Source organism: Dyadobacter sp., assembly GCF_017744695.1.
Lineage (GTDB): Bacteria > Bacteroidota > Bacteroidia > Cytophagales > Spirosomataceae > Dyadobacter.
The window spans coordinates 346,029-461,371 of record NZ_JAGIAS010000004.1 but is presented as its reverse complement, the minus strand read 5'-3'; the positions used below and the strand labels follow the sequence as shown (position 1 = coordinate 461,371).

The following is a 115,343-nucleotide window of genomic DNA, read 5'->3' as shown; positions in this document are numbered from 1 at the left end:
TATGCAGCGTCTGAAATGTTTTGGCTTTGAGATAGTTTGAAAGGTTAAGACAGATCGACTCATTCAGGTGTGCGAGTCCGTCCTGCGGCAGAAGCTTCCTTTTTCTTGAAAATTCGTTTCTCAGCGTAGCCTTATTCAGAACGGTAATTTGCCTCATAATTTCGCGCAGAAGAGAAGGGTCTCCGGTAATGCTCAGCCCAAGGTATGTTTCGGCTTCTATTAAAACGCTTTTCCCACCGATTACAACCCGGATAACCTCGACATCCTGTGAACCTGCCATTCCTCTTTGGGAACTTTCAATGACGGCAGACATACTTTTGAGCACATTTTCAAGTCTTTTTCGAAGACCCTCATCGTACTCATTTCCTATTCGTACGGTTTCTTGTTTTACCATAATTTTACAAAGGAGCTTTTATAAGCGAGGTGAGAAAATTCGTCATTTTTAACCTATTGTTCGTACTTTCACGGTCTGATTTCAAAATCTTTAACTATTGTATAGAATTTAAGACATGAGCAAAATTAAAGTTGACAATCCCGTCGTAGAACTGGATGGCGATGAAATGACCCGCATCATCTGGAAATTTATCAAGGAAAAACTGATCCTCCCTTACATAGACGTAGATATCAAATACTACGACTTGGGTATCGAGTACCGCGACGAGACCAATGACCAGGTGACTATCGATGCAGCCAACGCGATCAAAGAATACGGCGTGGGTATCAAATGTGCGACCATTACACCTGACGAAGCACGTGTTGAAGAATTCGGTCTGAAACAAATGTGGAAATCGCCGAACGGAACCATCCGTAACATCCTCGATGGTACTGTATTCCGTGAGCCGATCGTAATGAGCAACGTACCACGCCTGGTTACTAACTGGACTGCACCTATTATCGTAGGACGTCACGCATTCGGTGATCAATACCGTGCTACCGACTTCGTAGTTCCCGGGAAAGGTAAACTGACCATCAAATTCGAAGGCGAAGACGGCCAAGTGATCGAGCACGAAGTGTACCAGTTCAAAGGTGCCGGTGTGGCGATGGGTATGTACAACATCGACGAGTCGATTCGTGGCTTTGCGCGTTCTTGCTTCAATGTGGCTTTGGATAAAGGATGGCCTCTGTACCTGTCTACCAAAAACACCATCCTTAAAAAATACGACGGCCGCTTCAAGGATATTTTCCAGGAAGTGTACGAAAACGAATACAAAGGAAAAGTACATTACGAGCACCGTCTGATCGATGACATGGTGGCTTCCGCATTGAAATGGGAAGGTAACTTCGTATGGGCTTGTAAAAACTACGACGGTGACGTTCAGTCGGATACCGTTGCACAAGGTTTCGGTTCACTGGGTCTGATGACTTCTACATTGGTTACGCCGGATGGCAAAACAATGGAAGCTGAGGCTGCGCACGGAACAGTAACCCGTCACTACCGTGAGCACCAGAAAGGCAAGCCAACTTCCACTAACCCAATTGCTTCCATCTTCGCATGGACACGTGGTCTGGCGTTCCGTGGTAAACTGGACAACAACCAGCCGCTGATCGACTTCTCGGAAGCGCTTGAAAAAGTGTGTATCGAGACTGTGGAAAGCGGAAAAATGACCAAGGATTTGGCTGTGGGTATCTACGGAAACGATGTGAAACACGGTGAGCACTACCTGTACACGGAGGAGTTCCTGGAAGCGATCGACGCTAACCTGAAAGCTGCTTTGGCATAATATTCACATTTAGTGGTACAAAGCCACCGGTTTCGCGAGAAGCCGGTGGCTTTTTTTGTCGCGGGTACTATTTTAATATATATTACTGGGAATGTACTTAATAAACCCGACCCAGTGATCAAGGCTTTTTACATCGTAACTGCGCTCATTATGCTGACCGTGAATGGTTTGCGGGCCGGAAATGATGTAAATGCAAGGCAAGTCGCTGGCAGGGACACAGTCGCCACGGCCGATTCAGCACAAAAGGTGATGCAAAAGGACCTGATCGACGTGCTCAGAAAGTGGAAATCGAAGGACAAATCGGATTCGGTACGCGTTCCGAAGATCCGCTCCGGCAAGCCGATTTTCTCGCTCGTGCCTGCGGGTGGGTACACGCTGTCGTCCGGACTCACGGGCTCGCTCAATGCGAACATCGCATTCTACACGAGCAACCCCAAAACGACCAACATTTCGAGCATTACCACCAATTTCATTTATACGGAATACAAGCAAATGACCATCCCCGTCCAGGCGAACATCTGGACGAGGCATAATAACTATAATTTCGTAGTCGACTGGCGGTTTTTCAAATACCCGCAGGATACATATGGGTTGGGTATGGATTCTAAAATAAGCGATGCTACGGGTCTGAAATACAAACATTTGCGATTGCATCAGACGGTTTTGAAGAAAATCGGGAAATCGTTTTTTGTCGGACTGGGCTTCGCGTACGACAAAAGGTGGCAAATCATGCAGACGAATAAGGAGGAGAAACTGAACCAGGACATTAAAGATTATGGATTGGGGCACAAATCGTCGTCCGTGGGACCGCTGGTAACCGTTGCTTACGATAGCCGGACGAACTCCATTAACCCGCTCAAAGGTTTTTATAGCAACGTCCAGTTCCGCCCGAACATGACCACCCTCGGCAGCACCAACAACTGGCAATCCGTCGTGATCGACGTCCGGAGATATTTCAACTTCCCGCAAGGTAGTCAGAACACGCTCGCGTTCTGGAATTACAACTGGCTCACCATCGGCAAGCCCCCCTACCTTGATCTTCCTGCTACCGGCTGGGACCCGACCAATAACATCGGCCGCGGCTATATTCAGGGCCGGTTCAGGAGCACTAATCTACTCTACTTCGAATCCGAATATCGCTTTGCATTCACCAAAAACGGCCTTTTTGGAGGCGTAATATTTGCCAACGCGCAAAGTGTTTCCGACTGGCCTTCCAAAACATTCCGCAAAATCGCTCCCGCGGGAGGATTGGGCATTCGTATTAAGGTGAATAAAACCTCCGGCGCCAATATTGCGATTGATTACGGGTTTGGTATGGATGGGTCGAGAGGGCTGTTTGTGAATTTGGGGGAGGTGTTTTAAATTTATAGAAAACACACTATGCTTCCTGATGTACAGACTGATTTTTACGGATCGGGCTTTAAAGAGCCTGAAAGCTCTCCAGAAGAGAGAGGCTGGAAAGATTATTGCTCAGCTCGAAGAACTGGCGGACTCTCCCCAATCCAAAGCTAATGTGAAATGTCTCCAAAACCATCCAAGGGCCGTATTTCGTCTAAGAGTCGGTGATTACCGGGTTCTTTTCAATAAATATAATGAGTTTGAGGTTTTAGAAATTATTGATGTAGGACACAGAAAAGAGATATACTAATGAATCTGAACGCACAAATTATAGAAGAGGACGGCAAGCCAAAGTTCGCAGTTTTGCCGATTGGCGAGTATGAGGCATTACTTAGTGAGCTTTCAGATTTTGAAAGCATCGAAGATCTTTCGGACTATTTGACTGCTGTAAAAGTTAAAGCGGAAACCAAGACTTGGCATAGTCTGGAAGACGTGAAATCGCAACTAGGGATCGACTAGTCTTAGTCTTCCCGTCCCTCCTTCCGATTTGCATCCGCCATCCTGACAATCTTAGGCGAAAACCTCGCCAGCACGGTCACCAGCTCTGACTGCGCGGAAATCACATCTTCAATATTCTTATAAACCATCGGCGATTCATCGAGGTCACCACCAATGAGTTGAATACCATTGTCTTGCAATATTTTGTTCATTTGGCTGCGGGTGGTCGTCGTGAATGCTTTCGTGCGCGAGAGCAGGCGTCCGGCCCCGTGCGAGGCGGAGCTGATGGAGGCGGCGTTGGCTTTACCGCGTATGACGTAGCCAGGCTGCGCCATGGAGCCGGGGATAATGCCCAGTTCGTCGGTGCCGGCGGGTGTGGCGCCTTTGCGGTGAACGATCACTTCGCGGCCGTTGGCGAGCGTTTCCTTCCAGGCGAAATTATGATGGTTTTCGATGATTTTTAATGGCTTTTCGCCCAGCGACTTAGCCATTTTGTTATGGATTTCGTGGTGATTGGCCGAAGCATATTCGCCCGCAAGGTTCATCGCGATCCAGTATTCCTGGCCTTCTTCCGTGTTCAAATCCAGCCACGCCAAATGCGCGGCCTGCTTGGGCAGTACCGTTTTTTGCATGGCCAGTTTGGAATAATAATTGGCGACAGTTCCTCCGAAGCCGCGTGAGCCGGAATGCGAGAGCAGGGAGAGGTACTCGCCTTTCGGTAAATTCAAAAGCGGATCATTTTCAAATACTTCTACGATGCCCCATTCTACAAAATGATTGCCGGTGCCGGACGTACCTAGCTGCCGGTAAGCCTTGTCTTTCAAAGAACGGATCGTTTTGGTGGCTTCCCATTCAGGCTGGTCCATGATGCTTTCGTCGTATTTCCGCGCGGTTTCCCCGCCCATGCCGAATTTGGTATTTTCAGTCAGGATCTTTTTCAGGAAATGCGGCTCGCGTTTGAGGTAATCGGTCGGAATATCGAATACCGACATACACATGCGGCAGGCAATGTCGACACCCACGGCGTAGGGGATTACTTTATCGGCTTCCGTGGCTAATACGCCGCCGATCGGTAATCCGTAACCCTGGTGTGCGTCGGGCATTAATGCACCAGCGACCGATATGGGTAAGCTAACGGCCGTTTCCATTTGTAGTAATGCGCCTTTTTCGATATGCTCTTTACCGAAAACAGCGTAATCCAGCTTGTCTTCGCGGAGATGGAAAGTGTTTTTTGCCTGAGGCTCTTTTTCTACGAGGGTCAGTACTGATTCTTCATTGTAAATCAGTTCTTTGCCGGCGTCGGTGAGTGTGATTTCCGTTCCTGCTTTTTTGAGATCGAAAACCGTTTTGGCCAGATTCGTGAGCTTGTTTTTGGAATAAGCATACTTTTTTGGATCATTCAGCATTTTGACGAGCATCAGGAATACCTTCTCTCTCGGGTATTCCGCACGATCGTGCAGGCCGTTCGCGACGCGCAGGAATGCCGGGCGCAGGTCCTCCGGCACGGTGGCCAGGAAAATGATTTCTTCGATGGTAATTGGTGTGTCCATGGACAAATATCGTTGTTGGTGGCGCCATTTCAAGCAATTAGAGCCCTCTGCCTGCTAACTAATGCGTTGCCGATAAATCTTTCTTAACATAATACAATGCAACTGCCAAAAAAGCCGTACCTTTGCGGGCAATTTGTTGATACAGTTCGCAGTACCTTCTTTAACTTAATTAAAACATTGCAATGTCCGCAGTAGCAGAGCAAACCCGGTTGTTGGCCGACCGGATCAACGCGCTCGAAGAATCTTCGACGCTGGCGATGACCAAAATGGCCCGTGAACTGGCCGCACAAGGCCACAAAGTGATCAGTCTGAGCGTTGGTGAGCCAGACTTCAAGACGCCCGCACACATTTGCGAGGCCGCTAAAAAAGCCATCGACGATGGTTTTCATGGTTACTCACCCGTAGCAGGTTACCCTGATCTGCGAAAGGCTATTGCTGATAAGTTAAAGCGCGACAATAATATAGATTGGAAACCTGAAAATATCGTGGTTTCGACCGGTGCCAAGCATTCACTCGCGAACGTGGTCCAGGTTCTGGTAAATCCGGGCGACGAAGTGGTGATCTTCGCACCTTACTGGGTGAGCTATTCCGAAATGGTGAAACTGGCCGAAGGTAAATCCGTAATTATCGACGGTGCTTTCGAAAACGATTTCAAAGTAACAGCTGCTCAATTGGAGGCAGCCATCACGCCACGTACGAAAGTGGTGATGTACGCTTCGCCGAACAACCCGACGGGCGCTGTTTACTCAGAAAAAGAATTGAGAGAAATCGCGGCAGTACTCGAAAAACACGAAGGTGTTTACGTGCTGGCTGACGAAATCTATGAATACATCAACTTTACCGAAGAAGGGCATTTCAGTATCGGTTCCATCCCAGCATTGAAAGACCGCGTGATTACTGTAAACGGTGTTGCGAAAGGTTATGCGATGACAGGCTGGCGGATCGGCTTCATCGCGGCGGCCAAATGGATCGCGGACGGTGTTGAAAAACTGCAAGGCCAGGTAACTTCGGGAACGAACTCGATCGCGCAGAAAGCGGCGACTGCTGCATTCAACGGCCCGAAAGAGCCTTCTATCGAAATGGCGAAGGCATACCACCGTCGTCGTGACCTGGTGGTGGGCTTGCTGAAAGAGATTCCGGGTTTCAAAGTGAATGTACCGCAAGGCGCCTTCTATGCATTCCCGGATGTGAGCTATTACTTCGGGAAATCGGATGGTGAAACGCTGATCAAAGATTCCGATGATTTTGCCAACTGGCTTTTGAACAAATCTTATGTTTCGACCGTAGCAGGTTCGGGTTTCGGAGCGCCAAACTGCATTCGTATCTCGACCGCCGCTGCTGATGAAGCACTGGAAGAAGCGGTAAAACGCATTAAAGACGCGGTTGCGACTTTGAAATAACATCAAAATGAAATCATAAAAGCCTCATGGGTGTTACCTGTGAGGCTTTTGTGTTGTTTTACATTGCAATAGCACACCTTTTTTTGAATAAATAAGCCTAGGGCCTACCGCTTAAAGCTTACAGCCAAACAATGAGCAAATACTATTTTTTAAAAGTAAAAGAGATAGAGAAAGAAACGGAGGAAGCTGCGACTATCCATTTCTGGCACCCGATTAATGAAGTAGTTCAATATCGACCGGGGCAGTTCCTGACGTTGTTGCTGCCTTTTGAAGATAAAAAGATCCGAAGGTCGTACTCGATGTCGAGTTCGCCTTACACGGACGTTTCCCTGGCGATTACCATTAAGCGGGTACCGGGTGGTTATGCCTCTAACCTCCTGCTCGACACGATAAAAGAAGGGGATGTGCTGGAAGCACTGGAGCCGATGGGCCATTTCTTTCCCAAACAAGCCGATGACCAAACACGCCAGGTAGTATTTATTGGTGCGGGAAGCGGTATTACTCCGTTGTTTTCGATTTTGAAATCCGTTCTGATGGTGGAACCGGAAAGCGAAGTTTTTCTGATTTACGGTAGTCGGAGAGAGGACAGCATTATTTTCAAGGACAAAATTGCGGCTCTGGAGCGCAAATACGGGAATCGTTTTACCGTCGTACATACATTAAGCCAGCCTAGCGAAGGCTGGGAAGGCGAAACCGGACGGTTGAATAAAAGCCACGTGCTGAAAATTATCGAAAAGCTTCCAACATTGGACAAAAAAGAGGCGGAATACTTCCTGTGCGGCCCGGAAGATATGATGGAAGAAGCGCATCGCGCACTTTCGATCCTGGCGGTGTCCGAGGGCAAGATCCGGAAGGAGAGCTTTGCCACGGCTACGTCTGTGAAGCCGGGCGAGGTGACGGTAGAACCGGAAGCAGAGGACGACGATTCTCCCAAAACGCGTGAAATCACGTTGTTTTATGAAGGTACTGAATATAAATTGCCCGTAAAGCCGCATGAAACGGTGCTGGAAGCGGCGTTGAATATGGATATCGATCTGCCCTATTCGTGTCAGGCCGGTATGTGTACTGCGTGTATGGGCCGGTGCACATCCGGGAAAGTACAAATGGATGAAGAGGATGCGCTTTCGGAAGCGGAGCTTAATGAAGGATTTATTCTCACGTGCGTGACACACCCGATGAGCGACGATGTAGTGATCGAAGTAGAATAGGAATTTCTCTATACAATGAAAAGGGCAGCGATTCAGTCGCTGCCCTTTTTGCTCAGTCTTTCGGATCCTTTTTAGGAGGAAGCGGTGGTTTGGCTGCCGGTGCCGGTTTTGCGGGCAGAGCGGGAGTCACTTTCGCGGGCGCGGCTACCGGGGCAGGGGGTGGGGGAGGAGGAGTTCCCGCACGTCGCATACGCCCGCTACGCGCAACCCGCGGTGCACGCGGAGGCTCTTCGAGACCGCGCATTTTCATATACATCGCGTTTTCCCGCCCAATGTTCATACCCAGCTCGCTGATTTTATAATTCACCTCTTCAATTTCCCTTTGGATTTTCCGTTCAGGCTCTTCGGCCTTTAAAACTTCTTTTGTGGTATTGGAAATCTGATTGTTGAGATCTGAAATAACCTGTTCCTGGGCCTTGATCTGCTGCTCAAAATCGGCTAACTGCTTGTCCAATTCTGCGTCGCTGAGTTTCGATTCCTTGCCATCCTGATTGAAAATGACAGATCTCTTTTCCATCAAATCGGATCTCAGTTCCTCTGCACGGCGTTTTTTCCATTCAATTTTCTCGATCTCGCGTTGAAACCGCTCTACTTCGAACAGGTATTTTTCTCTTTCGCGATGCAACTCCTGCAATCTTGCATGATAAGGTTTCAAATCATCCTCCATTGCCCTGATCTTGTGGCTAAGATCCCACAGCTTTTTGTCCAGAGTGTCATTACCGGTTTGTCCGAAGTCGGGCTCAGGGGCTTCAATATCAATCTCTACGTGAGCCAAATCCGCTTCTATATTTTCGAGAATACCTTCATCAACAGTTACTTCCGCCATTTCCTCCATTTCATGCTCTGCGTGGATATCCGTTTTCGCAGGTTTCCGTTTTTTAATGGTCATGTGCTTGGCGGCTTTTCTTTCCTTATCCTTTTCAACCTTTTGTGCCACAGCGTATGCCGAAATACCAATTACCAGCCCAATTGCAAAAATCATCGCCGGAAGGCTCGAAAATGTGCGGACGGGTTTGGGATTTAAACCTAAAACACGTTGTACACGGTGTAGTAACAATGGTTTTTTGGAAGCAAAAGTCATAGCCAATCCCGGGGTTGCCTGCCACTCGGCCACTTTCACCAGGGCATGGGCGAGGGACATTTTGTCGCCGCAAACGGCCAGCGCGATGTCGTCGCAGCAATGCTCTCGTTCGGCGCGCACTTTTTCGGACAGCCACCAGATCGCAGGATGGAAGAAAAAGATAACCTCCACGAACGATTGCAGCATATTGATCAGGTAATCGTTCCTGCGGATATGCGCCAGCTCATGTGCGAGGATAGCTTCGACCTGTGCTGTGGAAAACCCGGACAGCAAGCCGATCGGGATCAGTACTACCGGGCTGAATGTGCCTATCACCATGGGTGTGAGTACTTTTGCGGTTTCACGGAACTCCACGGCTTTGGAAATATTCATTTTGGCAATGATCACGCCAAACCTTGCCCGCCACTCTTTGTCCATGACGATTTTGGCATTAATACGCAGCCTTTCCGTGAATATCCAGCCGCCGGCGAAACGCAGCAAAAGAATGCCGGAGCCGATGAGCCAGCAAATGACGAGCTCGTGTAAATGGGCGGTGAGCCACATTTGCACTTTAAATGTGAGGGGCAGGTCCCGGGAGACTTCCGCCCATGTGCGGGATGCGGATAATGCGGTGTAGCGCGCCAGGGCCTTTACATTGGAAACCGCGCTGGTGGTTTTAGGATAGTAATAAATGAATGTTCCAACAGAGGCGACAACTTGTGCGAAAAGGAAGCCGACACCCGCGAGGTAGCGCGTATTGGCAGATTTTTTTCTCAAAAAATAGAATGCGGCGACAGCGACCAGCATCAGCAGTGTTCCCTGCCAGATCGAGTGGATAAGCGTCCAGCCAAATGCGGAAACGGCCGGACCGGGTAACAGATTTGAGAAGAATTTCATGGCTAACGGTTGTTTTCCAGGTTATTTAATAACTCGCGAATTTCATCCAGTTCTTCTTTGGAGGTAGTGTGATTCCCCAGTGCCTGCATCACCATTTGAGCAGCAGAGCCCTGAAAGAGGGTTTCAACCATTTTACCTACCAGATTTTGCTGCGTCTCCTCTTTGCCGAGAAGCGCCACGTAAATATGCGATCGTCCTTGCTCCGTGCGATAGAGCAGCCCTTTGTCATGCATGATCTGCATGAGTTTCAAGGTGGTGGTATAGCCAACATCCTTGGTTTCTGAAAGGGCATCATGCACGGCACGGACGGTACTTGGACCTGCCTGCCAAAGGTAGTTCAGGATTTCCAGTTCGGAGTCGGTGGGCTTGATATACATGCTATTAGTTAATTACGATGATCTTCGTACCAAATGTCTACGAAAAAAATCGTACATGCAAGCCTTTACTACGATTTTTTTCGTAATTAACGTTGAACTGTATGTAAAATATTGTTTTTGAGGAAATTATAATACAAAAAAAGTCCGACTGAGAGGCCGGACTTTGAAATATAGGTATTGAAGATTCTAAACGTAAGTGTTCAGCATTACGGGCATCACGAGCATCAGGATATCTTCGTTTTCCTCCTGATCCACTGGGATAATGAGTCCGGCGCGGTTCGGAGCGGAAAGTTCGAAGGTGATGGTTTTGCTCGAAAGGTTACCCAGTACTTCGATCAGGAATTTCGCATTGAAACCGATCTCCATATCGTCGCCATTGTATTCGCACATCAGGCGCTCGTTGGCTTCGTTCGAATAGTCAAGGTCTTCCGCGGAAATTACCAGGTCGTTCAGCGCCATTTTCATGCGCACCTGATGGGTAGTCCGGTTGGAGTAGATCGAAATACGTCTCAGCGAGCTGAGGATTTCCAGACGGTTAATGGTCAGCGTATTCGGATTGTTGGTCGGGATCGCGTTTTCGTAATCCGGGAAACGCTCATCGATCAAACGGCAGATCATGCGGATGTTGCCGAAGCTGAAAAATGCATTCGAAGAAGTGAATTCCGCTTTTACAGGAACGTCGTCCGAAGGCAGACAGCTTTTCAGCAGGTTCAATGCTTTCCGCTGGATAATCATTGAAGTATCGATGTCCGATTTAATATCGGTACGGCGGTAACGCACGAGGCGGTGACCATCAGTAGCTACAAAAGTTGCGCTTTCAGCGCCCATTTGAACGAAAACCCCTGTCATAGCCGGGCGGAGATCGTCGGTGCTGGTTGCGAACAATGTGTTTGAAATAGCCGACCCCAAAGCGGTGGAAGAGAAATCCACGGACTGGCCACGGTTCACAACCGGTGTTTTCGGGAAATCGATCGGGTTTTCGCCCGATAGTTTGTAACGGCCGTTATCGGAAATAATTTCGGTACCAAATGTTTCAGCATTCACTTGCAAGGTGATCGGTTGCTCGGGCAGGCCGCGGAGGGTGTCGAGCAACAACTTTGCTGGAATGGCAATAGCTCCTTTTTCGGATGATTCCACTTCAATTTCCGTAATCATTACGGTTTGAAGATCGGATGCAGTCACGGTCAGTGAATTTCCTTCCAGTGTAAGGAGGAAATTTTCAAGGATTGGCACAATTGGGTTCGTTGAAACGACACCGTTTATAGCTGACAGCTGTTTGAGTAGAACTGATGACGAAACGACAAACTTCATAATTCGTGACGTAAGTGTTTAGTTGATAGATTTATATGCGGAAGATTCCGGAAAAACTTTGTTGTAGGGAACAAAAGTATAAAAAATTACGGAAGCTCCGTCCGTGAGTCACCCAAATTTTCGGATCCTCAGATAATACCTAACCGCGCCGAAAATGCCAATTAGTACTACGGGAAGTAGAAGGTTCAATGCCTGCCAGAACTTACGGTTTTCCTGAATCTGGATTTTATCCAAAGCCCGGATGGCGATCTGTTTGCCGCGCGCATTAATGAGACCGTTGGCGTCGGTCATATAATCCAGTGCATGGAGTACAAAATCCTTGTTCCCGAATGTCTGCTTGGTTACACGGTCGTAGCCAAGCGGCAAGGGTGCATTCCTTTTATAATCATAGTCGTTCACGATCAGGTCGCCGTCGGAGCAGATAATCACTTTTCCTCCGTTACCGGCCGCCTTAAACTTCGCCGCACGCGGATCACCGGGCAGAATGCGGTTTTGAAAGAGTGATGTAAATGATCCTTCGAGCAGCACGCCGGCGAGTTTGATCCCCGAACGGTACTCGGAAGGTTGCGGGTCTTTGCGCGCCTCATTGTAACCCACGAGCGCGGGCGCATTCACGAGCTGCGTGTAAGGCGAGGTCATCAGCAAAGGTGTTTTGGCAATGCCGCCCGCTCCGCCGACGGAGTCGATGGAACTCAGAAATCTTGTGTAAACCGCATTCAGATTACGGGTAACGGTATGCGCGCCGAAATTATTCAGGAGCGGGAAGAAGCGCCAGGGCATGGGCCGGATTTCCGGGTTATCACCTACATTACCCACATTCAGAAGGATTTGCGCGCAGTTGAGATCTTTGACGAGATTGGTATTTAATCTGATACCCCATTTAAAAAACAGGTCGCCGAGATTAAGGTCGAGTGGCTGTGCGTAATTACCGTCCAGGCTCACGCTGTCAACACGTGCGCCATCTACAAAAAACAGCGCCTTACCCCCTCCTACTACATATTGATCAAGCTTGTATTTTTCGTCCTCTGAGAACGCACTGTCGGGTTTCATGACAATCAATGCGTCGAGGCCTTGGTATGACTCCGGATTGTTCATGTCCAGAAAAACGTCGTAGCTCTGCTGGATCGTAGCTATAATATCGCTCAAACGGGCGGGGGAAATTTTCGTATGGCTTACTACAAAACCTACTTTTTTGCGCTCGGGATTCGCCAGCACGCGTATCGCGGACGCCAGTTCGAATTCCACACCTTCGTAGGATTGGTTCAATTGCTCCTCCGGCGTACTTGCTTTATTTCCTTTCAATAGTTGAACCGGCACGGAGAGCGTATCTGCCTGAACGATTACGCCCGGGAAAATGATCTTTTCGGTGCGCTTACCATCTTCGTTCGCGAAAACATTGGTGGGATTCAGCCCGCGGTCGATCAGGCTCATATATTGTTTTTGGCGCTGCTCTTCACTGAATGCGTCGGAAGGATCGGAGTAATTGACGATCAGATGGCCGTTGGCGTAAGTTTTAAACTCCTCCAAAGTTTCCCGGGTAGCGCTTTCGAGGCGCTCGAAACCTGCGGGAAAGTCGCCGGTGAGATACACATTCACGACTACATCCTTTTCCAGACTTCCCAGAAGCTGCTTGGTAGCATCGGAAATGCTGTACCGCTTATCTTCCGTAAGATCCCACCTGAAAAAGAAAGACGAAGCCAGCCAGTTGATCCCGGCCAGGACAACCACAAGCAGTACAAACCGGGTAATGTTGTTTTTCATTAGCACAAAGGCTGATTTTTAAACGAAGAATGGACGATTCAGACGAACCGTCCATTCCTGCAAAAATATAAAAAACCGAAAATCAATCAGGTTTTATTGCCTGAGTGACCTGGGTTATTTCTTTTTATAGGTACAAGTTGAATTGTCGGCGGCTACATAATAGGACTTATAATTCGTAGCCTTCGGGTCCATACAGCCCTTCAAATTGAGCAATTCGATATTTCGGAAATCAATCGGATGGCTTTCGGCTTGTAGTGCAATGTAGCCGCTGCCGAGTTTCGTCCCGTCCTTTTTGATCCATTCGGCTTCATTGCCCACCTTGCCGTCCCTGAACGTATGGTTTTTGCCGACATACCCACCGCCGATACGCGGGTTGGTGTAAACGAGCACCGTGTCGCCGCCGATCATATGGTAAACGATCGAATCTCCCAGTACGATTGCCTCAGCGTCCACCCATTGGTCGCCATTGTAGGTTTTGGAGTCGGAGTCTATGCAATGCGCTTCGGCCAGTTTGCCGTCGACATCGACGATCGTTCCTGGTGTGCAAAGGTTACCTGTGTGCCGCTCGCCTGCATTGAGACCGCCGAGATATTGCATTTCCAGGGAGATCGGGAAATCCTGATCGAGTCCGAGGCTTGCCGCGGATTGCGAATGCAGCATAATACCACTGTTCCGAACATTCCACGAAGCTCCGCCAGGAACCTGGCTGCTGGTAAAACGGTATTGAAGCCTGATTTTATAATGCGAATAGGGCTTGTTATAATACATATGGCCGTACTCGGTCGTGAACTTGTCGTATTCCTTGTAGTTCACGCGGATCATCTTATCCTCTACCAGGAAGGTGTTTTTGTAATTATCATTCACCTTGTGGCCAGCGATTTTCACATCCCAACCCGTGAGATCCTTGCCGTTGAAGAGGGATTGCCATTCTTCTTTATCGGATGTTTTTTGGGCGTTGGTCGCAAGCGATATCAGGGAAATGAAAAGGAGCAGGAAAATTTTGGGGGTCATAGAGCAGAATTTTGTGGATAACACCATTTGATAAGCCAAATAGGCATATGTACATCAAATGGAAGGTACGCCGGGCGACTTTCTACCTTCGGTGAAATGCTTTTGTTTGCTTTTATTGGTTAAATTTATGTCTGATGCTGAAAGAAAAGATCTGGAAGAAGAGCGACGAGATTTATTTGAGATACTCGACTTCTATGCCGTGTTTAACGACGACATTCGTAGTATGACGGAAGAGCAAAAGGAACAACATATTAACTACATACTTGATAGAATATGGCAAATCAATCAAATTCTGGGAGATTAGATCCGGAAAGTTTGGTCTCAGAGGTTTTACGTCCTTATTACAGACAGTGGGTATTGCTAAAAACCGACGAGGAGAGAGCGGAGTTTAAGCGAAATTTAGTCATAAAAGAAGACCAGGAAACATTAACGGCAGCCTGGCTGGAAGGAATGCAACGACTCGCCGAACGTGTCGATGACCTAAAACGGCGAGTCATTGCAGCAAAATGTGCGGAGCAGCACTAACTACCGTCTCCGGCGCTTAGGTTTCGGCGAATTACCACTACCCCCCGAACCCCGCTTCACACGCCCGGAGCCGCGAGCCTCCTTAGGCTTGCGCTCGCGCGGCCTGCGATCACCATCCCTGTCGAAACTCGGACGGCTGAATTCGCTTCTGCGGCCCGGTTTAGTGCCGGCCAGGTACAAGTCCATGCTCCTGCGTGCGAGATTGGTCTCCTTCACTTTCACTTTCACCGCGTCGCCGAATGCATATATTTTCTTGGTATGCTGGCCGATGACGCGGTAATTCTCTTTATCGAGTTCATAATAATCATCGCCCAGGTCGGTCATGCGGATAAGCCCTTCCGAAGCGGTTTCCGTGATTTCCACGAAAATACCGAACTCGGTCACGCCGGTAATGATACCGTCGAACTCCTTCTCGGGATCCATCATACTCATGAACTCGACCTGCTTGTATTTGATCGAAGCCCTTTCCGCTTCGGCAGCGAGCCGTTCGCGTTCGGAGGAATGTTTCGAAGCGATTTCGTAAGCTTCTTTATCGACATTGCTGCCGCCGTCGAGGTAATGCTGCAACAGCCTGTGCGCCATCACGTCCGGATAGCGGCGAATGGGCGAGGTGAAGTGCGAGTACCGCCTGAATGCGAGTCCGAAGTGACCGATGTCTTCGGTGCTGTAACGCGCTTTGGCCATCGTACGCACAGCCAGGGATTCGATCAGATTTTGCTCGGGTTTGCCTTCCACTTTCGCCAGCATCTCGTTCATCGATTTCGCGATTTTGCCTTCCTCTTCGACTTCCAGCTTCAATCCAAGCTTCGCCACAAAATTGGCGAAAGTCTGTAAGCGATCGGGATCCGGCGCTTCGTGAATGCGGTAAACCATGGTGTTCTTGTTTTCGCCTTTGGATAACGAGTACACATATTCTGCTACACGCTTGTTGGCCAGCAGCATAAATTCTTCGATCAGCTTGTTCGAGTCGTGGCGTTCTTTGGTGTAAATACCCAATGGACGGCCTTCCGGATCGAGGCGGAAACGGACTTCCGGGGTTTCGAAATTGATGGCACCCTTTTTAAAGCGTTCTTTTCGGAAGACTTTCGCCAGTTTGTTCAATGTATCCAGTTCTTTCGGGAAATCGCCCTCTCCGGAATCGAGCACGGCCTGTGCTTCTTCGTAGGTAAAACGGCGATCAGAATGGATTACCGTTCTCCCGAACCACTCTTTCAGCAATTTGCCTTTGGATGTAATCTCAAAAATCGCTGAAAATGCCAGCCTATCCTCGTGCGGGCGCAACGAGCAAAGGTTGTTTGAAAGCTTTTCGGGCAGCATCGGTACCGTACGGTCAACAAGGTAAACCGACGTCGCGCGGCGAAATGCCTCTTTTTCCAGCTCAGTACCGGGCAGAACATAATGGGAAACATCGGCAATATGCACGCCTACTTCTACCACGTCTTCGTCCAGGTATCTTACGGACAATGCGTCGTCGAAGTCCTTGGCATCGACGGGGTCGATGGTGAACGTCAGTACATCGCGGATGTCGCGACGTTTGGCAATATCCTTTTTGGCAATTTTATCGGGAATCTTCCCGGCCTCGGCTTCCACAATTTCGGGAAAGTGATAAGGCAGTCCGAACTCCGCAAGGATCGCGTGCATTTCCACGTCGTTGTTACCTGCTTTGCCCAGCACGGAAACGATCTCGCCCTCTGCCTGGCTTCTGCGCGTGGGCCATTCGGTTACTCTGACGATCACTTTGTCGCCGTGATGCGCTTCCCCCACTTCGTCTGGTTCGAGGAAAATCGGGTCAAAAAGTTTCTTGTTATCGGGCTGGACAACCGCGAAACGCGGGTTAATCTCTATAATACCGACAATTTCTGCATTGGAACGCTCCACGATTTCAGTAACACGCCCTTCCGTTCTGTTGCGGCCCGAATCGCCGCGTGATCTCGAATTACGCGTATTTCTCGAAAGCGGCTGTATTTGCACGATATCACCATCCCAGGCGCCATTCAGCAATTCCACATCCACATAAATATCGTCGTCTCGTCCGTCGATCACGACGAATGCGAAACCCTTATTGACGCGATCTACGCGGCCAGTCATTCCCTGAGGTTTGGCTTTAAGCGGAACCGCGGTGTAGGTGCCGTTTTTATGATATATTAATCGCCCGTCCTGTTCCAGTTCGTGCAGGATCTCGTTGAAGAGCAGGCGCACTTTTTTGTCGTGGACCCCGAAATGGTCGTGCACATCGAAAGGCCTGAACGCATGCTCGGCATTCAAATCGAAGAACGCGGCGATATCGGCCTTTAAATTATCTATGTAAGAAACGATATGATGAGGCGTAGCAGCCTCTCTTCTTTCAGGTTGGAGTTTCTTTTTACTCTTTTTATCTCTCATGTATTCAATGTATAAAATGTCCCGCGTTTCTCTCGGAACTAGGTTTTTGGGCCGCTGTTGTTTGCCGACTGCCGACTGCCGACCGCCGACCGCCGACCGCCGACCGCGGTTATTCTACCCGTACGATATTTGCTTCGGGTATTTGGTCAAGGCAATGCAGCCGCAAATACAATTGTGCCAGCACTACTACGTCCTCCCTGCAATATCGCGAAATTTTAGCCAGATCATTTTCCTCGTAGTAAACCTTTGTTACCTGGTCGCCGCTCATTTCGTTCTTGCTTCCGGGAATATCAAAAACGGCGGCCAGCAAATCGAGCGAGGTGTAACTTTTGTAATCACCGAATTTCCACAGATCCATCGTGTCCTGGTGGAGAAGTTCCCAGGGTTTTTTACCCGTAATCTGTAATGCTTTGGGGATTTCGATGCGGTGGATCAGCATCCGTCGGCAAATGAACGGGAAGTCGAATTCTTTGCCGTTGTGGGCGCAGAGGACCAGCTGTTCGGCGGGGTATTTTTCAATCAACGCCTTGAATTGCAGCAGCAACTGAACTTCGTCGTTTCCGGCGAAGCTACTCACTTTAAACGCAATCTCGTCTTTTTCGTTCCAATAGTAAGCGCCGAAGGCAATGCAAATGATTTTCCCAAACTCCGCGTAAATGGCACCGCGGTCGTAAAACCAATCGGCGTTGGTGGCGGTTTCGTCTCCTTTTTTGAGCGTTAGCGCCTTTTTGTCCCAAAGCTTTTGCATTCGTTCGGGAAGCTCGTCGTAGCTGGCATGCGAACACACGGTTTCAATGTCGAGGAGGAGAAAGTTTTTGGCGCGGCGTTTAAAATCTTCTGTCATAGCGTGGGTCGGTTAGGTGGAAAGTGTCAGTTTTGGTCAGGTTCGGTGAAGTGTGGTTCGGAATCGTTTGCTAAGCCCGATCTGAATTTTCAATATGACTGAAAATATCAAGAGTGACAATTCATGATTCCTGCTATTCCAATACTAATTACCAAACAACCCTACCTAATTATCGAACTGCCTAACCCAACACCTGACAATGCTTGACTACCGCTATCCATTCGCCTGATCGTTACTCGTGCAAAACGCCTTCCAGCCCCGGAGGATCGATCGTCATCATATTTTCCTCGATGATACTGTCGGGTACGAAAATGAATTTCTTGTCGTAAATTTGGCTGCCGATGAAATAGCTGATCCAAAATTCATTGTTCAGGTGAAAAACATCGGGCATGATCGGCTCTACGACCACATGTCCGCCCGCGGGTATTTCGGGAAAGAAATGTCTTAATGTCGACGTTCGCTGGTCGGTATTATCCCCGGATTCACTATTGCTGTAACCTTTCGAGGTCACAAAGACGCTCGTAACCGGATCGTCGTTGCGATTGATCACAATCACATTCCATTCTTCGGCGTTCAATTCATTCGTACTGCGTACGATCGCCACCTGTACCCCTTTTACGGGGTGAAAAATAATATCCTTCTTCATTACACTGCTTCCCATTCCATGCTGAACAAATGCGCCAGATGTTTTTTTAATTTTACTGAAACTTCTTCCAAATCTACTTCCCTGCCCAGCTCCGCCGCCAGCGACGTAACCGCCTTGTCGTCGATCCCGCACGGTACGATATTCCCGAAATACGACAAATCTGTATTGACATTCAGCGCAAACCCATGCATGGTCACCCAGCGACTCGCTTTCACACCCAATGCGCAGATCTTTCTCGGATTTTTTTGTTCCTCAAAGTCAATCCAAACGCCCGTTAATCCGGCAATGCGCCCCGCTTGCACATTGTATTCTGCTAGCGTGAGGATAATTGCCTCTTCGAGCGTACGCATGTATACGTGTATGTCCGTAAAGAAATTGTCGAGGTCCAGGATTGGGTAACCAACGATTTGGCCTGGTCCGTGGTAGGTAATGTCCCCACCGCGGTTGATTTTATAGTACTTCGCCTGTTTGGCCGCCAAATCTTCCTCTGCCAGTAACAAATGGTCCGGTTTGCCGCTCTTGCCTAACGTATATACATGGGGGTGCTGGCAGAAAAGCAGAAAATTAGGCGTCAGCTGCTGGTTTTCCGCTTCCAGCCCGCGGTTCTGCGTCTTGATCGCCAACGTTTCAGCAAAAATTCGCTCCTGATAATCCCAAGCCTCCTGATAATCAATCAGACCCAGGTTTTGGAAACTCACTTTTTTATTGATCAGGGTATTCATTTTATTGTATCAAAAAAATAATCGGGACGAATGTGTTACCAATTTGTGACCGTGACGTCTAAATATCAGGCCGGCAATATCCGGTTCATGAAAAATTGTACACATATGTCCCGGTTTCACAACGCTAATTTATTAGCTAAATGTTCGTTAAATTTGTTAGTGCAACTAAATTCTGTGGTTATGAAGGTATTACTGGATATTAAAGAGGAAAGAGCTCAATTCGTACTCGGCTTGCTCAGAAGGCTCCCGTATGTCAAAGTAAAGCCACTTTTGCCAATCCACTTCAAAATTTTGGACGACGCAATTGACATTGTTGACGACATAGAGTTACTAAAACAGGGAAAATTGGAGACCAGGGACGCAGAAGAGTTCCTGAATGAGTTACTTTGTCAAAACGACGAAAGAGTTTGAGTCGGAGCTTAAACAACTTTCAAAAAAGTACCCGTCTCTATCAGCCGATTGTTTCGAGTTGATACAGTTGTTAAAATCAGACCCGCAGCAAGGGGTTCCCTTGGGTATGGGTTGTTACAAAGTACGGCTTTCCATCAAATCCAAAAGAAGAGGGAAATCGGGCGGAGCGCGCGTCGTTACCTACGTTCATATCACGAAGAAATCGGTCACACTTTTGTCTATTTATGATAAAAGCGAAAGGGAATCCATTACCATGGGAGCTTTGAAACAACTCTTGTCGGGTGTTGATAAAGACTAGTATTGATTTACAAAACACACATTATGGCAGCGCACAATGACCTGGGCCGCTGGGGAGAAACCACCGCGGCGTCCTTCCTTCTCGAAAAAGGTTTTAAAATCATCGCCAGAAATTACCGGAGCAGGCAGTCCGAAATCGACCTGATCGTCGCCAAAGACGATATGCTGGTTTTCGTGGAAGTCAAAACCCGAACAGGCACTGCATTCGGCATGCCCGAAGAATTCGTGAATGCGACCAAAGCAAAGCTCGTCATGCGGGCGGCGGAGCAATATATTTTCGACACCGATTGGGAAAATGACGTCCGTTTCGACATTGTTTCGATTCTCAGGCTACCCGATGGTTCGACCGATATTCGCCATATCGAGGACGCATTCAGCCGGTAGGGCCGCACTCGGTCATAAGTAGAAACCCGGCCACAGCACATTTTGAAGATATTCTTTAAGTATTTCAAAATCTGACTGTAATGATGGACGGTTTGGTGCTTAGCCGGCGGGAAATGCTCAAGAGCAGTGCGCTACTGCTGGCATCGACGGCATTTGATGAGGATAATGTTCTTAAAACAGGCCGCTTCACGGCACCGAAATACCAGATCGGCGCATGCGACTGGTCGGTAGGACGCCAGCTAAGCCCGGAAGCATTCGATAGGGCGAAGCAAATCGGCTTGCAAGGCATTCAGGTGAGTTATAACACCGGGAAGGACGAAAAGGGCCTCTCGGTACCCGAAACCTTGCAGGCGATCCGCGAGGCGTCCGCGCGTACAAGTGTGCAGGTTTCGAGCCTGGCGATCGGCGAACTCAACCGTGTGCCTTATAAATCGCAGCCCAAAACGGAAGAATGGGTTTGGAACAGTGTTGACGCAGCCAAGGCATTGGGTGTGAAAGTGATTCTGCTCGCATTCTTTTCAGAAGGTGACCTGCGAAATGACGATGCCGGCAAAAAAGCGGTGATTGAACGCCTGAAAAAAGTCGCCCCACATGCCGAGAAGCAAGGCATTACACTGGGAATCGAATCGTGGTTGAGTGGGCAGGAGCATTTGAACATTATCAATGCAGTAGGCTCCAAGGCGGTGAAGGTGTATTACGATTTCCGCAATTCAACCGACGCCGGTCATGATATTTTCAAGGAAATTCCGATGCTCGGCAAGGACCTGATCTGCGAAATACATATGAAAGAAAACGGCCAGCGCCTCGGTGAAGGCCCGCTCGACTGGCCACGGGTAGCGAAAGCGGTGAAAGAGATCGGTTACGAAGGCTGGATGCAGATCGAAGGCGCCACGCCGCAGGGCGCGGAGATTATCCCGGCCTACCAGCATAACCTGAATTACCTTAAAGGCTTATTTTTAACGTGATATATGAGGAGTAAAGGGACGAAGGAGGAGGGATTCTTTTTCGAGTTAATTCTTTTTCCTTTCCTCCTTCCTCCCTTTTCTCCATTCTCCTTCAATAACACCATGAACATTACCAACGCATTACCGCTCTATAAAACCGGTATTTGGGCAGCCAGCATATTACTAGCTTCTGTCTTCAGTATTGTATCAATTAAAAATAATCCTCAACCGCAGCAACGATCGTCCTTACCAGTTGTGACGGCCGACGATTCCTCGCGCCTGTACGTGCCCGATGACCTCGAAGCCACATTATGGGCCGAAGCGCCGATGTTCTACAACCCGACCAACATGGATATCGATGCCAAAGGCCGGGTATGGATTACGGAGGCAGTCAATTACAGGGATTTTAATACCAAACCTGCCGAGCGCCTGAGCCACAAGCAAAAAGGTGACCGGGTGATGATCCTCGAAGATCGGGATGGAGATGGGAAAGCTGAATCTTCCAAAGTGTATGTCGAAGATTCACTGCTGACGGCACCACTCGGGATTGCGGTTATTGGAAACAAAACTATCGTTTCCTGTGCGCCTAACCTGCTGGTGTACACGGACACGAATGGCGATGATAAACCGGACAAACGGGAGGTTTTCCTGACGGGGTTCGGTGGTTTCGACCACGATCATTCATTGCATTCGCTGATTGTCGGGCCGGATGGCAAGTATTATTTCAATACCGGCAACGCAGGTCCGCATAAAGTCACTGACAAAAGTGGCTGGACATTGCGCAGCGGCAGCCTTTACGTTGGCGGGACGCCTTATAATAAAAAGAATGAAGGTAACCAGAAGTCGGACGACGGCCGGATTTGGGTCGGCGGGCTTGCATTGCGCATTAATCCGGATGGTACAGGCCTGAAAGTGCTGGGCCACAACTTCCGCAACAGCTACGAGGTGTGCCTCGATAGCTATGGCAATATGTGGCAGAACGATAACGACGACCAGGTGATCACCTGCCGCGTCTCATTTTTGCAGGAAAATGGCAATGCTGGCTACTTTTCGGCGGACGGTACGCGTTACTGGCAAGCCGACCGCCGCCCCGGACAGGATATTTTCGCTACGCACTGGCACCAGGAAGACCCGGGCGTCATGCCGGCCGGAGACAATTCCGGGGCCGGGTCGCCTACGGGAATTGTGTTTTATGAGGGAGATGGGTTAGGTAAAAACTACCGCGGGACATTGCTGAGCTGCGAAGCTGGCCGGAATGTGATATTCGCCTACCAACCCAAGCCGCAGGGTGCGGGCTTTGCATTGCACCGCCGCGACCTGATCAGCTCATTCCCCAAAGTTTCGGAGCGGTACGAATGGTACGAAACCGACCAGGATTACCGCAAATGGTTCCGCCCGTCGGATGTGGCCGTGGGACCCGACGGTGCCATTTACATCGCCGATTGGTACGATCCCGTCGTAGGTGGCCATGCCATGAAGGACAAAAAGGGCTATGGGCGCATTTACCGCATTACCCCAAAAGGGAGAAAGTTAACTACCCCAAAACTGGATTTTACTACCACAATGGGCCTCATCAATGCATTGCAAAACCCGGCGATCAATGTCCGTGCATTGGCTTTCGAGGGGTTAAAAGCAAAGGGAGAGGCGGTGGTACCGGATGTGAAGAAGCTATTGAATGCTGAAAATCCATACCATCAGGCGCGGGCAATCTGGCTGTTAGCGCAATTGGGAGAGCAAGGCAATGCGGAGGTGGTCAAGCTCCTTAATTCACCTAATGCGATGCAGCGGCTCACGGCTTTTCGTGCATTAAAATCGACCGGTAAAGCGAATCCTTATTTCGAACAAATGTCCAAAGACACCGATCCTGCTGTGCGTCGCGAAGTAGGAATAGCATTGCGTGATGTTCCTTATAGTGAATCATTTAATAGTATTTCAAATCTGATTAAAAACTACGACGGCAAGGATCCCTGGATGCTCGAAGCCATTGGCACTGCTGCCGATGGGAAAGAAGAGAAAGTCTACACATATGTGCGCGAGGCATTTAAAGCAGATCCGTCCAATTGGAGACCGCAGCGCTCGGGCCTCGCGTGGCGCTTACACCCGGTTTCTGCGGTGGAAGAGTTGAAAGTACGGGCCGGTTCAGATAAAGTTTCCGAGTCCGAGCGGCGTAAGGCTTTGACAGCTATTGGTTTCATCAAAGATAAAAAAGCAGCCGAGGCGATGATCGCATTGTCCAAATCCAAATTACCGGATGTTGCTTCGCAGGCTTCCTATTGGATCAACTTCCGCAAAAGCAATGACTGGGCCGATCTGATGAACTGGGAAGAAGCCACTGCCCAGGTCATGACGCCCGCCTACAAACGTATGCTCGACCTCAAAAAGACCGTCGCAGACCAAACCCAACCCATGCCCCAGCGCATCGAAACCGCCCGCCAAATGGCTTCGGACATGAATGGCGGCAATATTCTCGTGGATATGCGCGTGCAAGGACAGTTGCCCGACACGATCGCTAAATCCGTGAGCGAAATCATTTTCAAAAACCCCGACCAGAACGTACGCGTGGTCGCCAGCCAGTTTTTCCCGAGAAACGGCAAGGTTTTGAAAACCGACTTCATTTCCAGAATGAATGCGGACCCGGCACACGGCGAAAAGGTCTTCTCCACCACCTGCGCTGCCTGCCATAAACACGGCAAAACCGGCGCCGAAATCGGGCCGGATTTGACCACTATCCATAAAAAGTTCGACAAGGCGGGACTGCTGGATGCCATCGTGAATCCGTCTGCGAGCATGGTTTTTGGCTATGAAAGCTACACCATCGTGACCAAAAAGGGCGATACTTATTTCGGCTTCCTCATGAGCGACGGCGCGAACGTGGTACTGAAAGATGCCGCCGGTCAGCAGCATACGATCAAGGCCGATCAGATCAAAACGCGGGAAAAAATGCCATCGTCGCTAATGCCGGAGCCGACGGCACTGGGGCTAAACGAGCAGGATCTGGCTGATTTGACGGGGTATTTGCTGAATTTTAAATGATAGGCGACCGCGCATGCAAAACATTTATCACGGTGCGCTGCACCTCACATTTTGCGTGCGAATGCCCCGCGACTATTACTAAAAGTATTGCGGTGCTCTGCACCTTTCGTTTTCTTTGAATTGTTTCTTGTCTATAAGTTTTTCGGCTTGCTGCGCCTTCCATGCGCATGAAAATTGAAACCAATAGGGGCAGAGCCCCGAAATACTTACAGAAATAGTCGATATTAAACGATTTTAGGTGCAGCGCACCGCAAGAATTTTCGTTTTGGCTACCAGTTATTGACGGTCGTGCCTAATCTTTTCAATTTTCTCAAAGAAAAACAGCAAATCTCTAAACGAAAAAAACGTGTTACTGATCTCAGAACTAAACCCCAGTTCCTTTTGCGCAATCATAAATCCTCCGAACATAGACCAGAGTTCAACGGCCCAGTCTTCGGGGCTTTCACTGTTTAACAATTCGCTTACTTCTTTGCCGTACGCTAATAATTGCGCATCCGACCCGTAGAATAATTGTGATGTTTGCATGATGAACATGTTTTTAAGGATTGACAGATAACCCTGTCTTAGGTGTCCTTAATGCACACTATTCGAGGCATTCGGAGTGCTTTCGCGGGTTCCGCACCATAACAAGGTGTTTCTTTGATCGTATTTTCATCGGTGAATAGTTTTGTGAGGAGGCCGAAGCTGGCCAAAATCAATGGGTAATGCAACCAAAAACAGGGGGAAATGAGCAGCCGCATAACTGCGGATAATCAACCGGCTCTTCTTTTATTACAATTTTAAATACTGGATAATAAAAGCAAATAATATAACTTTGCCACAATCCTATTTCCCGACACCCAACGATAACCCAAGCTGTAATGGTGGATAACGACAAGGCCGGCCACCTGCTTCTCGCATTGCAAAATGGGGATGCGGAAGCTTTTACCGCGATTTACAAGGCCTATTGGTACGACATGTTCCTTGTCGCGAACCGCAAGCTGCGGAACAAGGAAGCGGCGGAGGAGATCGTGCAGGACATTTTCCTCCGGCTATGGCGTGAAAGGGATACACAGCGCATCGAAAACCTGAATTACTACCTGTTTGCAGCGGTTCGTTACGAGGTCATCGACCACATCCGTATCAAAGGCCGGGGCTTCGAATACCTCGATTATTACGACTCCGTGGATACTATCGGCGATCTGAATACGGAAAACCAGCTCGCGCTGGATGAGTTGTTGCGCGTGATCGATGAATGCCTGCACATTCTTCCAGAAAAAACACGCGAAATTTTTCGTCTGCATAAACTGGAATACTGGCCCATTTCCCGCATTGCCGCCCATTTCGGTCTCTCCGAAAAAGCGGTTGAATACCACCTCACCAAGTCGGTACGATTGGTGCGCACGCATTTAAAGGAGGTGATGGTGCTGCTCCTCGCCGCCTCAGGCATATTCTAGCCGCTCCTTCGTCCCCTTCCTCCCTTCTACCCTCTTTATCCTTTTCAAAGAACTTTCGCGCATAGGAGGCTTCTAAATTGCACAATTCAAATATTTTCTAAATCTATTTAGGGATTCGCGCCATTTCTTCGGCTTATCGTTCAAAGGCCTGATTTACCCGATACACATCAATGAACAACAACGAATGGCAGGCGCTGCTCCTGAAATACCGGGAAGGGCATTGCACGAAAGAAGAAATCCTGAAAATCCATTTGTGGTACGAGAGCCTCAATGCCGACGGAATGGCGGTGCTCAACGACCAGGAAAAACGTGAAATGGAAGAGAGAATGCTGGGCAGACTGGCGGTGGAAACCTCCCCGGTCGAATACTCCGAGCCGGCGGTGGTACGGACATGGTGGCGCAAGGCCTCGGTATACCTCTCGGCAGCTGCGGCGATATTGCTGGTCGTCAGTTTCTGGGTGTTTTTTGGTAACCGGGGTCGTAAGCCGGGTGTGATGCAAGAAAAAATGTTCGTTCAGGCACCGAACAGCCGCTTGATCACCGAAGAGAACACGACCGATCTTCCCAAACGGCTGACATTGAGCGACCGAAGTACGGTAACCCTGGAACCGGGCGCGAAAATCGTTTTCCCGGCCGCATTCACCGGCGATAAGCGCACGGTGCAGCTCACGGGCAATGCATTCTTTGAAATTACCCGCAATCCCGACCAACCTTTCCTTGTGTACAGCGGCAAAATCATCACCCGCGTGCTCGGGACGAGTTTCAGGATCAAAAACAATGCGAAGGACAGGGCGCTGGAAGTGGAAGTTGTGACCGGCAAAGTGTCGGTATTTGAAAACCGGGAGGCATTTAATGATAGCGACCCGGTTGATAATCAAGATAATGGTGTCGTGCTCACGCCAAATCAGCGGGTAACCTATTTCGCCGAAAGCCGGCATTTGATGACGGGCCTCGTGCCGGAGCCGGTGAAAGCATTACCCGCGGCCGAGGAGGCTAAAATGAATTTCGATGACGAAAAACTGGAAAAAATAGCGGCGACATTGCAGGAAACGTACGGGATCGAGATCGTCTTCGCGAACGACCGCATCGCGCATTGCAGCTTCACCGGCGATCTTACCGATATGCAGCTTTACGACAAGCTGGCGCTCATTTGCAAATCGAACGGCGCAGACTACGAAGTGAAAGGGACACGCATTCTAATCAACGGTCGCGGCTGTGACTAAGTTTTCAATCCCTAAACCCTTAACTATGAACCTATAAAACTACCCACCGACCTAACAACAAAGAAACCGATAGTGTACCACCACTACCGGCTTCGGGAATGCCTGCTTACGTGATCCTGGACAGACGGTAAGCGGGCGGATGTCCTGTTTTTCACAAATAGAACCTTCAAAAATATGCAAAAAACCCAACAGTTAAAATGGTGTGCATCACTATGCATGGTCATGAAAATAACATTTGCCCAAATCCTTTTTGCAGTGGTTTTCACGTCGCTCACCCACGCCGCGAGCGAGGGGCGCGCACAGGAGATCATGGAGAGAATGGTGACAATCCATGCACAGAATGCGGAGCTGAGAAATGTCCTGCGTGACATCGAAGAGCAGGCCGATGTGAAGTTTGCGTACAGCCAGAAAAACATTCGCGCAGAGCGGACCATTGATGTACATATCAACCGGCAGAAGCTGTCGACTGCACTGACTACGCTGCTCGACCCGCTGCATATTGCCTATGAACTTACCGCAGGCCGCATATTGCTCACCGCCGAAACCGGCGCCGTGACAGAGCCGCAGCAGATGGAACCTGCCGAAGCCCTTACAACACCCGCCTTGGCGATGGTGAAAGGTAGGGTAATAGACGAAAACAATGCCGGGCTGCCGGGCGTGAGTGTGATCATCAAAGGCACCCAAAAGGGAACTACTACCGACCAGGACGGCGCATTCGCACTCGACGTGACGGAGCAGAATGCGGTGCTGGTTTTCAGTTTTGTAGGTTACAAGCCGCAGGAGGTGACCGTAGGCGGCCAGACGAATATTTCGGTAACCATGCAGCCAGATAACCAGTCGCTTGAAGAAGTGGTGGTTGTGGGTTATGGATCGGTACGGAAAAGCGACCTGACGGGCTCGGTGGCCAGTATTAAAGGCGATGCGATCCGCGAAATGCCGGTTACCTCGGTGGATCAGGCGATCCAGTCGCGGGCACCGGGTGTGCAGGTGACGCAAACCTCAGGAGCGCCCGGAGGAGGGATTTCGATCCGCGTGCGCGGCGCCAACTCGATTAACAGCGGTAGTGAGCCGCTTTACGTCATCGACGGCTTCCCCATTTATCCCGACAACGGCGCATTGGGTACCAGCGGCAACCGTCAGCCAACCAATGCGATGGCGACCATTAACCCCAACGAAATCGAATCCATTGAAATACTGAAAGATGCCTCGGCGACCTCCATTTACGGATCCCGCGGCGCCAACGGCGTGATTTTGATTACTACCAAACGCGGCAAGGAAGGCCAGAGCCGTGTGGATTACGACGGTTCCTACTCATTTCAGACTATCGCGCGAGAAGTGGAGGTGCTCAACGGCGCCGATTACGCACGCTACATTAATATGCTGGAACGTAGCCAGGGCGGCAACCCGCGTTACACCGATGCACAAATTGCGCAGATAGGTGCGGGGACCAACTGGTGGGATGTGATTTCTCGCACCGGCGGGCTGTCTAATCACCAGCTTTCGTTTACCGGTGGCAATAAAGGCATGCGCTATGCATTTGTAGGTAATTATTTGAACAACAAAGGGATCATTAAGAATACGGATTTCAATCGCTATGGTTTCCGTATGAACCTGGATAACGATTTCCTCAAAGGCAAGGCTACGTTGAGCAACAGCTGGTCGTTCAACCGGTCGGGCAGCAGCAATGTGCCTACCGACCGCGGCGGACCCGGTGGTATCGTCATCACCGCACTGGGCCTGGACCCTACCGGCCCGGTTTATGACCAGAACGGAGGATACCAGTATGCGAGCTACGACCAGCGTTTCATGACCAACCCATTGGCTGAGGCCGTAGAGGGTTATGATAAGGATTTTACCAACCGCCTTTTCGGTACTTCGGCGCTGAACGTGAATATCCTGGAAGGCCTGAAATTCCGCACGAGCCTGGGCCTGGATATTGTGAATGCGCGACGTACGACTTTTTATAACAACTATACTTATATCGGTCGCCAGAATGGCCGAGAGTTGCAGAAAGCAAATCGTAATTCGAACAACATTCTGAATGAGAATATTTTAACTTATAATAAAGAAATTGCCAAAGGGCATTACCTCGACGTTACACTCGGCTATACCTACCAAAAAGAGATCAATTATTTCGAAGCCAATGCTACCCGCGGACTTCCTTCCGATGATATCGATGCGGTGAATATGCAAAACGGTAGCCGGCCGCTGGTACCGAGTTCGGGACGTGTGGAATGGGAACTGATGTCGATGCTGGGCCGGGTTAACTACAATTTGAAAGACCGTTACTTGCTTACCGTGACGCTTCGCCGCGATGGCTCGTCCAAATTCGGGCCTAATAACAAATGGGCTACCTTCCCTTCGGCGGCGATCGGCTGGCGTATGGTGAATGAGGATTTTTTCAAAAATTCGGGCTTAGGAAAGATTTTTGATGATTTCAAGATCCGCGCAAGTTATGGGCTTACCGGTAATTCGCAGATCCCGGTTTATCGATCGGTAGCCGGGCTGGTGCCTTACAATTACGTATTCGGCGGAGTGCCTGCGCTCGTTTCGGGCTACGGGCCGAACCGCATTCCGAACTCGGATTTGAAGTGGGAGAGTACTTCGATGCTCAACGTCGGATTGGATTTTGCATTGCTGAACAACCGCCTCAGTCTGACAATCGATGCATTTAAAAACAAAACCACCGACCTGTTACTCGACGTCTCTATCCCGCAAAGTACCGGTTTCAGCACTATCATGCTCAATTCCGGCTCGCTGAGTAACAAAGGCCTCGAATTTTCAGCGAATTATAAGCTGGTCAGTAACAATGCATTGACTTGGGATCTGGGTGGCAATGTTTCCATTTTAAGAAACAAAATCCTCGACCTGGGCATGAGTACACCGTTCTTTTCGAACAGTACCAGCGGACACCTTGGTGTGCTCGGCAGCTGGGTGCAGGGCGGCAACCCGATCGGTGTATGGAGCGGGTACAACTACATTGGCCTGTTCCAATCGGACGAGGAGGGTAAAAGCTATTCAGCCAAAGCAGGTTATCCCAAGTATGAAGATGTAAACGGCGACGGCAAATACACCACCGACGATTTCAAGATCATCGGTGACCCGAACCCGAAACTGACCTGGGGCTTCAATTCCAGCGTGAAATACAAAGGTTTCGATCTTTCGATATTCTTCCGAGGCGTGCACGGCAACAAGATCCGTAACCTGCAACAATCCGAAATGGGTGACGGCGTGCAGAAAATCAATCAGATCGCCAATATCCTGACCGACTCCTGGACGCCCGAGAACCCGAATGCGCCGCGCCCGGTAATTGATGGCCGCCGCGACTTCATTTCTTTCCGCCGGTCGTCATTCTTTATCCAGGACGGCTCGTTCGTTCGTTTGCAGAACCTCTCGCTCGGGTATACACTTCCGGTCAAGAGTGCCTACATCCGCAGTGCGCGCGTGTATGTGAGCGGGCAGAACCTCTTTCTGATCACCAATTATAAAGGTTTCGATCCCGAGGTGAACAACCAGGGCCAGAATAACCTGAACCGCGGCGATGATTACGACGCTTACCCGCGGTCGCGGATGTTCACAGTGGGCGTTAATCTTGGTATTTAATATTTCAAATTGAAAATCAGTTTGTTATGAAAAAGTCATTTTTATATAAAATCAGATTGACGGGACTTTCGGCATTGCTGTTCGCTGTGGCGGGCTGCTCGGATTTGAAGGAGAAGCCCGATTTTATCAATCCGGATACCTTCTACAAAACGGCTACGGAGCTGGTGCTGGGCGTGAATGCGGTTTACGACGACCTCAATTCGCAATACTCTGGTTATTTCTACGATCGTTATGTATTTGAATGTCTGATAGGTTACCAGGTAGGATGGGAGAAGGGGCCGTTGCAATACAACCTGGGTAATGTGAACCCTGCCGATGAATACATTGAGGCCTACTGGGGAATCTGCTATCGTTCGATTAACCGGGCGAATGCGATCATCGAAACCGCCGATGCTATGAAAGATCCGTCGAACGAGGCTTTAATCAAGCGGGTCAAAGGGGAAGCACTGTTTCTGCGTGCATTCTATTATTACAGTTTGATAAGCTACTTCGATAATGTGCCGTTGACGACCAAATCAACACAGAATATTTCGGAATTGCCGTCCAATAGCGGTGGTAAGGCGGCGGTGATCGAGCAGATTTATGCCGATACCAAGGCGGCAGCCGAAGTGTTGCCAGCCAGCTATACCGGTGCGGATATTGGTCGTGCGACGAAATGGGCCGCCAAGTCGATCCTCATGAAAACGCAGCTTTGGGATGAAAAATGGGCCGAAGCGAAGGCCACCGGCGAGGATATCATTAATAACAGTGGCCTGACGCTGTTCACCGATTTCTCTCACAATTTTGACCTTACTCATGAAAACCAGGGCGAGAGGATCTTCGAAGCGCAGGTTTCGGCCACGGCCAACCCGAACGAGTTCAACGTACATTCGATGCACTTCAACCCGGAGGATTTCCCCAGCGAACTGGGCGGGTCGGGATGGAGCTGGATCAGTGCCACCCAGGAGTTTCGTGCGAATTATGATCCGAAAGACAAGCGCATTGAGGGAACGTTTATCGAAAGTTACCCAACGGGCCGTTTCGGAAAGATCAACGGTGCTTACCCGATTGTTCATTGGAGCGAAAAAGCCGATTATAACCTGTCGCGCTTTGGTGGCGTGGTGAAATCGGATGCAAATCCGAATGACCCGGCGCAGATGATATTCGGGAAAGCATGGGCTGCAAAGATCGTCGAGCTGGACAAAAGCAATGCCGCTACCGAGAAAAACACGATTTACATTCGCTTGGCTGACATTCTGCTCGGACACTCGGAAGCTTGTAACGAAAGCGGGCAGGGCGACGCATTCGCCTCGATCAACAAGGTACGTGCCCGCGCCGGACTGGCTGCATTGAAAGGCCTCAGTCAGTCGGCCTTACGCGACGCGATCATCCACGAGCGGATGCAGGAGTTTGTCTTTGAACAGGTCATGTACCCCGAGCTGCGCCGGAAAAGCAAGTTGGGAGGGCCGGTAGATTATCTCGGGAAGGAAATCAAGCACTTTGCGGAGAAATACAACCTCGATCGGGTGCCTAAGGAACGCGATTATGTACTACCGCTGCCGCAAAAGGAATTGCTGGGTAACCCTAATGTGAAGCAGAACGCGATTTGGCAATAACGAATACCTCGTCGCCGACCTGATTTAGTGGGTAATTTTATTTAAATTCAGTCTTTTAGCCATGGAATCAGTAGGATAACCCAAATAGGCTGCTTGTTCATTAGGTTGGGTCGCGACGGGGTTTCCCGGTTATATTGAATGCTCTTTCAAAGGGATATCAATCGTTTTCCGAGGCTTTGTGTAAACATTTTAAGTGTTTGTACAGACAATTGTTTCCGTATTGATAAGCCTCTTGGTATTTTTGTAATTCTTGTTAAAATAATTATTTAAAGTTAAACCAATGCAGACCAGATTTTTGATCGGTTTAGTGGTAGTGGCGATGCCGGTAATGTACTTTTCATGGGCAGGGTTTCCCTGGGAAAAAAAGGTGGATTACAATGTCGATGTAAAACCGATTCTTAACAAACATTGCATGGGCTGCCACGGCGGCGTGAAAAAGGCCGGGGACGTGAGCTTCCTGTTCGAGCATGAGATGTTGGAACCGGGCAAATCGGGTAAGATACCGGTCGTGCGCGGCGATGCCGATGCCAGCGAGATGATCCGGCGCATTCTGACGGACGATCCTGACGAAAAAATGCCGAAAAACGGGACACCGCTCAACGATAAGGAAATCGGTATCCTGAAACAGTGGATCAACGAAGGTGCGAAATGGGAAACGCATTGGGCATATAAGAAAATTGAAAAGCCGGATGTGCCTTCCCTGAATAGTATATCCAATCTGTTTGGCTTGCTGAATACAGGTGATAAGGCATGGGCAAAAAACGAAATCGACCATTTTGTCGCTAAAAAGCTGAAAGAAGAAGGCCTTAAAACCTCACCGGAAGCCGACCGCGCCACCTTGCTTCGTCGTGTGAGCCTCGATATCACCGGCCTGCCGCCGACGGAAAAGGAAGTGCAGGATTTCGAAAACGACAAGTCCCCCGGCGCATACGAAAAGGTGGTGGATAAGTTGCTCCAATCGCCCGCATACGGAGAAAAATGGACATCGATGTGGATGGACCTCGCACGTTATGCCGACACGAAAGGCTACGAAAGCGATGGGGGCCGCACCATGTGGCGGTACCGCGATTATGTGGTTAAATCCTTCAATGAAGATAAGCCGTTCGACCGGTTTACAATCGAACAGTTGGCAGGGGATCTTTTGCCGGAAAAAAAAGATGGCTTTCCCGTCGAGCAAAATGTGATAGCCACTGGTTTTCACCGGAATACCATGACGAATAATGAAGGTGGAACCGACGACGAAGAGTTTCGTACAGCTGCATTGATCGACCGGGTGAATACTACCTGGGAGGTTTGGCAGGGGACAACATTCGCCTGCATTCAATGCCACAGCCACCCTTACGACCCTATTCCGCATGATGAATATTATAAGTACGCTGCATTCTTCAATAACTCGCGCGACGAGGATGTGTGGGACGAATGGCCGAAGCTGCGGTTTTACAAGGGAGAAGATTCGCTTCGTTTCGAGCGGGTGAAGGAATGGGTGCGGAAGTACGATCCGAAGGAGCTGGAAGCCAAAACGCAATTTATGAAGGTGGTGGAGCCGAAAATCAATGCGCATAACTTTGTAAAAGGCGACCAGTCGACCGTGCTGGTGATTTCGTACTATGGCGTGAAAGACAAAGGGAATGCGCGCATTCCGCAGGTGAACCTTACCGGTGCCGACAATGTGCTGATGAACATCGGTACAAAAGTCGAAAATGCTGTATTAACCCTGCGTTTGGATAAGCTCGACGGCCCGGTGCTTTCGACGATTAAAGTGCCGACCCGCGACACGGTAATTGTGGCGCCAATCATGAAAACCAGCGGAAAACATGACGTTTACCTTTCATTAAATAGCCCCAAAGCACCGGAGGAATGGGTACGCATATCGTGGGCAGCATTTCAAAAGGCATTACCGGGGGCCGGTCAACCGGGTTATGAGCAGATCGTTTCTGACTATGCTACGGCATTGACACGGCCCACTGAAAGTATGCCCGTACTCTGGGAAGGGAAGGGTGATTTTGCCCGAAAAACCAATGTATTTGTCCGCGGAAACTGGATGGTGAAAGGGCCCGAGGTGAAACCCGATGTGCCTAAACTCCTGTCGCCACTGCCGAAGGACGCTTCCCGCGATCGGCTTGGCCTTGCCAAATGGATTGTGAGCCTCGACAATGCGTTGACCGGGCGTGTCATCGTGAACCGTTTCTGGGAGCAACTTTTCGGAAGAGGGATTGTGGAAACCGTCGAGGATTTCGGCTCACAAGGTGCTGAGCCTTCGCACCCTGAGCTGCTCGACTGGCTGGCGGTCTCGTTCATGGATGATTATAAATGGAGTGTCAAGAAATTGTTGAAAACGATCGTCATGTCGGCCACCTACCGGCAGGACTCCCGCTCGGATGGACATCGGAAAGAAAAAGATCCGTACAATGTGTGGCTCTCACGCGGGCCTCGTGTACGCTTGAGCGCCGAGCAGGTGCGCGACCAGGCACTCGCATGCAGCGGGCTCATTTCGGGTAAAATGTATGGCCCCAGCGTAATGCCGCCACAACCTGACAAAATCTGGCAGTCGCCGTACAGTGGCGAGAGCTGGGTAGTCAGCGAGGGCGAGGACAAATACCGCCGGGGAGTTTATACCTATTGGAAAAGAACAGCTCCATACCCGTCGATGACCACCTTCGATGCGCCGAGCCGTGAATTTTGCCAGTCGAGGAGGATCATTACAAACACCCCCTTGCAGGCATTGGTAACCCTGAATGACCCGGTGTACCTCGAGGCAGCCGAAAAACTGGCTTCCAAAATGAAGACCCGGGGTAAGACGCCTGAGCAGCAGCTTAAAGAGGGGTACCGCCTCCTTACTTTCAAACCTATTGAACCCAAGAGTCTGAATGTGCTCATGAAAGTATATCAAGACGCACTCAGGGAATACCGGCAAAAGCCTTCGGAAGTGGACAGTATTTTGGTTTACGGAAAAGAAAAATCCCCGGAACTGGCCGCCCTGACGGTTTCAGCGAACGTCCTGCTCAATCTCGATAACGTTGTTACCAAGGAATAATAGCCCTTTTCCGTTGACTGAAGTCAACGGTAATAGAATGGGGGCGGGGGCCTCAGGCGGTTCGCTATTTCGTTCGCCTTCCCGCCGACTAAAGTCGACGATAGCGAAGCAATCTAGTACCGTCGACTTCAGTCGACGGAAAAGCGACCAAGGCAGGAATAAAGGAAGGGTAGAGAAAACTAAAAAGGGGAATCTAATACCGTCGACTTTAGCCGACGGAAAGCGCCGGGGCAGGAATAAAAATCGGTTAAGGCAACCAAATTTCAAATGGAAAAGCTACTTAAAGAACTACAATACGCCGACGTGCAGCGCCAAACACGCCGCCACTTTTTGCAATCGGCCGGCTTTGGGCTGGGCGCACTAGGCTTGGGCTCGCTGCTGGGTTCTTGCGGCTCGTCGAAAGCAGGTGAGGTTGCAGGGGCATCGGAATCGCTCGCCGGGAGCGGTATCCCGCAGTTTGCCCCGAAAGCCAAACGGGTGATTTACATCCACATGGCTGGCGCGCCCTCGCAACTCGAACTTTTTGACTACAAGCCGGAGCTCGTCAAATACCACGGTAAAGACTGTCCCGCCGAATTTTTGGAAGGCAAGAAGTTTGCATTCATCCAGGGCGTGCCCAAGATGCTCGGGCCGCAGGGAAAATTTGCGCAATATGGCCAATCCGGTGCCTGGCTGTCGGATTATCTGCCGTATTTGCAGACTGTCGCCGATGAAATTACCTTTCTGAAGGCCATGCACACCGACCAGTTCAACCACGCGCCAGCGCAGCTGCTCCTACACACGGGCAGTCCGCGACTGGGACGTCCAAGCCTGGGTGCATGGGCAGTGTATGGGCTGGGTTCCGAAAACCGCAACTTGCCAGGGTTTATCGTGCTGGCTTCCGGTGGTCGTCAGCCTGATGCGGGGAAAAGCGTGTATGGAAGCGGATTTCTTCCATCGGTATACCAGGGCGTGCAATGCCGCACCGGCGGCGACCCGGTGCTGTACGTGACCGACCCGAACGGAATGAACCGGAATATCCGCAAAAAGACGATTGACGCGATCAACGAAATTAACCGGCAGACTTACGAAGAGGTACAGGACCCCGAAATTTTGACGCGGATCAGCCAATATGAAATGGCTTTCCGGATGCAGATGTCCGTGCCCGAGGTAATGGATGTGGCCAAAGAGCCGCAATTTATTCTGGATATGTATGGAGTAAAAGCCGGAGAAGGCAGCTTTGGTATGAACTGTCTGCTTGCCCGGAAGCTCATCGAAAACGACGTCCGGTTTGTGCAGCTTTTCGACTGGGGCTGGGACGGTCACGGAACCAACGCCACGGACAACGTGGAAGGTGGGTTACGTTCCAAATGCCAGATTTCCGATAGGCCCATTGCCGCATTGATCAAGGATTTGAAAATGCGCGGACTGCTGGAAGAAACGCTCGTGGTATTTGGAGCAGAATTTGGCCGGACGCCCATGCAGGAGAACCGTAATGGCGTGGTAATGCCTTACATGGGCCGCGACCACCACCTGGAAGCCTACACGATGTGGATGGCAGGAGGCGGTGTCAAGCAAGGATACAGTCACGGCGAAACCGACGAATTGGGCTATTATGGTGTGAAAGATCGCGTTCATGTGCACGATTTGCAGGCCACGATCCTGCATTTGATGGGTTTTGACCATGAGAAATTCACCTATCCGTTCCAGGGACGGAATTTCAGACTGACGGACACCGAAGGGAAAGTTGTAAAACAAGTGATCGCATAATTAGTCACATCTTTTAGCAGTATTGAATACAAACCATGACGGAGGAAACAGTGAAGGCATTCCGGATGCAGCTCAAACCCGGATTTGAAGTAGAATACAAAAAGCGACACGACGAAATATGGCCGGAACTCAGCCAGCTTTTAAAAGAAGCAGGCATCACGGAATATTATATTTTCCTCGACGAAGCCACGCTCGCGCTGTTCGCATTTCAAAAACTGGATGCTAACGACACCACTGCCAGCCTCCCCGCATTGCCCATCATGAAAAGGTGGTGGGACTATATGGCCGATATCATGGAAGTCAACTCTGACAATTCTCCTGTGGCCATTCCTTGTCCGGAAGTGTTCAGGTTGTAATGCATTGATTTTTGAATAATCCTAACCCCTTAATGTTGATTTCCGGTATGCTTATTCCTCTTCTTGAAGCGTCGCCATGGGCACTTTTTATCGGGCGATTTCACCCTGTGCTGGTGCATTTACCTATTGGTTTTCTCTTGATTGCAGCCTTTATCGAGATCGGTCGTAGGACCGGCAAGGTTTCAGTGAGTGAATCTACGGTGGTTTTTGTGCTGTTTTGGTCGGCGGTGAGCGCCACTTTTGCCTGCGTTGCGGGTTACCTGTTGTCGTTGGGCGGGGGGTATGACGAAGATCTTCTGGGCGCACACATGTGGAAAGGCATTGGTGTGGCGGTGTTTGCCTGGATTGCATGGCTCGTCAAATCGAACAGGTTAGCCGGGAAAATAGCTTTTGGCAAAGCGGTTTACTTGCCTGCATTCGCTGTGGCGTTGTTACTGACCATGACGGCCGGCCACGACGGCGGTTCGCTGACGCACGGCGATGGCTACCTCACCCAATACACGCCGGAGCCGTTCCGCAGTCTCGCAGGAATGGACCCAATGGAAGAAAAAGTGAAGGAAATTAAGCCGATAACCGATGTGCAGCAGGCGGTTGTTTATAAAGATATTGTCCAGCCGATACTCGAAGCGCGCTGTACCCAATGCCACAATGCAAGCAAGAAAAAGGGTGATTTGCGGATGGATGGGCTGGCTTTGCTCATGAAAGGCGGTGAAAATGGCCCTGCATTGGTGGCAGGCAAAGGTGCCGAGAGCGACATGATCAAACGCTGCCTGCTGGACGAAAGCGATGATAACCACATGCCTCCAAAAGGCAAACCACAGCTGAGCACTGAGCAGATCGCCTTGCTATCCTGGTGGATTGACCAGGGGGCTCCCGCGGATAAAAAAGTGTCGGAACTGACTGTACCTGATCAGGTAAAGCCTGCATTGGCGTCTTTGGGCGGTGGTTCTGCGACCGGCGGCTCCGGTGGGGTTAAGCAGAAGGAATCGGCCATCGCCTCATTGAAGGTTTCCCCAGCGAAAGAAAGTGATATCCAGGCTTTGCGGAAAGCAGGGTTGATTGTCAATACATTATCACAAGACCAGAATCTGCTGGAAGTGAGTGCTGTCAATGCGCCGCAGTTCAGCGACAAGGACATCGCATTGCTTTTGCCTGTTGCAGAGCAGGTAACCTGGCTGAAACTGGGTGGTACCCAGATTACAGATGGCGGACTGAAGGAAATCGCCAAATTGAAGAATCTCACGAAGCTACATCTGGAACACACCGGTGTGACCGACCAGGGCATTGGACAGATCAAAAGCCTGCCGCATTTGGAATATCTGAATGTGATCGACACGAAAATGGGCGATGCGGGATTGAAAAACATCGCAGCAATGAAGGGCCTGCGTTCGATTTACGTCTGGCAATCGGGTGTGACCGATAGCGCCGTAGCACAAGCAGCGAAGCAGTCGCCGGGCTTGCAGATCGTCAACGGCTTCAGCGAGGCCGAGGTGGCGCAGTTCCTGAAAGCAGGCGATAGCACGGCGACCAAGCCGGTTGCGGCGTCCAAGAAATAGCCAGGCCTTGTCAAGTGTAGTCAGGAATGGTCATTAGTTGATTTAGAACAATACCTGACTAATGACCACCCCTGACCATACCGACTATTCAATCATTCAGTCATTCAATCATTCAACATTAAAATGACCCGCCGGGATTTCATTAATAACACCACAGCCGCCGCAGTCACCACAGCCGGCGCATTGACCACTTTTGAATCCATAGCCGATGCGAATAAAGCGGTCGTGCAGTTTGAAAATAAACTATCATTGAAAGTACTCGGTACCAACTGGGGCTTTCAGGGTACGACCGACCAGTTTTGTGCTGCTGTTAAAAAAGAAGGTTATGATGGCATTGAGATGTGGTGGCAGGGTTCGAAAGACAAACAGAAAGAGCTTTTTGAGGCATTGAAAAAGCATAACCTTGAAGTCGGGTTTCTCTGCGGATCGGGTGAGCGGGATTATAAAACGCATTTGAATGCATTCAAATCGCAGATCGATGCTGCTACCACGCAATGGCCGGTGAAGCCGCTTTACATCAATTGCCACAGCGGCCGCGACCATTTTACTTACGAACAAAACAAGGCATTTATCGACCATACCACCGAGGCTTCGACCAAAAGCGGCATTCCTATTTACCATGAAACCCATCGGGGACGCATGCTTTTCGCCGCACACGTAGCCAGAAATTTTATTGAGAAAAATCCTGCATTGAGGCTTACGCTCGATATTTCTCATTGGTGCAATGTACATGAAAGCCTCTTGCAGGACCAGGAGGAAACCGTTCAGCTCGCGCTCACACGCGTGGGCCACATACACTCGCGCGTAGGGCATGAGGAAGGCCCGCAGGTAAACGACCCGCGTGCGCCCGAGTGGGAGGCCGCTGTGAAGGCGCATCTGGCCTGGTGGGACAAAGTGGTGGAATACAAAGTCAAAAGTGGTGAAACGCTGACCGTCCTGACTGAATTCGGGCCGCCAAATTACCAGCCGACGGTGCCTTTTACGCACCAGCCGCTATCAGATCAGTGGGGTATCAATGTCCATATGATGCATTTGTTAAGAAAGCGGTATTTGAAATAAAACACTGCTGAAAGGATGGTTTTGCACGGCCATTTTTCTCTAACTTGCAGTGTTTTAAATCAACGACTCTATGAAAAACACACACTTCCTGCTGGCCCGGGAAGAATCTGATGTCCGTAAAACGTTCCTGGGTGCATTTGTAGCCCATATTGACGGAGCCAAAGCAACATCCATCAAAGATTTCCACGATGCGATCGCCGCTGCCATGCATTTTCCCGATTATTCCGGCAAAAACCTCGATGCACTCGACGAGATGCTGAATGACCTCGAATGGATCCATGAAAAGAAGGTCATTATTTACATCGGAAATTCAGGCGAGTGGCTTTCGAAGGAAAAATCGGAAGAAAAACTTCTGACGATCATTGATATTTTCGACGCCACAGCCGAAGACTGGAAATGGCTGGATGAAGAAGAGGAAGGTGTTGCGAAAAAGGAACTGCAAATCGTCTTTCAGGACTCGGCACGCATCCGCACATTGCTCGAAGATCAGGAAATCCCGTTCGACACGCTCGACTGATACGTCGCTCATAATCGGGCGTTAGTTTTTGTCATGTGTTGTCAGGAACTGTCATGCGTTGTCAAGAATAGTCAGGAGTTGTCAAGTGTAGCCTGAGTGGAGGAGATTTAGACAAGACTAATTCCTAACTACCAAGTCATTCATGACTACACCTGACCATCAATGACCATACCTGGCTACCAATGACCATTCCTTACTACACATGACCATACCTGACAACGTCCCTACGCCACTGTACGAATCCGGTAACCGCAAGTATGAGAAAGACGCCGTACAAAATTGCAGTGAGGTGGAGGTCTTTGTAGAAATACACAACCACATAAGCCGCGTCGGCGATGATCCAGATGATCCAGTTTTCGAGGTATTTGCGGGCCATCATCCATTGGCCGATCAGGCTGGCGATCGTCAGTGCGGAGTCGGCGTAGGTGAGGCTCGCATTGGTAAATTTGCCGAGTAAAAAGCCCCAGGAGACGGTTACTGCGATAAAAATCAACCCGAAAATCGGGTAGAGCTTCACGGGTGTGCGCGTAACGCGCAGGCCGTCGTGGTTTTGTCCGCCGAATTTCCACATCCACCAGCCGTAGATGCTTGTCAGGAAGTAATAACCCTGCAAGCCCATGTCGGCATATAATCTTACCTGCCAGAAAACCACTCCGTACAACACCGCATTGATAATCCCGAAAAACCAGCCGAGCACATTCTGGCGGGTGTTGAGGTAAACGCAGATCGCGCCGGTGATGAAACCCAGGATTTCGAGTATTGTGGTAGGTAGTCCTGCCAACGAAACAGGTTGATTAAGCCAGTCGGTCATGAGGGAATTGAGATGAGAAAAGGTAAAAATAAAATGATCTGACCGATTTTCACACGGAATGATTTACGGCTATTTTTGTAGCCCGGTTGGTTACAGCAACAAAATGCGGCCAGCCATTGTTATTTGTTTTGCCGGTCGGGAAATTTCCCGAAACGGCTTTTTGCGTTTACGTTCACTGCGGTTGAGGCTGCACAGCATTTGACATAATTGGAAGTTAAAGACTTATTAACACTATACGGAGGCGACAGCTACATGGATGTGCTGACCGCGCAGATCGCCTCAAGGGACGCGGAAGCGGCGCATGTGCAGATAAAGGGATTGGTAGGAAGCCTCGATGCGGTGATTGCCGCGGCCGTGCAGCACAAGAAGAAGGCACCGGCATTGTACATCCTTAGCGATCGCGAGGAAGCAGCTTATTTTCAGAACGACCTGCAAAACCTGTTGGGCGCTACCGAGGTCCTTTTTTATCCTACATCTTATAAAAGACCTTACCATTACGAAGAGGTAGACAACGCCAATGTGCTCATGCGCGGCGAAATACTGAACAAGCTCAGCGCAGGCCGCAGCACGCCGGTGCAGATTGTGACTTATCCGGAAGCATTGTTTGAGAAAGTGATCAACAAGCGGTCACTGAAAGCCAATACTTTTTCGGTCAAAGTCGGCGAAAAGCTGGATCCTGCATTTCTGACTGAGTTTTTGAATAGTTACGGTTTCGAGATCACTGATTTTGTGTTCGAAGCAGGTCAGTTTTCGGTGCGTGGGGGTATTCTCGACGTATTTTCGTTCGCCAATGAGCATCCGTTCCGGATCGAGCTCTTTGGCGACGAAGTGGAAAGTATCCGCTCGTTCGACCCTGATACGCAGCTCTCCATCGAAAGTGCGAAGCAAATCAATATCGTGCCGGATATCCAGCAAAAGCTCTCGCATGAAACACGTGATTCGTTCCTGAGTTTCTTTGCCGATGAAACCGCTATTTGGTTCAAGGATGCGGAATTGACTTTGGAGGTGATTGAAAAATGCTTTGAAAGGGCCGAAAAAGCGCTGGAAGAAGTGACAGGGGGTGGTGTACAGATCGTTTCGAACCCGCAGGAGCTTTTCGAAACACGCCGCGGATTTCTGAATCAGGTCAAGAAGTTCAAAACGGTTGAATTCGGTAAGAAATCCTATTTTAAAACCGAAATCAAGCTGCCCTATTCTTCGAAACCGCAGCCTTCTTTTAACAAGGATTTTAAGCGGCTTTTGGATGATTTGTCTGATAATCAGAACAAAGGCTATGTGAATATCATCGTTGCCGAGCAACCCAAGCAGCTCGATCGTCTGGAACGCATTTTCGAGGACCTCGACCCGTTCGTGAAATTCAGGCCGATGCACATTTCGCTGCGGGAAGGTTTTGTGGACGAAAACCTGAAAGTGGCGTGCTATACCGATCACCAGATTTTCGCCCGTTTTCATAAATATCGCCTGAAAGAGAAGTTCAGCAAATCCAAGGCGATGACCTTGAAAGAGCTGAAATCCTTGCAGGTAGGTGATTTCGTCACGCACGTTGACTACGGGATCGGCCGTTTTGCCGGAATGGAGCGGAAGGATGTGAATGGGAAGGAGCAGGAAGCGGTGCGGCTTATTTATCGAGATAACGATTTGCTCTACGTGAGTGTGCATAACCTGCACAAAATCGCGAAATACACCGGTAAAGAAGGGACTCCGCCTGCGATGAGCAAATTGGGCTCGGGCGAATGGGAGGCTAAAAAATCGAAGGTTAAGAAGCAGCTCAAAGACATTGCGCACGAACTGATCGCATTGTATGCCAAACGCCGTCAGGCGCCCGGGTTCCCGTTCTCGAAGGATAATTACCTGCAAGTAGAGCTCGAATCGTCCTTTATATATGAAGATACGCCCGACCAGGCAACCGCGACCGCCAATGTGAAGGATGATATGGAAAAAGGTCACCCGATGGACCGGCTGGTGTGTGGGGATGTAGGCTTTGGTAAAACCGAAATCGCGATCCGGGCCGCATTCAAGGCGGTTTGCGACAGCAAGCAGGTGGCCGTACTCGTTCCTACGACGATTCTGGCCATGCAGCATTTCAAGACATTCAGCGAGCGACTTGCCGATTTTCCGGCCCGGGTGGGGTATATCAACCGCTTCAAATCTGCGAAAGAGATCAAGGATACATTGAAACAAGCCGAGGAAGGAAAAATCGATATTTTGATCGGTACCCACCGGATTTTGAATAAGGATGTCAAATTCAAAGACCTCGGCCTGTTGATCGTCGATGAGGAGCAGAAGTTTGGGGTAAAAGCCAAAGACAGGTTGAAGGAAATGCGCGTGAATGTGGACGTGCTCACGCTTACCGCAACCCCGATTCCGCGTACGCTGCATTTCTCGCTCATGGGCGCGCGTGACCTTTCAGTAATCGCGACGCCGCCGCCCAACAGGCAGCCTGTAACGACGGAAGTACATACATTCAGTGAGGAATTTATCCGCGACGCGATCAGTTTTGAGGTGCAGCGGGGTGGACAAGTGTTTTTTGTTCACAACCGGGTCAATGATATTGAATCGATTGCGAACATTATTCTTCGCCTCGTGCCCGATGTACGCATAGGCGTCGCACACGGACAAATGGACGGTGACAAGCTGGAAAAAGTAATGATGAACTTCATCGAAGGCGAGTACGACATTCTGGTTTCGACCAATATCATCGAATCCGGGATCGATATCGCGAATGCGAATACCATCATTATCAACTCCGCGCACATGTTCGGGCTCTCCGACCTGCACCAAATGCGCGGGCGCGTGGGACGCTCCAACCGGAAGGCATTTTGTTACCTGCTCACGCCGTCGGTATCGACGTTGGCGAGCGATTCGCGGAAACGTTTACAGACCTTGGAAGAGTTTTCGGATCTAGGCGACGGATTTAAAGTAGCGATGCGTGACCTCGACATCCGCGGTGCGGGTAACCTGCTGGGCGCGGAGCAAAGCGGTTTTGTGAATGATCTGGGTTACGAACTCTACCACAAAATGCTCGACGAGGCCGTTCAGGAACTGAAAAGTAACGAATTCAAGGACCTGTTCGAAGGAGTATTCAGCCTGCCGAAAAACCTGGTACCGGACACGCAGATCGAAACCGATTTCGCGACATTGATACCGGATGATTACGTCAAAAATATTTCCGAAAGGTTGTCGTTATATACCCGCCTCGATAATATTGCGACAGAGGACGAGCTCGGGAAATTTGAGAAAGAAATCCTCGACCGTTTTGGCCCGGTGCCGCATGAGGTGCAGGATTTGCTGAAAACGGTGCGTTTACGCTGGGAGGCAGAGGCTTTGCAGTTCGAAAAACTGACTTTGAAAAGCAATACGATGAAAGGCTACTTCGTTACTTCGCAGAATGACGAATTCTTTCAGTCGGCGAAGTTCGGGCAGGTGATCGATTACATTAAAAAACACCCTAAGCAAATTTCGCTTAAAGATCAGAAAGGCAAGCTGATACTGATTTGTGAAGATATCAAAAGCATTGATCAGGCACGCCAGGTGTTGATGGAAATGACCCGGTAGCAAGCGGGCCTCGGTTACCTGATAATTGATTTTTAAAAATAATATCGATTGATTTCATACATTTGCGGTTTCGCATACTATAAAATACCAAACACTTAAGTCACTTTAAAGCAATGATTTGCATGCAAAAGATGGGTACCCGGTCGATCGCGCTGATTCTGATAGTGTTATTAGCGGCAACTGCGTGTAGTAAAAAGAAGCCAACCAGCTTGAAACCTGGCAAGACCAGCTCCAAAACAGGCTTGGCTTACAACGGCAAAGACGGGTTTGAAGTAAAGCAGTACAAAGCTTTGCCAGCCGGTCCTGACCTAGTGTACATTGAAGGTGGCCGTTTTACGATGGGTTCTTTGGAAGAAGATGTGATGGCACGCCGGGATAACCCGAAACGGACTGTCAGTATCCAGTCGTTCTACATGGACCAGACGGAAGTGGCAAACGTTCACTACCTCGAATACCTGAATGCGATCCAGAAAGATTCTTCGGAGGAGTTTTACGCCAAGGCGCTTCCTGATACAACAGTTTGGTATAACGAACTGTCATTCAATGACTCTTATGTGACGATGTACCTGCGTCACCCCGGCTTCCGCCTCTATCCGGTGGTTGGTGTATCGTGGGTTCAGGCCAATGACTACTGTGCATGGCGTACCGCTGCCGTGAGCCAGGCTAATAACGCCAAGGGCGCAGCTGCCGCAGGTGGTAAGAAGAAAAAGGGGTTCTCTTTCGGCAAGAAGAAAAAAGCGGAAGGCGAGGCTGTTGCAGCTGCTGACGCTCCTGCACCACAACTTCGCATCGAAAGTGGCTACGTAATGCCTCCATACCGCCTTCCGACAGAGGCCGAGTTTGAATATGCTGCTATGGCGATGATCGGAACACAATATTCGGATGAGAACCAGGCTAACTCAAGAATTTATCCATGGGATGGTTCTACGATGCGTAACCCGCGTGGCCGGAAACAAGGAACAATGCTCGCAAACTTCAAACGTGGTCCTGGTGACTATGCCGGTATCGCGGGTAAATCCAATGACGGAGCGATCATCACACAGGAAATCCGGTCGTATCCTGCTAACGACAACGGTCTTTACGACATGGCAGGTAACGTAAGCGAGTGGGTTTATGACGTGTATCGTCCGCTTTCAAACAGCGATGTAAACGACCTGAACTCTTTCCGTCGCGATGGCTACCAGGATGAGGCCAAAAACTACGATAGCAAGAACAACAACTCAATGGTTGACGACAAACTGAGAGTTTATAAAGGTGGTTCATGGGCTGACGTGGCTTACTGGCTGTCTCCGGGAACACGCCGTTACATGGATCAGGATTCCGCTACTGCGATGGTAGGTTTCCGTTGCGCGATGATCGCGACCGGAACACACAAAGAGTAGGATTTAAGATAATATAAACAAAAGTGCCGCGGTTCTCCGGAATCGCGGCACTTTTGTTTTAATGCTGGGCCAATGCGATGGTAAGGATATGAAACCGCTTGCAACCGACGGCCAGTAAGGTTCTGGCACATTCCTCCAAAGTTGCTCCGGTAGTAAGTACATCGTCGATCAGGATTACGCTCCTGGGCGCAAAGCCCTGTTTCACAGTAAATACGCCTTGCACGTTTTCCCTTCTTTCCATTTTGGTTTTGCCGGTTTGTGTGGCCGTGTACTTAATACGCTCAAGCATTGCCCCGGACCACGGGATGCCTGTCGCTCTGGAAAAGCCTTCCGCAAGCAGATCGCTTTGATTGTAGCCTCGTTGCTTCCGCTTTTTAGGATGAAGCGGGATGCTCAGGATAATCTCTGCTTCCGGTACATGCCCCATTGCTTTCAATTCCTGACCGAACATCTGCCCGAGCAATATCCCGACATCCTTGTTCCCCTTGTATTTCAGCGCATGTAAAAGCCTCTGTACCTTACCTCGCTTTGTAAAAAGTAAAAATGAATGGGTTGAATGCACTTCGGGAAGGTTCACAAACTTGAATGCGAGTGATTCGCTGTTCAAGCCATCGGTCATGACACGCGGCAACGAAATGCGGCAAAGCGTGCAGATGGTCGCTTCATTTCCTTGCAATACCCGGTCGCAGCTCTCACAGCAACGGGGAAACAGCAGGTCTGCAAAATCACGGATGAGTTGTTTCAGGTTCATTTTTGTGTGATTCAATGAGTGAATTTCAACCGGTCTGAATACCTTTGCACGACATCAATCCAATCGCCGCCGCACATGACAACGCTGATCTTAAATGCCCAGGTCGTAAATGAAAACCAGGTTCAGTATTTAGACGTACTAATTGAAAATGGTCACATTAAAAAAATCGAAAGGGATATGCAGCATGTGCAAGCGGACAAAGTGATTGATGCAAAGGGGCTCTTTCTGATGCCCGGTGTGATCGACGACCAGGTACATTTTCGCGAGCCGGGGCTCACGCACAAGGCGAATATCTACACCGAATCGAAAGCGGCCGTTGCCGGAGGGGTTACCTCTTTTATGGAAATGCCGAATACGGTTCCGAACACGCTGACACAGCAGTTGCTGGAAGATAAATACCAAATCGGCGCCAACACTTCCCTGGCGAACTATTCCTTCTTCATGGGCGCGTCGAACGACAACTATGATGAGGTAATGCGTACTGATCCCACACAAGTATGCGGTATCAAAATATTTATGGGCTCTTCCACAGGTAATATGCTCGTCGACGCGCCGGAGGTGCTCGAAAAGCTTTTCGCCAACGCCCCCTGCATTATTGCAACGCATTGTGAAGACGAGCCGACCGTAAAGGCCCGGATGGCTTATTTCAAGGATAAGTACGGCGATGATGTACCGTATGACATTCATGCATTGATCCGGAATGAGGAGGCCTGTCTCAAATCATCCACTTTCGCAAGCTCACTTGCGCACAAGCACGGGACGCGCCTGCATATCCTGCACATTTCTACGGGTAATGAAGTACATTTGTTTGAACCTGGCATCCGAAGCAACGGTAAAATTCTGCTCGCGAACGGGCAGCCCAAGCTGGTAACAGCCGAAGCATGCGTACATCATTTGTGGTTCGACGCAGAGGATTACCGGAGATTGGGAAATGATATCAAATGCAATCCCGCGATCAAGGCGCCGCACCACAAGGAAGCGATCCTGCAAGCGGTGCTGGACAACCGTATCGACGTGATAGCAACCGACCACGCACCGCATACGATTGAGGAAAAAGCACAGCATTACTGGCAGGCACCCTCAGGCTTGCCGCTGGTACAGCATACTTTGAACGTAATGCTTGAATTAAGCAAAGCAGGAAAGATTTCGATTGACCGCGTAGCCGAAAAAATGAGCCACGCAGTGGCCGATCTTTTCAATATCAAAGATCGTGGCTACGTCCGTGAAGGTTATTGGGCGGATCTGATCCTTGTCGATTTGAATGCTACCACGCAGGTTGACAAATCCAACATTTACTCCAAATGCGGTTGGTCGCCGTTTGAAGGCACGGAATTCCATTCGCGCATTACGCACACGTTCGTGTCGGGACACCTGGTTTATGAAAACGGGAAATTTGATGAAACGGTGAAAGGAAAGCGGTTAACTTTTAGCCGCTAGGTAATCGTAGTAGTTTTGGATCACATTCAGATCGGCCTCTGTCCAGTCGAGGGTAGGTAGGTCTTCGGCATCCAGCCAGAGGATTTGCTCGTGCTCGGTGAGGACAAAATCAATGGTGTCCACTTTGCAAACGAACGGCACCAACACGATCTCACGCCAGCCTTGGTCTTTGGAAGTTTCCGGAAGTTTATCGACGATTTCGACAGTTACATTGAGCTCCTCCATGATCTCACGGAGCAATGCTTGCTCGTCGGTTTCACCTTTTTCGAGCTTTCCTCCGGGGAATTCCCATTGGAGAGGAAACGACAAGGCTGCGCTTCGTTGCCCGGCGAGTACTTTTCCATTATGTTCAATTACAGCACAGGGCACTCTCACTACCAACTTTTCGGAAACCAGTACTTCGATCATAGGAGGCGGTTACGCTAATTTACCGCAAAATTACAATTTTCAGGGTTATGTTGTACGTGAATGTTAGAACTTCTTAAAAAGTTAACGCTCAGAACAATTCGCCCGAGCGGTGCCGCGGTAAAATACCCAGATGTCTGAATGCTTTTTCGGTCACTTCACGGCCGCGGGACGTGCGTTTGATATAACCTTCCTGAATCAGAAACGGCTCATATACTTCCTCAATCGTATCGGCTTCTTCACCACAGGCAGTGGCAATAGTGGATAAGCCAACTGGTCCGCCTTTGAATTTCTGAATAATGGTGCTCAAAATGCGGTTATCCATTTCATCCAGTCCGTTTTGATCCACATCCAGCGCCTGTAAGGCCATTTCGGCGATGGCTACGGTAATGCGGCCATTACCTTTTACCTGCGCGAAATCGCGGGTCCTGCGCAGCAGGTTATTGGCGATGCGTGGGGTGCCGCGGCTGCGTCGGGCAATTTCATATGCAGCATCTTCTTCCAAAGGAGTGCCCAGAATGGCCGCCGAACGTTTCAGAATGGATGATAGTAACTGTGCATCGTAATATTCGAGCCTCGCATTGATCCCGAACCGCGCACGCAAAGGGGACGTAAGCATACCCGCGCGCGTAGTAGCGCCTATGAGCGTGAAGGGATTCAGGCCGATCTGGATGCTGCGGGCATTTGGCCCGCTATCGAGCATAATATCGATTTTATAATCCTCCATGGCCGAATACAGGTATTCCTCCACGATGGGGTTCAGGCGGTGGATTTCGTCGATGAAAAGGACGTCGTGCTCCTGTAAGTTGGTCAGCAGGCCGGCGAGATCGCTGGGTTTATCGAGTACCGGGCCGGATGTGATCTTGATCCCCGAACCGAGCTCATTGGCAATAATATTTGATAATGTAGTTTTCCCCAAACCCGGAGGGCCATGCAGCAGCACGTGGTCGAGCGCGTCGCCCCGCTGGCGGGCAGCCTGCACAAATATTCTCAGGTTTTCGAGAATCTTGTCCTGTCCGGTAAAATCCTCGAAAGACAACGGTCGCAGTGCGCGTTCGATGTCTTTATCGGTATTGGAAAGGTTTTCTTTATCTCCGGACAGATAATCCTGGCGCATAGTCGGTTGAACAGATAGTGAAAACCAGCCGTCCGGTTTAATGGCGGCTGGTTTGATATTATTTAACCAAAAATAATTGATTTAATCTGCAAAGGAAAGGCTAGCGGATCACCATTACCGATCCGCGCTTCATGACCGGGTTGCGTTCGGGATAATAAAGTGCTTCGTAGGAAATGATATAAGGGTAGCTTCCGGGCTGTACTTTCAGGCCCTTATAAGTACCGTCCCAACGCGCCTCGATATCGGTAGTGGCGAAAATAACCTCGCCCCAGCGGTTGTAAATGCGCATCGAAAAATTGGTATAATATGCTCCGAACACTTGCAGGATCTCATTGTGCCCTTCGCCATCGGGGGTGAACGCGTCGGGGATGAAGAACCGCGGCTCGCATTTGTCAATCACTTCGGTAGATTGTTCGACAACACAGCCCTCCTTGTTAGTGGCCCGAACCGTGTATTTCCCTTCCTGGTTGACAGTAATTGTTTTCGTCGTGTCGCCGGAATGCGGCCAGAGATATTCGTAGGATTCCCTTCCATTGGCATCAAGTACGACTGATTGGCCATCGGGAATACAAATGAAATTTTCTGGCGCCAGGCCCAGAATAGGAGAAGGACGCTCGCCTATTTTGACGGTATCGGAGTTGTAGCAGTCATTTCTGTCTTTTACTACCACTATATATTGCCCGGGTTGGCCAATCGTCACTTCGCGGGTTTCCTCACCGTTGCTCCATTTAAATTCGATCCAGCGGTCGCTTTCCACGCGAAGGACAACAGAGCTGTCACGGCACAAGGTCGTATCGGGCCCAATGGAGAAGGCAGGCGGTTTCCGCAATGTAATTTCGATCGTGTCGGCTGCGTAGCAATCACCTTGCGGGCCGTTGAAGGCGATGGCAATGTAGCGGCCCGTAGATGTGGCGTTGTAGGTAGGGCCACGACCTACGACCCGGCCGCGGTAGATCCATCTGTAAATTTCCGCCTTGACCTTCATGTCCAGCGGGACATAGGCACCGCAAGTGTCTTTGTCCTTGCCGAGGTCGATATTGGAAGGCGTTTCATAAATGGTAACCGCCTGCACGATTGTCGTGTCGGTACATTTGTTGGTAGCACGCATAGCCACCATGTAGGTGCCCGGTTTTGTGTAAGTGTAAGTAGTCTGTTGTGTTTTGGAAGGCGTAGTAAACTGACCGTTCCCGAGGAAATCCCAGGAATAGGTATCTTCGATCGGGTCACACATCGGACTGGCCTGGAACTTGGTAGGCTCATTGGTACAGAAGCCGTCTGCCTCAAAACCTGGGCCTTGTGATTCCTGAGTAAAATCCTGGACCATATTCGGAAGACCCAACTGACTTTTTTTACCGCCCAGATTGGCCCCGTCGCGTTCATAGTCGACGCCGGTTAACGAATTTCCTTCTGGTTCGCCTATCGTCGCCAGGTATTCACTCCCTTGAATAGCCATGTAGATCCGCCCATCCGGCCCGAACTGCAAAGCCCCGAATTTTTGCGTGGCGGAACTGTCGATGGTAATGGCCGTTTCGATGACCAAACTATCGGGCAATGTGAGGTCATACTGTTTTAAAAGGGATTTTGTGCCGTTTTCGCCCTGGAATGAGACGTACATTTTCTCACCGGTAGGCGAAAATTCGATACCATATGCAATGGGTGGCGCGGGGCCGAGGTCCATTGTTTTTTTGTAGGTTAATACGCCCGTCGAATCGTCAAAACTGAACAACTCCACATAGTTGCGTGCTGGGCCTGGAATGACCACGGCGAGCTGACGAAGGCCGGTGGTACTGTCGGGCGACGAGAATTTCATATAACCCTCGGCCTTATTGGTACTGTCGTGCGGCATACCGAGCTCGGGTGCGGCAACTTCCACTAGCCCGCCTGTGGTGGCGTGGAAAATGCGAAATTTGTTGGTGCCATAGTCGTGGGAAATGACCCAGTAAGTGCTGTCGGCATTATTACGAACGGAGGCAATGCGTTCCGTGGTGGGTGTTTGAAGAGTGGTGTTCTGCTCAATAATCTGACCCAGACCGTGATTGCGACGCATATCGACGACGCTTACGGTTAGCAGCTTCTCACCATTAATATCCGAAGTTGTAAATACATTATAGAGGTATTCGCACCCTCTGCAAGTCGGCTGGGGCACAATGAGCACAGATTGTGTCGAGTTGGGACTACCCTTCATGGGCGCGCACGCCCCGAACGTACAGGTCATTTCATCCCCGTTCTTATTCCATATTTTAATACCGTCGGAGTAGAAGAGTAGCTGCCCTTTCGAATTGGCAATGGACGAAGTTCCTTCCGGGGTGTTCAGTTTACCATCTGTTAGCGGGCTGGGAGGCGTGTTGGAAAAATCAAGTCCCGCATTTCCCCCGAAATACCATTTGGAGCCTTCCTGCGCCTGGGGTTCCATACAAATCTTGACATTGATCCGGTCCTGTATCTTACAGCCATTTACGATCACCTCCACGGAGTAACAGCCGGAGCTATCCACTCTCAGCGTTTGCGTCGTATCTCCTTTGGGGTACCAGATATATTGGGCTCCTGCTGGGGCTCCGCTCGGGTACGGGTCGAGCGTAATCGTGTCCCCTTTACAAATGGTGGTGTCCCGGCGCCATTGCTGGAATGGAGGGGGAATTTCACCGATATTAACTACTTGTGTGACAGTTTCACTAGTGCCGTTCGCGAGCGTCCGGACCAGTGTAACCGTGTATGCTCCGGGCGACTGGTAGGAATGCTGCGCATTGCGCCGGGTATCGGTAGCGCCACCTTCGCCGAAGCTCCATTGCCACTTGGTAGCCACTTTCACCGTATCGCTGAATGAAGTGGAGTCCGCCTCGCAGTCGGGGTTCAGCATGCACTGGTTTTTTACCAGAAAGGGCTTTTGAGCCATGGCACCTGCACCGATGAGGAGCATGAGCAGGCAGAGGACATAAAAAAATCGGTGGTATCTATTATAAAATCGCCCCATGTTTCGTTACTTGTTCAAACACCCCTACCGTCTCAAAGAATATTCAAGTTACCCGACATTACTAACGAAAATAAAATGTTAAAATTTTGTGCGGTAATGTCGTAAAAACCACTCTAATTTGAATATTAATACGCAATTTGAGGATAATTTGTGAAATTAATCAGGTAATTTTTTTGAGCCCGGAACGTGTCCGTTTTTCGGCAAGCGGCAAGCCAATAAATCTATGATCAAGCGTTTACTTACTCTCTTCCTACTGACACTGCTTTGCCTGAAAGGTTGGAGCCAGGATCCGCAATTTTCGCAGTTCTATGCAAACCCGTTGTACTTAAACCCGGCGTTGGCCGGAGGGGCGCTGGCGCCTCGTGCAACCATCAATTACCGTAACCAATGGCCTTCATTGTCGGCGAACTTCGTGACTACTTCGATAGGAGCCGACGTATTCCTGCCCAACTACAACAGCGGTTTGGGCGTGCTGGTGACCATGGACAGCCAGGGGTTGGGAAACCTTAAATCGACCGAAGCGGCGTTGCAATACTCTTACCAGATCCAGTTCAACGAACTGACTTCGCTGCGCCTTGGCATTCAGGGTGGTTTTGCCTCGCGAACGCTCGATTACTTCGGGTTGACATTCGGAGACCAATATAATAATGGCGGGTTGACCGGCCAGCCTTCGGAAGATCCATTTGCAAAAGGCGGCCCTAATGTGTTTTACGCCGATTTCGGTGCGGGTGCAATGCTCTATTCCGACTGGTATTGGGCAGGTATTTCGGCACATCACCTTAACCGTCCCAATCAGGCATTTTCAGAACTTACAGAGGCACGTCTGCCGGTGAAGGCCAGTTTGCAGGCAGGTTTGCGCATTCCATTTGCGGGTTATACATTCCTGGGCGACGAAATCGATAAGGAAAAGACAATTTCTCCCGCTATCATGTATAAAAAGCAGGGCAAATACGACCAGTTCGATGCCGGCATGTATGTGACGATCGAGCCCCTGGTCATTGGAGCATGGTACCGTGGGATTCCTTTTAAGAAATACGAGCAGAACATCAATAACCATGAATCGCTGATATTCCTGGCAGGCTATCGCCAGGATAAGTTTTCGATCGGTTATAGCTATGACCTAACCATTTCTACATTGGGTGCAGGGAGCGGCGGTGCGCATGAAATTTCACTTTCCTACGTTTTCGCACCGCTTGAATCAAAACCTAAGCGTCCGAAAACCCGCAAGCGGCAGCTTTCGTGCCCGAAATTCTGATGCGCTTCGAAAAAAATTAGTACGAATGGAAATAGGGTAAACTTCCGGGGACAAAGTCTTTTTTGGTGGTTAAATCACTATTAAATGTCATTTTGACGACTATGTCCAATTACCGAAACCTTCATTTCCTTTTTACCCTTTTGCTGCTCGTGGTTGCATTGAGCGCCGTAGCGGCAGCTCCAAAGCGGGAATTTTACGAGATCAAAATCTATCACCTTAAAAACGCGGATCAGGAAGCACGCGTGGAAGCTTTCCTGAAAGATGCATATGTTCCCGCAGCCCATCGCGCCGGAATCAAGAATGTAGGTGTTTTTAAGCCCGTGCCGACGGATACTATGGCAGGAAAGCTGATTTATGTCTTGACCCCCATTAAATCCCTCGAACTCCTGCTGACTTTGCCTAAAACTTTGGACAAAGATGCCGCATATGCTTCGGCAGGAAAGGACTATATCGAAGCGAATTACAAAAATCCGCCGTATGCACGCTTTGAGTCAATAGTACTCCAGGCCTTCACGGAAGCGCCCGTGCACATGAAGCCCAACCTGACGGGACCGAAAAGCGAAAGGGTGTACGAACTGCGTAGTTATGAAGGGCATACTGAGAAAATTTACCAGAACAAGGTGAAGATGTTCAATGTAGGCGGCGAAGTTCCGTTGTTCAAACGCCTCGGTTTCAATGCGGTATTCTATGCTGAAGTAATCGCGGGCAGCCACATGCCGAACCTGATGTACATGACTACTTTCGAGAACAAAGCATCACGTGACGCGCATTGGAAATCGTTCACCGAAGATGCGGAATGGAACAAGCTGAAAGTAAATCCGGAGTATCAGAACAACGTCTCAAAAAACACCAGCTTCTTCTTGTATCCCACCGAATATTCGGATATATAGCATCCGAAACGGTTCAAGTCATTTTGAAATGATGAATTGGGCAGGTTCCATTCCGGACAAGCCGGTTCATCATTTTTTGTTTAAAAACCACCATTATGAAAGCCGCAGTATTAAAGAACCTTCATGAGCCGCTGGTGATTGAAGAAATCCAAAAACCGAACCCGGGTCCCGGAGAAGTGATCGTGGAATTGAAAGCCGCATCGCTCAACCACCGGGATGTGTGGATACAAAAAGGCCTCTATCCAAGAATTACAACCCCTATTATCCCCGGATCCGATGGCGCGGGCATTGTGACCGAAGTGGGTGACGGTGTCGCTAAAAGCTGGATCGGAAAAGAGGTGATCATCAATCCGTCCCAGAACTGGGGCGATAATCCCGGTTTTTACAGTGAAGACCACAAAATTCTCGGTCTGCCGGATAATGGCACATTTGCGGAATATGTCAAAACGGAAGCAAAGTACTTAGCCGAAAAGCCGGCGCATTTGTCGTTTGAAGAAGCGGCTGCGTTGCCCATGGGCGGACTTACGGCCTGGCGCTCGCTCATGACGCGTTGCCGGTTTACAGAAGGCGATCGCGTGCTTGTGACGGGCGCGGGCGGAGGTGTGGCGCTTTTTGCGATTCAGATTGCCATTGCCGCTGGTGCGGAAGTGTGGGTAACCTCAGGCTCCGATCAGAAAATACAGAAAGCGATCGAAATGGGCGCGAAAGGCGGGATCAATTATAAAAATCCGACCTGGTTCCGTGATTTGCTGGTGAAGGCCCGTGGCCCGAAGACCGGCTATTTTAATGTAATTATCGACAGCGCCGGCGGCCCCGGTTTCGCAAAGCTGATCGATATCGCCGCTCCTGGCGCCCGGATTTGCTTCTATGGCGGAGGGACCGGCAATATCACCGACATCGTTCCGGCGAAGGTGTTTTTCAAACAACTTAATATATACGGCAGCACCATGGGAACTGAGCAGGAATTTGCCGACATGGTACAATTCGTGGCTGAAAAGCAGATTGTACCAGTCCTCGACAAGGTGTTTCCACTCGAAGAAGCCGAACAGGCGCTGCGTTATATGGATTCCGGGCAGCAGTTCGGCAAGATTGTGCTTTCGGTATAAGGTTATTTTCTAACCGATTCGATGGCGGCGCGGACGCTTCCGTGCGCATCCAGCAGTGATTGCGCCTCATCGGGCGAGATATTCAGTTCATCAATGATCATACGCAACGCCCTGTTGACCAGTTTTTCATTGGTGAGCTGCATATCCACCATTTTGTTCCCTTTTACTTTGCCGAGCCGGATCATAACCGACGTTGAAATCATGTTCAGCGCCAGTTTTTGGGCGGTACCGGATTTCATCCTCGTACTTCCGGTCAAAAATTCGGGTCCAACTACTATTTCGACCGGGTATTCGCACGCTTTGGCAACCGCGGAGCCGTCGTTGCAGACTACGCAGCCAGTCAGCAAACCTGCATTACGTGCCTCATTCAGTCCTCCGATTACATAAGGCGTACGGCCGGATGCTGCGATCCCTATTAATGTATCATTTTCATTTGGCGCATAGGCCGCGAGATCTTTCCACGCCTGGTTCCAGTCGTCTTCCGCATTTTCGACGGCCTTGCGAATGGCAGTATCGCCACCGGCAATGATTCCTACGACCAGGTCGAATGGCACGCCGAATGTAGGCGGGCATTCTGAGGCGTCCACCACGCCCAATCGTCCGCTGGTACCGGCACCGATATAGAAAAGGCGGCCGCCGTTTTTCATCCTCGGAACGATCTGCTCAACCAACGCCTCGATCTGCGGGATCGATTTCTGAACGGCCAGAGGCACGGTCTGATCCTCGCGGTTAATGGAGGTCAGGATATCGTGGACGCTCATTTTTTCGAGGTCATTGTAGTTCGAAGACGATTCGGTTGTCAGCATTGTGGTTCGTTGTTTTTGGAATTCAAAATTAAATGTTTTCCGATAAGGATCTTATACCGGGAAGAAATTTGGTATTTATCGTAGATTAACAACAAAAAAAGCTCTGAATGTTTGGAAAATAAAAAGATAGGCCGCTAATTTGTAACACCAAGTCAAAAGCAGCGAAATTTCGCTAGACTCAAAGGTTACGCTAAAAATGAAATTGACTCTTATCGTCCCGGTCCTAATTATCGTCACGCCGCAAGCGTGAGTGGGATGATAGCACATAACTGGCACCTCACTCACCCAACCGAGTGGGGTGTTTTTATTTTAAATACAATCATTCACCAATGGCGACAGAATTAAACAGATTTTCGAAGACCCTAACCCAGGAAGTAACCAATCCGGCCGCGCAGGCGATGCTTTATGGAATTGGTTTGAAAGAAGAAGACTTTGTTAAACCCCAGATCGGGATTGCCAGCACTGGTTACGAAGGTAATCCGTGCAACATGCACCTGAACGGTTTGTCGGTGTATGTGAAACAAGGGGTGAATGCGAATGATATGGTCGGCCTGATCTTCAACACTATCGGTGTTTCGGATGGTATGACCAACGGAAACGACGGTATGCGTTACTCGCTGCCGAGCCGCGACATTATCGCGGATTCGATCGAAACCGTGGTGGCTGCACAATGGTATGATGGTGTGATCGCGGTCGTAGGTTGTGATAAAAACATGCCTGGCGCTATTATGGCGATGGCCCGCTTGGATCGTCCTGCCATTATGGTGTACGGCGGAACGATCCGTTCCGGACATTATAAAGGACAGAAGCTGGACATTGTTTCGGCATTCGAAGCATTAGGCAAGAAGTTTGCCAACAATATTTCTGACGAAGATTATAAAGGAGTAATCCAGAATTCGATCCCTGGCCAGGGCGCTTGCGGCGGGATGTACACGGCCAATACGATGGCTTCTTCGATCGAGGCAATGGGATTGAGCTTGCCATTCAGCAGCTCTTACCCGGCTACCCACGAAGGCAAGCAGGAGGAATGCAAGAAGATCGGTGCGGCTATGAAGAAATTGCTCGAACTGAACATTACTCCGAAAGATATTATTACTAAAAAATCACTGGAAAACGCATTGACAGTGGTAATGGCGCTCGGCGGCTCTACCAACGCGGCATTGCATTACCTCGCAATCGCTCGCGCAGCGGGTATTCCTTTGACTCTGGATGACATTCAGGCGATTTCAGACCGCACGCCGTTTATCGCGGATTTGAAACCTAGCGGTAAATACTTTATGGAAGATATTCTGGAAATCGGGGGTGTTCCCGCTGTTACCAAGTATTTGTATTCCGTAGGACTCATTCACGGAGATTGCATGACAGTTACGGGTAAAACTGTCGCCGAAAACCTCGCCGAAGCACCTGACTTGAATTTTGAAACCCAGAAAATGGTGTTCCCAATCGAAACGCCGATTAAGCAGACAGGTCACATTCAGGTACTTTACGGTAACCTGGCGCCAGAAGGAGCGGTTGCGAAAATTACCGGTAAGGAAGGTCTGACATTCGACGGCGAAGCGAAAGTGTGCGAGCACGAATCGGAGATCATCGAAATGCTTGCCAAAGGTGAAATTAAAGCCGGCCACGTGGTGGTAATCCGTAATGCAGGCCCGAAAGGCGGTCCGGGTATGTCGGAAATGCTGAAACCTACTTCTGCGGTAATGGGTGCAGGATTGGGCGACAAGATCGCATTGATCACCGACGGTCGTTTCTCAGGCGGCACACACGGTTTCGTAGTGGGCCACATTACCCCGGAAGCATTTGACGGCGGCCCAATCGCATTGGTTAAAGACGGCGACCGAATTTCTATTGACGCCAATACCCGCGTACTGACCCTGCACATTTCCGACCAAGAAATGGCATCCCGCAAAGCAGCCTGGGTACAACCCGCGCCACGCTTTACGAAAGGGATGCTGGGAAGATATATCAGAACCGTGAAATCAGCCAGCGAAGGTTGCGTGACTGACGAAGCGTAAGCATTAGTGAAGATTCATCCGACTAAATAAAATAGAGGTCATGGGATTTAATGAAAATCAAACTGCAACAATTCAGGGCTCGGAACCGGTGGTTTCGGTGGCCAAGCCGGAGCTGATCAATGGCTCGCATGCGGTGATCCAGTCGCTGATTGCGGAAGGGGTGAAAACCATTTTCGGCTATCCGGGCGGCGCGATTATGCCGGTGTACGATGCGATCTATGACTATCAGGATCAGGTCAACCACATTCTCGTGCGCCACGAGCAAGGCGCTGCTCACGCGGCGGAAGGCTTTGCACGCATTACAGGTGAGGTAGGGGTTTGTCTGGTAACGTCGGGCCCGGGTGCTACCAACCTCGTGACAGGTATCGCCGACGCGATCATCGACTCGACGCCGATGGTCTGCATTATCGGCCAGGTCGCTTCGCACTTGCTCGGTACCGACGCATTCCAGGAGACGGATGTAATGGGTATCACGATTCCCATTACCAAATGGAATTATCAGGTCACCAATGCGGATGAGATCCCTGAAATCATTGCCAAGGCATTTTATATAGCAAAATCAGGCCGTCCGGGGCCGGTTTTGATTGATATTACCAAGGATGCACAGCAGAAGCTGATGACTAAGCCTTTTGTACACAAAAAGGTGGAAACATTGCTGAGTTATCACCCGCGCATGGCTCCTAAAGAAGAGCAACTGGCGGCAGCTGCGAAGCTGATCAACCAGGCGAAACGCCCATTCCTGTTTGTAGGTCACGGCGTGCAGATTGCCGGTGCGGAACAAGAATTGATCCGCTTCGTTGAAAAAACGGATATTCCTGTTGCATCGACTTTGCTGGGGCTTTCCTCCATGTCGGTTGACCATCCCAACTATGTAGGCTGGCTGGGAATGCACGGAAACTACGGTACCAACGTCCTGACCAACCAATGCGACCTCATTATCGCTGTCGGAATGCGTTTCGATGACCGCGTTACCGGTGATTTGAGCCGCTATGCGAAACAGGCCAAAGTGGTACACATTGAAATCGACCCGGCGGAGATCGACAAGATCATGAAGGCGGATGCACCCGTAGTGGGTGATGCTAAAATTGCGTTGGAATTGTTGCTTCCATTGGTGAACGAGAATAATCACGAAGCTTGGAAAGCAGAATTCAAGAAGTACGACGCCATTGAAGACCAGAAAATCACGCAGCCGGAATTGGCTCCTACCACGGAGAAAATCAAAATGGCGGAAGTAATCCGCACGCTTTCTGATAAAACCAAAGGTGAAGCGGTGATCGTAGCAGATGTAGGCCAGCACCAGATGATGGCGGCACGCTACTACCAGTTCAAAAAACCGAGCTCGTACATTACTTCGGGCGGTTTGGGAACAATGGGTTACGCATTGCCGGCATCATTCGGAGCGAAAGTGGGTGCGCCCGACCGTGAAGTAGTTGCGATTATCGGTGACGGTTGTTTCCAGATGACCATTCAGGAGCTGGGTACGATTGCACAAAGCGGCCTGCCGGTGAAGATTATCATTCTGAACAACAACTTCCTCGGAATGGTACGCCAGTGGCAACAGCTTTTCCACCAGAAACGCTATTCGTTCGTGGAGTTGCAAAACCCGGATTTCATTACGATCGCAAAAGGTTTCGGTATCGATGGCCATACCTGCGCGAAACGCGAGGATTTGCACGCGTCGCTGGACACCATGCTGGCTTCCGACAAGCCTTACCTGCTCGAAGTATTGGTTGAGAAAGAGGAAAACGTGTTCCCGATGGTGCCAACGGGTGCCTGTGTAGCAGATATCCGTTTGGAATAATATAAAAGAGAAGGAAATTATGACATCATACACCATTTGTGTTTTTACCGAAAATACAATCGGTATTCTCAACAAGATCACAACGATATTCACCCGGCGACGGATCAATATCGACAGCTTAACCGTTTCGGAAACCGAGCGTAAGGGTATTTCCCGGTTTACGATCGTCATCCGCCATGAGTCGCGCGACGCAGTAGAGAAACTGGTCCGCCAGATCCGCAAGATTATTGAAGTACTCGCGGTTTTCGGGTACCTCAATGAGGACATCGCGTACAACGAGATCGCATTGTTCAAGGTTTCGACGCCGATCGGCGCCAAGCCGCTCGATATCGAGACGATCAACAAGACTTACAAGGCCTGGGTCGTGTACTGGCACCTCACTTATGTGATCATCCAGAAGACCGGTACCGAAGAAGAGATCTTTGAATTTTTCGACTATATCAAACCCCACGAGATCCTCGAATTCGTTCGCTCGGGGCGGGTGGCGGTGAGCAAATCGCCTCAGACACTGGTAGATTATCTGCCCGAAGCTGAGTGGGAGTATTACCAATAGTCGGCCAGTTTTTAGTAGTATTGCTTTTAAATTCGTAGTAAATCAATAATCCAATCAATAATCAATGGCAAAATTAAATTTCGGCGGGGTCGAAGAAGAAGTAGTAACCCGTGAAGAATTTCCTCTTGAAAAAGCACGCGAAGTACTTTCTAACGAAACCATCGCTGTAATTGGTTACGGCGTACAAGGCCCAGGCCAAAGCTTGAACATGCGTGACAACGGTTTCAATGTAATCGTTGGTCAGCGTAAAGGTGGTAAGTCTTGGGACAAAGCCGTTGCTGACGGATGGGTACCAGGCGAAACCCTTTTCGACATCGAAGAGGCGCTTGCAAAAGGAACCATCATTTGCTACTTGCTTTCTGACGCAGCTCAGATCGAACTTTGGCCAACTGTTAAAAAACACCTTACTGCTGGAAAATCACTGTATTTCTCACACGGTTTCGGTGTAACTTATAAAGATCAGACCGGCATCGTTCCTCCTGCTGACGTGGATGTGTACCTGGTTGCTCCAAAAGGATCGGGAACTTCACTTCGCCGCCTGTTCGTAGAAGGAAAAGGCTTGAACTCTTCTTTCGCGGTATTCCAGGATGCTACCGGCAAAGCGCGTGAGAAATGTATCGCAATGGGTATCGGTGTAGGTTCAGGTTACCTGTTCGAAACTGATTTCTACCGTGAAGTAACTTCCGACCTTACCGGTGAGCGTGGTACTTTGATGGGTGCTATCCAGGGTATTTTCGCTGCACAATACGAAGTGTTGCGTTCAAATGGCCACACACCATCGGAAGCATTCAACGAAACTGTTGAAGAGCTGACTCAATCGTTGATGCCATTGGTTGCAGAAAACGGTATGGACTGGATGTACGCTAACTGCTCTACTACTGCACAGCGTGGTGCTTTGGACTGGTGGAAACCTTTCCGCGACGCTACCAAGCCTGTTTTCGAGCAACTTTACAACTCTGTAAAGAGCGGCGAGCAAGCTACAATCTCTATCACCCGCAACTCACAGCCTGACTACCGCGTGAAGCTGGAAGCTGAATTGGCTGAATTGCGCGAATCGGAAATGTGGCAGGCAGGTTCTACTGTTCGCGGTCTTCGCCCAGAAAGAAACTAATTGTTTCAAAAATAATCCGTTGCCGTTGACTTAAGTCAACGGCAACGGGATAGAAAATGGAGCTTTGCTTTTTGCAAAGCTCTTTTGTTTCAGAATCATTTATGAGCACTTCACATTCCGTTCCGACTCTCGATAACATATTCCTCGCCGCCGAACGCCTGCGCGGGGTGATTAACCACACACCGATATTTTTTAATGCACATCTTTCGGAGCAGTACGGGGCTAATATTTATCTCAAAAGAGAAGACCTCCAAACCGTTCGCTCTTACAAAATCCGCGGTGCCTACAACAAAATGGCGAGCCTCACGCCCGAAGCCCTCGCGGGCGGGGTCGTGTGTGCGAGCGCGGGCAACCACGCGCAAGGCGTAGCATACGCGTGCCGGAAAATGGAGGTGAAAGGTGCGATTTTTATGCCTACCACCACGCCGGCCCAGAAAGTGAAGCAGGTAAGACTGTTTGGTCAGGAATGGATTGAAATCCATTTGGTAGGTGATACCTATGACGACGCGTACCACGCTTCGATGGCCTACCGCGACAGTACCAATGCCGTTTTTGTGCATCCATTCGATGATTTGCAGGTGATTGAAGGCCAGGGGACCGTTGGTCTGGAAATTTTTAAAGACGCCGATTTCAAAATCGATTACCTGCTGATGGCTATTGGCGGAGGCGGGTTGGCGTCGGGCATTTCCACGGTTTTCAAACAACTCTCCCCTAAAACACAGCTCATAGGTGTGGAGCCTGAAGGGTCACCAACTATGCACAAATCCATTCAGGAGGGGCATGTAGTAACGCTGGATAATATCGACAAGTTTGTGGATGGAGCGGCAGTGAAGCGTGCAGGCGACATTACGTTTGATATTTGCAGCAAGAGTTTGAATCAAATCCTGCTTGTGCCGGAAGGAAAGGTATGCTCGTCGATCCTGCAACTTTATAATGAAGAAGCGATCGTCGCCGAACCTGCCGGGGCATTGACCGTGGCTGCATTGGATTTGATTAAGGAAGATATTAAGGGAAAGAATGTCGTAGTTCTGATCAGCGGCGGTAACAATGACATTACCCGCACCGAGGAAATCAAGGAGCGATCGTTGCTTTATGAAGGGTTGAAGCATTATTTCATTATCCGCTTCCCGCAACGCTCCGGTGCATTCCGGGAGTTTTTGAATGTCCTCGGACCAAATGATGATATTGCTCGATTTGAATACGTCAAGAAAACCAACCGGGAGCAGGGACCTGCATTGGTCGGTATTGAGTTGAAAAGCCGGGAAGACTTTGCCCCGCTGATCGAGCGAATGGATGCGAACCGGGTGGTTTACGAGTATTTGAATGATCAGCCGGATTTGTTTCAGTTTATGGTGTAAAAAATAGAGGGTATTTTCTATGAGCTCAGGTTTACGACGAAAATCGCATTGTGTACTTGTCGGTGCGTTAGTTATTTTGATGGCCTTTTCCCGCAGCTTTGGGCAGGGAAAGATGCTGAATAGCTATATTGTGTCACCCCAAGGCGACACGGTCAGGGGATTTATTCGTTACGACGGCTGGGGTACGAGCCCGATGGCCATCGATTTCACGAAGGAGAAGGATGGTGGAATCGAAAAAGTAGGCCCGGACATAGCAGCTAAGTTCTACCTTGCGCCGCTCAGCGAGCATTATGTCAGTAAAAGAATTGGGATACTAAACATCGATTTGAGCAAAACCTACGAGTTGGCTCCGTCTCTCGAGGCTAAGGACTCGGTAACCGTTTATTTACGGGAGATAACCTCAGGCCCCAAAGCAACCCTATTGGAATACCTGGATCCGACTGAACAGTCGCATTTCTTTCTGGAAAAAGACGGGAAGCTGACGGAATTGTTCAATTATCCTTTTTACAGACTAACTGGCGGGAAAAAGTACCTCATTCAATACGACGAGTATGTGCGCCAATTGCCTGTATTGCTTGGCGACGGTGCCGACAATGGCCCTGTTCGTGGCTATTCTGCGAAGGAGTTGGGGCGTTATGTCGACCGATACAATGGGGTGAATACCTCGCGAAAGCAGAGCAAAGGCGTTGCTGCCGAATCGGAAATGGAGATAGATGCATTTGTGATGGGCGGTATTGAAGCCTGGGAGGAAACCGATGTCAACTTAGGAGCAACGCCTACATTTGGGGTTGGATTGCGTGTGAATTTGCCGAGAAGATTTCACAACAGGTATTTCAAGATACTGTTTGCGACAATGCCCGGTATCTCTGTGAGCAAGGTGTACAATTACATCCCGGACGAAAAAATCAGTTTGAATACCTTGGAGCTTGGTGCAGGAACTTACATGGGTTCTGGTGATTTTCGACCTAACATTGGTTTTGAATACAGCTTTCCCTTGGATAGCTGGCGAACGTCCATTTTGGGGCCGCATGTTGGAGTTTCTTTTCGGAGGCAATTCAGTTTCGAAGTCTCCCATTTTGCAAATTTTTCATCGTTGGTTTCAGACGAGGTTACGTTTTTCAATCGCCCGCGCATCAGTTTGAACTACTACCTCAATCTGAACAAACTTTTCAAAAGCCGGAAATAACTTTCTGCCCAACCATGCTCCGCGTACCATCCGATATCAGCTCCCAGGAATTCGAGTCCCTGAAAATTCAGGACATGACCTTCGTGGCGTATCGGAATGAGGTGTATCCTTCCAAATACGATGTGTTTTTTGAGGAGCATGCGGTGATTGTAGTGCTGGAAGGTGAGAAGAAATTTACCAGTCCGACCCAGGAAGTGCATGTCGAAAAAGGGGATATTCTGTTCATTCAGAGGGGTTTTTACTTGATGTCGGAGTCCATCCACGAGGCTTATAAAAGTCTGGTTTTCTTCTTTGATGAAAAGCTTTTAAAAGAATTCGTGGGTCTGCACCCGGAGCTTTTCGATGTGCAAAAAAATGCTGAAAGCGTTGAATATCCGATTTTGCTCTTGAAGTCGGATGATAACTTCGAGAAGTTCATCCAATCGGTATTCCCTTATTTCCGCTCGCGGACGGAGTTGAAGAACCACTTTCTAAGACTGAAATTCCAGGAACTGCTGCTTCATTTAATGGAGCTGGATAATTCAAGCCAGCTGCGGGGTATTTTGTACAGCCTGTATAAAGGTGAAAAGGTAGATCTTTCGTTTTTAATGAACAGCTACTATTTGAAACCGCTGACGCTAAATGAGCTTGCACGCCTTTCCGGCCGTAGCCTCTCCGCATTTAAACGGGACTTTCAGGACGAATTCAACACTTCGCCTGCATTATGGCTGAAAAACAAGCGGCTGGATTATGCCGATTTTCTGTTGAGGAATAGTACGAAGAACGTGTCGGAGATCAGTACCGAGATCGGTTACGAGAGCGTTTCGCATTTTATCAAGACTTATAAAGAGAAGTACGGGACGACGCCGAAACGGCAGGGGTGAAGGGGCTGTGCCAATGAAGGTAAATGACTATCTTTGTTTACACTAATATTGGAATCAGCAAATGGAGGCAATACACGTTTATCCGACCAAAGATCAGGAAAAGGCGGTAATCGCTTTTCTGGAAGCAATGCAAGTTCCGTTTTACAAAGACGAAGAACTGCCGGAACACGTGTTGAAAGGAATTCAGACCGGGAGGGAGGAGATACAGGCCGGTCATTACATGACATTGGACGAATTCAGAAACAGAAAACCGGATAGTGACTTATGAGGTGATCTTGGCGCCCACGGCCGTCGAAACATTCGATGCCATTTATGACCAAATTGAATCAAGGTTTGGTAAAAACGTTGCCAGGCAATTTAACCGCAGGGTAATTCATGTCTTAGATACGATAAGTCTCACTCCTTTCATCTTCAAAGGCACCCGGCAAAATCCAAACGTTCGCAAAGGCTGGATTCACAAGAACTGCTCATTTTTCTACGAAGTCGAAGGTGATCAAATACACGTTCTTTTCTTTTGGGACAATCGGCAAGAGCCGCTGATGGAACATGACGATTTGGAATAAAGATTTCCGCTCAAACCCTACACCCAAACCAAAATCACTATTTTTTGAACCGTTACCGTTATACATATTCGTTTAAATATGCGGTAATTTGTAATGTCGGTTCTCCTTCTGAGAAAGGCGTTGATTATCAGCTCTTTCTTTGAAGCCGAACGACGAGGCGAAATTCTAATTTTAATCAAAATGAGTAATCAAGCGAGTACCCTTTTCGACAAAGTGTGGGATGCCCACGTTGTCCGTAAAATCGAGGATGGTCCGGATGTGTTCTTCATCGACCGCCACTTTATCCATGAAGTAACGAGCCCCGTTGCTTTCCTAGGACTCGAAACCAGAGGTATCGGTGTGATGTACCCTGAGCGTACTTTCGCGACGGCCGACCACAACACCCCGACCATTAACCAGCACCTTCCGGTTCAGGACCCGCTTTCAGCCAATCAGTTGAAAGCCCTCGAAGCGAATGCTGCGAAATACGGCATTTCACACTGGGGATTGGGTCACGCCCGCAATGGTATCGTCCACGTGGTGGGACCTGAGAATGGTATTACGCTACCAGGTATGACTATCGTTTGCGGTGACTCGCACACTTCTACCCATGGTGCTTTCGGCGCGATCGCGTTCGGTATCGGTACTTCGGAGGTGGAAATGGTACTTTCGTCGCAATGCATTATGCAGCCCAAGCCGAAGAAAATGCGTGTAAACGTAAATGGCCAGCTGGGCAAAGGCGTGACGCCGAAAGACGTGACGCTTTATATCATTTCGAAATTGACAACTGCCGGTGCGACGGGTTACTTCGTTGAGTATGCAGGGGATGTTTTCGAAAATATGTCGATGGAAGGCCGTATGACCGTCTGCAACATGAGCATCGAAATGGGTGCCCGCGGCGGTATGATCGCTCCCGACGAAACGACTTTTGCCTACATCAACGGCCGCGAGCAGGCTCCGAAGGGCGAGAAGTGGGACAAGGCATTGGCTTACTGGAAGACTTTAAAAACAGACGAAGGCGCTGTTTTTGACAAAGAATATAACTTCGATGCAGCCGACATCGAGCCGATGATCACGTACGGTACCAACCCGGGAATGGGCCAGGGTATCACCCGCGCGATCCCTACTTCGGATCAGGTAGAAGGTGGTAAGGCTACTTACGATAAGTCGCTGAACTACATGGGCTTCCATGAGAACGAAAATATGCTAGGCAAGAAAATCGATTACGTTTTCATCGGTAGCTGTACCAATGGCCGTATCGAGGACTTCCGAGCATTCGCTTCAATCGTGAAGGGCCGCAAGAAGGCTGATAATGTAACGGCGTGGATCGTTCCGGGCTCGCACATTGTGGAGGCACAAATTAAAGAAGAAGGTATTCTGGATATTTTGACCGAAGCTGGTTTCGAATTGCGTCAGCCTGGCTGCTCGGCTTGTCTCGCAATGAACGACGACAAGGTCCCTGCCGGTAAGTATGCGGTAAGTACCTCCAACCGTAACTTCGAAGGTCGCCAGGGCCCAGGCGCACGTACGTTGCTCGCAAGCCCGCTCGTAGCCGCCGCCGCAGCGGTAACGGGCGTGGTTACGGATCCGAGGACGTTGCTTTGAGGGTATTAAGCGATAGGCTTTAGGCGATAGGCTATAAGCTAAAAGCAGATTACAATTAACACACTATGAGAGATTTCAGGAAGTATGAGGTATGGAGAGTTAGCCATGAGTTTGTTCTTGATGTTTACACCAAAACGCGAAAATTTCCGTCGAATGAAACATATGGTGTTACTTCGCAGATCAGGAGGGCATCTGTTTCAATTCCAACGAATTTAGCAGAGGGAGGTGGCAGAACGACAGACTCGGAGTTCGCAAGATTCATACATATTTCATTGGGTTCTGCCCACGAAGTTGAATATCTCTTACAGCTCTCAAAGGATTTAAAATATCTTTCAGAAACGGATTATTTATCACTGAACGAAAGAATTAACCTGATAAAGAGAATGCTGTACAATCTGGAAAAAAGCATTACAAAAAAAGCCTAAAGCTTAAAGCTTAGGGCATAAAGCATTAAACAATGGCTTACGATAAATTCACCATACTGAAAAGCTCGGCAGTACCTTTGCCGATCGAAAACGTCGATACCGACCAGATCATCCCTGCACGCTTCCTGAAAGCGACCAAGCGTGAAGGATTTGGCGACAACCTCTTCCGCGACTGGCGCTTCAACGGCGACGATACGCCGAAGCAGGACTTCGTGTTGAACAACCCTATTTACTCCGGTAAGATCCTCGTAGGAGGCCACAACTTCGGTAGCGGTTCCAGTCGTGAGCACGCTGCGTGGGCGATCTACGACTACGGTTTCCGTTGCGTGGTTTCGAGCTTTTTTGCAGATATTTTCAAAGGTAACTCATTGAATATCGGCATTTTGCCGGTGCAGGTGAGCCCTGAATTTTTGAACGAAATATTCGAAGCAATCGAGGCTGATCCGAATGCAGAACTGGAAGTGAACCTGCCTGAGCAGACTATTACGATCGTCGCTACCGGAGAAAAAGAGTCCTTTGACATCAATGGTTATAAAAAACATAACCTGATGAACGGCTTCGACGATATCGATTATCTGCAAGCTATGAAGGGAGAGATCAAGGAGTTTGAAGCAGAGAGAATATTTTAACGGCAATCGGCTATCGGCCGTCGGCAATCGGCAATTGGCTATCACATTTTTCTGACAGCCAACACCCGACCGCCGATAGCCGAAATCCGACCGCCGACAGCCGCTTATGACTAGTCGCTACATTGAAATAATGGACACGACACTCCGCGATGGTGAACAAACCAGCGGGGTGTCGTTTTCCGCATCAGAAAAACTGACCATCGCCCAGATCCTGTTGCAGGAAGTGAAGGTCGATCGCATTGAAGTGGCCTCGGCACGTGTGTCGGAGGGAGAATTTCAGGCGGTTAAGAAAATCACGGATTGGGCGGGGAAGAATGGTTTTCTGGATAAAATAGAAGTACTCACATTTGTCGACGGCGATGCGTCCATTAACTGGATGGTGCAGGCTGGTGCGAAAGTGATGAACCTCCTCACGAAAGGGTCGCTGAACCATTTGACCCATCAGCTCAAAAAATCGCCGGAAGCGCATTTCGAAGATATTCGGAATGTAGTTGAACTCGCAGAGACTAAGGGCATTCAATGCAATGTGTACCTAGAAGATTGGAGCAATGGAATGCGTAACTCGAAAGAATATGTATTCCAATCACTGGATTTTCTGACCACGTTGCCTGTAAAGCGCATCTTATTGCCTGATACACTGGGCGTTCTGACCCCTTCCGAGTCATATGCATTCGTGAAGGAGATTGTGGATCGTTATCCGAACCACCATTTCGAATTCCATGCACATAACGACTATGACCTGAGCGTGGCAAATGTGATGGAAGCACTTCGCGCAGGTGCGCATGGGTTACACCTGACGGTGAACGGTATGGGCGAGCGCACAGGTAACGCACCGCTTGCGAGCACGATCGCGGTGATCAATGACCTGATGCCCGAATGCACGACGGCCGTGAATGAAAAGTCGCTGTACTCGATCAGCAAGCTGGTGGAGACGTTTTCGGGTATCCGCATTCCTGCGAATAAACCTATTGTAGGGGAGAGCGTTTTTACGCAAACTGCCGGTATTCATGCAGATGGTGATAAAAAGAACAATCTCTATTTCAGCAAACTGATGCCGGAGCGTTTCGGACGTCAGCGCTTGTATGCATTGGGTAAAACTTCCGGAAAGGCGAATATCGAAAACAACCTGCGCGATCTGGGGATTTCGCTCTCAGACGCAGACCTTAAAAAGGTAACGCAACGCATTATCGAGCTTGGCGACCGCAAGGAAGTGGTAACGCCGGAGGATTTGCCTTACATTATCTCCGATATTCTCGATAGTGACGCGATCGAAGAAAAGGTCGTTATTACCAATTACGTGCTCACGCATTCTAAAAACCTGAAACCTTCTGCCACATTGCAGATATCTTTTGGCGAGGAGGTTTTTGAGGAAAATGCGCAGGGCGACGGTCAATACGATGCATTTATGAATGCATTGAAGAAGATTTACGCAAAAAAGGGAATCGACCTGCCTATGCTGAGCGACTATACCGTGCGGATTCCGCCGGGTGGTAAGACAGATGCATTGTGCGAAACGATCATTACCTGGGAAATCAATGGCAAGGAAGTCAAAACGCGTGGTTTGGACTCAGATCAGACGTTTGCGGCGATCAAGGCTACCCAGAAAATGCTGAACCTGATCGGTGTTCCCGATCATAAGATTACCCCCGAGCCAATCATTACTTTATAATTTGTTGATTATCAATTAAACCACTTAATGAAAAAGCATATCCTTATCGTTCCGGGCGACGGAATCGGACAAGAAGTTACAGAGGTAGGAAAGGCAGTGTTGGTAAAAATCGCCGAGAAATTCGGTCATGAATTCACTTACGACGAAGCATTGATGGGCCACGTGGCCATCGAAGCGACAGGTAACCCGCTTCCCGACGAGACATTGGAAAAGATGCGTAATTCCGATGCGATCCTTTTTGGTGCGGTTGGTCACCCGAAATATGACAATGATCCTACTGCCAAAGTTCGCCCTGAGCAAGGCTTGCTGAAAATGCGTAAGGAGCTTGGTTTGTATGCTAACCTTCGTCCGATCAAGTTGTTCGATGAGTTGCTGGGGGCTTCTTCTATCCGTCCTGAAATTTTGAAAGGTTCGGATATCCTTTTCTTCCGTGAGCTTACCGGCGATATTTATTTTGGAGAAAAAGGCCGCAAAAACGACAACAATACTGCCTACGACATCGCGGAATACAGCCGTTACGAGGTAGAGCGCATTGCTCGTAAAGCTTTCGAAGCCGCGCGTACGCGTGGAAAACGTCTTTGCTCTGTAGATAAGGCAAACGTTCTCGAGACCAGCCGTCTGTGGCGTGAAGTGGTTCAGGCATTGGCTCCTGAATATCCGGACATTACCGTTGAGCACCAGTTCGTGGATGCAGCGGCGATGATGCTCATCAAAGATCCTAAGCGTTTTGACGTAGTTGTGACTGCTAATTTGTTCGGAGATATCCTTACCGACGAGGCTAGCCAGATCGCCGGATCGATGGGAATGCTCGCTTCGGCGTCTGTTGGCGATAGCACCGGCGTTTACGAGCCGATCCACGGCTCAGCCCACGACATTACCGGTAAAGGTGTTGCAAATCCCTTGGCATCAGTACTTTCTGCTGCATTGCTCCTCGATATTTCATTTGGTTTGAAAGAAGAATCGGAAGCGATTATTTCGGCGGTTGACAAGTTGCTGAAAGATGGTTTCAGAACTCGTGACATTGCCGATGTAACCACACCGGCTGACAAGATCCTGAATACCCAACAGGCTGGCGAAGAGCTTTTGAAAAGAATTTAAAAAATTTCAAAGTTTTGCCAAACAATATTTGTTGCATTCAAAACTTGTGCTTTCTTTGCAGAAGAAAATCGCGGTGAGCGAAATTTCGCAACATGAACATGAGCCAACAAGATAACCTCATTCTCAATCTCCAGCAGCTACCGTGAGGCCGGGAAAGGTTATGTTTTGATAAGTTACAGACCCTTTCCCGTGACAAGGAAAGGGTTTTATATTGCCTGAAATATTGTTAAATTCGTGTCCCATAAAAAAATTAATACCCACCAATGAGTAATCGAGTTCAGATCTTCGACACTACTTTACGAGACGGCGAGCAGGTGCCGGGCAGCCAATTGACCACAGAGGAAAAAATTGTTGTTGCCACACAACTCGAAAAGCTGGGGGTAGATATCATCGAAGCCGGCTTCCCGGTTTCAAGTCCCGGAGATTTTCGTTCTGTGGTAGAAATCTCCAAAGCTGTGCGTGAGCCGATCATTTGTGCGCTTTCACGTGCGGTGCAAGGCGATATCGACGCGGCAGCGGATGCATTGCAGTATGCTAAACGGGCACGGATCCACACCGGAATCGGATCGTCGGACATTCACATTCAGCATAAATTCAACACGACCCGCGAGAAAATCATCGAAAGAGCGATCGCGGCTACGAAATATGCTAAAACCAAGGTGGAAGATGTGGAATTTTACTGTGAAGATGCAGGCCGTGCCGACCTCGCTTTCCTTTCCCAACTGGTAGAAGCGGTGATTGGTGCGGGGGCAACGGTAGTTAATATTCCTGACACGACAGGTTACTGCCTGCCTGACGAGTACGGAAACAAAATCAAATACATATTCGAACATGTTTCGAATATTCATAAAGCCACTATTTCGATCCACTGCCATAACGACCTCGGGTTGGCAACTGCGAACTCTATCGCGGGTATCAATCAGGGCGCGCGTCAGGTAGAGGTGACTATCAACGGTATCGGCGAGCGTGCCGGTAACACTTCGTTGGAAGAGGTGGTAATGGCATTGAAAGTGCACCAGGAGTTGGGCCTGGAAACGGGCATTAACACGCAGCATATCTATCCGACCAGCCAATTGGTGTCGAAAATGATGCGCATGCCGGTGCAGGCAAACAAGGCGATCGTTGGGCGCAATGCATTTGCACACTCATCGGGTATTCACCAGGACGGCTTCCTGAAAAACAACCTGAACTACGAGATCATGAACCCGCAGGATGTGGGCGTTGATAAGTCGGACATCGTGTTAACAGCACGCAGCGGACGCCATGCATTGAAGCACCGTCTGGAGTTACTTGGATTCTCTTTCGAAAAACCTGTGCTCGACGAGTTGTACACGCGCTTTCTCGAAGTAGCCGATATCAAGAAAGAAGTAAACGACGGGGATCTGGTTGAGCTGGTGCGTACAGCAGAAGCAGTTTAATTAGAATATCCTTAGAATTAGTTAACAGCTTGAATCTGAATTTGATGTTTTAAAGAATTTTTTGTAAGATTACATATTCAATAACATCCATCAGATTGCAAAAAGCCCTCGGTGATTCTGACTAAGGGCTTTTTCTTTGTTTTATAGGATAATGGTACGGTTGTGGTGAATGAAAACCCGGTCGTTAAACACCAGTTTCAGTGCCTTCGACAACACTGCTTTTTCCGTATCTTTTCCCAAAGTAGCCATATCCGAAGCGGTCAGTTTGTGATCGACTTCCTTCACATCTTGCGCAATGATCGGACCTTCGTCGAGATCATTATTTACAAAATGCGCGGTTGCTCCAATGATTTTCACCCCGCGTTCGTATGCCTGCCGGTAAGGGTTTGCCCCGATAAATGCAGGAAGGAACGAATGATGAATATTCACGATCCGGTTTGGAAAGCGCTCGACAAATTGTGGCGTGATGATACGCATGTATTTGGCCAGCACCACGTAATCGGGACGGTAAATATCTAATGTCCTCAGTATCGCTTCTTCATGTTCTTCCCGACTCTTATTTTCATGTGAAATAAAATGAAACGGTATCCCGAATTTGCCCACGAGTGGCTGTAAGGTATTATAGTTACTTACGACTGCCAGAATAGTGGCATCCAGCTCATTGAATGCATAGCGGATGAGCAGTTCGCCCAGGCAATGGTGCTCCTTGGTGACCATCAGCACAATATCCTTGTTCTTCTTAGGATTAATCCGCAGGTTCAGTCCGCCCGGTAATTCGGATTGTAGCGCTTTTAATAATTCGGGTATATCCGTGTCTCCCTCAAATTCTGTACGCATAAAGAAATAGCGCGAAGGACTTACGTACTCGTCGTTGCTAATGATATTCTGATTATGGGCAAAGAGAATGCGGGTAACATGATAGATCAGCCCCTTATGATCGGGGCCGTCCATTAATAAGATATGTCTTTGACTCATGGGGTCTACTTCTAACGCTTAGTGGGCCTCAAATATACGACGGATGAATGCTATTAAAGGCTGGGCGAGAGCGCATTTTCATCGTATTTGTAACTATTCAAAAGGCATCTGTGTTAACCAGAAATCGAAAAGTATTTTACGATTATGGCAGAAACATTATTCATACCGACGGATACAAGCAGAAGACAAGTTTATGAAGTGCTTTTTCCACAAATCGAAGCGCTGATTGCCGATGAAAGTGACCTTACGGCTAACCTCGCGAATATAACTGCGGTTTTAAAGGAAGCACTCGGCTTTTTTTGGGTAGGGTTTTATTTAGTTAAGGAAGGACAATTGGTATTGGGGCCTTTTCAGGGGCCGATTGCATGTACGCGCATACCGTTCCACAAGGGTGTATGCGGCGCCAGCTATACGCGTGCGGAAACGATTATCGTGCCCGATGTGGAGCAGTTTCCAGGCCATATCGCGTGCAGCTCTGCATCGCGTTCCGAAATAGTAGTGCCGGTTTTTCACAGAAACGGAACCGTTGCCATGGTGCTGGACGTGGATAGCGATCAGCTCGACGATTTCAATGAAACCGATCAGGAAGCCTTGGAGAAAATAGCCTCCCTGATTACCAGGAAACTCTGATTGCTAATAAAAATGCCTCGTCGGAATAGCCGACGAGGCAACAAAATAGCTTCAATTAGTGTCAGTTCAATGAAAACATGGGCAAGCGAAGAGCTACCACATTATTGAACATAAGCTTGGTTATTTTGGGATCCATATAATCGATCAGCGGAAATTCCGAAACGAGCGACATAACTTCAAATTCAGTTTCTGCGCGAACCACACACCAGAGTCTCGAATAGTCGTCGGACAAAGCATAAGACATCAGCCTTCCTTGCTCCATCAGTTCATTAATCTTTTTTCTCTGAGCAGGTATTTTTGCTGTGAAATCTTCCGACATGACAGCCGGCAGCTGGATTTCAACCATATATTGGCTCATGGGGCGATAGATTTTAGGTTGTACTTATTAAATGATATGCGCTTCTGAATAGTTCCTTAGCGTAATGTACCGAACATTTGGCAATAGTTTTTTGAGGTGTTCCAACCATTTTGATAATGAGGGTGTCAGACAATTTACGACGGACTCGAGAGAGCGGGCCGGATCATAACGCAACAGTAATCGGCTATCTTATGGATAGAGGTGCTGAATTTATTTACAACCCGAACGAAGCACCCCTAACCTTCGGATGACGTTTAACGAAAAGGAACTGGTGACAGGCTGCAAGCAGCGCAACCGCATCGCCCAGAAACAGCTGTATGATGTTTTTGGGGGTAAGTTGTTCGCTATTTGTCTGCGCTACACGAAAAACCGCGCCGATGCGGAGGATGTGTTGCAGGATGCCTTCATCAAGATTTACGAAAACATAGATTCTTTCAGGAGCGACAGCCCGCTGGAATACTGGCTTAGGTCGGTGGTCGTGAATACGGCGCTGAACCATTTGAGGCAGCAGAAATACCTGAAAGAGCTCGACGATATAGATGTACATCATAATGGTTTGTCGGACAGGGAATTCACGCTGGGGAATTTCCAGATGCAGCAACTCATGGAAATGATCCGCGAATTGCCGCCCGGTTGCCAGACAATCTTCAATCTGTACGCGATTGAAGGTTACCAGCACAATGAGATTGCCCAGATGTTGGGTATCTCCGAGGGAACGTCCAAGTCACAATACTCTCGGGCCAGGACCTTACTTCAACAGAAGTTGAACAAAGAAAAAAGATTTGATGATGGATCCGTCCAACATAAACAATTTTGAGGATCAGTGGAGAAAGGCCTTGCAGGAGGCTTGCGAAACTCCCCCGCCGTCTGTGTGGGAGGGTATCGAAGCGCGTCTTGACAAGGAGCAGGAGAAGGTTGTTCCGATGTGGTGGCAGTCACCGAAAGTGTGGTATGCCGCCGCGTCGATCGTTGCATTGCTGCTGGTAGGCGGCGGACTTTGGTTGTCGGGTATTAAAACCGATAGTAACAGCCCGCAAGTGGCTGTAACCAGAAAACCAGCAGGTGTATTGGAAAGTGAAAGTGCTGAAACGGCTCAACATGCTCCGTCCGTGGGTGAGAGTCCGAATACGGAGAAAGTGGCTGCCGCAGGCGGGCCTAAAACGGCATCAATAAAAGCTGGGCAACAAGAGCCCATCGAATCAAGGGTAGAGATTGCGGCAGCGAGAAACGGGAATGCGAATGAGGAGCGCGAAAATACATTTGCCAAAACTGCAAACTCCGCGATTGAGCAGGCCGGTGTGAGAGTGGGTGTCGATACGCAGAGACCTGCTGCAAAATATGACTCTGTGAATGAGGTAATTAATTCAGCCTCTGTGGCTGTTGAAAACGTGCAGCCTTCGGAAATTGCCGTGGTAAAAGCGGCAGGAAATAGTAACGCGGCCGGATGGGAGGATCAAAATAAAACGATCTCAGCGCAGCTGCTGGCCTCTTTGCCTTACAGCGACCTGGACGTATATGTACAAAAACGCCATGTTTTCTTCCGCCCTCACTTGCAAATTGAAGAGCCTGTAAAGAAGAAAAAGCCGAAAGAATATTTTGCGGGAGTGGGTGTGATGCCGGCATCGTTTAACCCGGATGTGCAGCTGAAAGAAGCACCTATGGCTTTTTCAGCACAGTCGGTGAGCCAAAGGCGGGCGACCACCGGATCAAGTGAAGCACGGGCTTCGTATGCGGTACAGACCCAGGGCGGCGTGCGGTTGTCGAAACATTGGTCTGTGGAAACCGGGATAAGCTACCTCCGGGGTAATTCGGCTTACGAAGGTGGAGGTTATGTGCTGAATCCCTACAACAGTTTGTCTTCGAATGTTTTGGAGAATGCATTGGCGGGCTTGAACACCGCGGCGAATAGTCCGGCTGCCGATAAAGCGGCGGGCTTCAATAATGGTGCATTATATATTGATGTGGCCAAGAAAGTAAGCAATAATTACCAATACCTCCAATTGCCGGTTCAGGCCGGGTTTACATTAAATCCGGACAAGAAATTCAGCTATTCGGTGCTGGGTGGGATGATGGCCAATTTCTTTCTGGTAAACGAACTGGAATCGGCGTCCGGAGATATTATCAGGACCACAGCGAGCGATGATATTTACCGTGGTACAAATTGGGCCGCGACAACGGGATTGCGATTAAATTACAAGCTCTCTTCAAACTGGGCTGCTAACCTGACGGGTTCATACCAAAAGGCTGTCTCATCGGGTTTCAAATCCAATCAAAGCCTCGATTCGCATCCTTATTTATACGGAGTATCCTGGTCCGTTCGCTATTCTTTTTGAGATAATTCAAAAAAGATTCCAACCATTACCAACTGGTTTGAATCTATCGATTTGTGGGTTGATTGTGGAGAAGGAAAAGGTCCTTGCATCTGTTAGCCATGAAAATTTCAAAGAAATCTATCACCATTCCGATGCTGGCAGCAGCGATGCTGTTTGGTTGCACAAATGACAAAGTTAGTCCCGATAACGAGGTGAATCCGGTGGAAATACCGGCCTCGGTTTCGAGCGGGACCACCACTTTTGCATTTGAATTCATTCACGCATTACAAAAAACGCAACCTGCGGAGGAAAATTTCTTTGTATCACCACTCAGCTTGCATATGGCTTTGGGAATGCTTTTGAACGGGGCGGAAAAAGAAACCGCCGGCGAAATCCAAAAAGCATTGAAAATGGATGCAGTTGCATTGGCTGATTTGAATGCGGCATATAAGACATTGATTAACGATTTGCCGGTTGCCGATTCAAAAGTGAGTTTAGGATTAGCAAATTCGGTTTGGTATCGAAACGATTTTTCGGTTGAAAATGATTTTCAATCTGTTTTGAAAAATTCATTCGAATCGGAAGTGACAGGCTTGCCATTTGACGATGCCGCAAAGGACCGAATTAACAAATGGGCAAGCGATAAGACAAACGGAAAAATACCAAAGGTCCTCGATAAGATCCAGCAGCAGCATGTCATGTTTCTTCTGAATGCATTGTACTTCAAGGGAGACTGGCAAACGAAGTTTGATGCGGGTAACACGCGGGACACACCATTCAGGCTTGAAAACGGACAGAGCAAAAACGTAAAAATGATGTTTGCCGAATCCGACTTCAAAGTTGGATCGGGAAGCAATTACGACGCAGTTCGTCTTCCTTACGCCAACGGCCAGTTCAATATGACGGTGCTAATTCCGAGAGGCCAGAATACAATTGATGAAGTGCTGAAAGGAATTACCTCGGATGAGTGGGCGCAATTGAATGCGGGAAAAATGACAGAGCGCGGCATCACAATAGGCCTGCCAAAGTTCACGCTCAAATACTCGGCGCAATTGAAGGAGACATTGAAGGGAATGGGTATTAAACGCGCATTTGATGACAGTGCTCAACTGGGTAAAATCAACAAAACAGCAAAGCTGTATGTTGATTTTGTGAAGCAAGATGCATACCTGGGCATCGATGAAAAGGGAACCGAGGCAGCAGCGGTCACGTCGATCGGTGTAGGAGTTACCTCGGCTGAACCAGAGCCGCCACGCTTTATCTGTGATAGACCTTTTGGTCTGGTGATCAGTGAAAGCACTTCCAATACTATTCTTTTCGCAGGAAGGATCAATAATCCGGAATCGAAATAAGTAGGTTGAAAAGCATTTAAAAATATCAAAGATAAAAAATACCGGTTCGCCGGTATTTTCGGGGTGCGTTATCGTCCGAAGGCCTTGCTTTCGGACGATTTTGTTTTGTGTTCCAACTAATTACAAAAAAATAGTGTCCTGCACTTACCCAAGTTGAAACATCACTTTTACTAGCCTCTAATGCCTAACCGTATGAAACCTAAACTTTTACTGTTATGTATCGTAGCATGGCTCTGCTGGTCGTGTAATGATCAATGTAAGGAAACGCGCGTTGTACGCCGTTTCAGTAACGTTACGTATTCCCTGATGGAGCTCAGGACACAAGTAAAGGCGGAAGCGCCACGTACTTTGGAGCAACCTGGAAAGATGTATGTGAAAGGGAAGTATTTGTATGTCAATGAAATCAAAAAGGGGATTCATATCATTGACAATGGGAATCCTGCCAGCCCCAAATTTATAACATTTATCAATATCCCCGGTAATGGCGATATCGCCGTACGCGATAACATTCTTTATGCCGATAGCTATTCCGACCTCGTTTCGATCGACATTACCGACCCTACTGCGCCCAAAGAAGTGGGCCGTGTTAAAAATGTTTTTCAAACAGGTACTTTCGACGGAGGCAGCTGGGCACTCAATGAAACGATAGGCGCGATTTCCGATCAGAATGTCGAATGGGTAGAAGAAACCGTGGCCGTGAACTGCGAAGACAATATTTCGCCCACATCATGGTGGGGCGGCTGGTTGTTTGCGGATAGGGCATTTCTCAGTAGCGCGTCGTCGGCTTCGCCGCAGTCTTCGGGTAGCACCAGCGGACAGGGCGGCTCTATGGCCCGTTTCGCACTCGACCGCAATTTTCTCTATGCCGTCGGCCAGAGCCGAATGCATTTGTTTAAGATCGACAAGCCCTCACAACCGGTTGACTTTAAAACAATAGATCTCGGATGGGGCATCGAAACTATTTTTCCTTACGACAACAAACTGTTCATCGGTTCTTCGTCGGGCATGTTTATCTACGACAATATTGATCCTGCGGAGCCGAAGCAGCTTTCGATGTTCCGGCACGGCCGCGCGTGTGATCCTGTAGTGGTGCACGAGGGCGTGGCGTATGTGACATTGCGTACGGGTACCGCGTGCGGGGGAGCCCAGAACCAGCTCGATCTCGTGGATGTGAGCAATCCTTCCGCGCCGCAGTTAATCAAAAGTTACCAAATGGAAAACCCGCACGGCCTTAGTGTGGATTTCCCGACGCTTTTCCTCTGTGAAGGCGAACATGGCCTGAAAGTATTCGATGTAAGCGAGCGCTTCTCAGTGGATAAAAACCTGCTGGCGCACTTCAAGGATATGCACGCATATGACGTGATCTCCCTCGGTAAAACTTTGCTGCTGATCGGCGAGGATGGTTTTTATCAATATGATTCTTCTAATCCGAAAGATTTGCGGTTACTGGGTAAAATTCCGGTTGGAAAAGCGATTTGATATGAAAAAGATCGCGTATTTATGGTTGCTGCTTGCTGCTACGGCGGCTAATGCGCAAACGGCAAACAGTCCCAGGTTCGTGAACCATACCGAATTTGGCGGACTGTTCGGCAGGGTTAAATATAGCAATCCTTATACAGGAAACCAGGAACAGGTCGATAGCAAGACGAGCCTCACGATCCAGACATTTAACGGCGTGCAATTGAATCGCCGGCTATCTGCCGGTGTAACCCTTGGAATGGACTGGTACAAGGCGGCATTACTGAACCTTGTCGCGGGAGGCGTGCGCTATGATTTGGTCGGGAGGAAAAATGTGCAGCTTTTTGGCACGGTTGATGCCGGTTACGCCTTTGCCTGGTTTCACGATGATTCCGAGGGCTTCGATACGAAGGGTGGCCTGATGGTCAATCCGGGCTTGGGCATTAAGGCGGGAAAGCCGGGATCTGCTGCATTTACGCTGGCATTGACCTACAAACGTCAGGAGGCGCATGTTACAAAAGTGCCGTTGTGGGATCAAAAGGAGAGGTTTGAGGACAGGGTCTACAACAGGCTCGCCTTGCGGTTAGGGATCAGTTTTTAAATTATATGCCATGAAAAGAATTGTGTATTTGCTTATCTGCCTCGTTTTTCTTGCCCTGACGGCATTTGAGTGCGGAAATAACAAGGATTGTTGCGCGATGCCTCCGTGTTCGGAAATCGCGTCGTTGGCCGGGACCTGGCGGCTGGACTATTTTCAGAACACTGCCACTGGTGCAATAGACAAAGACCCTGGAATCAGTGGAAAAAGTGTAGTTTTCACCTTTTCGGACGATCAGAAAAGTGGGACGATTTCAGGCCATACGTTTGTGAATACGGTTACCGGCGCTTATACGCTTGGCGCGAATTGTACTGTCAAAATTACCAGCTTTGGTGGAAGTAAAGTTGGTGAGCCTGAATGGAGCCGAAAAGCATGGCTGCCGTCGGACTCGACGGGGGCCAAAGGAAGCTATCACGTGCAGTCCGATAAACTGATCCTCAAATTTGATCAAAACCCGGAACAGCTTGTGTTCAAAAAGGATAAATGAGAGGTATTCGGGCGGAGAATATCAAAGTTCCGATTGTATTTTCCGCCTGATATTGATTGATTTCTCAAATTCCGCGATTTCCCGTACAAACAGCTGTTGTCCGCGGTTATACCAATCCCTGAATTTCTCCGACTGGTCGATGTGCTTCGGCAGATAATCAAAAATCACCGACAGGTCAAACGATTTGGACATTACCCCCGCACCGGATATTACCCCGTCGATTGCATTGCATTCCTGCTCAAAATGGTTCGGCACCGGTACCATCATGACGGGTTTCCCAAGATACATGGCCTCACAAACGGATTCGAAACCAGCTGTCGTCACCAATGCGCGACAGGTAGCGAGCATACGAAGGTATTTTTCGCTGTTGATCTGATGGAACGTAAGTGTACTGTCAAAAACAAACTCTTCCGAGGCGTCCGCATTATCCCAGAAGCAATGTAGCTGCACCTCCGGGTGTTTTCGGTGCCAGTCGATGACCTGAGCGCTCAGGCTGTGGTGGGTCATGTAAACGAGTATGAAAGAGCCATTTTGGGGAGTGAGCCGGGTAACTTCCTTGCGGAGCAGCGGCGGTACCACCGTGATTTTCAAATCAGGCGCCGAGGGCATTTCCCGGAACGACAATGCAAGTCGGTTAGCCGAAAGCCAGGAGGTCGATTTGGAGTTGAGGTTGATCAGAAACTGGTTGATCCGGCTGTTTTCAGGAAAAATAAATTTGGGGTGAAGTAAAAGGTATTGGTGCGCGATGCAAACCATCGGTATGCCCGAGCGATAAATCATATTGTACAACCCGCCGTAGGTATCGTAAAAGCTCACAATCAGGTCGGGGTTGATCTGCCGGACCGTTTCGTGGATACGATGTAAGCTTTTGAGATATTTGGGTAAATGCGCGAGGTGTGTGGCGATCGTCTTGCCCACGTTCATGCCGCCACCGTGCGCTTTGTAAATGATATTGGGTGCAGCGAAATGATGCACCGGGGCGAAGATCTGCTCCTGGAAAAATGATGGAATATTCCGGCCCGGAGACGTTCCCACCATCGCACCCACTACCTTATGTCCTGCACCACGCAGGATCTGGCCGAGCGAAATGGCTTGCGTCAAATGCCCCCGGCCCTCTCCCTGAACCAGAAAAAGGATTCTCATGATTATAGATAGCGCTGATTCCGCCCCGTCAGAAAACCGGTGAACGCCACCTGCTTTTCCATGCCGGGGAAGTTCTCAACGACTTTTTTGGTACTCGTTTTTTTTACAGGTTTTTCGACGATCTGCTGCTGATCATAGTAGAGCAGGCTCCAGTTGCCGTCGAAATCTTCCACCAGCGCACTCAGGGTCTCTACCCAGTCGCCGGAATTCATGTATTTGATACCATCGATCTCGCGGATCGCCGGGTGGTGAATATGCCCGCAGATCACGCCATCGCAGTTACGCGAGCGGGCGAGCTCGGTCAATTTCTCTTCAAAGTCGGTCATGTAATTCACAGCCATTTTCACCGACTGCTTCACACGTTGCGATAAAGAGTAATAGGAGAGACCGCGCCATGCGCGATATTTATTGTAAAATTTATTAACCCATAGCAGGAATGTGTAACCGATATCTCCGAGGTAAGCCAGCCATTTCAAATGGGTGGTAATGGAGTCGAAAACGTCGCCGTGCGTGACGTAGAATCGCTGCGTGCCGGACGTTAACACGTAATCTTTGCGGATTTGGAAATGCTTGCCGAGGCGTAGCGGGATGATCTGGTCGAGGAAATCGTCGTGGTTACCCCGGATGTAGATCACTTTCGTTTTGTTGTCCTCTATCATTTTCAGCACGCGTTTGAAAAACAGCGTATGCTTGCGTTTCCACACACCATACTTTTTCAGTTGCCACGCGTCGATAATGTCGCCATTCAGGATAAGCTTTTTGCATGTATAGCTTTTCAGGAAATTGGTGACCTCTTCTGCCTTCGACCCTCCTGCTCCGAGGTGAACGTCAGAAATAATGATAGTCCGAAAGTGAGTTGTATCTCCCATGATACAAATTTTCTCATTTTATATTAACTGGATATTATTCGCAGGTTATCAGTAGGTTAAGTTTGTGCTGAAAACTACTTCTACAAATCGTTTTTGAAAGATTTCCAGAGTAACTATAAGTTTCTTTAAAAGAAAAACAGCATTTTTACCACTCACATAACTCATCAACCCTAATGAAAAAACTACTCACTCTATTGTTGTTTTCCGGTGCTCAGGCATTCGCTCAGCAAGTGTATTTGCCCCACGAAGTAGAAAAACAAGCCGAGCCGGCCGGCGGATTGACGGTACTGAACCAGTTTATCACTTCTAACCTGGAAATCCCTTTTCAAAACTCGGTGAAAGGCGTTAATGGTCGGGTTTATCTCAAAGGCGTAGTGCAGCCTGATGGCAGCATGAGCAATATTGAGGTCACGCGCGGTATCGATACTTTATGCAATGCGGCCGCTGTACGAGTGCTCGGAATGTACAAGGCCTGGAAGCCGGCCATGCTGGGCGGGCAAAGGGTCCGGCAAACAGTGTTCTTCCCTGTGACTTTCAAAGCGGATACCAAGCCTACCTACGATGAGACAAAACATGCTTTCGTCGATTATTTCAATGAAAATTTTGCCCCGATAGATTCTGCGCGCGCTAAATACCGCCGCACAATGCCGGTAGACGAGCGAGGATTTGTAGCTGGAAATGTAGGATACGAAGAAAAGGGCAAAAAATGGAAGAAGCTCGGCGAAGCGAAATTTGCAAAGACGCCCGTGCGCTACAAATCAAGCTTCGTGAATCCGGACAAGGATTCCATAGCCGCTTACCGCATTTCGGCGCGGGATTACAATGAAGCCAGCCACGCTACCGAGGTCACATTTACCTCCGAAGGTCAAATGCTGTCCTATACCGAGTATGGCATTGATGGGAAAGCTTCGCTCATTAAAGATTATGACCTTACGGGAATGGTCAGGCGTCAGCAACTTCTCTCGGATTCGCTTGTGACGGATGTTTATTGGGATGCAAATGGTCAAATCAGGGCTCACAGGGATTTTCCCGTAAACAAAATGGGCGTGAAAGAAGAGCCTCTTCTGATGAATGCCTGGGGGCCGGATGGGGTGCAATATACGAAAAGCGGAGAAGGCTATTGGATGGCTGCCGGCGAAACGCCGAATGGTAAGTGGCTGTTCGAACAGGGTAAGGTTACCGAGGGAATTAAGGACGGGAAATGGGTCGGAAAGCTAGCCGACAGCACGCAATATTATGAGGAGATTTATGATTTGGGTCAATTTAAATCCGGCGTTTCGTGGGTGAATGGGACGAAGATGACCTATGAAAAACCACAAATTCAGCCCGAATTCCAAGGCGGGATCAAAGAGTTTTATAAGTTTTTGGGAATGAACATCAAATACCCGATTGATGCGGCACGGAGAGGCGTTGCCGGCCGGGTAATGCTCTCATTTGTGGTTTGCGAAGACGGTTCAATGTGTGAATATAAAGTAGAGAACAGGGTTGGTTACGGTTTGGACGAGGAAGCGCTCCGCGTTGCAAAGCTGATGAACGGAAAATGGAACCCGGGCGAAATGCGAGGACAAAAGGTACGGGTTAAATACAATGTGCCTATCAATTTTCAGTTGGAAAGCAGCCACGTGACAATATACAGATAAAGCAGCAGACGTTTAGCCATTTATCCTTTCCCGGCGCCAATCACAGGCTCCGGGATTTTTTTGTCCCAAATGCGTTAGGAAGTTGGCCAGAGTTTGATAATATTGTGATATCAATTTAATATCAAACCAAGCAAACTATGATCGAAAAGGAATTACGTTCTATCTCTGGCTATCTGCTGTTTGCGATAGGCCTGCTGCTGCTGTTCGGCGGCTTTGTGTATGTGGTCACAACGGGTAGTCCGGTTACGGGGATCATCATTGCCATCATCGGATTTATCATTCTGATCGGCCTCACGGTCATTAATCCTAATGAGGCGGTGGTAACCACTTTTTTTGGGGATTATATGGGGACGATGAAGCAGAATGGCCTGCGCTGGGTAAACCCGCTGTTCCGCAGGAAAAAGATCAGCCTTCGTGCCCGTAACCTGAATGGTCAGAAACTAAAAGTAAATGATAAACTCGGTAACCCCATTGAGATCGCTGCGGTTGTCGTGTGGCGCGTGGGCGATACGGCCAAGGCTTCTTTTGAAGTAGATGATTATGTAAAATATGTGGAGATCCAGTCGGAAGCGGCGGTGCGGCATTTGGCAGGTATTTATGCTTACGACTCGATGGAGGATGAAGAAGCGAGCACGCAGGAAGTGACCTTGCGCGACGGCAGCGGAAAGATCAACGAAATGCTCGAAGCCGAGCTCACCGAGCGTCTAAGCCGGGCAGGGATCGATGTCCTCGAAGCGCGGATCAGTCACCTCGCGTATGCGCCTGAGATTGCGGGTGCGATGCTGCAACGCCAGCAGGCGTCGGCCGTGGTAGCTGCACGTCGTCAGATCGTGAACGGAGCCGTGGGCATGGTGGATATGGCATTGGCCATGCTGTCGGATAAGCGGATCGTGGAGCTCGATGAAGAGCGCAAGGCCGCGATGGTGAGCAATTTGTTGGTAGTTTTGTGCGGCGAGAAAGCGGCGACCCCCATTCTGAACGCCGGTACTTTGTATCCATGATATGGCGGAGAAAAAAGCATTTGTTTTGCGGATCAATCCTGATATGCTTAGGGAACTCGAAACCTGGGCACAGCAGGATTTCCGCAGTTTGAACGGGCAGATCGAGTTTTTACTAAGTGAGGCATTGAAAAAACAAAGGCGCTCAAAATCAAAGGGAAGCGATAGGGACGGTGCAAAAGATTAATTAAAATGTTAACATTGCACTTATATAGTTGTCGTACTAATTTTTTAAGCTCAGATGAAGCAAATATTCAGGACACTTTCATTAACAATCCTTTCCTTTCAGCTTTTTGCGCAGATTCCCGACACATTTCAATGGCTGCCCGACGGTAGCGGCTACCGCGATGCGGGCGATAGCCAGATTGTGGAAGTAACATTGCCCGCCAATCAGGAAAAAGTCATTGTATCAGCAGCGCAGCTTACGCCACAAGGCGGCACGCCTTTGAATATCCGAAGCTACTCGATCAGCAAAGCGGGTGATAAGGTTTTGGTTTACACCAATACCAAACGCGTGTGGCGATACGATACGCGCGGCGATTACTGGGTTTATGACATTACGGATAAAACACTGAAACAACTTGGAAAAGGACTGCCTGAGTCGTCCCTGATGTTTGCCAAATTTTCGCCGGACGGCCAGAAGGTCGCGTATGTGAGCAAGCATAATGTGTACGTGGAAGACCTCGCAACCAGTACAGTGAAGCAGGTTACCGCCGATGGTACCGATCGCGTGATCAATGGCACATTCGACTGGGTTTACGAAGAGGAGTTCGACTGCCGTGACGGTTTCCGTTGGAGCGACGACAGCAAATCCATCGCCTACTGGCAACTTGACGCGCGCAAGATCCGTAACTTTTTGATGATCAACACCACGGATTCCATCTACTCATTCAATGTGCCGGTGGAGTATCCGAAAGTAGGAGAAACGCCTTCGCCGTATAAGATCGGTGTGGTGGACGTTGCTTCGGCGCAGACTAAATGGATGAATATACCGGGCGATCCGCAGAATACCTACGTTCCGCGGATGGAATGGTCGGGTATGCCGAACGAGCTCGTGATCCAGCAGCTGAACCGCAAGCAGAACGAGAGCACATTGTTCTATATTAATACCACCGATGGCAGCGCGAAACCATTTTACAATGAAAAGGACGAGGCATGGATCGATATCAAAAGCCGCTGGGAGAATGATCCCATGGGCTGGGACTGGATCAATGGCGGTAAGGAATTTTTGTGGGTAAGTGAAAAGGACGGCTGGCGTCATACTTACCGGGTAAGTCGCGACGGTAAGAAAGAAACGCTCATCACTGCGGGCAATTTTGACATGATCAATCCGGTTCGTATCGACGAGAAGAACAATACTTATTATTTCATGGCTTCGCCCGATAATGCGACGCAGAGTTATTTGTATAAAACATCGCTGGATGGCAAAGGTACGCCGGTACGCATTACTCCGGCCGATCAGTCGGGAACGCATGCTTATGACATCTCGCCGCTGGGCAAATTCGGACGTCACCAGTTTTCAAATGCCAGAACATCGCCTTTGGTAGAGTGGATTTCGTTCCCTAAACATGTTTCGATCGATCCTAATAACGCTATTGCACAGTCGAAAGACAAGATCAATTCGTCGAAAGCGAATATCGAGTTCTTTAAAGTAAAAACCGACGAAGGCGTGGAGGTTGACGCTTGGATGGTGAAGCCTACTAATTTCGATGCAAGCAAAAAATACCCGATCGTATTCATGGTGTACGGCGAAGCTGCCGGAAGCACGGTGAAAGACGTTTGGGGAACCGGCAAAAACCGTTTGTATGCCGGCAATATGGCCGACGACGGATACATCTACGCTTCCATCGACAACCGTGGTACGCCCTCACCGAAAGGTGCCAAATGGCGCAAGGCGATCTACCGTAATATCGGCCGCATTAACATCAAGGATATGGACGGAGCTGCTACCGCGATGTTCAAACAATTTGCATTCATCGACACCAGTCGTGTAGCAGTGCACGGATGGAGCGGCGGCGGGTCATCGACGTTGAACCTGCTGTTCCAATATCCGCAGCATTTCAAAACCGGTATCGCAGTGGCTGCTGTTGCTAACCAACTGACGTACGATAATATTTACCAGGAGCGTTATATGGGTATTCCGCAGGAGAATCGTGAGGATTTTGTGAAAGGCTCGCCTATCACCTATGCAAAAAACCTGCGTGGTAACTTGCTGTATATCCACGGAACCGGCGACGATAATGTGCACTACCAGAATGCAGAAATGCTGGTCAATGAGTTAATTAAGGCCAATAAAGTGTTCCAGTTCATGCCTTACCCGAACCGTTCGCACAGCATTTCGGAAGGCGCAGGCACTTCCCGCCATCTGCAATCGCTTTTTACGGATTATCTGAAGAAAAACTGCCCTCCGGGAGCGAGATAATGCTGCGGCTGACATAAAAATGCCTCCGGGAGCAACTGCTTCCGGAGGCATTTTCTTTTAAATATAATAAGACTATTTCCCGTACAATTTCTTAGCCGCAGGCTCATACTTATCGCCAGCGCTCCATTGCGGAGCCGCTTTCCGGTCGGCGATCAGACGTGTAGCATACGTGTACGCCTGGCTGAATTTCAGGAGATAATTGAAATCGACGGTCTCGGGATGATCGGTTACCTGGTGGTAGTTTTTCATGATATCCCCATTGAATTCCTTGAAGCCGGGTGTGAAAGTCGGAGCGGGAACGCCTTCTTTGGCAAAACTCACATTATCCGAACGATCGAAAAGTCCCTGTTCCGGCGAAGGATCCGCATAAACGCCGAGACCGAACGCCTTGGAAGCCGCCTCGATTTCTGCACGAGCGCCGGTACGATCGAGGCCCATTACCGAAACGATCGTGGTATCGTTATAACCCGCGCCGTCGGAATTCATATTGAAAATGCATTTGTTCAAGGGCATAATCGGATGAGAGGCGTAGTATTTACTGCCTAGTAGTCCTACTTCTTCACCAGTCAGCGCCACCAGGACGATAGACCGTTTCGGCGGATTTTTAGCCAAAGCCTCGGCGGCCGTAAGCAATGCCGTTACACCGAATGCATTGTCACGTGCGCCATTGAAAATGCTGTCCTCGGGTGTAAATGTCTGTCCGCCCTGCTTACCTACGCCCACATGGTCGTAATGCGCGGAGAGCAGGATGTACTCTTCTTTCAGTTTGGGATCGGAGCCGGGAATGTAACCGGCCACATTATAGCTGTAAATAGGTTTGGCAATCCGGCCGGAAGTCTTGAAACTAACCTCTTTCACGCCACGCAATGCACGTGCGAACTTGGTTTCCTTGCCGTTCACCCAGGCATGCGGGATCGATTTGGCAGCGGTACCTTCGGCCAGCGATATTTTTTCTCCCGCAAAGAACTTGCTTACCGTATTCCAGGGAATAGGCGCATTGAAAAGTTCAATAACGGCGATAGCCCCCTTTTCCTGAGCGATTTTACGTTTTTCGGTTGAGGTAGCGATGATTTCAGCGGGTGTCTGTGTTTCGGGTGTACCGCTTTCTACCAAAACTATTTTACCTTTCACATCCAGGCCCTTGTAATCGTCCCAGCTTTTGGCCGCATTTTCCAGACCAAAACTCGCATAAACGAGCGGCGCTTTCAAATCCACCGCATCGCCGGCCATGAGCAGCCAATCGGTGCCGCTTTTCATGATTTCGGCATCAGCGGCGATTTCTCCCGGGCCATTAGCCCCCATTTTTTCAAACGGTACACGCTGGAAGTAGCTGGAAGTACCCGTTTCTGTGTTGCCTGGCACAGGAACAACACCCAGTTTGCGAAACTGCTCGGCAATATAGCGTGCCGCGACGAAGTTACCCTGCTCGCCTGTGCGCCTGCCCATGAGCTCATCGCCCGCAAGGAAACGGATATGTGCTTCGGTTTCGCTTTTTTTGATTTGAAACTCAGGTAATGAAGAAGTCTTTTTCTGGGCCGCGGCGGGAAGGGTAAGGGCGAGGCCGAGCGGTAACAGTAGTAATGATAGTCTCATGACTGTTTTGTGATGATTTTCAAAAAGAAAATGTGAAGACGTAAGATAATCAGACATCTTCACATTCGTATGTTGCCGTAATCGGAATTCGCTACCGTTTGTTCAATATTACGGCGGCTTCTTTCGCAAAATAGGTAAGGATGCATTTTGACCCTGCGCGGCGGATGCTCGTAAGTACCTCCATCATGGCACGCTCGCCATCAAGCCAGCCGTTTTGTGCCGCGGCTTTCACCATTGCATATTCGCCTGAAACGTTGTAAGCGGCGATCGGAATGTCGAAATTTTCATCCAGCAGGCGGATAATATCGAGGTATGACAATGCAGGCTTCACCATCAGCATATCGGCACCCTCTTCAAAATCCAGCTGCGCTTCGAGTAATGCCTCGCGCTTGTTGGCGGGGTTCATTTGGTAAGTTTTTTTATCACCAAACTTGGGCGCCGATGCCAAAGCATCACGGAATGGGCCGTAGAACGCGCTGGCGTATTTGGCGGAATAAGACATAATGCTCACGTCCGTAAAACCATGCGCATCGAGGTGTTGGCGGATGTAACCTATGCGGCCATCCATCATATCGCTCGGGCCGAGGATGTCAGCTCCGGCTTTGGCTTGTGCCAGCGACATATTGGCCAGGATTTCGAGCGAGGCGTCATTCAATATCTTGCCGTTTTCGACCAAACCGTCGTGCCCGTCGGAGCTGTACGGGTCCATGGCCACGTCTGTCATGATCACCAACTCGGGGAATTTTTCCTTAACGGCCGTAATGGCTTTCAGATAGAAAGTATCCTCGCGATAGCTTTCCGAGGCGAAACGGTCTTTTTTGCTTTCAGGATAGTTGGGAAAAAGGTCGATAGCCCTGATACCCAGGTCGGTCACTTCTTTGAGCTCTTCGAGCAGATTGTCCAGCGAATAGCGGTAGATGCCCGGCATCGACTTTACCTCTGATTTCTGCTGCGTTCCGTCCACGACAAACATGGGGAAAATAAAATCGGATACCTGCAAATTGGTTTCCTGAACAAGGTCACGCACACCTGCGGATTTTCTATTGCGCCGGGGACGGCGGGATAATTCGATCATGATATTGGCAGTCGGCGATCGGCTCTCGGCCGTCGGCTTTTTTGAAGCTTATGAAAGTACTTTTAGAAAACCATGCAAAGAAACGCAGAGTTTCCCAAACCGCCCCTTTTCTCACTTCTATTCAAAGTATCCATTCTCCTTTCCTCCGTTTTTAGCCAACCATCAACTTAAAACCCTCTCCATGCAAGTTCATGATCTGGATCGAGGGATCTTCGCGGAGGTATTTGCGGAGTTTGGTAATGTAAACGTCCATGCTGCGGGCATTGAAATAGGAATCGTCGCCCCAGATGGTTTTCAAAGCAAAACTGCGGCTGATAGGCTGGTTGAGATTTTGGCAAAATAACCGGAGCAGCTCCGATTCTTTGCTCGTAAGACGTGCCGAAGTTTCGCCGATAGCTAATTGCTGATGATTATAATCGAAAGTATACTGGCCAATCTTGAATGCTTTAACCTCCTCCGGCTGGTCTGTCTGCCGGGTGTAGCGCCTGAGAATAGCCTGGATCCGCATCAGCAGCTCTTCACGGTCGAAAGGCTTGGTAACGTAGTCATCCGCCCCGACCCGGAAGCCCTGCATCGTATCTTCCTTCATCGACTTCGCCGTTAGAAAAATAATAGGCACATCACGCCCACTCATACGTACCTCTTTTGCCAGCGAAAAGCCGTCTTTTTTGGGCATCATCACATCGAAAATGCACAGATCGTATTCTTTATCCACAAAGTGCTGCCATCCCTTTTGCCCATCAGTAGCAAGGTCGGTAGGAAAGCCTTTATCGGTCAGATATTCCTGAAGAAGCATTCCGAGGTTGGCGTCGTCTTCAACGAGTAAAAGATTAGGCATCTGGAAAACGGGTAAATCGTTTAGGTCTGCAAGATACAACATCCCTCGGCGGGGTGGGTTGGCCTATGAATAACAGAATTCAGGAAAAATTGCTGAATGGTTACATCCTGCGTAAATTAACCCGATAAAACTAGCGATCTTTCGTATCTGTGGAACCTTCTTAATTCATAAAAAATGTTAAAGTTCATCCTATGGGTCGCCGCGATCCTCGTGATTCTCGGTGTAGTGTACATTTCCGGGCCGAAAGTGCCGGAAGCACGCCTTACGCCTGTTTTACCTACCGTTACCAGCGATCTTGTCAAGCTGGAAGAGGAGATAAACCGTGCCGAAAAGGCTACGCCGCTTTTGAAGCCCGACAATGAGGCGCGGATCGTGTGGGCGAACGACAGCTTGAAGCAGAAGACGACTTACAGTATCGTGTACATTCATGGGTTCGGCGCGAGCTGGGCCGAGGGTGACCCCATTCACAAGGACCTTGCTAAAAAATACGGCGCCAATCTCTACCTCTCGCGTATGCACGATGCCGGTATCGCCGATACCAATGCGTTCGACGACCTCACACCCGCTAATTTCCTGGCCGGGGCGAAACGCGCGCTGGCGATCGGGAAGGTTTTGGGAGATACTGTGATCGTGATGGGTACTTCGGCGGGCGGGCTGCTTTCCGTTTATCTGGCAGCTACCCATCCGGAAATCAAAGGCCTGGTGTTGTATTCGCCATGCATGGCCATCGCAAACCCCGCGATGAAGCTGGTGACCGGTCCGTGGGGACAGCAAATCCTGCATAAGGTGATGGGCACCCACAATATGGGTAAGGATTCCATTCCGGCGCAGGCGCAGTTCTGGTTGCAGGGCTACCATACCAACGGGCTAACTACCCTGCAACAGATGATCGATGCGATTGCCCGGCCGGAGATCTTCGCGGAAGTCAAAATGCCGGTTTTTGTAGGGTACTATTATAAAGACGAGGAGCACCAGGATAAAGTAGTGTCGGTGAAGGCCATCCGTCAAATGTTCGAAGGCCTGGGCACACCGGCCGGGCAGAAAGAAGAAATGGCATTCCCTGAAGCCGGCGACCATGTGATCGGCTCGCGGTTGCGGTCAAAGGATGTAAAGAGCGTGTATGAGGCCACAGATCGGTTTTTTCAGGAAAAGCTGCATTTGAAACCAGTAGAAAAGCCTCTCACCCAGCCTTGAACGGGTACAGGAAAGGCATCCTGGCGGGGGATATTGTGGTTAAACCCGTTAAAAATGCTTTACTTTGCCGGCTTGAACGGACATCCTAATTAATCAACAATAAAAGGAAACATGGCTTACGGTTTATTAAAAGGAAAAAGAGGAATTATATCGGGTGCATTGGATGAAAACTCCATTGCATGGAAAGTAGCGCTGAAAGCAAAGGAAGAAGGTGCCACGTTTGTACTGACCAACGCACCTATCGCCATGCGCATGGGGGCGATCAACGATCTGGCTAAGCAGTGCGACGCCGAGATTATCCCAGCTGATGCTACTTCCCTGGAAGATATAGAGAACCTTTTTACCAAATCAACCGAGATTCTGGGCGGCAAGATCGACTTCGTATTGCACTCGATCGGAATGTCGCTGAACGTGCGCAAAGGCAGGTCCTACGGCGACCTTAACTACGAGTGGTTCCAGAAAGGCCTGGATATTTCCGCCATTTCATTGCACAGGTTTCTGCAAGTAGCTGAAAAGCTCGACGCGATCAACGATTGGGGATCGGTTGTGGCATTATCCTACATTGCGGCGCAACGTACCTATTCATTCTATAACGATATGGCCGAAGCCAAAGCGATGCTCGAAAGCATTGCGCGCAGCTACGGCTACCGCTATGGAAAAGCCAAGAATGTGCGTGTAAACACGATTTCCCAGTCACCTACCAAAACCAAGGCCGGCTCGGGTATCGAAGGATTTGACGCATTCTATGATTTCGCAGAAAAAATGAGCCCGCTGGGCAATGCTTCGGCAGATGACTGCGCTAATTATGCAATTACCTTGTTCTCGGATCTCACGCGTTTCGTGACGATGCAGAACCTCTACCACGATGGTGGTTACTCTTCAACCGGTATTTCCGAGGAACTGGTAACGATGATCCAGCAACAGGCGGAACAGCAGTAATAAGATTTAGTTTCAGTATTCGAAAACCCTTCAAGGCACGTGTTTTGAAGGGTTTTCTTTTTGCGTTAAAATAAATGCGTATACACACCGTTTCGCGTTGTGTAATGTTTGAAGAACCAATTAGTTTAGCCAAATAAATTCCATTTATGAATCATCAGCCTCATCACCCCTTTTTCAGCAAATCCCGGGCATTGGCAAGCAGCCTGTTGCTTGCAGTCCTAGTCCTGACATTCATTTCATGCGGAGGAGAAAAAGAAGCCACTCAGCAGGCGGCGCCCGATGCGCCGGTTTATACGCTGGTGTTTCTGGATAAAACACAAAGTGTGCATGTCGATAAGCGCTATGTGAACGATAAATACCGCCAGGCGCTGACCGACATTATCGAGCAGAATATGAAGAACAAAGGGGACAAACTGGAAGTATACTTCATTCACGAAAATACGTCAAAAGCCCGTGCATTGTCACTGACCGTTCGCAGCGAACGCGATAACCTCGAAGGGGCGAATGCAACTGACCGTGAAGGGATAGAGACCGCATTCCAGCTAACGTTACAAAAGGAAAAGAGCATTTACCTGCGCCAGTTGCTAGCCAAACTCAACCAGCAGAATACCGGAGCGTCCAATCTGTCGACCGACATTTGGGCCAGCTTACCCGTCATCGCCAAAGCCGGCGAAAGCGGATCCGAAGTGAAAGTATACTATTTCAGTGATATGGTGGAGAGCATCAAAGGTGCCGACCGTCGCGATTTTCACAACAATCCGCCTAAAAGTGACGCAGAAGCTGAAACGGATGCCAAAGCAGACATTAAAAAGCTGGAACGTTACGCCATTGGTTCTCCGCAGGTGACGATCGTATCGCCCTTCGAGCCTACGGCTTCCAGCAAAGAGAACAACCCGCACATCACGCATTACTGGCAGACGCTGTTTCAGGAGTTGGGTGGAGTAAGTGTAGAGGAACTTTGAGTAGGATATTATAGCTTTTGAATGGCTTTCAGATTCTCAGCATCGTCGAAAATCGCACGGATGGGGATTTGGAAGCCTTTTATTGCAAAGCTTGATACGTCAATGTTCGGTGCTTTAAGAATTAACTTATACTCGTCACCTATGAGGTGATATTGCTCGAGTGTTTCGTTTTCGGGATCAATAATCCAGTACTCCTCAATCCCATGCGCCTGGTAATCATCAAACTTGACACCGCGGTCACGAGATTCTGTCGATGCTGAAAGCACTTCCACTACCAGATCGGGCGCCGGAAAAAGAGTTTGATCGGCCGTGAGCATTGTGGCCTTGTCTTTGCGGAAGAAGCAAATGTCAGGTTCATAATCATTTCTGGTCAGCGTGATCATGATTTTTTCTATCCCAACAAAGCCCAGATCATGTTTGCAAACATAAATGTTGATAAGCTGAGCTAGTCTTAGCGAAGCTTTGTTATGCTTCATTTTAACCGGAGAGTGAACCACGATTGTGCCATTGATGAACTCGGTTTTCTCCTGCTCAGTAATATCGTTGTAGAATTTCAACCGACGTTTCCGCTCTTCATCGAGCGCTTTCTGCACCGCGTCGAGGACCAGATATGCATCCGGCACATTCATAATCTCCGAGACAATACGATTACTCATCTCTTTTGTCAAAGCTAGTGTTTCCAAATTTAACAAAGTTTAGGGTGAAAAGATAGACTATGGGCACGATCATCCCGCCCAATTCTCCCGATCCAGACTCCGGTATTGAATCGCTTCCGCCAAATGTTCCACCTTAATATCATCGCTGTCGGCGAGGTCGGCGATGGTGCGGGAGACTTTGAGAATGCGGTCGTAGGCGCGGGCGGAGAGGCCGAGGCGTTCCATAGCTTTGCGGAGGAGCATTTTGCCGGCGTCTTCGACAATGCAGATCTGCTTGACCATTTCGGGTGTCATCATCGCATTGGAATAAATTTCCTTATGGTTTTTGAAGCGCTCGGTCTGGCGCTGGCGGGCTAGTATCACGCGTTCACGGATTTGTTCACTGCTTTCCGATTTGCGGGTGGAGGAGATTTGCTCAAAGGAAACAGGCGTTACTTCGACGTGCAGATCAATGCGGTCGAGCAGTGGGCCGCTGATTTTGTTGAGGTATTTCTGGACGACGCCGGGGCCGCATACGCAGTCTTTTTCGGGATGGTTGTAATAGCCGCAGGGGCAGGGATTCATACTCGCGATCAGCATGAAGTTGGTGGGATATTCAACCGCCATTTTAGCCCTTGAAATACTCACTTTCCTTTCTTCCAATGGTTGTCGCATAACTTCGAGTACCGACCTTTTAAATTCCGGAAGCTCGTCGAGAAACAATACACCATTGTGCGCCAGGGATATTTCTCCCGGTTGCGGATAACTCCCACCACCCACCAGCGCGACGTCGCTGATGGAATGATGCGGTGAACGGAACGGCCGGCGCGATACCAGCGTGGCCTGCTTGCCCAACCTGCCGGCCACAGAATGTATTTTGGTCGTTTCTAGCGCTTCCGGTAAGCTTAGCGGCGGTAATATGCCTGGAATCCGCTTGGCCAGCATGGTTTTGCCGGCTCCGGGCGGGCCGATCATAATGGCATTATGTCCGCCGGCGGCCGTGATTTCCAATGCGCGTTTGATGTTTTCTTGTCCCTGCACGTGCTCAAAATCGGCCTCGTAGTCGTTTTGAGAAGTGAAAAACAGGTCGCGCGTATCGACGATAAGGGGCTCTATGTCTTTCGTTCCCTTGAAGAAATCGATGGCGTCCGCCAATGTGTCGACGGCGATTACGTCGAGGTTGTTCACGATGGCGGCTTCTGATGCATTTTCGGAAGGTAAGACGATGCCTTTGAAACCTTGTTTGCGCGCTTCGATGGCGATGGGAAGTACCCCTTTGATAGGCCGAAGGATGCCATCAAGGGAGAGCTCGCCGAGAATAATGTAATCTTCGGGATTCCGGACGCAAACGAGCTGGTCGGAGCATTGTAAGGTGCAAATGGCAATAGGCAGGTCGTAGGCGGAACCTTCTTTCCGGATATCGGCGGGCGCCAGGTTCACGACCAGTTTCTGCCGGGGCATTTTGTAGCCGAAGTGTTTCAGAGAGGCTTCTACCCGCTGCTGGCTTTCCTTCACAGCGCTGTCGGCCAGGCCGACCATATAAAATCCCAGCCCCTGGCCGACATTGACTTCAATTGTGATGATCGTCGCATCGACGCCGAAAACGGCGCTTCCGTAGGTTTTAGCAAGCATAAGTGTGTGCTTTGAGTAAATAGAAAAATTTTAGGCAAAAATAGCAGGAAAAAGGTTAATGCAGGGAAACCGTCGGGAAGGCTTGCGCAACCGCTTGATCATTCCTAATTTATGATTTCATTATCCTGAACCCATGAATCGCATTCTTCTGACCTTGTTATTTTTCGTAGGTATCCTATCGTTTAGCGTAGCGCAATCGAAACGAAAGCCGTTGAAAGGAAAAATCATTTGCATTGACCCCGGTCACGGCGGTACCGCGGCGACGGATAGTTACCGTGTCGGCCCGGGCGGAGAGCGGGAAGAGTGGGTGAACTTGCGGGTAGGATTGCTGTTGCAAAAAATGCTCGAAAAGAAAGGGGCAAAAGTGGTGATGACAAGAATCGCGGACGTTGAGGTGCCGCTTGCCGACCGTGCCAAACTGGCCAGGGATCGCAAAGCGGATCTTTTTGTCTCCATCCATCACAATGCAACCGCCGATTCATCAGTCAACTTCCCGATCATTTACTTCCATGGAAATATGTCCGAGAATGTAGCCAGTGTGGATTTTGGTAAAGAGCTGGCTGGGCGATTACTGAAATATTTACACCAGCCTCAGACCCCTGTTTCGCTCGTTTCCGACTTCACCATATTTGCGGATGCGGGTGCATCTGTACTTAGAAATACCTACGGAATACCTGCGCTTCTCGCAGAAGCTTCGTTTTTCACAAATCCTTCTGAGGAGCAGCGATTAAAACAACCCGAACACAACCAGAAGGAGGCCATTGCCTACACGGAAGCGATTATCGCATTTTTTGCAAAGCCCGTCGCTCCGATTCTCGCTAAGAACTCGAAAGTGCCTGCGATACCCGCATTTAAAGTTTTCCAGGAAGCCGAACGCATGACCCCTATCGCAAAACGCTGGCGCCAGGACTTCGACGAAGGAAAAGTGTTTATGACGAAACGCGATACCGCATTGCTGCGAGAGTCATACGAGTTTTTCACACGCTCAGCCCGTTCCTTCCCCGACTCCTGGCTGGCCGGGCAGTGCCATCAGAACCGCGCCGTACTGTTGCGGAAATTAGGCAAGGGCGTCGAAGCCGGGCAGGAGGATCAACGATTCAGAGAGTATTATGTGCAAATGAAAGCTAGATAAATGGCTCTGTGTACGCGCAGCTATTTGAACAACGCCCTTAAATCGATGGTAATATCCGTTACAGGGTCGGTAAACACGCATTCGGTAAAATTCTGCACCGGCTGATCAGGGAGGAATAACTGGACAGTTTGAATAGAAGGCATGACGATCCAGGCAGACTGCACTCGGGACGGAAAGTAAATTTTCCAGATTTTGCTCGTCAGCGCATCGTACGCTTGCGTGGGGGATAAGATTTCAATGGAAGTAATTGGCGGCTCGGTGTAACGGATAATGTCTTCTTTCCAATTGAAGGATAGGTTTTGGAAAATCGACAAATCCGGCTTGCTGCGCCCGGCGGATAGTTCGAGCTCCAGTTCGGGCATAATATCGAACCGCGCATCGTACTGGGATAGCAGAATGCTCAGGCGGTAAATCAGGCGCGAGTGGTTCAACGACATCGTTTCCTCAAGAGGAGTTTCAATTTCGGTGATTTCAATTGCCTGGATTGCCATAACCATTGTCGTTTTATCAAAAATAACAAAAAATCCGCACCGGAATATGGTGCGGACGGGAGTAATGTGCCAGTGACAGCGATCAATTATTCAACCACCGCCGACACGCAAATGTAAGTCGGAATAATACCGGTCGCGCGGATACGTACTTCTGCGTCTTCCGCCTGCGTGTTACCCGTGAGCACGAGCGCGGTGTCGAGGCCAAACTTGTTTCCGCCGAGGATGTCGGTGTTCAGCGTGTCTCCTACCATCAAAATGTCTTTTTTGCTCACATTAGGGTAGTTTTTAATGTGCTGGTAGGCGAAAATGAACATCTGCGGGTCGGGCTTGCCGAAGCGGATGAACTCGCGCCCAATGGTGTTCTCGATCATCTTCGCCAATGCGCCGATAGCAAAGGATACGCGGCTTTTGGACGCAGGATAAGTCTTGTCCGTATTGGCCACGATCACGGGAATATTGCGTTTCCGCAACAGGTTCAGCGTTTTGGTTAGATCGGTATTCCAGTCGAAACCTTCATCGTCCAGAAACACCAGCGCATTGATATCCCCCACATTATTCAAATCCAGCTGACGGATCGAGAGCGTTTTGAGGTCGGAAGTTTCGATGTAATGGGCTGAGTTTTCAGTTCCCAGATACGCAACGGTACCTTTTCTTACTTTCAAATCCAGGTACTCGCGGGCGAGCATACCCGACGAGATGATGCGGTCGGGGGTGACATCGTTGATACCCAGGTTCACATAGCTCTGTGCCAGTTGCTCGGGGCTGCGGGAGGCATCGTTGGTAACCACGTAAAAATCTTTTTCGTGCTCGCGCAGGTAGGCAAATGTGTTTTCAATGCCGGGGATCAACCCGTTATACGTTTTAAGTACGCCGAACGCGTCGAAGAAAATAACGTCGTATTTTGATATGACGGATTTAAAATTATCGAGTACCATACAGTTGGTGTCTTGGGAGTGAATGGGTGAAAGGAGGTGACTAAATTTTCAGGGCACGTAGGATCTTATCGGGATCGAAGCCGTCGATCGACGGGAAATACAACTCGTAAGCCTCGCGCTGCAACTTGGTGCAGTACGAGCGGTGGAAAAAGTATTTGCCATATTTGATCACATAATTCAGGATAAAAAAGCGGTAGGCTTCCTTCATGAAGCGTACTTCATTCTCCGTTAGCGGATACACCTTGTGGTATTCCTGCAAAAACATCAGGAAGCGCTCTTCCATCAGCGGCCCGATGAGATAGCTGAACACCGTGCGGTCGCCAACATTAGAGCATACCCTGCTGAAAAAGTAGAAATCCATCACCCGCGACGATACGCGGAACCAGTCGTAATCCCAGCGGGAAAACAACTTCATATCGTCCGTAACCGAGAAGTTTCCAATGTTCCAATCCACAAAAACGGGCATGAGGTCGAATGAGCTCACGTTCAGGCGCTGGATATTTTTCATGAAAATATCGCATTGCTTTTTCAGGATATGGATGTACCCCCGGTGCTCGTACTGGCCCGTATCGGTTTCAAGGATTTCCAGCAAATGGGTAATGTCGGTACGGAGGTTTTTGGACGACTTTGGAATGGATCGGCTGGCGCGGAAACACGCTTGATGGAATTTGGCCGCTTCGGTACCCAGTTTTCGGATGTGCTCTTCTTCCAGTCGTCGCGGCATCCGATTCATGGCGCGGATAGGGTTGTAAAAAACCACCCAGGTATCTACAAAATCTTCCTGGTAGCGGTAGGTATAAACCTGGTTATTCTTCACCAAGGACTTCGCAAGGACATTTTCGAACGGGTAAAGCAGATTATTGGAAAGAGCCTGTATAATCCGGTGATCTTCCTTGAAATGTTCATATTTTCCAAAATAGGAAAGCTTCGCAACCACCTTGTCGTCGTTATCGAGCGTGACGCGGAAAACGTGATTGGTCGAAACTTTGGCACTGATATCTTCTACAAATTTGACCCCGATCGAACTATCGAACCCTGCCCAGGCCTTTCGGATAATTTCGGGATAATCTTTTAAACGCATTCCAATCTCGCATTAGGCTTTACAGATGGCACCAAAGGTAGCAAACTCACCGAAGCAGAATACCCTGGCTGTTGGGATTGAATAAAAAAATAATCCCATAATTTTGCAAAAACTTACTTTTTGAACCTTGTTTTACTATTTCTCGCGTTTTCTGGTCCGTCTGGCATTGCCTATTTATCTGAGAAAGCTTTGCGTAGTCAATTTCGATAAATTACCCAAAGGAGCGCCGCTGCTTTTGGCCTCCAACCATCCCGATTCTTTTTTCGATGCTGTTGTGATCGGTTCCGTTTTGGAACAGCCGATTCATACGCTCACGCGCGGAGATGTGTTCCGCAAAAAAGCGGCCGCATTCTGGCTACGGCAGATCAACCTGATCCCTGTTTTTCGTGGGTCAGAAGGGCGTCAATATGTTAAAAATCATGATGTTACTGCGCAGGAAAGTCACGACGCGCTGAAAAAAGGCGATGCGGTAGTGGTATTCTCTGAGGGTATTTGTGTGAATGAATGGCGGTTACGACCCCTTGGTAAGGGTACCGCAAGGATGGCCTATAAAATCTGGTACGGCGACGACGCACTCCAAAGTATGAAGGTGATCCCGACTGGCCTCAACTATGAGAACTTCCGCGGACCGGGCAAACGCGTTTCATTGAATTTCGGAGAAGCCATAGCCGCTGATGACATTCAAACCAGTCCGCAGGAATATGAAAAGTGGCTCCGGGAATTCAACGAAATCCTCGACCGGAAGATGAATGGTGAAATCCTCACCATTTCCAATGACTTACCGAAAGCCGAGCAACAGCGGCACTTGAATGCATTTTTCGACCAATGCGCAACTCCCAAAGCGAAGAGTAACCCGTTGCTGGGCGCAATAGGCTGGGTCGGTCGCATGGTTCATTTGCCATTGTATTCGTTCTTTCAGAAAAAGGCAGCCAAACTAACTGCCAGGTCGGTTTTTTATGACTCCGTGTTGTTTGGAATGCTGCTGTATTTATATCCGGTGATCGTCGTGCTGCTTTCCATTATCGTCAACGTGTTTGCTGGCTGGCAGGCTGGACTCGGTACATTTATTGGGCTGCCTTTGCTGGCCTGGGTGGGGAGTAAATGGTAAGGTTTAGTGTTACCTCAAAAAAGAATTAACCATGCAAATTTGCATGATTAATTCTTGAAAATTGTATTTATGGATGCCGGGAATTGTACTATTTGTCTTTCACTTTCCCCAGTCCCATCGCCTTCAACATCCAGTTCGGCAGCGGTTTTCTCAGCCCTCTTTTTTGCAAATCCAAAAACCAGCCCAGTTTTTTCAGAATAGGTACTTTGTGTGTTTCCACGAGTTCGATCAGCGTACCGTCAGGGTCTTCGAGGTAGGCGAAACGGCCGGCAGCGTTCTCCATGCCGAATGAGCTTTCGCTATCGACTGTGAAGGGGTAACCTTGTGCTTGCAGCTTGGTTTTCAATGCGTCCATATCCAGCGTGTCAAAACACAGGTGAATGTACCCGCAATCGCCCCAATATCGGTTTTCGAATATCTTTTTAGGCGTGCGGTCGAGCGCTTGTACGAGCTCGATCTGCACGTCGCCGAGCAGGCGGCTGAATGCGCCGTCGGGCGTAAAGCTTTTGCGGAGGAGCATTCTGCGGAAACGCTGGCCTGGAATCGAGGTCGGAAGATCTTCGAAAACGCCGGTTTTGTCGTAAACTATATTCAGTGGTTGGAGCAGGTTTTGGTAAAAAACGGCTGCCTTATCTATGTCGGAAACCCCGATTACCACGCCGGCTACGCCACCCACGTTTTTACCTTTGGTCTGGAACCACGTAGCATCGCTGGTGACCTGAAATACATTGCCGTAAGGATCCGTTCCCCAGAAACCTTCGCCTTCCGGCAGCTTCGTGAGTGGGCCGGTGGCTTCTTTGGAATGACTTTTGACCCAATCATGCGCCTTTTTTACATCCGGAGCCTTGAAGCGGATCGCATTGATACCGAGATCACCGATTTCCACTTTGAAATTCGCCGGCTGCGAAACACGGCTGGTGAACGACCAGATTTCCAGTCCGCCGCCGCCGGCCATATTGATCACCAGGGCCGCCTGCCGCGATTGTACTTTGCCGCCGGTATAGGGCGTCATGAGCGGGGCATCGGCTTTTTCATCGAATATGGGAACATCGAAACCCAGCACTTGCCGGTACCATTTCCAGGTTTCGGGTACGTTCTGGCAACCAATTCCTACCTGTTGAATTCCAGAGATCAGCGGAGCACTCATTTGTTGAGGTATTATGAAGATAAAGGTGGATAATCTTTAAGAAGCGGCAATTTTACGAAATAAAAAGCAAACGAGCCGTGGCTCAGGCATTTGAACTGGGAATGCGACCTGTGGAAAAATTTCTCGGGATACAAAATCTAAATGATTATTTGATAAGCATAATAATTGCTATCTTTAAAATGGTTTTCCAAAATTTTATTTCAAAAACCTGGAAATCAACGCATCCATTTGGTTGCACTCATCGTATCTGTGGTGAGCCCGTCTCAATGATAGTCTAGAATGAATCAGTCAGTAGTAATTGCACCGATAGGCGAGAGTCTACCGGATTTTTTGAGTTCCAAGCAGTATTCAAAAATTGTGGTAATAGCAGATAACAACACCAAAAGGTATTGCTATCCGATTTTAAAGGCGTTTTTGCCGAAGCATAATGTTGTAACCGTTCCCCCGGGCGAGGCGCATAAGACATTGGCGACTTGCGAGAAGATCTGGGAGGCCATGACCAAAGAAGAGCTCGACCGGCATGCGTTGGTGATCAATGTAGGCGGCGGGGTGATCGGCGACATGGGCGGGTTTTGTGCCGCGGTGTACAAGCGTGGAATAGATTTTATCCAGGTTCCGACGACATTACTTTCACAGGTGGATGCGAGCGTGGGAGGAAAGCTGGGGATTGATTTCCAGGGATTTAAAAACCATTTAGGGGTATTCAATATCCCTAAGAGCGTGCTCATCGACCCGGTGTTTTTGAAAACATTGCCGGAACGGGAAATACGGTCGGGGTTTGCGGAGATTATCAAGCATTGTCTGATTGCCGACGGCGCGAAATGGGAGGAGATCCGGGCGAAGGATTTTGAAGAGCAGAACTGGCCGGACCTGATCGCGCATTCGGTGAAGATCAAGCAGCAGGTGGTGGATCAGGACCCGACGGAAAAGGGTTTGCGGAAAATATTGAATTTCGGACATACGCTCGGCCACGCGGTGGAGACGTGCTTTTTGAACAAAGGCCCGAAAGAGCGACTTTTCCACGGGGAAGCCATTGCAGTGGGGATGATTATGGAGGCATACCTGTCGTTCGAGCGGAAAATGATCGATCAGCAGACGTTGACGAATATTGAAGAATTCCTTTTCGCGACGTATGGCAAGGTGAAGATCAAGCCGGAAGATATCGAGGAGATCATTGCGCTCACGCGACAGGACAAGAAGAATAAAGGAAAGGAAATCAGGTTTTCATTGCTGAAAGGGGCCGGGCAATGTGCCTTTGACATCGTAGTAACGGCAACTGAAATGCGCAGATCAATAGCTTATTATTTGGGATAGATTTACAGTTACAGCATAAGCTATTGGTAGTGTAAGAGGAGTATTCAAAATACATTCTTGATATATCTTAATTCACAACCTGACAAATTTAAATGCTTATGCTGAGGTCTATTTCTATTTATGCTGCTTTACTGCTCGTAGTCGTGATTGCAGGGTGTTCCAGTGGCCGGAAAGTGTTTGTGGAGCATGATTACAGCTACGAAACCAATTTTAAAGATTACTCTTCTTATACGTTTCTGGAATGTGAGAGGGATACCAATAATCTTTGCACCGAAATTTATGAGGCGATCCGTCGTCAGATGCAGGTAAGGGGCTATAAGCTCACTGCCGAAAAGCCTACGTTGCTGGTGAACTACGGTATTTTCTATGATAACCTGCGTTATCAGGGCTATATGCAGCCGGTGATCAAGAACTGGGTGGATACGGAGAATGAGGGATTTCGCTATGAACCGATCAAGTACGCGCTCGACAAGGGCACATTGATTGTTTCACTCATCGATGCGGAGAGCGACCAGGTGGTTTGGAGAGGTTACGCTTCGGGGATATTCAAGGGGACGGAAGGTTCCAATAACCATTACCGGAGCGTTGTAAGGCGCATTTTTGATCAGTATCCGCTGTTCGCGAAAGGGTATGACCCGCGGCGTTACAGTGAACAGGTTGGAAGATAATTGGCCAATCAGAGATTGGCGACATAGTGTGGGGCTGACCCGGAGGTCAGCACGAGCGTATTTGAACGCCGGAACCTTGTATTCGTGAACCGAATGCGGGGTTCCGGCTTTTTAATTGCTACTTCGTCAAACCGGCGTCGTCGGACGCGCCCAGCGCCAATGCGCCCCAGTCGAGGTTTTCGCGGCCTTTGGCTAATCCGGAAATGAAACGGTTTTTGATAATGTCCGCGAAAGGCATCGGTGCATTTACATCGGAGGCCGTTTGGAGCGTCAGGTTAATGTCTTTCAAACCGAGCGGGTAGCGGAATGCCACAGGTTCGTAGGTATGCTGCGCCACTATTTTGCCGTAATTCTGGAAAATAGGCGCTGCAAACAATGTGGCCGTCAGCATTTCGTAAATGCTTTGTCTTGAAATCCCGTTCTTCTCAGCCATCGTAAATGCTTCACCCATCATTTCGAGGCTGCAAGCGATCATGAAATTTCCGGCGAGTTTGATCACGTTTGCCGCTCCCGGATCGTCGCCGAAATCGAAAACACCTTTTACAAAACTTTGAACAATAGGCTTAATCCGCTCTTTCGCATTCCCATTGCCTGACAGGCAGATGTTCCCCACCTTTGCGCGCACGGCTTCCGGACGGGCGAATATAGGCGCGGCCACATAATGCGCACCATACCACTCGTGCTCCTGCGCGAGCTGGCGCGAGGTTTCAGGTGAAATAGTGCTCATCGAAACGTGTATGCCATCTTTCCCGAGCTTTTCAACCACTTCCATGGAAAACAATTCTTCGACAGCCGCATCATCGGCCAGCACCGAGAAAACGATACCGCCGGCGGCAATAGCCTCGATCGGTTCGTCAACGACCGTGGCGCCAAGTTTGATCAGTGGGTCTGCTTTGGACTTCGTTCTGTTCCAGACGACAAGTTCATAACCCGCTTCGAGCAGGCTTTCAGCGATAGGAGTACCAAGGTTCCCGAGTCCGAGAAACGCTATTTTTTCAGACATAATAACAGGTTTAGATTAAAATTAAACTTGAATAACGCCCACATTGAATGGCTTCTCAATGGGCGCCTGATCGGCGGCTTTAATGCCTTCGGAGATAATGCGCCGGGTCTCGACAGGGTCGATAATGCCATCGACCCATAGGCGTGCGGCGGCGTAGTATGGGGATAATTCCTGGTTATAGCGGTCGGTAATCTGATTCAACAATTCCTTCTCCGCCTCGGGCGTGATCGTCTCGCCTTTGGCTTTCAATGTGGCAGTTTGAACCTGCAACAAGGTCCGGGCAGCGGTTGCCCCGCTCATAACCGCCATTTGGGCCGTCGGCCAGGCGAATATCAGCCGCGGATCGTAAGCCTTGCCGCACATCGCATAATTTCCCGCACCGTAAGAGTTGCCGACGATGAATGTAAACTTGGGCACTACCGAGTTGGCCACGGCATTCACCATTTTGGCACCATCCTTGATAATGCCCCCCTGCTCCGCGCGACTGCCGACCATGAAACCGGTTACGTCGTGGAAAAAAACAAGCGGGATCTTTTTCTGGTTGCAATTCATAATGAAACGGGCCGCTTTGTCGGCTGCCTCGGCATAGATAACCCCGCCCATTTGCATTTCTCCTTTGCCCGATCGCACCATCTTGCGTTGGTTGGCGACGATACCTACCGCCCAACCGTCCACGCGCGCGTAGGCGCATATGAGGGTTTTGCCATAATCGGGTTTATATTCATCGAGCTCCGAGTTATCCACAATGCATTCCAGAATAGGCAGCACGTCGTAGGGTTTTAGCCTGTCGGTGGGGAGCAGGTTGTAAATATCTTCCGGTTTGCGCGTCGGTACCGCCGCATTTTTCCGGTCGAAACCGGCCGATAATGGCTTGCCTATCTTATCAATATGTCTTTTGATGGCGTCCAGGCACGATCTGTCGTCGGGAAACTTGTTGTCCGTAACGCCGGAGATTTCGCAATGCATAGCTGCCCCACCAAGAGATTCGACGTCGATATCTTCGCCTATCGATGATTTGACCAGATAAGGTCCGGCCAAAAATACCGAACCGGTACCTTCCACAATGAAAGCTTCATCTGACATGATGGGCAAATAGGCCCCGCCGGCCACACATGCGCCCATAATAGCCGAAATCTGCACGATGCCCATGGCCGACATTTGCGCATTATTCCTGAAAATGCGGCCAAAATGCTCCTTATCAGCAAATACTTCCGCCTGCATCGGCAGGAATACGCCCGCGCTGTCGACGAGGTAAATCACCGGGAGCCGGTTTTCCATCGCGATTTCCTGCGCGCGCAGGTTCTTTTTGGCTGCAATAGGGAACCAGGCGCCGGCTTTCACCGTGGCATCGTTGGCAACGATCATGCATTGCTTTCCTGACACATAGCCAATGCCGGTCACCACGCCACCCGAAGGACAGCCGCCTTCTTCTTCATACATTCCATCGCCTACGAATGCGCCGATTTCAAGGAAATGGGAGTCCGGGTCTGTCAGGTAATCGATCCTTTCGCGTGCGGTAAGCTTACCCTTCTGGTGCTGCGCCTCGATTTTTTTCTTACCGCCGCCGAGCTTTACCTGCTCGTATTTCTGGTTGAGGATTTCGATAAGGTGTGGTAGGCTTTCCTGGCTGGTCATGATGATGAAGAATGGTGTGAGTAATGGAAATGGGCTTATTTCAAATGTAAAAAGTCGTTCACCGGTAAGCAAACGACTTTCATATTAATTTAAAATGTGAGGCCCTATTTAATGGTAGTGGCAGTATCCAGCGGCGACTCGGCTGGTCCTTTATCTTTTTTACCGAATACCGACACATTGATATACCGTTTCGGATGCTCGCGGAAGTTGGTGAGCAGCTTGTTCATGCTGATCATCGTGCGGTTGAGGTTGTTATACAAGGTCTCGTCTTTCACGAGTTTGCCAGCGGTTCCTTTGCCTGATTCGACGCTTGAAAGCAGGGTATGCAATTCTTGAATGGTCTTCCGCGCGCTCGTCACGGTTTCGCCCAGGCGTAATGCATTCAGCGAGTCGGCTAGGGTGCCGGTTTTAGCAAGCAACGGTTTCAATTCTTTTTCCGTTTCGACGAGCGATGTTGTGAGTTTGTTCAGATTGGAGGTCATCGCCAGCAAGTTTGCGCGGTTTTCGGCTAAAAGACCTTGCAGGCTGGTGCCCGTCTGGTTATAGTTTTTCAAAACCTGATTCAAAATCAAACCTGTCTCCTGGAAGCCGCCGACGACGAGGTCGAGGTTTTTAATGAGTGAATCGGCGTGTGAGACGAGCGGCAATGCTTTTTCCTGCAAAACGGCAGAAATACCTGATTCCTTTTTGGCAACGAGCGTGTCGCCGTCTTTCATCGGGGCGCCGGTACCCATTGCAAGGTGGATTACCTTGCCGCCGAGCAGTCCGCCATCCGCGAGTACCGCGCCAGTTCCCTGGGGTACCGCAATGCCCTTTTGTACATCGATCGTTACCAGCAACTGGTTCCCGCGGTTTTGGAGCAATTTGATCTCCTGCACGCGACCTACGTTCAAGCCATTGAGCAGAACGGGATTCGAGGCGGTCAGGCCGTCGATATTGTCGTAAACGACGTGGTATTTATATGTTCTGGAAAAAACGTCGGAGCCTTTTAGGATGTGGAAGCCGAAATACAACATGATAATGGCGAAAAGTGCCATGATTCCGACTTTTGCTTCTCTTGATATTTTCATGGACTATTGATTTGTCCTGCTTGCGGCAGCGGCAGGTTAAGCGGTATTAACACCAAAGTATCAAAAATTGTTTTGACAAATCAAAGCAATATGTGACCGTTGAGCTACCGGTCCATATCTTTTTTGTATGCCATAAAAGCCGAATGAATGCATTTGGCCACTTCTTCCTGTCCGGCCTCGGAGCTCAGGTATTCCTCCTCGTCGGGGGATGAAAGGAAACCGGTTTCGATGAGCACGCTTGGCATTGCGCAACGCCACAAGACGAGGAATCCCGCCTGTTTTACGCCGCGGCTATCCCGCTCCGAGATCGACTGGAATTTTTTCTCGATCAGGTCCGCCAGCTTCAGGCTGCTGGAAATGAATGCGCTCTGGTAATTCGCAAGCATAATATGCGCCAGTGGCGAATCGGGGTCGAAGCCTTTATATTTCTGCTTATAGTTCGTTTCCTGCAAGATTACGGAGTTTTCGCGTTTCGCTACTTCCAGGTTTCCCTCGGTTTTGTGCAAACCCATAACGAACGTTTCAGTCCCTCTTACAGACCTCGAACGGGGTGTGGCATTGCAATGGATGGAAATGAAAAGATCGGCGTTGTTGCGGTTGGCGAATGCGGAACGTTCACCGAGTTCGATGAATACGTCGGTGGAGCGGGTGAAGAGCACTTTGACATCCGGCGTTTCTTCCTTGATCTTTTTCCCGAGCTCCAATGCTACGGCGAGTGCTACGTCTTTTTCCTTAGTATATTTGCCCCTGGTACCGGGGTCTTTGCCGCCGTGCCCGGCGTCGATGACAACTGTATTAACCTTGCTTCCTGACTTCACGGTAACCGGTTCTTGCTGAAAAACAAAGGCGACGCTCGCCAGCAAAAAACTTGCTACAATTACTAATTTAAGAAGTTTTAACATTATTTTTTAGTTGGGGCCTTACGCGAAAGGGGTTTCTCTGCTAATTTTGAAATTCGTTATGCAAAAATACGCTAATTGTTAGAACTGAAAAGAAAGGCGATTATTATATCGTCGGTAGTTGCGGCGTTTCTCCTGTTCAGCACTGTGGCATGTGTGCAGCAACGCTCCAAGGGTTCCGGGAAAAATCAGGGTAAGCTTAAAAGTTCGGCTTCTGCAAAGCAATCAGCGGATTCCCTTCTTACAGTGCGAAAGCAAGCAGGTGCGGATACTTCCCGCGCCGGTCAACCCGGTGCGTCCATTCCAAGAGGGGGCATAAATGCGGATACTACGCTGACGGGCAAAGGATTAGCCGCGGATTCCACAGCGGCAGACACACTCAAAAATCCCGACGATCTCGAAAACACCGTGGAATATACGGCCGAAGATTCCACGATTATGGACGCCGTGTTGAAGCAGGTGCATTTGTATGGAAATGCGGAAGTGAACTACGGGACGATCAACCTTAAAGCGAATTATATCCGTCTCAACTGGATTACCAACGAAGTTTACGCGATCGGGACTTATGATTCTACGGCAAAAAAAATGGCCGGCGAGCCGATCTTTCAGGATGGACCGGAGACGTATAATACCAAAGAGATACGCTACAATTTCAAATCCAAAAAGGCCCTGATCCAGGGGATTGTTACCCAGGAAGGCGATGGAAACATCCGGGGCGACAAGGTTAAGAAGGATACGGAAGGTAATTTCTACATCAGGCATTCCATTTACACGACCTGTAACCTCACCCACCCGCATTACTTCATTAATGCGCCGAAAATCAAGATGGTGAACAAGAAGCAGGTGATCTCCGGGCCTTTTAACCTGGTCATCAGCGATGTGCCGTTGCCGATCGGTTTGCCATTCGGCTTTTTCCCGTTCCCAAAGAAGAAAGAAAACGGCACGAGCGGCGTCATCATTCCAACGTACGGGGAAGAACCGAACGGACGCGGTTTTTACCTGCGCGACGGCGGTTATTACTTCGCGATCAGCGAGTACGTCAATGCGATTGTAACAGGACAGATTTATTCCAACAGCAGCTGGGGGCTCGGGCTTACATCGAGCTATATCAAACGCTATCAGTATTCGGGTAACCTGTCTTTGCGTTTCAACAGGAACAAATCCAGTGACGAAATCCAAAGGTCCTTTGGTCTTGGAGTAACCAATGATTTCAGCATTGTGTGGTCGCATGCGCCCAAGGCGAGGGGCAACTCAACGTTCTCTGCAAATGTGAACGTGAGCAGCAACACATATAACCAGCAGCAGGAATTTAATGTAAACAAATATACCGCCAACGTCGCCAGTTCTTCCGTACAGTACAACCGCACTTTCGGGCAGTATATGCGTGCAGCGGGTTCGTTGCGCGTAAACCAGAACTTCGGACAGATCAATCCGACTACCCAGAAACGTGAAAACGGTAAGACCAACGTTTCCACCGATTTCAGTTTCGGGGTGAACCAGATCGCCCCATTCGCATTGAAAGGCGGGCGCGGGCGCTGGTATGAGAGCTTCCGTTTGGGGCTGGATTTTAATGGGAACTACGCATTAGCCAATGCACTGACGGCCATTGACACGTCTTACAGCAGCCTAGGCTTTGTGATAACCGATGCCAAGATCGACACGACCCGTCTCAGGAAAACCAAAATCGTGGCATTCAACCTGGATAACCTGCCTGATATGCTCAAAGACGCACAGTTCACAGGCCGGTACAGCTTGCCGATCTCGCTACCCAACTTCAAGGTCCTGCGTTTTGTGAATATCACTCCCAGCATGTCGCTTTCGGGAGAAGTGTTCACCAAACAATACCGTTACACCAAAACGGGCCGGGATTCGATCCGGATCGACACACTCAAAAAGGTCGGGACGGAGTATTCCTACAACTTCGGGGCAGGGATGAACACGCGTTTCTACGGGACTTTCTTCTTCGGAGGAAAGCGTTTGGAGGCTATCCGCCACACGGTAATTCCTTCGGTGGCATTCACCTATACACCTGATTTTTCGGGAGACGCATTCGGTTTTTACCAAAACATCCAGGTAGAAGACAAGAAAGGCAATGTGCGTGATCTTTCGTTGTCCAAATTCCGCGGAGTGGGATCGGGCGTGAGTAACGGGCGGGCGTCGAGTGTGATTTCATTCAGTTTGAACAACTCGTTTGAAATGAAGCTCAAAAGCAAGAGCGACACCGCGGCGCAGCAGTTCGAAAAGGTTTCACTATTGGATAACCTGAGCTTGGGCGGTAGTTATAACCTGCTGGCCGACTCATTGAATTTGTCGAATATCACGATCAATGCCAATGCGCGGATCGGACGGAACCTGAACCTGAACTTCAATATGAACCTCGACCCCTATACCTACGTGGCAAACCCCAATATTGTAGGTAATCAGATGGGTACGAAGGTGAATAAATATGCGATTACTTCGGGACAGGGCCTTGCCAATTTGCAGAGCCTCGGGTTTACATTAGGGACCAGCTTTTCACCCAAAAGCAGTTCTTCCAACACGAATACCAAAAACCCGCAGACCACGAATCCGAACGATCCTAATGCCAAGGCTAAGCAGGAAGCCAGGGAATTTATCGCACAAAACCCTGAGCTGTACGTAGATTTTAACATACCCTGGAATGTCTCGCTGAACTATAACTTCGGATTGACGAAGCCGGGTTTGTCGAAGGCACAGATTATCCAGGCCATTCAGGCTACGGGGGATCTGAGCCTATCCAAAAACCTGAAAGTAACCCTTAGCACCGGTTTCGACTTTGTCGCATTCGAGCCCACCATCACGCAACTGGGCCTCACGCGCGACCTGCATTGCTGGGATATGAGCTTCAACTGGACACCATTTGCAGGCAGCGCAGCCCGTGCGAGCAACTATTCCTTCACATTGAAAGTGAAGTCGGCCATCCTGCAAGATCTGAAAGTGACCCGTCGCCGGTCGTTCTACGACAGGGCAGCATATTAATCCGTAGTTTGTGTTAAAACAAAAATGGCCGTCCCATCGGAACGGCCACTGCAATGCTTGCGCATAATGCCTATTTGGAAGCGGGCTTAGCTGCCTTCGGAACTACTTCCCCATTCAGGTAAAGCGTGATAGAACCACCTTCTGTGTTGCTGAAAACGGTTACGGGCTTGTTGAAAGGACCGGCCGCAGCAGCGTTGAAAGTAGCTTTTACCGAACCGGTTTTACCTGGAAGTACAGGATCTTTCGACCATACAGGAGTAGTACATCCGCATGAAACGGTTACGTTAGAAAGGATCACGGGATCTGAACCTGTGTTAGTAAATACAAATTCGTGCGTAACGGGAGTGCCTTGTGGTACTTTACCGAATTTGTGTGTCTCTTCTTTGAATTTCAGAACACCTTTCTGTGCGAAACTTACGGTGGTCAGCCCGAGGATTAAAACCAGCGCTGAAAAGAATACTTTCATAGTTGTAACTATACTTTAAGTGGTGAAAAACTTACTGTTAAACAAGATTAACGCTTAAAAAGCTAAATATAATAATCATTAACCAATATTAACAATGCCCCAAAAGTAGGCGTTACGATGCCGTGGTTATTATTTTCCTGCATAATTTTGGCTTGCATTCAAAAAAACGTAATTTAACTTACGGATTAAAACCCGTGATTTTTGCTTATGCTTCAAAATGATAGTTTGACCGGTTCCAGTGTTTTGAGTAAGGAGGATATTATCGATGATTACCGCTTAGCATGCGAAAGTCGTCAGGTAAGTTTGCTGGGGAGGAAGGATACAATGGGCGGCCGTTCTAAATTCGGGATTTTTGGAGATGGAAAGGAAGTAGCACAGATTGCACTTTCCAAAGTTTTTCAACCGGGAGATTTTCGCTCGGGATATTATCGGGACCAGACCATCGAAGCGGCTGTCGGGAATCTTACCTGGCAGCAATTTTTTGCCCAAATGTATGCCCACGCCGACCTCGAACACGAGCCCAACACGGGCGGACGTTCCATGAATGGGCACTTCTCGACACGCTGGGTCGATGAGAATGGGGACTGGCTCGATCAGACCAAATTGCACAATTCCGTTTGTGATATTTCTTCTACAGCAGGGCAGATCCCTCGTGCGATCGGCCTTGGATATGCTTCCAAACTATACCGCGAGAATGCCGAGTTGCACGATATGACCACGTTTTCCCGCAATGGAAATGAGGTGGTTTTCTCGACGATCGGTGATGCTTCTACCTCCCAGGGAATGTTTTGGGAGGCGATGAACGCAGCAGGTGTTTTGCAGATTCCCGTCATCGTTTCGGTGTGGGACGATGGTTATGGAATATCGGTCCCTGTTGAATATCAAACCACGAAGGGAAGTATTTCAAAGGCATTGGCCGGGCTGCAAAGGAATGAGGACGGCGAAGGCATCGAGATTTTGACGGTGAATGGCTGGGATTATCCTGCGCTGGTGGAGGCCTATCAGAAAGCGGCGAAAATCAGCAGGGAGCAACATGTGCCGGTGCTGGTACACGTTACTGAACTCACTCAGCCGCAAGGGCATTCCACTTCCGGTTCCCACGAGCGGTATAAATCGAAGCAGCGGCTCGCGTGGGAGCGCGAGCATGATTGCAATGTGCGTTTCCGCGACTGGATCCTGAAAAATGGCTATGCCACTGACGAGGAACTCGAAGAAATTGAGCGCGAAGCCAAAGAAAAGGCCCTGCAGGAGCGCAATGCGGCATGGCAGGCATACAGGAAGGAGCTGGATGCGGAATATAATGATACCATTCAGCTATTGCAGGCAGTAGCGGCAGCCAGTTCTTTTGCCGCGGAAGTAAACAATGCCATCCTCGAACTGCAAAAGACCTACTTGCCTGTGCGCAGGGACATGATCGCCATCGTGCGCAAGGTTTTGAGGATTATTGGAAAGGAAGAGAATCCGGAGAGGTATGCCTTGCAGCTGTTTTTGAAAGAAAATCTCAAAGCGAACAAAGAACGTTTCAATACCCACTTATACAGCGAAACACGCTACTCACCGATGCTCGTGGAGCCGGTAAGCCCCACCTATTCGGAGAATAGCCCCGTTGTAGACGGGCGTGAGGTGATACGCACCTATTTCGATGTACTTTTCGGAAAAGATCCGCGTGTTGTGGCATTGGGGGAAGACATCGGTTTCATAGGCGACGTAAACCAGGGATTTGCCGGTTTGCAGGAGAAGTACGGTGAGATCCGGATTACCGACACCGGAATCCGCGAAACGACGATCATCGGTCAGGGAATAGGCATGGCTATGCGCGGCTTGCGGCCGATCGTTGAAATTCAGTATTTTGATTATATCTACTATGCATTAGCGACGCTTACCGACGACCTGGCATCGCTGCGGTACAGAACGGCTGGCGGCCAGCGCGCGCCGCTGATCATTCGGACAAGAGGCCACCGCCTCGAAGGCATATGGCACTCGGGATCGCCGATGGGCACGATGCTGAGCAGTTTGCGTGGTTTGCACGTGGTTGTTCCGCGAAATTTCACTCAGGCCGCAGGTTTTTACAATACATTAA

The 115,343-nt window shown here is 49.3% G+C and carries 98 protein-coding genes (2 of these 98 cut by a window edge); 62 read left to right on the top strand and 36 right to left on the bottom strand.

The features are described 5' to 3' along the window. Positions 1-394, bottom strand: the start of a protein-coding gene (locus J7619_RS18035; protein WP_291201441.1) for a 5-formyltetrahydrofolate cyclo-ligase. It extends 446 nt beyond the left edge of the window; 394 of the gene's 840 nt are visible here — the first part of the coding sequence; it begins with the start codon at positions 392-394; its stop codon lies off the left edge, out of view. 115 nt (positions 395-509) lie between these two features. On the opposite strand from J7619_RS18035, the gene J7619_RS18030 reads away from it, so the two are divergent. From J7619_RS18030 to J7619_RS18015, 4 genes are all read left to right on the top strand, one after another. Then, positions 510-1,721: an NADP-dependent isocitrate dehydrogenase gene (locus J7619_RS18030; RefSeq protein ID WP_291201438.1), complete on the top strand. Its 1,212-nt coding sequence runs from the start codon at positions 510-512 to the stop codon at positions 1,719-1,721. Positions 1,722-1,835: 114 nt separating this feature from the next. Next, positions 1,836-3,083, top strand: coding sequence for a hypothetical protein (locus J7619_RS18025; RefSeq protein ID WP_291201435.1), 1,248 nt, complete (start codon positions 1,836-1,838; stop codon positions 3,081-3,083). Between the two features lie 28 nt (positions 3,084-3,111). Next, positions 3,112-3,369: a type II toxin-antitoxin system RelE/ParE family toxin gene (locus J7619_RS18020; protein ID WP_291201432.1), complete on the top strand. Its 258-nt coding sequence runs from the start codon at positions 3,112-3,114 to the stop codon at positions 3,367-3,369. Further along, the gene (locus tag J7619_RS18015) at positions 3,369-3,578 is read left to right on the top strand and encodes a prevent-host-death family protein (protein WP_291201429.1); all 210 of its coding nucleotides are present in this window, start codon (positions 3,369-3,371) and stop codon (positions 3,576-3,578) included. Before J7619_RS18020 ends, J7619_RS18015 begins: the two co-directional genes overlap by 1 nt. A 2-nt stretch (positions 3,579-3,580) precedes the next feature. Here J7619_RS18015 and J7619_RS18010 read toward each other — a convergent pair whose 3' ends face one another. Then, a complete protein-coding gene (locus J7619_RS18010; protein WP_291201427.1) occupies positions 3,581-5,107 on the bottom strand; it encodes an RtcB family protein in 1,527 nt (508 codons plus the stop codon). 182 nt (positions 5,108-5,289) lie between these two features. Between J7619_RS18010 and J7619_RS18005 the strand changes: the two genes are divergently transcribed. Next, a complete protein-coding gene (locus tag J7619_RS18005) occupies positions 5,290-6,507 on the top strand; it encodes a pyridoxal phosphate-dependent aminotransferase (protein WP_291201424.1) in 1,218 nt (405 codons plus the stop codon). 131 nt (positions 6,508-6,638) lie between these two features. Continuing rightward, entirely contained in the window at positions 6,639-7,715 is a 1,077-nt protein-coding gene (locus tag J7619_RS18000; protein WP_291201421.1) for a ferredoxin--NADP reductase, read from the top strand. A gap of 52 nt (positions 7,716-7,767) precedes the next feature. On the opposite strand, the gene J7619_RS17995 is transcribed toward J7619_RS18000, so the two are convergent. From J7619_RS17995 to J7619_RS17975, 5 genes are all read right to left on the bottom strand, one after another. Next, positions 7,768-9,672 (bottom strand): M56 family metallopeptidase, encoded by a 1,905-nt coding sequence (locus J7619_RS17995; RefSeq protein ID WP_291201418.1) that lies wholly within the window; start codon positions 9,670-9,672, stop codon positions 7,768-7,770. Positions 9,673-9,674: 2 nt separating this feature from the next. After that, positions 9,675-10,049 (bottom strand): BlaI/MecI/CopY family transcriptional regulator, encoded by a 375-nt coding sequence (locus J7619_RS17990; protein WP_015813170.1) that lies wholly within the window; start codon positions 10,047-10,049, stop codon positions 9,675-9,677. 186 nt (positions 10,050-10,235) lie between these two features. Next, positions 10,236-11,360, bottom strand: a complete 1,125-nt coding sequence (gene dnaN / locus J7619_RS17985) for a DNA polymerase III subunit beta (RefSeq protein ID WP_106595818.1) — start codon at positions 11,358-11,360, stop codon at positions 10,236-10,238. 108 nt (positions 11,361-11,468) lie between these two features. Beyond that, entirely contained in the window at positions 11,469-13,121 is a 1,653-nt protein-coding gene (gene gldG / locus J7619_RS17980; protein WP_291201415.1) for a gliding motility-associated ABC transporter substrate-binding protein GldG, read from the bottom strand. Between the two features lie 114 nt (positions 13,122-13,235). Next, positions 13,236-14,132 (bottom strand): DUF1080 domain-containing protein, encoded by an 897-nt coding sequence (locus tag J7619_RS17975; RefSeq protein WP_291201411.1) that lies wholly within the window; start codon positions 14,130-14,132, stop codon positions 13,236-13,238. 58 nt (positions 14,133-14,190) lie between these two features. Between J7619_RS17975 and J7619_RS17970 the strand changes: the two genes are divergently transcribed. Continuing rightward, positions 14,191-14,436 carry a hypothetical protein gene (locus tag J7619_RS17970; protein ID WP_291201408.1) on the top strand — a complete coding sequence of 82 codons (246 nt, stop codon included), beginning with the start codon at positions 14,191-14,193 and terminating at the stop codon, positions 14,434-14,436. Between the two features lie 221 nt (positions 14,437-14,657). Here the strand turns inward: J7619_RS17970 and rnr are convergent, their stop codons facing one another. The 4 genes from rnr to lipB form a co-directional block, all read right to left on the bottom strand. Further along, the gene (gene rnr / locus J7619_RS17965) at positions 14,658-17,039 is read right to left on the bottom strand and encodes a ribonuclease R (RefSeq protein WP_291201405.1); all 2,382 of its coding nucleotides are present in this window, start codon (positions 17,037-17,039) and stop codon (positions 14,658-14,660) included. Positions 17,040-17,148: 109 nt separating this feature from the next. After that, entirely contained in the window at positions 17,149-17,883 is a 735-nt protein-coding gene (locus J7619_RS17960; RefSeq protein WP_291201402.1) for a 3'-5' exonuclease, read from the bottom strand. 232 nt (positions 17,884-18,115) lie between these two features. Further along, a complete protein-coding gene (locus J7619_RS17955; RefSeq protein ID WP_291201648.1) occupies positions 18,116-18,529 on the bottom strand; it encodes a hypothetical protein in 414 nt (137 codons plus the stop codon). Beyond that, on the bottom strand, positions 18,529-19,251 hold the full coding sequence (gene lipB, locus J7619_RS17950; RefSeq protein WP_291201399.1) for a lipoyl(octanoyl) transferase LipB: 723 nt from the start codon (positions 19,249-19,251) through the stop codon (positions 18,529-18,531). The genes J7619_RS17955 and lipB overlap by 1 nt, the downstream gene beginning before the upstream one ends. Positions 19,252-19,627: 376 nt before the next feature. Here lipB and J7619_RS17945 point away from each other — a divergent pair, with 376 nt between their 5' ends. The 4 genes from J7619_RS17945 (at position 19,628) to J7619_RS17930 (ending at position 24,320) form a co-directional block, all read left to right on the top strand. After that, positions 19,628-19,960 carry a hypothetical protein gene (locus tag J7619_RS17945; RefSeq protein ID WP_291201396.1) on the top strand — a complete coding sequence of 111 codons (333 nt, stop codon included), beginning with the start codon at positions 19,628-19,630 and terminating at the stop codon, positions 19,958-19,960. 23 nt (positions 19,961-19,983) lie between these two features. After that, positions 19,984-20,343: a YraN family protein gene (locus J7619_RS17940; protein ID WP_291201393.1), complete on the top strand. Its 360-nt coding sequence runs from the start codon at positions 19,984-19,986 to the stop codon at positions 20,341-20,343. A 113-nt stretch (positions 20,344-20,456) separates the two neighbouring features. Next, positions 20,457-21,308 (top strand): sugar phosphate isomerase/epimerase, encoded by an 852-nt coding sequence (locus tag J7619_RS17935; protein WP_291201390.1) that lies wholly within the window; start codon positions 20,457-20,459, stop codon positions 21,306-21,308. 102 nt (positions 21,309-21,410) lie between these two features. After that, complete coding sequence (locus J7619_RS17930) at positions 21,411-24,320, top strand: PVC-type heme-binding CxxCH protein (protein WP_291201387.1); 2,910 nt, start codon at positions 21,411-21,413, stop codon at positions 24,318-24,320. Positions 24,321-24,596: 276 nt separating this feature from the next. On the opposite strand, the gene J7619_RS17925 is transcribed toward J7619_RS17930, so the two are convergent. Then, positions 24,597-24,845 (bottom strand): hypothetical protein, encoded by a 249-nt coding sequence (locus J7619_RS17925; RefSeq protein ID WP_291201384.1) that lies wholly within the window; start codon positions 24,843-24,845, stop codon positions 24,597-24,599. A 335-nt stretch (positions 24,846-25,180) separates the two neighbouring features. Between J7619_RS17925 and J7619_RS17920 the strand changes: the two genes are divergently transcribed. From J7619_RS17920 to J7619_RS17875, 10 genes are all read left to right on the top strand, one after another. Further along, entirely contained in the window at positions 25,181-25,756 is a 576-nt protein-coding gene (locus J7619_RS17920; RefSeq protein WP_291201381.1) for an RNA polymerase sigma factor, read from the top strand. Positions 25,757-25,926: 170 nt separating this feature from the next. Next, positions 25,927-26,979: a FecR family protein gene (locus tag J7619_RS17915; RefSeq protein ID WP_291201378.1), complete on the top strand. Its 1,053-nt coding sequence runs from the start codon at positions 25,927-25,929 to the stop codon at positions 26,977-26,979. A 222-nt stretch (positions 26,980-27,201) separates the two neighbouring features. Continuing rightward, positions 27,202-30,582 (top strand): TonB-dependent receptor, encoded by a 3,381-nt coding sequence (locus J7619_RS17910; protein ID WP_291201375.1) that lies wholly within the window; start codon positions 27,202-27,204, stop codon positions 30,580-30,582. A gap of 26 nt (positions 30,583-30,608) precedes the next feature. Continuing rightward, positions 30,609-32,177 (top strand): RagB/SusD family nutrient uptake outer membrane protein, encoded by a 1,569-nt coding sequence (locus J7619_RS17905; protein WP_291201372.1) that lies wholly within the window; start codon positions 30,609-30,611, stop codon positions 32,175-32,177. Positions 32,178-32,457: 280 nt separating this feature from the next. After that, positions 32,458-35,211 (top strand): DUF1553 domain-containing protein, encoded by a 2,754-nt coding sequence (locus tag J7619_RS17900; protein WP_291201369.1) that lies wholly within the window; start codon positions 32,458-32,460, stop codon positions 35,209-35,211. 267 nt (positions 35,212-35,478) lie between these two features. After that, positions 35,479-36,960: a DUF1501 domain-containing protein gene (locus tag J7619_RS17895; RefSeq protein WP_291201366.1), complete on the top strand. Its 1,482-nt coding sequence runs from the start codon at positions 35,479-35,481 to the stop codon at positions 36,958-36,960. A 35-nt stretch (positions 36,961-36,995) separates the two neighbouring features. Continuing rightward, positions 36,996-37,316: an L-rhamnose mutarotase gene (gene rhaM, locus J7619_RS17890; RefSeq protein WP_291201364.1), complete on the top strand. Its 321-nt coding sequence runs from the start codon at positions 36,996-36,998 to the stop codon at positions 37,314-37,316. Between the two features lie 47 nt (positions 37,317-37,363). Beyond that, a complete protein-coding gene (locus tag J7619_RS17885; RefSeq protein ID WP_291201362.1) occupies positions 37,364-38,872 on the top strand; it encodes a c-type cytochrome domain-containing protein in 1,509 nt (502 codons plus the stop codon). Positions 38,873-38,995: 123 nt separating this feature from the next. After that, positions 38,996-39,931: a sugar phosphate isomerase/epimerase gene (locus tag J7619_RS17880; protein WP_291201360.1), complete on the top strand. Its 936-nt coding sequence runs from the start codon at positions 38,996-38,998 to the stop codon at positions 39,929-39,931. 70 nt (positions 39,932-40,001) lie between these two features. Continuing rightward, positions 40,002-40,448, top strand: a complete 447-nt coding sequence (locus tag J7619_RS17875; RefSeq protein ID WP_291201358.1) for a barstar family protein — start codon at positions 40,002-40,004, stop codon at positions 40,446-40,448. Positions 40,449-40,644: 196 nt separating this feature from the next. Here the strand turns inward: J7619_RS17875 and pnuC are convergent, their stop codons facing one another. Further along, complete coding sequence (gene pnuC / locus J7619_RS17870) at positions 40,645-41,259, bottom strand: nicotinamide riboside transporter PnuC (RefSeq protein WP_291201355.1); 615 nt, start codon at positions 41,257-41,259, stop codon at positions 40,645-40,647. Between the two features lie 207 nt (positions 41,260-41,466). On the opposite strand from pnuC, the gene mfd reads away from it, so the two are divergent. Continuing rightward, positions 41,467-44,814, top strand: a complete 3,348-nt coding sequence (gene mfd / locus J7619_RS17865; protein ID WP_291201352.1) for a transcription-repair coupling factor — start codon at positions 41,467-41,469, stop codon at positions 44,812-44,814. Between the two features lie 131 nt (positions 44,815-44,945). Beyond that, positions 44,946-46,196 carry an SUMF1/EgtB/PvdO family nonheme iron enzyme gene (locus J7619_RS17860; RefSeq protein ID WP_409012745.1) on the top strand — a complete coding sequence of 417 codons (1,251 nt, stop codon included), beginning with the start codon at positions 44,946-44,948 and terminating at the stop codon, positions 46,194-46,196. A gap of 58 nt (positions 46,197-46,254) precedes the next feature. Here the strand turns inward: J7619_RS17860 and J7619_RS17855 are convergent, their stop codons facing one another. Then, positions 46,255-46,947 carry a ComF family protein gene (locus J7619_RS17855; RefSeq protein WP_291201346.1) on the bottom strand — a complete coding sequence of 231 codons (693 nt, stop codon included), beginning with the start codon at positions 46,945-46,947 and terminating at the stop codon, positions 46,255-46,257. 75 nt (positions 46,948-47,022) lie between these two features. Here J7619_RS17855 and J7619_RS17850 point away from each other — a divergent pair, with 75 nt between their 5' ends. Next, positions 47,023-48,384: a dihydroorotase gene (locus J7619_RS17850; RefSeq protein WP_291201343.1), complete on the top strand. Its 1,362-nt coding sequence runs from the start codon at positions 47,023-47,025 to the stop codon at positions 48,382-48,384. Here the strand turns inward: J7619_RS17850 and J7619_RS17845 are convergent. The 3 genes from J7619_RS17845 to J7619_RS17835 all read right to left on the bottom strand — a co-directional run bounded on the left by J7619_RS17845 (position 48,367) and on the right by J7619_RS17835 (position 52,763). Further along, the gene (locus tag J7619_RS17845) at positions 48,367-48,792 is read right to left on the bottom strand and encodes a (deoxy)nucleoside triphosphate pyrophosphohydrolase (protein ID WP_291201339.1); all 426 of its coding nucleotides are present in this window, start codon (positions 48,790-48,792) and stop codon (positions 48,367-48,369) included. The two genes, J7619_RS17850 and J7619_RS17845, sit on opposite strands and share 18 nt — an antisense overlap. An 88-nt stretch (positions 48,793-48,880) precedes the next feature. Beyond that, positions 48,881-49,906 (bottom strand): Holliday junction branch migration DNA helicase RuvB, encoded by a 1,026-nt coding sequence (gene ruvB, locus J7619_RS17840; protein WP_291201337.1) that lies wholly within the window; start codon positions 49,904-49,906, stop codon positions 48,881-48,883. A 100-nt stretch (positions 49,907-50,006) separates the two neighbouring features. Continuing rightward, positions 50,007-52,763, bottom strand: coding sequence for a PKD domain-containing protein (locus J7619_RS17835; RefSeq protein WP_291201334.1), 2,757 nt, complete (start codon positions 52,761-52,763; stop codon positions 50,007-50,009). A 337-nt stretch (positions 52,764-53,100) separates the two neighbouring features. On the opposite strand from J7619_RS17835, the gene J7619_RS17830 reads away from it, so the two are divergent. The 3 genes from J7619_RS17830 (at position 53,101) to J7619_RS17820 (ending at position 56,128) form a co-directional block, all read left to right on the top strand. After that, a complete protein-coding gene (locus J7619_RS17830; RefSeq protein ID WP_291201332.1) occupies positions 53,101-54,132 on the top strand; it encodes a type IX secretion system membrane protein PorP/SprF in 1,032 nt (343 codons plus the stop codon). A 101-nt stretch (positions 54,133-54,233) separates the two neighbouring features. Further along, complete coding sequence (locus tag J7619_RS17825; protein ID WP_291201327.1) at positions 54,234-55,022, top strand: NIPSNAP family protein; 789 nt, start codon at positions 54,234-54,236, stop codon at positions 55,020-55,022. 95 nt (positions 55,023-55,117) lie between these two features. Continuing rightward, complete coding sequence (locus J7619_RS17820) at positions 55,118-56,128, top strand: zinc-binding dehydrogenase (protein WP_291201324.1); 1,011 nt, start codon at positions 55,118-55,120, stop codon at positions 56,126-56,128. A 2-nt stretch (positions 56,129-56,130) separates the two neighbouring features. Here J7619_RS17820 and murQ read toward each other — a convergent pair whose 3' ends face one another. Continuing rightward, entirely contained in the window at positions 56,131-56,934 is an 804-nt protein-coding gene (gene murQ / locus J7619_RS17815) for an N-acetylmuramic acid 6-phosphate etherase (protein WP_291201321.1), read from the bottom strand. 329 nt (positions 56,935-57,263) lie between these two features. Between murQ and ilvD the strand changes: the two genes are divergently transcribed. The 15 genes from ilvD to J7619_RS17745 all read left to right on the top strand — a co-directional run bounded on the left by ilvD (position 57,264) and on the right by J7619_RS17745 (position 73,207). After that, positions 57,264-58,949, top strand: a complete 1,686-nt coding sequence (ilvD, locus tag J7619_RS17810; RefSeq protein WP_291201318.1) for a dihydroxy-acid dehydratase — start codon at positions 57,264-57,266, stop codon at positions 58,947-58,949. 40 nt (positions 58,950-58,989) lie between these two features. Then, positions 58,990-60,750, top strand: a complete 1,761-nt coding sequence (gene ilvB, locus J7619_RS17805) for a biosynthetic-type acetolactate synthase large subunit (RefSeq protein WP_291201315.1) — start codon at positions 58,990-58,992, stop codon at positions 60,748-60,750. 19 nt (positions 60,751-60,769) lie between these two features. Next, positions 60,770-61,303 (top strand): acetolactate synthase small subunit, encoded by a 534-nt coding sequence (ilvN, locus tag J7619_RS17800; RefSeq protein ID WP_106595787.1) that lies wholly within the window; start codon positions 60,770-60,772, stop codon positions 61,301-61,303. 64 nt (positions 61,304-61,367) lie between these two features. Continuing rightward, on the top strand, positions 61,368-62,414 hold the full coding sequence (ilvC, locus tag J7619_RS17795) for a ketol-acid reductoisomerase (protein WP_223405917.1): 1,047 nt from the start codon (positions 61,368-61,370) through the stop codon (positions 62,412-62,414). 101 nt (positions 62,415-62,515) lie between these two features. After that, on the top strand, positions 62,516-63,772 hold the full coding sequence (ilvA, locus tag J7619_RS17790) for a threonine ammonia-lyase IlvA (protein WP_106595785.1): 1,257 nt from the start codon (positions 62,516-62,518) through the stop codon (positions 63,770-63,772). Between the two features lie 130 nt (positions 63,773-63,902). Continuing rightward, entirely contained in the window at positions 63,903-64,958 is a 1,056-nt protein-coding gene (locus tag J7619_RS17785; protein ID WP_291201305.1) for a hypothetical protein, read from the top strand. Between the two features lie 14 nt (positions 64,959-64,972). Then, on the top strand, positions 64,973-65,821 hold the full coding sequence (locus tag J7619_RS17780) for a response regulator transcription factor (protein WP_291201302.1): 849 nt from the start codon (positions 64,973-64,975) through the stop codon (positions 65,819-65,821). A 61-nt stretch (positions 65,822-65,882) separates the two neighbouring features. Next, positions 65,883-66,089 carry a hypothetical protein gene (locus J7619_RS17775; protein WP_291201299.1) on the top strand — a complete coding sequence of 69 codons (207 nt, stop codon included), beginning with the start codon at positions 65,883-65,885 and terminating at the stop codon, positions 66,087-66,089. Then, positions 66,079-66,384 (top strand): type II toxin-antitoxin system RelE/ParE family toxin, encoded by a 306-nt coding sequence (locus tag J7619_RS32285; RefSeq protein ID WP_409012743.1) that lies wholly within the window; start codon positions 66,079-66,081, stop codon positions 66,382-66,384. Before J7619_RS17775 ends, J7619_RS32285 begins: the two co-directional genes overlap by 11 nt. Positions 66,385-66,564: 180 nt before the next feature. Beyond that, entirely contained in the window at positions 66,565-67,968 is a 1,404-nt protein-coding gene (gene leuC, locus J7619_RS17770; RefSeq protein WP_291201296.1) for a 3-isopropylmalate dehydratase large subunit, read from the top strand. Positions 67,969-68,033: 65 nt separating this feature from the next. Beyond that, positions 68,034-68,393: a four helix bundle protein gene (locus tag J7619_RS17765; RefSeq protein WP_291201293.1), complete on the top strand. Its 360-nt coding sequence runs from the start codon at positions 68,034-68,036 to the stop codon at positions 68,391-68,393. A 32-nt stretch (positions 68,394-68,425) separates the two neighbouring features. Next, a complete protein-coding gene (leuD, locus tag J7619_RS17760) occupies positions 68,426-69,022 on the top strand; it encodes a 3-isopropylmalate dehydratase small subunit (RefSeq protein ID WP_291201290.1) in 597 nt (198 codons plus the stop codon). 106 nt (positions 69,023-69,128) lie between these two features. Further along, complete coding sequence (locus J7619_RS17755) at positions 69,129-70,691, top strand: alpha-isopropylmalate synthase regulatory domain-containing protein (protein ID WP_291201288.1); 1,563 nt, start codon at positions 69,129-69,131, stop codon at positions 70,689-70,691. A gap of 27 nt (positions 70,692-70,718) precedes the next feature. After that, positions 70,719-71,789 (top strand): 3-isopropylmalate dehydrogenase, encoded by a 1,071-nt coding sequence (leuB, locus tag J7619_RS17750; protein ID WP_291201285.1) that lies wholly within the window; start codon positions 70,719-70,721, stop codon positions 71,787-71,789. A gap of 263 nt (positions 71,790-72,052) precedes the next feature. Next, positions 72,053-73,207, top strand: coding sequence for a 2-isopropylmalate synthase (locus tag J7619_RS17745; protein ID WP_291201282.1), 1,155 nt, complete (start codon positions 72,053-72,055; stop codon positions 73,205-73,207). Positions 73,208-73,348: 141 nt separating this feature from the next. On the opposite strand, the gene purU is transcribed toward J7619_RS17745, so the two are convergent. Continuing rightward, positions 73,349-74,182: a formyltetrahydrofolate deformylase gene (gene purU / locus J7619_RS17740; protein ID WP_291201279.1), complete on the bottom strand. Its 834-nt coding sequence runs from the start codon at positions 74,180-74,182 to the stop codon at positions 73,349-73,351. A 144-nt stretch (positions 74,183-74,326) separates the two neighbouring features. On the opposite strand from purU, the gene J7619_RS17735 reads away from it, so the two are divergent. After that, the gene (locus J7619_RS17735) at positions 74,327-74,812 is read left to right on the top strand and encodes a GAF domain-containing protein (protein ID WP_291201276.1); all 486 of its coding nucleotides are present in this window, start codon (positions 74,327-74,329) and stop codon (positions 74,810-74,812) included. A 61-nt stretch (positions 74,813-74,873) separates the two neighbouring features. On the opposite strand, the gene J7619_RS17730 is transcribed toward J7619_RS17735, so the two are convergent. Continuing rightward, positions 74,874-75,170, bottom strand: coding sequence for a muconolactone Delta-isomerase family protein (locus tag J7619_RS17730; RefSeq protein WP_090149248.1), 297 nt, complete (start codon positions 75,168-75,170; stop codon positions 74,874-74,876). A 247-nt stretch (positions 75,171-75,417) separates the two neighbouring features. On the opposite strand from J7619_RS17730, the gene J7619_RS17725 reads away from it, so the two are divergent. From J7619_RS17725 to J7619_RS17700, 6 genes are all read left to right on the top strand, one after another. After that, complete coding sequence (locus J7619_RS17725; RefSeq protein WP_291201273.1) at positions 75,418-75,987, top strand: RNA polymerase sigma factor; 570 nt, start codon at positions 75,418-75,420, stop codon at positions 75,985-75,987. Beyond that, positions 75,956-77,503, top strand: coding sequence for an outer membrane beta-barrel protein (locus J7619_RS17720; RefSeq protein WP_291201271.1), 1,548 nt, complete (start codon positions 75,956-75,958; stop codon positions 77,501-77,503). Before J7619_RS17725 ends, J7619_RS17720 begins: the two co-directional genes overlap by 32 nt. A 98-nt stretch (positions 77,504-77,601) precedes the next feature. Beyond that, positions 77,602-78,834 carry a serpin family protein gene (locus tag J7619_RS17715; RefSeq protein ID WP_291201268.1) on the top strand — a complete coding sequence of 411 codons (1,233 nt, stop codon included), beginning with the start codon at positions 77,602-77,604 and terminating at the stop codon, positions 78,832-78,834. A 192-nt stretch (positions 78,835-79,026) separates the two neighbouring features. Beyond that, entirely contained in the window at positions 79,027-80,313 is a 1,287-nt protein-coding gene (locus tag J7619_RS17710; RefSeq protein ID WP_291201265.1) for an LVIVD repeat-containing protein, read from the top strand. Between the two features lies 1 nt (position 80,314). Continuing rightward, positions 80,315-80,893: a hypothetical protein gene (locus J7619_RS17705; protein WP_291201262.1), complete on the top strand. Its 579-nt coding sequence runs from the start codon at positions 80,315-80,317 to the stop codon at positions 80,891-80,893. Positions 80,894-80,903: 10 nt separating this feature from the next. Further along, the gene (locus tag J7619_RS17700) at positions 80,904-81,377 is read left to right on the top strand and encodes a hypothetical protein (protein WP_291201259.1); all 474 of its coding nucleotides are present in this window, start codon (positions 80,904-80,906) and stop codon (positions 81,375-81,377) included. A 21-nt stretch (positions 81,378-81,398) separates the two neighbouring features. Here the strand turns inward: J7619_RS17700 and J7619_RS17695 are convergent, their stop codons facing one another. After that, positions 81,399-82,520, bottom strand: a complete 1,122-nt coding sequence (locus tag J7619_RS17695) for a glycosyltransferase family protein (protein WP_291201257.1) — start codon at positions 82,518-82,520, stop codon at positions 81,399-81,401. Positions 82,521-82,522: 2 nt separating this feature from the next. Continuing rightward, positions 82,523-83,389: a UDP-2,3-diacylglucosamine diphosphatase gene (locus tag J7619_RS17690; protein WP_291201254.1), complete on the bottom strand. Its 867-nt coding sequence runs from the start codon at positions 83,387-83,389 to the stop codon at positions 82,523-82,525. Positions 83,390-83,562: 173 nt separating this feature from the next. Here J7619_RS17690 and J7619_RS17685 point away from each other — a divergent pair, with 173 nt between their 5' ends. From J7619_RS17685 to J7619_RS17670, 4 genes are all read left to right on the top strand, one after another. Further along, a complete protein-coding gene (locus tag J7619_RS17685; RefSeq protein ID WP_291201251.1) occupies positions 83,563-85,029 on the top strand; it encodes an energy transducer TonB in 1,467 nt (488 codons plus the stop codon). A gap of 137 nt (positions 85,030-85,166) precedes the next feature. Further along, a complete protein-coding gene (locus J7619_RS17680) occupies positions 85,167-86,030 on the top strand; it encodes an SPFH domain-containing protein (protein WP_291201248.1) in 864 nt (287 codons plus the stop codon). A gap of 1 nt (position 86,031) precedes the next feature. Beyond that, positions 86,032-86,214 (top strand): Arc family DNA-binding protein, encoded by a 183-nt coding sequence (locus J7619_RS17675; RefSeq protein WP_291201245.1) that lies wholly within the window; start codon positions 86,032-86,034, stop codon positions 86,212-86,214. Between the two features lie 54 nt (positions 86,215-86,268). Beyond that, on the top strand, positions 86,269-88,449 hold the full coding sequence (locus tag J7619_RS17670; protein WP_291201242.1) for a DPP IV N-terminal domain-containing protein: 2,181 nt from the start codon (positions 86,269-86,271) through the stop codon (positions 88,447-88,449). Positions 88,450-88,521: 72 nt separating this feature from the next. Here the strand turns inward: J7619_RS17670 and J7619_RS17665 are convergent, their stop codons facing one another. The 3 genes from J7619_RS17665 to J7619_RS17655 all read right to left on the bottom strand — a co-directional run bounded on the left by J7619_RS17665 (position 88,522) and on the right by J7619_RS17655 (position 91,955). Beyond that, the gene (locus tag J7619_RS17665; protein ID WP_291201239.1) at positions 88,522-90,042 is read right to left on the bottom strand and encodes a M28 family peptidase; all 1,521 of its coding nucleotides are present in this window, start codon (positions 90,040-90,042) and stop codon (positions 88,522-88,524) included. Positions 90,043-90,133: 91 nt separating this feature from the next. Next, on the bottom strand, positions 90,134-91,117 hold the full coding sequence (hemB, locus tag J7619_RS17660; RefSeq protein WP_291201236.1) for a porphobilinogen synthase: 984 nt from the start codon (positions 91,115-91,117) through the stop codon (positions 90,134-90,136). A 151-nt stretch (positions 91,118-91,268) separates the two neighbouring features. Continuing rightward, on the bottom strand, positions 91,269-91,955 hold the full coding sequence (locus J7619_RS17655; RefSeq protein ID WP_291201233.1) for a response regulator transcription factor: 687 nt from the start codon (positions 91,953-91,955) through the stop codon (positions 91,269-91,271). Between the two features lie 174 nt (positions 91,956-92,129). Between J7619_RS17655 and J7619_RS17650 the strand changes: the two genes are divergently transcribed. The 3 genes from J7619_RS17650 to J7619_RS17640 all read left to right on the top strand — a co-directional run bounded on the left by J7619_RS17650 (position 92,130) and on the right by J7619_RS17640 (position 95,050). After that, entirely contained in the window at positions 92,130-93,149 is a 1,020-nt protein-coding gene (locus J7619_RS17650) for a carboxylesterase (protein ID WP_291201231.1), read from the top strand. A 111-nt stretch (positions 93,150-93,260) separates the two neighbouring features. Further along, entirely contained in the window at positions 93,261-94,088 is an 828-nt protein-coding gene (locus tag J7619_RS17645) for an enoyl-ACP reductase (RefSeq protein ID WP_291201228.1), read from the top strand. A gap of 146 nt (positions 94,089-94,234) precedes the next feature. Next, the gene (locus J7619_RS17640) at positions 94,235-95,050 is read left to right on the top strand and encodes a hypothetical protein (protein ID WP_291201225.1); all 816 of its coding nucleotides are present in this window, start codon (positions 94,235-94,237) and stop codon (positions 95,048-95,050) included. A gap of 8 nt (positions 95,051-95,058) precedes the next feature. On the opposite strand, the gene J7619_RS17635 is transcribed toward J7619_RS17640, so the two are convergent. Further along, the gene (locus J7619_RS17635; RefSeq protein WP_291201222.1) at positions 95,059-95,733 is read right to left on the bottom strand and encodes a Uma2 family endonuclease; all 675 of its coding nucleotides are present in this window, start codon (positions 95,731-95,733) and stop codon (positions 95,059-95,061) included. A 42-nt stretch (positions 95,734-95,775) separates the two neighbouring features. Beyond that, a complete protein-coding gene (locus J7619_RS17630) occupies positions 95,776-97,317 on the bottom strand; it encodes a YifB family Mg chelatase-like AAA ATPase (RefSeq protein WP_291201219.1) in 1,542 nt (513 codons plus the stop codon). Positions 97,318-97,450: 133 nt separating this feature from the next. On the opposite strand from J7619_RS17630, the gene J7619_RS17625 reads away from it, so the two are divergent. Further along, positions 97,451-98,449, top strand: coding sequence for an N-acetylmuramoyl-L-alanine amidase (locus J7619_RS17625; protein ID WP_291201216.1), 999 nt, complete (start codon positions 97,451-97,453; stop codon positions 98,447-98,449). Positions 98,450-98,469: 20 nt separating this feature from the next. Here J7619_RS17625 and J7619_RS17620 read toward each other — a convergent pair whose 3' ends face one another. The 3 genes from J7619_RS17620 to J7619_RS17610 form a co-directional block, all read right to left on the bottom strand. Further along, positions 98,470-98,940 carry a Uma2 family endonuclease gene (locus J7619_RS17620; RefSeq protein ID WP_291201213.1) on the bottom strand — a complete coding sequence of 157 codons (471 nt, stop codon included), beginning with the start codon at positions 98,938-98,940 and terminating at the stop codon, positions 98,470-98,472. An 86-nt stretch (positions 98,941-99,026) separates the two neighbouring features. After that, positions 99,027-99,875 carry a TIGR01459 family HAD-type hydrolase gene (locus J7619_RS17615; RefSeq protein ID WP_291201210.1) on the bottom strand — a complete coding sequence of 283 codons (849 nt, stop codon included), beginning with the start codon at positions 99,873-99,875 and terminating at the stop codon, positions 99,027-99,029. Positions 99,876-99,915: 40 nt separating this feature from the next. Further along, complete coding sequence (locus J7619_RS17610) at positions 99,916-100,956, bottom strand: hypothetical protein (protein ID WP_291201207.1); 1,041 nt, start codon at positions 100,954-100,956, stop codon at positions 99,916-99,918. 127 nt (positions 100,957-101,083) lie between these two features. On the opposite strand from J7619_RS17610, the gene J7619_RS17605 reads away from it, so the two are divergent. After that, complete coding sequence (locus tag J7619_RS17605; RefSeq protein WP_291201204.1) at positions 101,084-102,064, top strand: 1-acyl-sn-glycerol-3-phosphate acyltransferase; 981 nt, start codon at positions 101,084-101,086, stop codon at positions 102,062-102,064. Positions 102,065-102,152: 88 nt separating this feature from the next. Here the strand turns inward: J7619_RS17605 and J7619_RS17600 are convergent, their stop codons facing one another. Continuing rightward, positions 102,153-103,211, bottom strand: a complete 1,059-nt coding sequence (locus tag J7619_RS17600) for a VOC family protein (protein WP_291201201.1) — start codon at positions 103,209-103,211, stop codon at positions 102,153-102,155. A 279-nt stretch (positions 103,212-103,490) separates the two neighbouring features. Between J7619_RS17600 and aroB the strand changes: the two genes are divergently transcribed. Beyond that, positions 103,491-104,525, top strand: a complete 1,035-nt coding sequence (aroB, locus tag J7619_RS17595; RefSeq protein ID WP_291201198.1) for a 3-dehydroquinate synthase — start codon at positions 103,491-103,493, stop codon at positions 104,523-104,525. Positions 104,526-104,617: 92 nt separating this feature from the next. Then, on the top strand, positions 104,618-105,193 hold the full coding sequence (locus tag J7619_RS17590) for a DUF4136 domain-containing protein (RefSeq protein ID WP_106595747.1): 576 nt from the start codon (positions 104,618-104,620) through the stop codon (positions 105,191-105,193). 118 nt (positions 105,194-105,311) lie between these two features. On the opposite strand, the gene J7619_RS17585 is transcribed toward J7619_RS17590, so the two are convergent. From J7619_RS17585 to J7619_RS17570, 4 genes are all read right to left on the bottom strand, one after another. After that, a complete protein-coding gene (locus J7619_RS17585) occupies positions 105,312-106,196 on the bottom strand; it encodes an NAD(P)-dependent oxidoreductase (RefSeq protein ID WP_291201194.1) in 885 nt (294 codons plus the stop codon). A 21-nt stretch (positions 106,197-106,217) separates the two neighbouring features. After that, positions 106,218-107,831, bottom strand: coding sequence for an acyl-CoA carboxylase subunit beta (locus J7619_RS17580; RefSeq protein ID WP_291201191.1), 1,614 nt, complete (start codon positions 107,829-107,831; stop codon positions 106,218-106,220). A 104-nt stretch (positions 107,832-107,935) separates the two neighbouring features. After that, a complete protein-coding gene (locus tag J7619_RS17575) occupies positions 107,936-108,901 on the bottom strand; it encodes an MlaD family protein (protein WP_291201188.1) in 966 nt (321 codons plus the stop codon). Between the two features lie 104 nt (positions 108,902-109,005). Beyond that, positions 109,006-109,803 (bottom strand): N-acetylmuramoyl-L-alanine amidase, encoded by a 798-nt coding sequence (locus J7619_RS17570; RefSeq protein WP_291201185.1) that lies wholly within the window; start codon positions 109,801-109,803, stop codon positions 109,006-109,008. 75 nt (positions 109,804-109,878) lie between these two features. On the opposite strand from J7619_RS17570, the gene J7619_RS17565 reads away from it, so the two are divergent. Next, entirely contained in the window at positions 109,879-112,797 is a 2,919-nt protein-coding gene (locus tag J7619_RS17565; RefSeq protein WP_291201182.1) for a putative LPS assembly protein LptD, read from the top strand. A gap of 70 nt (positions 112,798-112,867) precedes the next feature. On the opposite strand, the gene J7619_RS17560 is transcribed toward J7619_RS17565, so the two are convergent. After that, a complete protein-coding gene (locus J7619_RS17560) occupies positions 112,868-113,263 on the bottom strand; it encodes a DUF1573 domain-containing protein (RefSeq protein WP_223400841.1) in 396 nt (131 codons plus the stop codon). A 207-nt stretch (positions 113,264-113,470) separates the two neighbouring features. On the opposite strand from J7619_RS17560, the gene J7619_RS17555 reads away from it, so the two are divergent. Continuing rightward, on the top strand, positions 113,471-115,343 hold the 5' portion of the coding sequence (locus J7619_RS17555; RefSeq protein ID WP_291201176.1) for a thiamine pyrophosphate-dependent enzyme. Its footprint extends 542 nt past the window's final position; the window shows 1,873 of its 2,415 coding nt (coding positions 1-1,873); its start codon is at positions 113,471-113,473; its stop codon lies off the right edge, out of view.

Bases quoted from the DNA above. Each gene is read 5' to 3' on its own strand.
- J7619_RS17830 (WP_291201332.1), top strand. From the start codon at position 53,101: ATGATCAAGCGTTTACTTACTCTCTTCCTACTGACACTGCTTTGCCTG.
- J7619_RS17590 (WP_106595747.1), top strand. From the start codon at position 104,618: ATGCTTATGCTGAGGTCTATTTCTATTTATGCTGCTTTACTGCTCGTA.
- J7619_RS17570 (WP_291201185.1), bottom strand. From the start codon at position 109,803: ATGTTAAAACTTCTTAAATTAGTAATTGTAGCAAGTTTTTTGCTGGCG.
- J7619_RS17960 (WP_291201402.1), bottom strand. From the start codon at position 17,883: ATGACAGAAGATTTTAAACGCCGCGCCAAAAACTTTCTCCTCCTCGAC.
- J7619_RS17900 (WP_291201369.1), top strand. From the start codon at position 32,458: ATGCAGACCAGATTTTTGATCGGTTTAGTGGTAGTGGCGATGCCGGTA.
- J7619_RS17945 (WP_291201396.1), top strand. From the start codon at position 19,628: ATGAGTTACTTTGTCAAAACGACGAAAGAGTTTGAGTCGGAGCTTAAA.
- J7619_RS17690 (WP_291201254.1), bottom strand. From the start codon at position 83,389: ATGGGAGATACAACTCACTTTCGGACTATCATTATTTCTGACGTTCAC.
- J7619_RS17735 (WP_291201276.1), top strand. From the start codon at position 74,327: ATGGCAGAAACATTATTCATACCGACGGATACAAGCAGAAGACAAGTT.
- J7619_RS17970 (WP_291201408.1), top strand. From the start codon at position 14,191: ATGGAAGGTACGCCGGGCGACTTTCTACCTTCGGTGAAATGCTTTTGT.
- J7619_RS18020 (WP_291201432.1), top strand. From the start codon at position 3,112: ATGTACAGACTGATTTTTACGGATCGGGCTTTAAAGAGCCTGAAAGCT.
- J7619_RS17755 (WP_291201288.1), top strand. From the start codon at position 69,129: ATGACTAGTCGCTACATTGAAATAATGGACACGACACTCCGCGATGGT.
- J7619_RS17825 (WP_291201327.1), top strand. From the start codon at position 54,234: ATGTCCAATTACCGAAACCTTCATTTCCTTTTTACCCTTTTGCTGCTC.
- J7619_RS17700 (WP_291201259.1), top strand. From the start codon at position 80,904: ATGAAAAGAATTGTGTATTTGCTTATCTGCCTCGTTTTTCTTGCCCTG.
- J7619_RS17610 (WP_291201207.1), bottom strand. From the start codon at position 100,956: ATGCGTTTAAAAGATTATCCCGAAATTATCCGAAAGGCCTGGGCAGGG.
- J7619_RS17905 (WP_291201372.1), top strand. From the start codon at position 30,609: ATGAAAAAGTCATTTTTATATAAAATCAGATTGACGGGACTTTCGGCA.
- J7619_RS17575 (WP_291201188.1), bottom strand. From the start codon at position 108,901: ATGAAAATATCAAGAGAAGCAAAAGTCGGAATCATGGCACTTTTCGCC.
- J7619_RS17925 (WP_291201384.1), bottom strand. From the start codon at position 24,845: ATGCAAACATCACAATTATTCTACGGGTCGGATGCGCAATTATTAGCG.
- J7619_RS17915 (WP_291201378.1), top strand. From the start codon at position 25,927: ATGAACAACAACGAATGGCAGGCGCTGCTCCTGAAATACCGGGAAGGG.
- J7619_RS17685 (WP_291201251.1), top strand. From the start codon at position 83,563: ATGAAAAAACTACTCACTCTATTGTTGTTTTCCGGTGCTCAGGCATTC.
- J7619_RS17695 (WP_291201257.1), bottom strand. From the start codon at position 82,520: ATGAGAATCCTTTTTCTGGTTCAGGGAGAGGGCCGGGGGCATTTGACG.
- J7619_RS18000 (WP_291201421.1), top strand. From the start codon at position 6,639: ATGAGCAAATACTATTTTTTAAAAGTAAAAGAGATAGAGAAAGAAACG.
- leuC (WP_291201296.1), top strand. From the start codon at position 66,565: ATGAGTAATCAAGCGAGTACCCTTTTCGACAAAGTGTGGGATGCCCAC.
- J7619_RS17880 (WP_291201360.1), top strand. From the start codon at position 38,996: ATGACCCGCCGGGATTTCATTAATAACACCACAGCCGCCGCAGTCACC.
- J7619_RS17835 (WP_291201334.1), bottom strand. From the start codon at position 52,763: ATGCTGAACCCCGACTGCGAGGCGGACTCCACTTCATTCAGCGATACG.
- J7619_RS17885 (WP_291201362.1), top strand. From the start codon at position 37,364: ATGCTTATTCCTCTTCTTGAAGCGTCGCCATGGGCACTTTTTATCGGG.
- J7619_RS18030 (WP_291201438.1), top strand. From the start codon at position 510: ATGAGCAAAATTAAAGTTGACAATCCCGTCGTAGAACTGGATGGCGAT.
- J7619_RS17715 (WP_291201268.1), top strand. From the start codon at position 77,602: ATGAAAATTTCAAAGAAATCTATCACCATTCCGATGCTGGCAGCAGCG.
- J7619_RS17620 (WP_291201213.1), bottom strand. From the start codon at position 98,940: ATGGCAATCCAGGCAATTGAAATCACCGAAATTGAAACTCCTCTTGAG.
- J7619_RS17910 (WP_291201375.1), top strand. From the start codon at position 27,202: ATGAAAATAACATTTGCCCAAATCCTTTTTGCAGTGGTTTTCACGTCG.
- J7619_RS17935 (WP_291201390.1), top strand. From the start codon at position 20,457: ATGCTCAAGAGCAGTGCGCTACTGCTGGCATCGACGGCATTTGATGAG.
- J7619_RS17560 (WP_223400841.1), bottom strand. From the start codon at position 113,263: ATGAAAGTATTCTTTTCAGCGCTGGTTTTAATCCTCGGGCTGACCACC.
- J7619_RS17630 (WP_291201219.1), bottom strand. From the start codon at position 97,317: ATGCTTGCTAAAACCTACGGAAGCGCCGTTTTCGGCGTCGATGCGACG.
- J7619_RS17645 (WP_291201228.1), top strand. From the start codon at position 93,261: ATGGCTTACGGTTTATTAAAAGGAAAAAGAGGAATTATATCGGGTGCA.
- hemB (WP_291201236.1), bottom strand. From the start codon at position 91,117: ATGATCGAATTATCCCGCCGTCCCCGGCGCAATAGAAAATCCGCAGGT.
- ilvA (WP_106595785.1), top strand. From the start codon at position 62,516: ATGAGCACTTCACATTCCGTTCCGACTCTCGATAACATATTCCTCGCC.
- lipB (WP_291201399.1), bottom strand. From the start codon at position 19,251: ATGAATACCCTGATCAATAAAAAAGTGAGTTTCCAAAACCTGGGTCTG.
- J7619_RS17625 (WP_291201216.1), top strand. From the start codon at position 97,451: ATGAATCGCATTCTTCTGACCTTGTTATTTTTCGTAGGTATCCTATCG.
- J7619_RS17655 (WP_291201233.1), bottom strand. From the start codon at position 91,955: ATGCCTAATCTTTTACTCGTTGAAGACGACGCCAACCTCGGAATGCTT.
- J7619_RS17670 (WP_291201242.1), top strand. From the start codon at position 86,269: ATGAAGCAAATATTCAGGACACTTTCATTAACAATCCTTTCCTTTCAG.
- J7619_RS17705 (WP_291201262.1), top strand. From the start codon at position 80,315: ATGAAAAAGATCGCGTATTTATGGTTGCTGCTTGCTGCTACGGCGGCT.
- J7619_RS17875 (WP_291201358.1), top strand. From the start codon at position 40,002: ATGAAAAACACACACTTCCTGCTGGCCCGGGAAGAATCTGATGTCCGT.
- J7619_RS17745 (WP_291201282.1), top strand. From the start codon at position 72,053: ATGAGTAATCGAGTTCAGATCTTCGACACTACTTTACGAGACGGCGAG.
- J7619_RS17600 (WP_291201201.1), bottom strand. From the start codon at position 103,211: ATGAGTGCTCCGCTGATCTCTGGAATTCAACAGGTAGGAATTGGTTGC.
- J7619_RS18015 (WP_291201429.1), top strand. From the start codon at position 3,369: ATGAATCTGAACGCACAAATTATAGAAGAGGACGGCAAGCCAAAGTTC.
- J7619_RS17940 (WP_291201393.1), top strand. From the start codon at position 19,984: ATGGCAGCGCACAATGACCTGGGCCGCTGGGGAGAAACCACCGCGGCG.
- dnaN (WP_106595818.1), bottom strand. From the start codon at position 11,360: ATGAAGTTTGTCGTTTCGTCATCAGTTCTACTCAAACAGCTGTCAGCT.
- J7619_RS18005 (WP_291201424.1), top strand. From the start codon at position 5,290: ATGTCCGCAGTAGCAGAGCAAACCCGGTTGTTGGCCGACCGGATCAAC.
- J7619_RS17710 (WP_291201265.1), top strand. From the start codon at position 79,027: ATGAAACCTAAACTTTTACTGTTATGTATCGTAGCATGGCTCTGCTGG.
- J7619_RS17730 (WP_090149248.1), bottom strand. From the start codon at position 75,170: ATGAGCCAATATATGGTTGAAATCCAGCTGCCGGCTGTCATGTCGGAA.
- J7619_RS17990 (WP_015813170.1), bottom strand. From the start codon at position 10,049: ATGTATATCAAGCCCACCGACTCCGAACTGGAAATCCTGAACTACCTT.
- aroB (WP_291201198.1), top strand. From the start codon at position 103,491: ATGAATCAGTCAGTAGTAATTGCACCGATAGGCGAGAGTCTACCGGAT.
- ilvB (WP_291201315.1), top strand. From the start codon at position 58,990: ATGGGATTTAATGAAAATCAAACTGCAACAATTCAGGGCTCGGAACCG.
- leuB (WP_291201285.1), top strand. From the start codon at position 70,719: ATGAAAAAGCATATCCTTATCGTTCCGGGCGACGGAATCGGACAAGAA.
- J7619_RS18010 (WP_291201427.1), bottom strand. From the start codon at position 5,107: ATGGACACACCAATTACCATCGAAGAAATCATTTTCCTGGCCACCGTG.
- J7619_RS17775 (WP_291201299.1), top strand. From the start codon at position 65,883: ATGGAGGCAATACACGTTTATCCGACCAAAGATCAGGAAAAGGCGGTA.
- leuD (WP_291201290.1), top strand. From the start codon at position 68,426: ATGGCTTACGATAAATTCACCATACTGAAAAGCTCGGCAGTACCTTTG.
- J7619_RS17765 (WP_291201293.1), top strand. From the start codon at position 68,034: ATGAGAGATTTCAGGAAGTATGAGGTATGGAGAGTTAGCCATGAGTTT.
- J7619_RS17820 (WP_291201324.1), top strand. From the start codon at position 55,118: ATGAAAGCCGCAGTATTAAAGAACCTTCATGAGCCGCTGGTGATTGAA.
- J7619_RS17975 (WP_291201411.1), bottom strand. From the start codon at position 14,132: ATGACCCCCAAAATTTTCCTGCTCCTTTTCATTTCCCTGATATCGCTT.
- J7619_RS17860 (WP_409012745.1), top strand. From the start codon at position 44,946: ATGGGTACCCGGTCGATCGCGCTGATTCTGATAGTGTTATTAGCGGCA.
- J7619_RS17615 (WP_291201210.1), bottom strand. From the start codon at position 99,875: ATGGTACTCGATAATTTTAAATCCGTCATATCAAAATACGACGTTATT.
- pnuC (WP_291201355.1), bottom strand. From the start codon at position 41,259: ATGACCGACTGGCTTAATCAACCTGTTTCGTTGGCAGGACTACCTACC.
- J7619_RS17650 (WP_291201231.1), top strand. From the start codon at position 92,130: ATGTTAAAGTTCATCCTATGGGTCGCCGCGATCCTCGTGATTCTCGGT.
- J7619_RS17930 (WP_291201387.1), top strand. From the start codon at position 21,411: ATGAACATTACCAACGCATTACCGCTCTATAAAACCGGTATTTGGGCA.
- J7619_RS17580 (WP_291201191.1), bottom strand. From the start codon at position 107,831: ATGACCAGCCAGGAAAGCCTACCACACCTTATCGAAATCCTCAACCAG.
- J7619_RS17855 (WP_291201346.1), bottom strand. From the start codon at position 46,947: ATGAACCTGAAACAACTCATCCGTGATTTTGCAGACCTGCTGTTTCCC.
- rhaM (WP_291201364.1), top strand. From the start codon at position 36,996: ATGACGGAGGAAACAGTGAAGGCATTCCGGATGCAGCTCAAACCCGGA.
- J7619_RS17955 (WP_291201648.1), bottom strand. From the start codon at position 18,529: ATGAAGAAGGATATTATTTTTCACCCCGTAAAAGGGGTACAGGTGGCG.
- J7619_RS17720 (WP_291201271.1), top strand. From the start codon at position 75,956: ATGATGGATCCGTCCAACATAAACAATTTTGAGGATCAGTGGAGAAAG.
- J7619_RS17675 (WP_291201245.1), top strand. From the start codon at position 86,032: ATGGCGGAGAAAAAAGCATTTGTTTTGCGGATCAATCCTGATATGCTT.
- J7619_RS17725 (WP_291201273.1), top strand. From the start codon at position 75,418: ATGACGTTTAACGAAAAGGAACTGGTGACAGGCTGCAAGCAGCGCAAC.
- J7619_RS17665 (WP_291201239.1), bottom strand. From the start codon at position 90,042: ATGAGACTATCATTACTACTGTTACCGCTCGGCCTCGCCCTTACCCTT.
- rnr (WP_291201405.1), bottom strand. From the start codon at position 17,039: ATGAGAGATAAAAAGAGTAAAAAGAAACTCCAACCTGAAAGAAGAGAG.
- ilvC (WP_223405917.1), top strand. From the start codon at position 61,368: ATGGCAAAATTAAATTTCGGCGGGGTCGAAGAAGAAGTAGTAACCCGT.
- gldG (WP_291201415.1), bottom strand. From the start codon at position 13,121: ATGAAAAACAACATTACCCGGTTTGTACTGCTTGTGGTTGTCCTGGCC.
- J7619_RS17995 (WP_291201418.1), bottom strand. From the start codon at position 9,672: ATGAAATTCTTCTCAAATCTGTTACCCGGTCCGGCCGTTTCCGCATTT.
- J7619_RS17895 (WP_291201366.1), top strand. From the start codon at position 35,479: ATGGAAAAGCTACTTAAAGAACTACAATACGCCGACGTGCAGCGCCAA.
- J7619_RS17780 (WP_291201302.1), top strand. From the start codon at position 64,973: ATGCTCCGCGTACCATCCGATATCAGCTCCCAGGAATTCGAGTCCCTG.
- J7619_RS17920 (WP_291201381.1), top strand. From the start codon at position 25,181: ATGGTGGATAACGACAAGGCCGGCCACCTGCTTCTCGCATTGCAAAAT.
- J7619_RS17680 (WP_291201248.1), top strand. From the start codon at position 85,167: ATGATCGAAAAGGAATTACGTTCTATCTCTGGCTATCTGCTGTTTGCG.
- J7619_RS17640 (WP_291201225.1), top strand. From the start codon at position 94,235: ATGAATCATCAGCCTCATCACCCCTTTTTCAGCAAATCCCGGGCATTG.
- J7619_RS17850 (WP_291201343.1), top strand. From the start codon at position 47,023: ATGACAACGCTGATCTTAAATGCCCAGGTCGTAAATGAAAACCAGGTT.
- J7619_RS17585 (WP_291201194.1), bottom strand. From the start codon at position 106,196: ATGTCTGAAAAAATAGCGTTTCTCGGACTCGGGAACCTTGGTACTCCT.
- murQ (WP_291201321.1), bottom strand. From the start codon at position 56,934: ATGCTGACAACCGAATCGTCTTCGAACTACAATGACCTCGAAAAAATG.
- ilvD (WP_291201318.1), top strand. From the start codon at position 57,264: ATGGCGACAGAATTAAACAGATTTTCGAAGACCCTAACCCAGGAAGTA.
- J7619_RS17845 (WP_291201339.1), bottom strand. From the start codon at position 48,792: ATGATCGAAGTACTGGTTTCCGAAAAGTTGGTAGTGAGAGTGCCCTGT.
- ruvB (WP_291201337.1), bottom strand. From the start codon at position 49,906: ATGCGCCAGGATTATCTGTCCGGAGATAAAGAAAACCTTTCCAATACC.
- ilvN (WP_106595787.1), top strand. From the start codon at position 60,770: ATGACATCATACACCATTTGTGTTTTTACCGAAAATACAATCGGTATT.
- purU (WP_291201279.1), bottom strand. From the start codon at position 74,182: ATGAGTCAAAGACATATCTTATTAATGGACGGCCCCGATCATAAGGGG.